At 69.2% G+C, this 115,343-nt stretch carries 98 protein-coding genes and 4 pseudogenes (1 of these 102 running past the window's edge); 52 read left to right on the top strand and 50 right to left on the bottom strand.

The genetic code is table 11. The annotated features are described in order from the left end of the window. Window positions 1-868 carry the 3' portion of an alpha/beta hydrolase family protein gene (locus tag AC5Y5V_RS06905; protein WP_499932477.1) on the top strand. Its footprint begins 341 nt before the window's first position, so only the last 868 of its 1,209 coding nucleotides appear in the window; its start codon lies off the left edge, out of view; its stop codon occupies window positions 866-868. Window position 869: 1 nt separating this feature from the next. Here the strand turns inward: AC5Y5V_RS06905 and eccE are convergent, their stop codons facing one another. The 16 genes and pseudogenes from eccE to mrf form a co-directional block, all read right to left on the bottom strand. Further along, window positions 870-1,889, bottom strand: a complete 1,020-nt coding sequence (gene eccE, locus AC5Y5V_RS06900; protein WP_499932148.1) for a type VII secretion protein EccE — start codon at window positions 1,887-1,889, stop codon at window positions 870-872. Further along, complete coding sequence (mycP, locus tag AC5Y5V_RS06895) at window positions 1,886-3,292, bottom strand: type VII secretion-associated serine protease mycosin (protein WP_499932147.1); 1,407 nt, start codon at window positions 3,290-3,292, stop codon at window positions 1,886-1,888. The genes eccE and mycP overlap by 4 nt, the downstream gene beginning before the upstream one ends. Then, entirely contained in the window at window positions 3,289-4,710 is a 1,422-nt protein-coding gene (gene eccD, locus AC5Y5V_RS06890; RefSeq protein WP_499932475.1) for a type VII secretion integral membrane protein EccD, read from the bottom strand. Before eccD ends, mycP begins: the two co-directional genes overlap by 4 nt. Before the next feature lie 75 nt (window positions 4,711-4,785). Continuing rightward, complete coding sequence (locus AC5Y5V_RS06885) at window positions 4,786-5,652, bottom strand: ESX secretion-associated protein EspG (RefSeq protein ID WP_499932146.1); 867 nt, start codon at window positions 5,650-5,652, stop codon at window positions 4,786-4,788. Window positions 5,653-5,663: 11 nt separating this feature from the next. Continuing rightward, the gene (locus AC5Y5V_RS06880; protein WP_499932144.1) at window positions 5,664-5,954 is read right to left on the bottom strand and encodes a WXG100 family type VII secretion target; all 291 of its coding nucleotides are present in this window, start codon (window positions 5,952-5,954) and stop codon (window positions 5,664-5,666) included. 36 nt (window positions 5,955-5,990) lie between these two features. After that, window positions 5,991-6,284: a type VII secretion protein EsxS gene (locus AC5Y5V_RS06875; protein ID WP_499932143.1), complete on the bottom strand. Its 294-nt coding sequence runs from the start codon at window positions 6,282-6,284 to the stop codon at window positions 5,991-5,993. A gap of 42 nt (window positions 6,285-6,326) precedes the next feature. Next, window positions 6,327-7,901: a PPE family protein gene (locus AC5Y5V_RS06870; RefSeq protein ID WP_499932141.1), complete on the bottom strand. Its 1,575-nt coding sequence runs from the start codon at window positions 7,899-7,901 to the stop codon at window positions 6,327-6,329. A 2-nt stretch (window positions 7,902-7,903) separates the two neighbouring features. Further along, the gene (locus AC5Y5V_RS06865) at window positions 7,904-8,212 is read right to left on the bottom strand and encodes a PE family protein (RefSeq protein ID WP_499932139.1); all 309 of its coding nucleotides are present in this window, start codon (window positions 8,210-8,212) and stop codon (window positions 7,904-7,906) included. Further along, window positions 8,209-12,239 (bottom strand): annotated as a pseudogene (gene eccCa, locus AC5Y5V_RS06860) (type VII secretion protein EccCa). The gene AC5Y5V_RS06865 and the pseudogene eccCa overlap by 4 nt, the downstream one beginning before the upstream one ends. Continuing rightward, window positions 12,236-13,858, bottom strand: a complete 1,623-nt coding sequence (gene eccB / locus AC5Y5V_RS06855; protein ID WP_499932137.1) for a type VII secretion protein EccB — start codon at window positions 13,856-13,858, stop codon at window positions 12,236-12,238. Before eccB ends, eccCa begins: the two are co-directional and overlap by 4 nt. After that, entirely contained in the window at window positions 13,855-15,696 is a 1,842-nt protein-coding gene (gene eccA / locus AC5Y5V_RS06850; protein WP_499932135.1) for a type VII secretion AAA-ATPase EccA, read from the bottom strand. The genes eccB and eccA overlap by 4 nt, the downstream gene beginning before the upstream one ends. Window positions 15,697-15,910: 214 nt before the next feature. Beyond that, window positions 15,911-17,377 (bottom strand): PPE family protein, encoded by a 1,467-nt coding sequence (locus AC5Y5V_RS06845; protein ID WP_499932133.1) that lies wholly within the window; start codon window positions 17,375-17,377, stop codon window positions 15,911-15,913. 82 nt (window positions 17,378-17,459) lie between these two features. Further along, on the bottom strand, window positions 17,460-18,185 hold the full coding sequence (locus AC5Y5V_RS06840; RefSeq protein WP_499932132.1) for a DUF2275 domain-containing protein: 726 nt from the start codon (window positions 18,183-18,185) through the stop codon (window positions 17,460-17,462). Between the two features lie 43 nt (window positions 18,186-18,228). After that, window positions 18,229-19,137, bottom strand: a complete 909-nt coding sequence (locus tag AC5Y5V_RS06835) for a class I SAM-dependent methyltransferase (RefSeq protein WP_499932130.1) — start codon at window positions 19,135-19,137, stop codon at window positions 18,229-18,231. A 32-nt stretch (window positions 19,138-19,169) separates the two neighbouring features. Beyond that, on the bottom strand, window positions 19,170-19,454 hold the full coding sequence (locus AC5Y5V_RS06830; protein ID WP_499932128.1) for a type B 50S ribosomal protein L31: 285 nt from the start codon (window positions 19,452-19,454) through the stop codon (window positions 19,170-19,172). Further along, entirely contained in the window at window positions 19,451-20,650 is a 1,200-nt protein-coding gene (gene mrf / locus AC5Y5V_RS06825) for a ribosome hibernation factor-recruiting GTPase MRF (RefSeq protein ID WP_499932126.1), read from the bottom strand. Before mrf ends, AC5Y5V_RS06830 begins: the two co-directional genes overlap by 4 nt. A gap of 101 nt (window positions 20,651-20,751) precedes the next feature. Here mrf and rpmB point away from each other — a divergent pair, with 101 nt between their 5' ends. From rpmB to rpsR, 4 genes are read left to right on the top strand one after another with little or no spacing between them, the layout of a single operon-like run. Continuing rightward, on the top strand, window positions 20,752-20,988 hold the full coding sequence (gene rpmB / locus AC5Y5V_RS06820) for a 50S ribosomal protein L28 (protein ID WP_499932125.1): 237 nt from the start codon (window positions 20,752-20,754) through the stop codon (window positions 20,986-20,988). Beyond that, on the top strand, window positions 20,988-21,155 hold the full coding sequence (gene rpmG, locus AC5Y5V_RS06815; RefSeq protein WP_499932123.1) for a 50S ribosomal protein L33: 168 nt from the start codon (window positions 20,988-20,990) through the stop codon (window positions 21,153-21,155). The genes rpmB and rpmG overlap by 1 nt, the downstream gene beginning before the upstream one ends. A 4-nt stretch (window positions 21,156-21,159) precedes the next feature. Further along, window positions 21,160-21,459, top strand: coding sequence for a 30S ribosomal protein S14 (rpsN, locus tag AC5Y5V_RS06810; protein ID WP_499932121.1), 300 nt, complete (start codon window positions 21,160-21,162; stop codon window positions 21,457-21,459). Further along, a complete protein-coding gene (gene rpsR / locus AC5Y5V_RS06805) occupies window positions 21,459-21,725 on the top strand; it encodes a 30S ribosomal protein S18 (protein ID WP_499932119.1) in 267 nt (88 codons plus the stop codon). The genes rpsN and rpsR overlap by 1 nt, the downstream gene beginning before the upstream one ends. Before the next feature lie 416 nt (window positions 21,726-22,141). Here the strand turns inward: rpsR and AC5Y5V_RS06800 are convergent, their stop codons facing one another. The 3 genes from AC5Y5V_RS06800 to AC5Y5V_RS06790 all read right to left on the bottom strand — a co-directional run bounded on the left by AC5Y5V_RS06800 (window position 22,142) and on the right by AC5Y5V_RS06790 (window position 26,730). Next, entirely contained in the window at window positions 22,142-23,731 is a 1,590-nt protein-coding gene (locus AC5Y5V_RS06800) for a PPE family protein (RefSeq protein WP_499932117.1), read from the bottom strand. Window positions 23,732-23,846: 115 nt separating this feature from the next. Beyond that, on the bottom strand, window positions 23,847-25,433 hold the full coding sequence (locus AC5Y5V_RS06795) for a PPE family protein (RefSeq protein ID WP_499932115.1): 1,587 nt from the start codon (window positions 25,431-25,433) through the stop codon (window positions 23,847-23,849). A 388-nt stretch (window positions 25,434-25,821) separates the two neighbouring features. Further along, entirely contained in the window at window positions 25,822-26,730 is a 909-nt protein-coding gene (locus tag AC5Y5V_RS06790; protein WP_499932114.1) for an oxygenase MpaB family protein, read from the bottom strand. An 89-nt stretch (window positions 26,731-26,819) separates the two neighbouring features. Between AC5Y5V_RS06790 and AC5Y5V_RS06785 the strand changes: the two genes are divergently transcribed. Next, on the top strand, window positions 26,820-27,509 hold the full coding sequence (locus AC5Y5V_RS06785) for a TetR/AcrR family transcriptional regulator (RefSeq protein ID WP_499932112.1): 690 nt from the start codon (window positions 26,820-26,822) through the stop codon (window positions 27,507-27,509). Here the strand turns inward: AC5Y5V_RS06785 and AC5Y5V_RS06780 are convergent. Together AC5Y5V_RS06780 and AC5Y5V_RS06775 are read right to left on the bottom strand one after the other, a co-directional pair. Then, on the bottom strand, window positions 27,466-28,017 hold the full coding sequence (locus tag AC5Y5V_RS06780; RefSeq protein WP_499932110.1) for a hypothetical protein: 552 nt from the start codon (window positions 28,015-28,017) through the stop codon (window positions 27,466-27,468). The two genes, AC5Y5V_RS06785 and AC5Y5V_RS06780, sit on opposite strands and share 44 nt — an antisense overlap. 3 nt (window positions 28,018-28,020) lie before the next feature. Next, window positions 28,021-28,602, bottom strand: coding sequence for a VOC family protein (locus AC5Y5V_RS06775; RefSeq protein ID WP_499932108.1), 582 nt, complete (start codon window positions 28,600-28,602; stop codon window positions 28,021-28,023). A 74-nt stretch (window positions 28,603-28,676) separates the two neighbouring features. Here AC5Y5V_RS06775 and AC5Y5V_RS06770 point away from each other — a divergent pair, with 74 nt between their 5' ends. From AC5Y5V_RS06770 to AC5Y5V_RS06750, 5 genes are all read left to right on the top strand, one after another. After that, window positions 28,677-29,309, top strand: coding sequence for a TetR/AcrR family transcriptional regulator (locus AC5Y5V_RS06770; RefSeq protein ID WP_499932106.1), 633 nt, complete (start codon window positions 28,677-28,679; stop codon window positions 29,307-29,309). Next, window positions 29,306-30,439 (top strand): alpha/beta hydrolase family protein, encoded by a 1,134-nt coding sequence (locus AC5Y5V_RS06765; RefSeq protein ID WP_499932104.1) that lies wholly within the window; start codon window positions 29,306-29,308, stop codon window positions 30,437-30,439. Before AC5Y5V_RS06770 ends, AC5Y5V_RS06765 begins: the two co-directional genes overlap by 4 nt. A 13-nt stretch (window positions 30,440-30,452) precedes the next feature. Beyond that, window positions 30,453-32,222 (top strand): serine/threonine-protein kinase, encoded by a 1,770-nt coding sequence (locus AC5Y5V_RS06760; protein WP_499932102.1) that lies wholly within the window; start codon window positions 30,453-30,455, stop codon window positions 32,220-32,222. A 98-nt stretch (window positions 32,223-32,320) separates the two neighbouring features. Next, window positions 32,321-34,513 (top strand): acyl-CoA dehydrogenase family protein, encoded by a 2,193-nt coding sequence (locus AC5Y5V_RS06755; protein WP_499932101.1) that lies wholly within the window; start codon window positions 32,321-32,323, stop codon window positions 34,511-34,513. A 448-nt stretch (window positions 34,514-34,961) separates the two neighbouring features. After that, window positions 34,962-35,309 (top strand): ATPase, encoded by a 348-nt coding sequence (locus AC5Y5V_RS06750; protein WP_499932099.1) that lies wholly within the window; start codon window positions 34,962-34,964, stop codon window positions 35,307-35,309. A gap of 12 nt (window positions 35,310-35,321) precedes the next feature. Here AC5Y5V_RS06750 and fadD2 read toward each other — a convergent pair whose 3' ends face one another. After that, window positions 35,322-37,001 (bottom strand): long-chain-fatty-acid--CoA ligase FadD2, encoded by a 1,680-nt coding sequence (gene fadD2 / locus AC5Y5V_RS06745; protein WP_499932097.1) that lies wholly within the window; start codon window positions 36,999-37,001, stop codon window positions 35,322-35,324. A gap of 58 nt (window positions 37,002-37,059) precedes the next feature. On the opposite strand from fadD2, the gene AC5Y5V_RS06740 reads away from it, so the two are divergent. From AC5Y5V_RS06740 to AC5Y5V_RS06695, 10 genes are all read left to right on the top strand, one after another. Beyond that, complete coding sequence (locus tag AC5Y5V_RS06740; protein WP_499932095.1) at window positions 37,060-38,319, top strand: DNA polymerase domain-containing protein; 1,260 nt, start codon at window positions 37,060-37,062, stop codon at window positions 38,317-38,319. A 26-nt stretch (window positions 38,320-38,345) separates the two neighbouring features. Continuing rightward, window positions 38,346-39,344 (top strand): ABC transporter substrate-binding protein, encoded by a 999-nt coding sequence (locus tag AC5Y5V_RS06735; RefSeq protein ID WP_499932093.1) that lies wholly within the window; start codon window positions 38,346-38,348, stop codon window positions 39,342-39,344. 110 nt (window positions 39,345-39,454) lie between these two features. Beyond that, complete coding sequence (locus AC5Y5V_RS06730) at window positions 39,455-40,117, top strand: 5-oxoprolinase subunit B family protein (protein WP_499932473.1); 663 nt, start codon at window positions 39,455-39,457, stop codon at window positions 40,115-40,117. Between the two features lie 20 nt (window positions 40,118-40,137). Next, entirely contained in the window at window positions 40,138-41,046 is a 909-nt protein-coding gene (locus tag AC5Y5V_RS06725; protein WP_499932091.1) for a 5-oxoprolinase/urea amidolyase family protein, read from the top strand. Between the two features lie 4 nt (window positions 41,047-41,050). After that, complete coding sequence (locus AC5Y5V_RS06720; RefSeq protein WP_499932090.1) at window positions 41,051-41,599, top strand: GNAT family N-acetyltransferase; 549 nt, start codon at window positions 41,051-41,053, stop codon at window positions 41,597-41,599. 99 nt (window positions 41,600-41,698) lie between these two features. Continuing rightward, entirely contained in the window at window positions 41,699-43,108 is a 1,410-nt protein-coding gene (locus AC5Y5V_RS06715) for a nitrate/nitrite transporter (protein ID WP_499932471.1), read from the top strand. A 252-nt stretch (window positions 43,109-43,360) separates the two neighbouring features. Then, window positions 43,361-44,758 carry an MFS transporter gene (locus AC5Y5V_RS06710; protein WP_499932088.1) on the top strand — a complete coding sequence of 466 codons (1,398 nt, stop codon included), beginning with the start codon at window positions 43,361-43,363 and terminating at the stop codon, window positions 44,756-44,758. A gap of 89 nt (window positions 44,759-44,847) precedes the next feature. Continuing rightward, entirely contained in the window at window positions 44,848-45,993 is a 1,146-nt protein-coding gene (locus AC5Y5V_RS06705; RefSeq protein WP_499932086.1) for a uroporphyrinogen-III synthase, read from the top strand. Further along, entirely contained in the window at window positions 45,990-46,754 is a 765-nt protein-coding gene (locus tag AC5Y5V_RS06700) for a sirohydrochlorin chelatase (RefSeq protein WP_499932084.1), read from the top strand. Before AC5Y5V_RS06705 ends, AC5Y5V_RS06700 begins: the two co-directional genes overlap by 4 nt. 10 nt (window positions 46,755-46,764) lie before the next feature. Further along, window positions 46,765-47,214, top strand: a complete 450-nt coding sequence (locus AC5Y5V_RS06695; RefSeq protein ID WP_499932082.1) for a TetR/AcrR family transcriptional regulator — start codon at window positions 46,765-46,767, stop codon at window positions 47,212-47,214. 4 nt (window positions 47,215-47,218) lie between these two features. Here the strand turns inward: AC5Y5V_RS06695 and nirD are convergent, their stop codons facing one another. Continuing rightward, a complete protein-coding gene (gene nirD / locus AC5Y5V_RS06690) occupies window positions 47,219-47,590 on the bottom strand; it encodes a nitrite reductase small subunit NirD (RefSeq protein ID WP_499932080.1) in 372 nt (123 codons plus the stop codon). Window positions 47,591-47,599: 9 nt separating this feature from the next. Continuing rightward, window positions 47,600-50,131, bottom strand: coding sequence for a nitrite reductase large subunit NirB (gene nirB / locus AC5Y5V_RS06685; RefSeq protein ID WP_499932078.1), 2,532 nt, complete (start codon window positions 50,129-50,131; stop codon window positions 47,600-47,602). Between the two features lie 216 nt (window positions 50,132-50,347). Between nirB and AC5Y5V_RS06680 the strand changes: the two genes are divergently transcribed. The 6 genes from AC5Y5V_RS06680 to AC5Y5V_RS06655 all read left to right on the top strand — a co-directional run bounded on the left by AC5Y5V_RS06680 (window position 50,348) and on the right by AC5Y5V_RS06655 (window position 55,136). Beyond that, entirely contained in the window at window positions 50,348-50,800 is a 453-nt protein-coding gene (locus AC5Y5V_RS06680) for an Hsp20/alpha crystallin family protein (protein WP_499932076.1), read from the top strand. A 147-nt stretch (window positions 50,801-50,947) separates the two neighbouring features. Further along, window positions 50,948-51,244 (top strand): Rv0250c family protein, encoded by a 297-nt coding sequence (locus AC5Y5V_RS06675; RefSeq protein WP_499932074.1) that lies wholly within the window; start codon window positions 50,948-50,950, stop codon window positions 51,242-51,244. Window positions 51,245-51,329: 85 nt separating this feature from the next. Further along, the gene (gene sdhC / locus AC5Y5V_RS06670) at window positions 51,330-52,157 is read left to right on the top strand and encodes a succinate dehydrogenase subunit SdhC (protein WP_499932072.1); all 828 of its coding nucleotides are present in this window, start codon (window positions 51,330-51,332) and stop codon (window positions 52,155-52,157) included. A 44-nt stretch (window positions 52,158-52,201) separates the two neighbouring features. Next, window positions 52,202-54,133 (top strand): fumarate reductase/succinate dehydrogenase flavoprotein subunit, encoded by a 1,932-nt coding sequence (locus AC5Y5V_RS06665; RefSeq protein ID WP_499932070.1) that lies wholly within the window; start codon window positions 52,202-52,204, stop codon window positions 54,131-54,133. Then, window positions 54,130-54,876, top strand: coding sequence for a succinate dehydrogenase/fumarate reductase iron-sulfur subunit (locus AC5Y5V_RS06660; protein ID WP_499932068.1), 747 nt, complete (start codon window positions 54,130-54,132; stop codon window positions 54,874-54,876). The genes AC5Y5V_RS06665 and AC5Y5V_RS06660 overlap by 4 nt, the downstream gene beginning before the upstream one ends. A 104-nt stretch (window positions 54,877-54,980) precedes the next feature. Beyond that, entirely contained in the window at window positions 54,981-55,136 is a 156-nt protein-coding gene (locus tag AC5Y5V_RS06655; RefSeq protein ID WP_499932066.1) for a hypothetical protein, read from the top strand. Here the strand turns inward: AC5Y5V_RS06655 and AC5Y5V_RS06650 are convergent, their stop codons facing one another. Both AC5Y5V_RS06650 and AC5Y5V_RS06645 read right to left on the bottom strand, forming a co-directional pair. Further along, window positions 55,137-55,625, bottom strand: coding sequence for a flavin reductase family protein (locus AC5Y5V_RS06650; RefSeq protein WP_499932064.1), 489 nt, complete (start codon window positions 55,623-55,625; stop codon window positions 55,137-55,139). A gap of 6 nt (window positions 55,626-55,631) precedes the next feature. After that, the gene (locus AC5Y5V_RS06645) at window positions 55,632-56,681 is read right to left on the bottom strand and encodes an isopenicillin N synthase family dioxygenase (protein WP_499932062.1); all 1,050 of its coding nucleotides are present in this window, start codon (window positions 56,679-56,681) and stop codon (window positions 55,632-55,634) included. Window positions 56,682-56,871: 190 nt separating this feature from the next. Here AC5Y5V_RS06645 and AC5Y5V_RS06640 point away from each other — a divergent pair, with 190 nt between their 5' ends. Next, window positions 56,872-58,707, top strand: a complete 1,836-nt coding sequence (locus AC5Y5V_RS06640) for an acyl-CoA dehydrogenase (protein WP_499932060.1) — start codon at window positions 56,872-56,874, stop codon at window positions 58,705-58,707. A 319-nt stretch (window positions 58,708-59,026) separates the two neighbouring features. Here AC5Y5V_RS06640 and AC5Y5V_RS06635 read toward each other — a convergent pair whose 3' ends face one another. Continuing rightward, window positions 59,027-60,346 (bottom strand): acetyl-CoA C-acetyltransferase, encoded by a 1,320-nt coding sequence (locus AC5Y5V_RS06635; protein WP_499932058.1) that lies wholly within the window; start codon window positions 60,344-60,346, stop codon window positions 59,027-59,029. A gap of 126 nt (window positions 60,347-60,472) precedes the next feature. Here AC5Y5V_RS06635 and AC5Y5V_RS06630 point away from each other — a divergent pair, with 126 nt between their 5' ends. Both AC5Y5V_RS06630 and AC5Y5V_RS06625 read left to right on the top strand, forming a co-directional pair. Beyond that, window positions 60,473-61,837: a 3-oxoacyl-ACP reductase gene (locus AC5Y5V_RS06630; protein WP_499932056.1), complete on the top strand. Its 1,365-nt coding sequence runs from the start codon at window positions 60,473-60,475 to the stop codon at window positions 61,835-61,837. A 5-nt stretch (window positions 61,838-61,842) separates the two neighbouring features. Then, window positions 61,843-62,688 carry a MaoC/PaaZ C-terminal domain-containing protein gene (locus AC5Y5V_RS06625; RefSeq protein ID WP_499932469.1) on the top strand — a complete coding sequence of 282 codons (846 nt, stop codon included), beginning with the start codon at window positions 61,843-61,845 and terminating at the stop codon, window positions 62,686-62,688. On the opposite strand, the gene AC5Y5V_RS06620 is transcribed toward AC5Y5V_RS06625, so the two are convergent. From AC5Y5V_RS06620 to AC5Y5V_RS06605, 4 genes are all read right to left on the bottom strand, one after another. After that, complete coding sequence (locus AC5Y5V_RS06620; RefSeq protein ID WP_499932466.1) at window positions 62,683-63,918, bottom strand: chloride channel protein; 1,236 nt, start codon at window positions 63,916-63,918, stop codon at window positions 62,683-62,685. The genes AC5Y5V_RS06625 and AC5Y5V_RS06620 overlap by 6 nt on opposite strands. A gap of 95 nt (window positions 63,919-64,013) precedes the next feature. Then, entirely contained in the window at window positions 64,014-65,846 is a 1,833-nt protein-coding gene (locus AC5Y5V_RS06615; RefSeq protein WP_499932054.1) for a PE family protein, read from the bottom strand. A gap of 220 nt (window positions 65,847-66,066) precedes the next feature. Then, the gene (locus AC5Y5V_RS06610) at window positions 66,067-66,690 is read right to left on the bottom strand and encodes a TetR/AcrR family transcriptional regulator (protein WP_499932052.1); all 624 of its coding nucleotides are present in this window, start codon (window positions 66,688-66,690) and stop codon (window positions 66,067-66,069) included. Between the two features lie 70 nt (window positions 66,691-66,760). Beyond that, on the bottom strand, window positions 66,761-67,939 hold the full coding sequence (locus AC5Y5V_RS06605; RefSeq protein ID WP_499932050.1) for a glycoside hydrolase family 3 N-terminal domain-containing protein: 1,179 nt from the start codon (window positions 67,937-67,939) through the stop codon (window positions 66,761-66,763). A gap of 150 nt (window positions 67,940-68,089) precedes the next feature. On the opposite strand from AC5Y5V_RS06605, the gene AC5Y5V_RS06600 reads away from it, so the two are divergent. From AC5Y5V_RS06600 to AC5Y5V_RS06585, 4 genes are all read left to right on the top strand, one after another. Next, window positions 68,090-68,320 (top strand): DUF2613 family protein, encoded by a 231-nt coding sequence (locus AC5Y5V_RS06600; protein ID WP_499932048.1) that lies wholly within the window; start codon window positions 68,090-68,092, stop codon window positions 68,318-68,320. Window positions 68,321-68,463: 143 nt separating this feature from the next. Continuing rightward, a complete protein-coding gene (locus AC5Y5V_RS06595; RefSeq protein ID WP_499932464.1) occupies window positions 68,464-68,637 on the top strand; it encodes a DUF2613 domain-containing protein in 174 nt (57 codons plus the stop codon). An 8-nt stretch (window positions 68,638-68,645) separates the two neighbouring features. After that, window positions 68,646-72,872, top strand: coding sequence for a DUF3367 domain-containing protein (locus AC5Y5V_RS06590; RefSeq protein ID WP_499932046.1), 4,227 nt, complete (start codon window positions 68,646-68,648; stop codon window positions 72,870-72,872). Between the two features lie 63 nt (window positions 72,873-72,935). Further along, entirely contained in the window at window positions 72,936-74,411 is a 1,476-nt protein-coding gene (locus AC5Y5V_RS06585; protein ID WP_499932044.1) for a lipase maturation factor family protein, read from the top strand. Here the strand turns inward: AC5Y5V_RS06585 and AC5Y5V_RS06580 are convergent. Genes AC5Y5V_RS06580 through AC5Y5V_RS06565 form a run of 4 tightly spaced genes read right to left on the bottom strand, consistent with a single transcriptional unit; the run spans window position 74,374 to window position 78,645 of the window. Next, window positions 74,374-76,341 (bottom strand): PPE family protein, encoded by a 1,968-nt coding sequence (locus AC5Y5V_RS06580; protein ID WP_499932042.1) that lies wholly within the window; start codon window positions 76,339-76,341, stop codon window positions 74,374-74,376. The genes AC5Y5V_RS06585 and AC5Y5V_RS06580 overlap by 38 nt on opposite strands. Before the next feature lie 17 nt (window positions 76,342-76,358). Further along, a complete protein-coding gene (locus tag AC5Y5V_RS06575) occupies window positions 76,359-77,858 on the bottom strand; it encodes a PPE family protein (RefSeq protein WP_499932040.1) in 1,500 nt (499 codons plus the stop codon). Between the two features lie 2 nt (window positions 77,859-77,860). Then, window positions 77,861-78,169, bottom strand: coding sequence for a PE family protein (locus AC5Y5V_RS06570; RefSeq protein ID WP_499932038.1), 309 nt, complete (start codon window positions 78,167-78,169; stop codon window positions 77,861-77,863). After that, entirely contained in the window at window positions 78,166-78,645 is a 480-nt protein-coding gene (locus tag AC5Y5V_RS06565) for a hypothetical protein (RefSeq protein WP_499932462.1), read from the bottom strand. The genes AC5Y5V_RS06570 and AC5Y5V_RS06565 overlap by 4 nt, the downstream gene beginning before the upstream one ends. A 66-nt stretch (window positions 78,646-78,711) precedes the next feature. Between AC5Y5V_RS06565 and AC5Y5V_RS06560 the strand changes: the two genes are divergently transcribed. Then, window positions 78,712-79,131 (top strand): hypothetical protein, encoded by a 420-nt coding sequence (locus AC5Y5V_RS06560; protein ID WP_499932037.1) that lies wholly within the window; start codon window positions 78,712-78,714, stop codon window positions 79,129-79,131. Beyond that, on the top strand, window positions 79,128-79,904 hold the full coding sequence (locus AC5Y5V_RS06555; protein WP_499932035.1) for a hypothetical protein: 777 nt from the start codon (window positions 79,128-79,130) through the stop codon (window positions 79,902-79,904). Before AC5Y5V_RS06560 ends, AC5Y5V_RS06555 begins: the two co-directional genes overlap by 4 nt. A 610-nt stretch (window positions 79,905-80,514) precedes the next feature. Here the strand turns inward: AC5Y5V_RS06555 and AC5Y5V_RS06550 are convergent. From AC5Y5V_RS06550 to AC5Y5V_RS06525, 6 genes and pseudogenes are all read right to left on the bottom strand, one after another. Continuing rightward, a pseudogene (locus AC5Y5V_RS06550) lies at window positions 80,515-81,351 on the bottom strand (NAD-dependent formate dehydrogenase); the annotation flags it as partial. Then, a pseudogene (locus tag AC5Y5V_RS06545) lies at window positions 81,327-82,118 on the bottom strand (LysR family transcriptional regulator); the annotation flags it as partial. The pseudogenes AC5Y5V_RS06550 and AC5Y5V_RS06545, both read right to left, overlap by 25 nt. Before the next feature lie 26 nt (window positions 82,119-82,144). Then, window positions 82,145-83,857 carry a GMC oxidoreductase gene (locus tag AC5Y5V_RS06540; protein WP_499932034.1) on the bottom strand — a complete coding sequence of 571 codons (1,713 nt, stop codon included), beginning with the start codon at window positions 83,855-83,857 and terminating at the stop codon, window positions 82,145-82,147. Then, a complete protein-coding gene (locus AC5Y5V_RS06535) occupies window positions 83,835-84,896 on the bottom strand; it encodes a Rieske 2Fe-2S domain-containing protein (protein ID WP_499932032.1) in 1,062 nt (353 codons plus the stop codon). The genes AC5Y5V_RS06540 and AC5Y5V_RS06535 overlap by 23 nt, the downstream gene beginning before the upstream one ends. Then, the gene (locus tag AC5Y5V_RS06530) at window positions 84,893-85,897 is read right to left on the bottom strand and encodes a PDR/VanB family oxidoreductase (protein ID WP_499932030.1); all 1,005 of its coding nucleotides are present in this window, start codon (window positions 85,895-85,897) and stop codon (window positions 84,893-84,895) included. Before AC5Y5V_RS06530 ends, AC5Y5V_RS06535 begins: the two co-directional genes overlap by 4 nt. Then, a complete protein-coding gene (locus AC5Y5V_RS06525) occupies window positions 85,894-87,144 on the bottom strand; it encodes a cytochrome P450 (protein ID WP_499932029.1) in 1,251 nt (416 codons plus the stop codon). Before AC5Y5V_RS06525 ends, AC5Y5V_RS06530 begins: the two co-directional genes overlap by 4 nt. 158 nt (window positions 87,145-87,302) lie before the next feature. Here AC5Y5V_RS06525 and AC5Y5V_RS06520 point away from each other — a divergent pair, with 158 nt between their 5' ends. Next, window positions 87,303-88,571 carry a PucR family transcriptional regulator gene (locus AC5Y5V_RS06520; RefSeq protein ID WP_499932027.1) on the top strand — a complete coding sequence of 423 codons (1,269 nt, stop codon included), beginning with the start codon at window positions 87,303-87,305 and terminating at the stop codon, window positions 88,569-88,571. A gap of 19 nt (window positions 88,572-88,590) precedes the next feature. Here the strand turns inward: AC5Y5V_RS06520 and AC5Y5V_RS06515 are convergent, their stop codons facing one another. Next, window positions 88,591-90,243 carry an acetolactate synthase large subunit gene (locus AC5Y5V_RS06515; RefSeq protein ID WP_499932025.1) on the bottom strand — a complete coding sequence of 551 codons (1,653 nt, stop codon included), beginning with the start codon at window positions 90,241-90,243 and terminating at the stop codon, window positions 88,591-88,593. Window positions 90,244-90,322: 79 nt separating this feature from the next. Between AC5Y5V_RS06515 and AC5Y5V_RS06510 the strand changes: the two genes are divergently transcribed. Beyond that, the gene (locus tag AC5Y5V_RS06510) at window positions 90,323-91,699 is read left to right on the top strand and encodes an NADP-dependent succinic semialdehyde dehydrogenase (protein WP_499932023.1); all 1,377 of its coding nucleotides are present in this window, start codon (window positions 90,323-90,325) and stop codon (window positions 91,697-91,699) included. A gap of 3 nt (window positions 91,700-91,702) precedes the next feature. Here AC5Y5V_RS06510 and AC5Y5V_RS06505 read toward each other — a convergent pair whose 3' ends face one another. From AC5Y5V_RS06505 to AC5Y5V_RS06495, 3 genes are all read right to left on the bottom strand, one after another. Continuing rightward, complete coding sequence (locus AC5Y5V_RS06505) at window positions 91,703-92,641, bottom strand: R2-like ligand-binding oxidase (protein WP_499932021.1); 939 nt, start codon at window positions 92,639-92,641, stop codon at window positions 91,703-91,705. Beyond that, window positions 92,638-93,306 (bottom strand): TetR/AcrR family transcriptional regulator, encoded by a 669-nt coding sequence (locus AC5Y5V_RS06500; RefSeq protein ID WP_499932019.1) that lies wholly within the window; start codon window positions 93,304-93,306, stop codon window positions 92,638-92,640. Before AC5Y5V_RS06500 ends, AC5Y5V_RS06505 begins: the two co-directional genes overlap by 4 nt. 66 nt (window positions 93,307-93,372) lie before the next feature. Beyond that, window positions 93,373-95,073: an acyl-CoA dehydrogenase family protein gene (locus AC5Y5V_RS06495; protein ID WP_499932018.1), complete on the bottom strand. Its 1,701-nt coding sequence runs from the start codon at window positions 95,071-95,073 to the stop codon at window positions 93,373-93,375. 102 nt (window positions 95,074-95,175) lie between these two features. Here AC5Y5V_RS06495 and AC5Y5V_RS06490 point away from each other — a divergent pair, with 102 nt between their 5' ends. The 5 genes from AC5Y5V_RS06490 to AC5Y5V_RS06470 are packed head-to-tail and all read left to right on the top strand — an operon-like array spanning window position 95,176 to window position 100,443. Continuing rightward, the gene (locus tag AC5Y5V_RS06490) at window positions 95,176-96,243 is read left to right on the top strand and encodes a Gfo/Idh/MocA family protein (protein ID WP_499932016.1); all 1,068 of its coding nucleotides are present in this window, start codon (window positions 95,176-95,178) and stop codon (window positions 96,241-96,243) included. Continuing rightward, a complete protein-coding gene (locus AC5Y5V_RS06485) occupies window positions 96,240-97,220 on the top strand; it encodes a Gfo/Idh/MocA family protein (RefSeq protein WP_499932014.1) in 981 nt (326 codons plus the stop codon). Before AC5Y5V_RS06490 ends, AC5Y5V_RS06485 begins: the two co-directional genes overlap by 4 nt. Window positions 97,221-97,230: 10 nt before the next feature. Further along, on the top strand, window positions 97,231-98,211 hold the full coding sequence (locus AC5Y5V_RS06480) for a phosphotriesterase family protein (protein WP_499932012.1): 981 nt from the start codon (window positions 97,231-97,233) through the stop codon (window positions 98,209-98,211). Next, window positions 98,208-99,662, top strand: a complete 1,455-nt coding sequence (locus AC5Y5V_RS06475; protein ID WP_499932010.1) for an AMP-binding protein — start codon at window positions 98,208-98,210, stop codon at window positions 99,660-99,662. The genes AC5Y5V_RS06480 and AC5Y5V_RS06475 overlap by 4 nt, the downstream gene beginning before the upstream one ends. Window positions 99,663-99,699: 37 nt before the next feature. Continuing rightward, a complete protein-coding gene (locus tag AC5Y5V_RS06470; RefSeq protein ID WP_499932008.1) occupies window positions 99,700-100,443 on the top strand; it encodes a PP2C family protein-serine/threonine phosphatase in 744 nt (247 codons plus the stop codon). 5 nt (window positions 100,444-100,448) lie between these two features. Here the strand turns inward: AC5Y5V_RS06470 and AC5Y5V_RS06465 are convergent, their stop codons facing one another. Beyond that, window positions 100,449-101,558 (bottom strand): acyltransferase family protein, encoded by a 1,110-nt coding sequence (locus AC5Y5V_RS06465; protein WP_499932460.1) that lies wholly within the window; start codon window positions 101,556-101,558, stop codon window positions 100,449-100,451. Window positions 101,559-101,777: 219 nt separating this feature from the next. Between AC5Y5V_RS06465 and pgfA the strand changes: the two genes are divergently transcribed. Next, window positions 101,778-103,043, top strand: a complete 1,266-nt coding sequence (pgfA, locus tag AC5Y5V_RS06460; protein ID WP_499932458.1) for a cell envelope lipid trafficking protein PgfA — start codon at window positions 101,778-101,780, stop codon at window positions 103,041-103,043. A 7-nt stretch (window positions 103,044-103,050) separates the two neighbouring features. Then, window positions 103,051-104,736, top strand: coding sequence for an MmpA family trehalose lipid delivery protein (locus AC5Y5V_RS06455; protein ID WP_499932007.1), 1,686 nt, complete (start codon window positions 103,051-103,053; stop codon window positions 104,734-104,736). Here AC5Y5V_RS06455 and AC5Y5V_RS06450 read toward each other — a convergent pair. Continuing rightward, window positions 104,733-105,887 (bottom strand): glycosyltransferase family 4 protein, encoded by a 1,155-nt coding sequence (locus AC5Y5V_RS06450; protein ID WP_499932005.1) that lies wholly within the window; start codon window positions 105,885-105,887, stop codon window positions 104,733-104,735. The two genes, AC5Y5V_RS06455 and AC5Y5V_RS06450, sit on opposite strands and share 4 nt — an antisense overlap. Window positions 105,888-105,921: 34 nt before the next feature. Here AC5Y5V_RS06450 and AC5Y5V_RS06445 point away from each other — a divergent pair, with 34 nt between their 5' ends. Together AC5Y5V_RS06445 and AC5Y5V_RS06440 are read left to right on the top strand one after the other, a co-directional pair. Continuing rightward, on the top strand, window positions 105,922-106,698 hold the full coding sequence (locus AC5Y5V_RS06445; RefSeq protein WP_499932004.1) for a class I SAM-dependent methyltransferase: 777 nt from the start codon (window positions 105,922-105,924) through the stop codon (window positions 106,696-106,698). Window positions 106,699-106,743: 45 nt separating this feature from the next. Continuing rightward, entirely contained in the window at window positions 106,744-108,213 is a 1,470-nt protein-coding gene (locus AC5Y5V_RS06440) for an aldehyde dehydrogenase (RefSeq protein WP_499932002.1), read from the top strand. Window positions 108,214-108,255: 42 nt separating this feature from the next. Here AC5Y5V_RS06440 and AC5Y5V_RS06435 read toward each other — a convergent pair whose 3' ends face one another. Next, window positions 108,256-109,035, bottom strand: coding sequence for a crotonase/enoyl-CoA hydratase family protein (locus tag AC5Y5V_RS06435; protein WP_499932000.1), 780 nt, complete (start codon window positions 109,033-109,035; stop codon window positions 108,256-108,258). Window positions 109,036-109,293: 258 nt separating this feature from the next. Between AC5Y5V_RS06435 and AC5Y5V_RS06430 the strand changes: the two genes are divergently transcribed. Beyond that, entirely contained in the window at window positions 109,294-109,893 is a 600-nt protein-coding gene (locus AC5Y5V_RS06430) for a TetR/AcrR family transcriptional regulator (protein WP_499931998.1), read from the top strand. A 95-nt stretch (window positions 109,894-109,988) separates the two neighbouring features. Continuing rightward, window positions 109,989-111,416: a PE family protein gene (locus tag AC5Y5V_RS06425; protein WP_499931996.1), complete on the top strand. Its 1,428-nt coding sequence runs from the start codon at window positions 109,989-109,991 to the stop codon at window positions 111,414-111,416. Here the strand turns inward: AC5Y5V_RS06425 and AC5Y5V_RS06420 are convergent, their stop codons facing one another. After that, on the bottom strand, window positions 111,417-111,713 hold the full coding sequence (locus AC5Y5V_RS06420) for a hypothetical protein (RefSeq protein WP_499931994.1): 297 nt from the start codon (window positions 111,711-111,713) through the stop codon (window positions 111,417-111,419). Beyond that, complete coding sequence (locus tag AC5Y5V_RS06415) at window positions 111,710-113,203, bottom strand: class I adenylate-forming enzyme family protein (protein WP_499931993.1); 1,494 nt, start codon at window positions 113,201-113,203, stop codon at window positions 111,710-111,712. The genes AC5Y5V_RS06420 and AC5Y5V_RS06415 overlap by 4 nt, the downstream gene beginning before the upstream one ends. A gap of 176 nt (window positions 113,204-113,379) precedes the next feature. Between AC5Y5V_RS06415 and AC5Y5V_RS06410 the strand changes: the two are divergent. The 3 genes and pseudogenes from AC5Y5V_RS06410 to AC5Y5V_RS06400 all read left to right on the top strand — a co-directional run. Continuing rightward, window positions 113,380-113,517 (top strand): annotated as a pseudogene (locus AC5Y5V_RS06410) (DivIVA domain-containing protein); the annotation flags it as partial. Further along, window positions 113,515-113,955 carry a DivIVA domain-containing protein gene (locus AC5Y5V_RS06405; RefSeq protein ID WP_499932456.1) on the top strand — a complete coding sequence of 147 codons (441 nt, stop codon included), beginning with the start codon at window positions 113,515-113,517 and terminating at the stop codon, window positions 113,953-113,955. The pseudogene AC5Y5V_RS06410 and the gene AC5Y5V_RS06405, both read left to right, overlap by 3 nt. Window positions 113,956-114,008: 53 nt before the next feature. Beyond that, the gene (locus AC5Y5V_RS06400) at window positions 114,009-115,337 is read left to right on the top strand and encodes an adenylate/guanylate cyclase domain-containing protein (protein ID WP_499931991.1); all 1,329 of its coding nucleotides are present in this window, start codon (window positions 114,009-114,011) and stop codon (window positions 115,335-115,337) included. Window positions 115,338-115,343 lie beyond the last annotated feature (6 nt).

Here is a 115,343-nt window from a genome sequence, read left to right as displayed (position 1 = left end):
ATCGCGACGCGCCAACCCGGTGGCGGAGTGGCTGGCGCGCGGCCAGGTCGACGACCTCGCGTTCGCCAGCAGCTTCCGCGCCGTCAACCCCGCGATGCGCAAGCAGTGGAGCGCGCTCAAGGCCAACAACACCGTGCACGCGCAGCACTGGCGCCACGACGACGGGCCCCGCCCGACGCTGTGCGTGATCCACGGCTTCATGGGGTCGTCGTACCTGGCCAACGGCCTGTTCTTCTCGCTGCCGTGGTACTACCGCTCGGGCTACGACGTGCTGCTCTACACCCTGCCGTTCCACGGGCGCCGGGCCGAGAAGTTCTCGCCGTTCAGCGGTTTCGGCTACTTCGCCAGCGGGCTCAGCGGTTTCGCGGAGTCGATGGCCCAGGCCGTGCACGACTTCCGGTCTTTAGTCGACTATCTGCGCAGCACCGGAGTCGAACGCGTGGCATTGACCGGGCTTTCGCTGGGCGGCTACACCACCGCGCTGCTCGCCACGATCGAGGACCGGCTCGAGGCGGTGATCCCCAACTGCCCGGTTGTCACGCCCGCGAAGCTGTTCGAAGAATGGTTCCCGGCCAGCGAGCTGGTCAAGCTGGGGCTGTGGCTCACCAGCATCAAGCACGACGAACTGGACACCGGGTTGGCCTACCACTGCCCGCTCAACTACGAGCCCGTGATCCCCAAGGAGCGCCGGATGATCATCACCGGCCTCGGCGACCGGATGGCGCCGCCCGAGCACGCCGTGACGCTGTGGGAGCACTGGGACCGCTGCCGGCTGCACTGGTTCCCGGGCAGCCACGTCATGCACATCAGCCAGCTGGACTACCTGCGGCGGATGACACCGTTCCTGCACGGCTTCATGTACGAGTAGCTCATGGCGTCGAGCCTGCGGTGAGGGCGTGGTTCTGGATAACCGCTGTCGCCGCCTCGGCCGACGGTGCCCGATGCGCACCCGACGGCGGGGTCGGCCAATCCAGCCGTGCCAGCAGGTCGGCGGGCGCCGCGGCGTGCCCGTCGAGGCGCGCGGTGGATAGCAGATCCAACGCCGTCAGGGCGCGCAGGTGGTCTCCGCGTTGCGGGGTGAGACCGGCCAGCGGGGCCGCCGGACCGGGCTGGCCCTCGGCGCGGAAGGCGCAGGCCGCGGCAACCGTGTAATTGGTTGGCTCCCCGGCGATCTCGAGGGCCGTCCAGGTCTCGCGCGCGGGATGCGAACGGACCCCCTCCAGCGTCTCGGGCAGGCCGCCGTCCACGCTGATCCGGTAGGCCGCCAGGTAATCCGAACCCTGCGGCAGGCCGCGCCACGTCTCGCGTCCGGCCGACGTGATCAGGCGCGGGGCCTCCTCGGGGTCGACAGCGCTGGCCTCCCAACCGATTTCGCGCAGGTGGTCGGCCAGGCGACGCGCCGCGACCTGTGCCGTCTCGCGCAGGGGAATCCGCGCCGAGCGGGCCTGCAGCGCCGCCAGGTTGTCGACGGCCGACAGTGTCAGCGCCACCCAGGTCTCGCGGACTCCGGATGGGTTGCCGCGGCTGGTGATTCGCACGGTGTCGGCGCGCACGCCGTAGCGGTCCAGGTATCCGGCGATCACCGGCAACGGCAGCACGTCCGCGCCGTCGTGCGCCCCGACCCGCACCACCGCGGTCGCGCTGGTGTCGCTTTCGGAGTCGCGCACGGACCGGTCGCCGCGGAACAGCATCGCCAGCCGGCGGCGCACGATGGTCGTGAAATGCAGGCCGCGCCACCAGCCGAACAGCAGGATTACCACGGCGACGGCAATGCCGAGCACCCAGTAGTCGCGCGACGAGTGCCACGGGTAGGCCAGCACCGCCGGCACGACCGCCAGCAGCGCCAGCGTGACGCGGCCGGGGCCCGGCCACACAATCGATTGGCTCACGAGGTGGGTTCCTTTCGTCGGCGCGCGGCGATAGTGGCGGTCGTGGCGACGGCCGCGACCACCAGGGCCAGCGCGGCGGTCCCCGCGAATGCGACGACCCGCGGTGTGTTGTCCTTCGGTGCCGGTGCGGGCGGCACGGCGACCGGCTTTGCCGCCGCGGTAGGCCCGGCCGCGGGCGGGGGCAGCTCCCAGGTGAGGGCCGCCACCGGGTCGACGGTGCCGTCGCCGACGACGTTGGAGGGCGTCCGGGCGCCGTGGTGCGCGCTGGCGGTAATGCGACGCACCACCTGTTCGGCGGTCAACGTCGGGTATTTGCTGCGCACCAGCGCCGCCACCCCGGACACGTAACCGGCCGCATAGCTGGTGCCGTTGAGCGCCACCATCTGCTGGTGTTCGTCGGGCAGCGCGTTGGCCAGGCCGCCGCCGTCGCGGTTGCTCACCGACACGATGTTCTCGCCGGGGGCCGCGATGCCCACCCACGGGCCGGCCATGGTGAACTTCGACGGCTGCCCCTCCGGCGTCAGCGAAGCCACCGACAGCACGTACGGCTGCCACCACGACGGGATGGAGACCGATGTGACGCCCGCCCAGTTCCGCGGGTCCTTCGGCTGGCCGAGATCGGTGAGCGGATTGGAGTCACACGACGCGCCGCCGGTGATGGACCCGGTCGGCCCGCTGTTCCCGGCGGCCGCCACCACCACCGCGTCCTTCTCCACCGCGGCGTAGCGCAGCGCCGCACCCAGCGCGGCCTGGTCGATGTTGCGATCGGCGGGCAGGCAGGTGATCGCGGAAATGTTGATCACCCGTGCCCCGAGGTCGGCCGCATGCACGATCGCCCGGGCCAGGGTCGCCACGTCCAGCGTCGCCCGGGCCACCAGCGGGTCGCCGCCCGGCGTCTTCGGGGAGAACTTGGCCGACGCCACGCGCAGCGACACCACGCGCGCCGCGGGCGCGACCCCTGCGAAGCCGTCGTCACCGGGCTGGCCGGCGATGACCCCGGCGACCAGCGTTCCGTGCCCGTCGCAGTCGGTCAGGCCGTCGGTCGTCTCCACATAGTCACCGCCCGGCGTGACGTTCGGCAGCCGCGGCCCCGGCCGCACACCGGTGTCCAGCACCGCCACCAGCTGGCCGTCGCCGCGGGAAAACTGCCACGCCCCAGGCAGATTCAGCATCGTCTGGCTCGGCGTCGCCACGCCCGGATCGCTACCCGGCAGCAGCCCGGAGGTGCCGCACGCGCCGCGCTGCTCCATCGCCTGCCCCGGCCCCGGGGCACCACTCGGCGGCGGCACCGCGGGATCGACCTGCGGCTTGTTGACGGCGAGCGCCGACGGACACGTCCACATCACCGCGGCCGCAAAGGCGGCCAGAGTCGCCGTGACACGGACCGATCCGGCTCGCATCATCGATTGAGGACCCAGCTGAACAGACCGACCAGGTAGGCCATGACCGGGATCAGCGAGGCGTCGAGGCCGGCGGCGACGAAGCCCAGCACGCGGCGCAACGGCAGCGAGTAGCTGTCCGGCGAGGCGATGCGCGGGTTCAACGCGACGACCACCCACACGGCCAGCAACGCCACCAGCACCAGCGCCGCGATCAGCGCCGCCGTGTAGCGTCCCGTCGCCGTGTAGAGCACCAGCAGCGTGCCGGCGACCAGGTAGGGCTGGGCGAGCAGCCACGCCTTGCAGGCGGCCGAATCCCACACCCGGGCGCGCAGCGTCGCGGTGGCCGCCGTCGCTCCGACCACGTACCAGCCGAAGCCGTTCAGGGTTTGCGGGTGCCACGCGATCGCCACCGAGCCCAGCACGCTGAGCAGCACCGCGGCGGCGATGAATCCACTCTGGTGGGCGTCGCTGACCCGCACGCGCCGCGGCAGGTCCTCGAGCACCCGCAACGACGGCGCCGACGGGGTCGGGTCACCCGGCGCCGGGATGACCGGCAACGGGAACCGTGCCCACAGCGCGGACAGCTGAGCGGCCTGGATGGTGATCAGCAGGGCGGCCACGATCAGGCCGCAGCCGATGGCCAAAGCCGCAAGCTGCCACAGCAATTCGGCGCCGGCCGAAAGCAGCACGGCGGTGCCCACCACCGCCGACGCGGTGAAGAAGGCCACGATGCGCTCCCGGTCGAGGCCGGGCACCAGCAGCACCACCAGCGACCACGCGGTGACACCCGCGGCGCCCAGCATCAGTTGCGCGGCACCGAACTTGCCGGGCACCGCCAACGCCAACGCGGCGGCGATCGGCGCCAGCGCCGCGATGGACAGCGCGATGCCCGCGCCCGCCGAGCGGGTCCGGACCACCAGGGCGGTGACGGCGATGACGGCCGCGACGGAACTGACGACCGCCAGCCCGGCCAGCCCGCCCGTGGCCACCCGGTAGGTGACGGCCAGCGCGGTCGCCAGCAGGGTCACCAGGACCGCCGCCGCCAGCGCGCCACGCTGGATATGCGCTGTGCCCCATGGCTTCAGCCGTGAACTGGAGAAGATCATCGCGGCATCGGCGATGTCCTCGACGATGCCGGGTGCGGCGGGGCCGACGGGGACCGGTTGCAGCGCGAGCAGGTCGCCGTCGACGACGCCGACGGTGTCCAGGCTGGCGTCCAGGCTGAACGGCGCGCCACCGATGGGGGCCAGGCTCAGCTGGGCCGTCGCGCCGGCGTCGGCGGGAATGTCGCCGTCGGCGCCGTCGGGAACCACCGGAGCCGCCAAACGCTGTACCGCGGGCAGGATTTCGCGCAGCGGCAACTCGGCGGGCAACGCCATCTCGGTCAACCTGCTGTCCGCGAGGATCGCAACGCGGACAATCGGCATGACGGCGGTCATCGGGCCCTCGACGCGTGTTGGGGCCATTCAGCAGACATCGTGTTCTCTTCTCTATCTGGATTTTCTACGAGGGGGTTATGACGATTGGACCGAGAAGTCTCGGGACAGCCGCTGGCCCGGGAACCATTGGCTGTCAGGCAAGTTGGCGGTCAGGTGTTCGATCGCGACGGCGATCGCGAAGGGCGTGCCGGGACTGAAGGTGGAGACCCACTCGCCGTCGAAGGCGCGCGACGGGCTGACCAGTACCCGTCCCGCGGCGGTGTCCACGATGCTCATCCCGACTTCGGTGGTCCACTGCTGCCCGTCGCGGCGGCAGCCGGCGACAATCTCGACGTAGCTGCGCGGGCCGGAGAACACCGACTCCACCACGGGCCGCGCGGACTCCGGAATACCGAGGTAGTCAATGACTTCCGCGAGGGGGGTGCCGGACCGCAGGCGCTCGTCGGCCCGGGCACCGACCCTCGTCGGCATGCTGAACTCGTCGAACCGGGCCGGCTGCCGCTGCGCCAGCCCCACACCCAGGACCGGAACCAGCCCGAGCGGGCCGTCCACGTCCATCGCGGTGAGCGTGATCAACTGCGCACTGCGCAGCGCCACCACCGTTTTGGCGCCGCGCTGCCGGTGCGCGACCACTCCCCGCAACAGCTCGCCGGGGCTGCCCGCCGGAGCGGGCCCCAGGAATCGCAGGTCCAGCCACCTGTCCGGGAAGCACACCACCCGGATCCAGTCCGCGACCGCTGGGTTCATCACGCCGTCCGCCGACAACAGACCCATCTCGGTCAGCTCGGCCCGCTGACGGTCGAAGAACGCCACCCGCTGCGCGGCATCGCAGTACGGGGTGGTGATCGCCAAAACCCACGGGAAGCTTCCAGCCCCAATGGTTTCCGCGATAAACCACGCGTTATCGACCGTCAGCTCGACGGCATTCGGTTCGGCGCTCATCTAGGCAGGTGCTAGCCGCCCCATTTGGCGGCTTCGGCGGCGTCCCGGGCCATCATGGCCAGGGTGTTGGACTCGTGCGTGGTGGCCATCGCCTGGTAGGCGCGCACCAGGTCGTCCATGGCCTGGTTCCACTGGGCCTGCCATGCCTGGTAGGTCACACCCGTGCTGCCCTGCCAGGCGTTGGACAGGGTCGCCTGCTCGCTGGCGATATCGGCGCCCAGGCCCTGCAGCGTGCCGGCGTAGCCCGACATGTCCCCGGCGTGACCCAGCATCGCCGGGTAGTTGTACATGATCTGCGACATCGGAATGTCCTTTCAGGTCCGTTGATTGATCGGAGGTCAGATGCCGGTGTAGGTCGACGCGGCAGCGGCGTCGGCGGCCACGTAGGTGCCGGCGGCAGCGCCCAGATTGGCCTGCGCGATGTCCAGCAGGGTGTTGACCCGCGCCGCGACCTCGACGAAGCGGGCGTGCGCGGCCTGGAACGCGGCCGACGACTCACCCTGGTGGAACGCCTGCGCCCCCATCGCGGCCTGCTCGGCCTGACCGATGGTGTGCCGCATCAGGGCCGTCTTGGTGCCGAACTCGGTCTCCGCGGCTACCAACTGCGGAATGTGCGCATCCAGAAAACTCATAGTGACTCTCCCTTCGTGTTTCGGTTAACTGACCAGTCTCGATCAGTCACTAGCTCGTGGTGAACCGTTTCGATAACTTTCAGGCCCCCCCTTCCCTGAATCTTCGGGTTCACTGGCGTCATGTGGGCCGGACTGCCAGGTCCCCGGCACCATCGGCATCCGCGGGCCGCCGCCGAACTCGTCGCCGGCCAGCATCGTCAGCCCCGCGGCCGCCGTGACGGTCTCCTTGCGGGCGGTGCCGGCGAATCCGAGCGGCCCGCCCCCCTGATCCGACGCCTCCGTACCGAATTCCGGCACCACGCCGATGTCGGAGTCCATGTCCAGGTACTCGTCGCCGTGGTCGTGCATCGCCGATCGCCGGCGCCGACGGGCCCGCGCCTCCGCGCGAAGCGGTGCCGCCGCACCGGCCGCCGGAATGGTCGCCGCGGGTGCCTTGATGCTCCCGCGACCGCCCACCGTCGGCCCGAAGCTGGGACCCCAGCCGCCCATCCCCGCCACCGCGTAGGCGAAGCTCGCCGCCGCGGGCACCCCGGCGGTCGGGGCCGGCGCGGGCGCCGGGGTCGCGGACGCCGGCGACGCCGGGCTTCCGGCGGGGCTCGACATGGTCGAGCTCATCCCGGGGACCGGCAGGTTCTGTTGGGGGGCGCCGCCCGGTGCCGCGGCGGCCTCCTCATCGAGGTCGGGGAGATCGTCCAGACCGCCCAGGCCCAGCAGCCCGAGCGCCCCCAGACCGACCGCCATGAGCGGCGGCAGCCAGGCCGGCGAACTCAGCAGCGTGATCCAGAATCCCCAGCCGACCGGCTGCCAGAACGCCTGGTACGCGAGGGCGAAAAGCAGTGGCCCCCAGGTCACTAGCGCCGCCGACGGGTTGGTCGAGAAGTCGATGATCATCTGCTGGATCTGCGGGATGGGGTTGGACAGGAAGTTCCAGATGGCGTCGCCGTCGGGCAACGACTTCACGTAGGACTCCAGCCACTGGACGATGATGTTCGAGCTGTCCAGCGACGACCCCGAGTCGGCCGCCGGCGCGGCCGCGGCGGTCTGGGTGGTGTCGGCCAGCGTCGTCGCCTCGCCACCGGGCGTCACCACCGTCGGCGCCGGCGTGGCCCGCGGCGCGGACGCGAGCGCCGTGCCGGCGGTCGCCTGGTACAGGCCCATGGTGGTGGCGGCCTGCAGCCACATCCGCACGTAGTCGGCCTCGTTGAGGGCGATCGGAATTGTGTTCAGCCCGAAGAAGTTCGTCGCCACCAGCACACCGTGGACGACGTGGTTGGTGCCCAGCTCTGCCAGTGTCGGCATCGCCGCAAGCGCGGCCGTGTAGGCCGTCGCCGCGGTTTCGTGCTCGGCTGCCATCCCCGCGGCGTCCGCGCTGGCCTGCGTCAACCAGGCCAGGTAGGGCGCGTGCGCGGCGACGTACTGCTCCGCGCTCGGCCCTTGCCATGCCCCCGTTTGCACCGCCCCCAAAAGCCCACTGAGTTCCGCTGCCGCCGAGGTGTATTCGGCGCTGAGCGAAGTCCATGACCCGGCGGCCGCCAACAGCGACCCCGGTCCGGGACCGGCGCTCAGCAGCGCCGAATGCACCTCGGGGGGAGACGCGATCCAGATGGGCGCAGTCACTATTAAGCGCCCGCGATCCCGTAGGTTGCGGCGGCCGCTGCGTCACCGGCCAGGTAGCTGGCGCCTGCCGTTCCGACGCCCACGCCGGCGCGACCCAGCTCTTCCACACCCTGGGCGGCGACGGCCGCGTGCTCCTCGCCCTGGGCGCTGAATCCAGCCGCGGTCTGCAGCGACACCGGGTCGGCCGCGGGCGGCACCACGGCGGTGATCAGCGGGGCGGCGGCGGCATGCGCGGCCGCCAGCCGCGCCGTCAACGCCTCCACCGCCGCGCTCGCCGCGGCCAGACCTTCGGGAACCACTCGCAACGTCATGACCATCTCCCCTTCTGTTGCGTTTCACCAATCACCGGATGATCCCCTCTCCAACAAGGGGATTGACCAACTGCACATATGTCGGGCTGTCGCTGTCACCCAGCAGGATCGCCCGCCCGGCCGGCAACCGGCCGAACCGCTGCCCGCGGATCTTGCCGCTGTCGGCCGGATTGCCCGCCAGCATCAGCGTGGTCGCCTGCAGGTCGTTGAAGCGGCGCAGCAACGGGTTCGTCATCAGCGCATGTCCGGACCCGGTGGCCCGCCCCGTGACGACTACCCGCAGACCCAGGTCCGCCGCCTGGCCCAGCAACCCGAGCAGCGGGGTCCACGGCCGCTGCCCGACGTACGGACCACTCATCGCCGGCGAATCCGGGATTTGGTCGACGTCGTCGATGATCAGGTAGTGGGTGTGCCCGGTGTAGGTCCACCGCGACAGCTCGGCCGCCGACAGGCCCGCCGGTGGGCGCCGCGCCTCGATCAGGTTGGCCAGCCCGATCATCGCCGGGGTGATCCGGTCGACGTTGGCGGTGTATTCGTTGTCCGGGAACAGCGGCTCGTCGACCAGATGCAGCCGGCGATCCAGCACCGTAAAGGCCACCTGGCTGGCGGTCGAGTGGTCGCGGATGGTCCGGATGATGTGCCGCAGCAGCGTGGTCTTCCCCGACTTGCTGTCGCCGAAGACCATCAGCAGCGGGTTGTCGGCGAAGTCGACCGTGACGGGCGCCAGGTCCTCCTCGCGTTGGCCGATGACCACCTGCTCAGGCCCCGGGTAGAGCTGCCCGACGGCGTCGGGCGACAGGTTGGTGGGCAGCAGCCGCACCGGCGGCGCGGCGACACCCGGGTAGCGCGCGTTGATCGCCGGAATCTGGTCCAGCGCAGGCGACGCGATCAGGAAGTGCTCGGCGGCCATGGTCAGCCCGCGGCCCGGCTGGTCGTGCGGGACGGCGTCGGCCGGCCGGCGCAGGGCACCGACCAGACGCACGTTGCTGTCTCGCGCGTCGTGCAGCTTGAGCTCGAGACGCAGCCCGAGCCCGTCGCGCATCGCCAGCGGCACCTCCAGCCAGCTCGGGGTCGTGACGATGACGTGGATGCCGTACGCCAGGCCCACGTTGACCAGCTCGGTCACCCTGGCCAGCAACGGGTTACGGGTGTTGAACTGGTCGGTGTTGTCACGGCCGAAGGCGTACAGGTTGTCGATGACCAGGAACACCTCGCCGAAGCCGTCATCGGGCTCCGGCGCCGAAGAGCCATTGCCGTGGCCGTTGCTGTGCCCGCTGCCCGGGCGGTCGCGGAACGTCTCGCGCCGCTGCCGCGACAGCAGCAGCTGCTCCAGCTCGCCGAAGGTACGACGGATGCGTTCGGGCTCCAGCGCCGACGCGACGCTGCCGACGTGCGCCAGATCCTCCACCGCGCGCAGCTGACCGCCGCCGTAGTCCAGGCAGTAGAACGTGACCTCGTGCGGTGAGTGCAGGCTGGCGGCCGACATGATGAACGTCTGCAGCGCAGTCGATTTGCCGGATTTCGGGCCACCGTGGATCACCATGTTGCCGGCCGACGACGTGGCGTCGAAGACCAGCGGGTCGCGGCGCATCTCGAACGGCTTGTCGATCTCACCGATCGGCCAGCGCCATTGCCGTTGCGGAACCCCGGCGCGGGCCAGCACCGTGGTCAGCGGGATGGGGTCGTCCAGCGGCGGCAGCCACAGCTGCGGCGCCTGCGGCCCGTAGCGCGCCAGCTGCTCGCCGATGGTGGCGATCAGCTTGCGCGGCGGGCCGACCGATTCGTCCTCGTCGCCGCCGGAGATCACCGTGCCGTGATCCGGCTCCACCGCCGCCGCGGTGAACAGTTTGGGCTCCGGAGTCGACTGCACCACAAGAGCTTTCGCCGTCTGCGGCGGGTCGTAGATGCCGTCGACATAGGTGCTGCGGAACTTGATCGGGGTGGCGCCCGGCGCGGGCACCAGGAAGCCCACGCCCTTATGCTCCTTGCCCGACTCGATGTGATAGGCGTCCTCCACGCCGATGATCTGGCGGGAAACGCTGGGGCTGGCCACCTTCAGACCGATCCGGTAGGAGGTGTTCTTGTCGATGTCCTTGATCTTGCCGACGTCCAGCGTCTGCGACGCGAACAGGATGTGGATGCGGAACGAGCGGCCCTTGCGTGCCACGTAGTCGAACAGCTCCGCGTACTCCGGGTGATCGGCGAGCATCAGGGTGAATTCGTCGGCGACCACGAAAAGCGTTGGGATGGGCGGCAACTCATGACCCGCCGCGGCCGCACTCTCGTATTCGGTCACCGAGTTGAACGCACTGCCCTGAATCCGGCGGCCCGCCTCGCGCAGCAGCACCTCGCGGCGGGCCACCTCGCCGCGCAGCGTGTCGGCGAACCGGTCGGCCAGCGACTTCTTCTCGGCCATGTTGGAGATCACCGCGACGACCTGCGGGAAGTTGCGGAAGCTGTCCGCGCCGGCCTCACCCTTGAAGTCGGCGTAGATGACGATCAGCCGGTCCGCGGAGTGGGTCGTCAACAGCGACAACAGGATCGACATCAGCGTCTGCGACTTGCCGGAGCCCGTCATACCGATCATCAGGCCGTGCGGCCCCATGCCGCCCTCGGCCTCGTCCTTCAGGTCGAACATCAGCGGCTCACCGGTCGCGGTGACGCCGATCGGCACGCGCAGTTCGTCGTCGCGGCGGCGCGGCGCCCACAGTGCGGGCACATCCAGCCGCGACGCGTCCGAGATGCCAAGCATCGTCGGGAAACTGGCGCCGCGGGTGCCGGCCGAACGCAGCCCGGCGTGGGTGGGGTTGGAGTCCCACCGCGACAGCCGGCGGGCCAGGTGCGCGGTGTCCTCGGCGCCGAGTTGGTCGGCGACGTCGATGTAGGGCTGCCAACCGCCGGTCTGCCAGCGCTCGATCTTGCCGCGGGCGATGCGCAGGATCGGCTTCTCCGGGTCCGAGTACTGCTCGCGGTGCGGCGGCGTGACCGAGCAGTGCACGACCGTGACGCCGGCCCGGCCGACCGCCAGCGCCGAGGCGTCCAGGTCGTACTCGGTGTCGTCGACGACGATCAGCAGGTGCCGCAGCGCTCGGTCTTCCTGGAAGGCCGGTTGCCCGCTGAACGCCGGGCGGTCCAGCAGCGCCGGACCCAGCAGTGCCACCAGCTCGTCGGGCTCGGTGGTCAGGTACCGGGCCGGCCCCACGCCGTCCAGCTGCCCGGGAACGTCGACGTGCGGCAGCCACTTCAGCCAGGACCAGTCCGGGCCCTCCAAGGTGCGGGTGGCCAGCGCCACGCCGAGCACCGTCGGGTCGTGCCACGTCACCGCCTGCGCGATCCAGGCGCGCAGCGCGGCGCGGACCTCGGTGGGGTTGCCCAGCACGGTGATCCGGGAGACCTTGGTCAGGTCGATTCCGGTCGGCACGTCGCGGACCGTGCGCTGCGTCTCCAGCAGGCTCCGTAAGGCGCTGTGCGCCACGGGTTCCAGGTCGATCTCGTCGGCGGTGTCCTTGACCCGCAGCGGGGCGGCCAGGGGCGCCGAGTGCCGGCCGGTCCGCAACACCAGGAAGTCGGCGTCGTGCGGGTCGCGCTCCCACTGGCGGCGCGAGCCTGGCACGGTGGCCAGCGCGGCGGGGTCGGGGTGGGACCACTCCGCCGCCTTACGCTGTTCGCCGGCCTGCACGCGGACGTTGTCCCGGACCACCGACAGGTACCGCAGGTAGTCCGCGCGCTCGGCGTCGACTTCTTCGGTGCGCATCTTCTTGTCGTTGCCGCGGTAGAGGCCGGTGGCGGCCAGCAGCAGCACGAACGGGAAGAACAGCGTCTGCGGCGAGATGAGCCGCATGCCCGTGGCCACCAGCGCGACGATCATGCCCACGATGAGGATCACGATCAGATACGGCATCGCGCGCCGCAGGAACGACGGCGGAATCACCCGGGGCAACTCGGGGGGCGCCTCGACGGTGATGGTTCCCTTGCGGGTGGCCGGGGGTGGCAGGCGCCGGCGGGCCTCGAAGATCAGTCGGCTCATCGGGGTTCTCCTTCGGCGGCCACCCGGCCGGGCTTGGTGTCGGGGGCCAGGCCGTCGTGCGCCAGCAGCGCGTCGGCCCGCGACAGCGTCGGCCCGTTCGCGAACAGCGACAGGATCGACCACGGGATGCCGACGGGCGGCGAGTTCAGACCAAGGGCCTCAATGGTTTTGGAATGGCCGGACGTTCCGCCCGCCTCGGTGTCGATGCCGTAGCGAACCCCGGTGTCGGACACCCAGAACAGCGAACCGGTGGGCGGTGCCGCGGCACCGCCGCCCGCGGTCTGGGTGAAGTAGCCGACGCCGGGCGCCAGGGCGACCCGGGTCGCGGTGCCGGCCGCCTGCGCGCCGGCACTGATCAGGTCGACGGTGCGAACGCCGTCGGCCACCGGCAGCGCCGAACCGGACAGCAGGCGCAGCGAGCTGGTGGCGGCCCCGGCCGGTTTGCTCCAGTAGGCGCAGGTAACGGGATCGTGGGCCGAGTCGACCAGCGTGACCCGTTGCGCGGGGTAGCGCGCGGTGTCCAGCATCCGCGACACCGGCAGCTTCGCGACCTCGTCCGCGCCCAGGCGCGGCGGCTGCTGCAGGCCATAGGAATTCGAGTTACGCAGGACCGCGGCCAGCACCGGCGAGATCGGCTGCAGGCCGTCCGGCAACACCGCGTAGTAGGTGTCCGACGAGTGCTGGCCCAGGCTGTAGGACACCACCACCGCGCCGATCGGGGCGGGCACCGGGAAGTTTGCCGGACCGCCCGCGTTGGGGATCACCGGCGCGCTCAGCGGCGGCGCCTCGGGGATGGCGTTGAACAGTCCCGCGGCGACGGGCCGCGGCGCGGGCAGGTCGGTGCCGAGACCCAGCGCGTTGGTGACCGCGTGGTCCGCGACGTCGATCTGGCTGCGCTTGCCCTCCCACAGCAGCCACGTGCCGCTGCCGCGGTCACCGGCGAAGTCGACCAGGACCACCTGCTCGGGGGTCAGCGCGCCGGCGCGGGCGCCGGTGCTGTCGGGCGGGCCGGCGATCACCGTGACGCCGGTGCTGTGGCCCGCGCGGCCGCCCTGCAGGGGCCCGCTGATGGTGTCGCACACCGTCCAGTTCGCGTCGCGCGCGGTGTTCTGCACCATCCGCTCCGGCGCGCCGGGGATACCGATCAGGTTGCCGCGGGGAAAGCGGTCCAGCTCGCTGCTTTTCACCGTGGTCGGGTTGTCCGGCTTGCCCACGATCAGCCGCGCCGAGGTCAGGTTCAGCACGGGGTGCAGGTGGTCGCCGACCCGCACGTAGAGCGCCGCGGTGTTGCGATCGGCGAGCACGCTGTTGTTGCCCGCGGTCCCGCTGGGCCGGATCAGGGAGAACACGAAGCAGCCCGCCAGCCCGGTGATCAGGATCAGCACGCCCATCAGCACCGCCCGCGACTGGGTCCGCAGCGGGTCGACCAGCATCCGGGTGTCATGCAACGCGATGCCGGAGGCGATCCGGCGCATCACGAACCGCCAGCCGCTGACCTGGTGGCGGGTGACGAAGCCGCGGCGGTAGGCCACCGCGTCGGGGTTGTCGTTGACCGGGGTACGCGACGAGAACGAGCGCCGATCGTCTTCCGGCTCGCGACCCTGCTCGCGGGCCGTCATGCCGGCACCGAGAGGCCGAGGCCGCGCAGCAGCGGATCCACCGACTTGCTGACGTCCGCGTCCGTGATCGTCATCAGCTCGTCGTCGCTGAACTCCCCGGTTCCGGCGTGTTCGGAGTGGTCCAGCCGGAACTCGCGCTCCTCCTCGGAACGCTCGACGATGTTGCGGACGAACCGGCCGTTGCCGGCGATGTCGAGGCTGCGCCGCGAAATGCCGTTGGCGTCCGGCGTCGACTCCGCCGCGAGCTTGGCGAACAGGCGCTCCATGTGGTCGATGGCGGACTGCTCGAAGATGCTGTCCCGCTGCTCGGCCATCTTGTAGGCGATCTCGACCAGCTCGTGCGACGAGTACGACGGGAAGTCGATGTTGCGGGTGAACCGCGATCGCAGACCCTCGTTGGTGTCCAGGAACTTGTCCAGGTCGGCGCGATACCCGGCGATGATCACGACCAGCCGGTCACGGTCGTTTTCCATCCGGGCGAGCAGGGTGTCGATCGCGACAAGCCCGAAGTCGTTCTTGGCGCCGGTGGCCACCAAGGCGTAGGCCTCGTCGAGGAACAGCACCCCGTCCAGCGCGCTGTCGATGATCGCGTTGGTCTTGGCCTCGGTCTCGCCGATGTGCTGGCCGATCAGGTCGGCGCGATGTACTTCTCTGATGTTCTCTCGCTTCAATAGGCCCAGGCCGCAGTAGATTTTGGCGACGACGCGGGCGATGGTGGTCTTGCCGGTCCCCGGTGGCCCGGCGAAGACCAGGTGGTGGGCGCGCTGGGCAACCGCGAGCCCGCGCTGCTTGCGAACCAGTTCCATGGCCACGGAGCTCTTCAGCCGCGACACCTGGTTCTTGACCTCATCCAGGCCGATGAATTCGGCAAGCTGCCGTTCGGCCTCGTGCAGCAGCACGGCCTTGCGCTCGTGCGCCGCGGGGTCCACGAAGTCGTCCGCGCTCGGCTCGGTGGAGGTATCCCACGGATCCGTGCGGGCCTCGATGCGGGCCGCGGTGGTGGTCACGATCCCAAAGCTGGTGTCGGTCAGAGCCTGTTCGATCTGCTCGTTCTCCGGGTGTGCCGCGTAGAGATCCTGCAGCACCTCGCTGGCCGACTCCTCGTCGACGTGCGCACGCAGCACCAGGGCTTTGGCCAGCGCGCCGTCGACCGCCGCGACCGGGACCGGACCTTCGGGCTCCTCGAGGTACGACAACGCCGGCGCGAACATGCCCAGGCGGGCCAGCGCGGTGCCAAGCGTGATCTTGGCGGCGTGCGAGAAGGACTCGTCGAGTCCGGGGTCGTTGACGATCGGCGTGAGCAGTTTCACGACGTCCGACCAGCGCTCGGCGCGGTAGTTGAGCACGACGGCGGCCCAGCGGCCCTCCCGCAGGCTCGGACGGCGCTCGGTGACGCTGCTGATCAGCTCGTGGGCCTCGGCGTAGCGTCCGGCGCCGGTGAGCGCCGCCGCGTAGGCGAGGTGGAAGCCGTCCGGATCGGTCGCCCGGAACTGCAGATACATCCCGGTGTCGTAGCGGAAGCCCAGGGCGCCCGGCGCCAGTTCCACCTGCCGTTGCAGCACGCCGGTCGTGGCGACGGTCTGCGACACCGCCTCCAGCACCCGCATCGACAAATCGCCCGAGGCGGCCAGGCCCGTCCACGCATCGCATTGCTCATGCGCAATGCGAGTGAGCGCGGTGAAACCCGTCCGAGCGGCGGCCAGGTCGGCCGGCCGCTGGCGCTCATAGATCGTTATCCCCAGCGCGCGGCAGCAGGTTGCGAACCTGCTGACAACGTCACCATCCACTCGAGAAATGCCTGGCTGAGCGGCAAGCACGCCAGTGTCACCGCGTTCCACGGCCGAATCGTCTCCCGTAACTTGTGTCCCTAAACCTGACCCGCCTGAAGTTAGCATTACCTAAGCTAATTGTCGACCCGCCCCGACCCGACCAGCTCATGCTGCGCCTCCGGCATTTGCCCTGCTGGCGAGGGCGTTTCGCACGATCACCGGTTTCTCCTCAGTCGGATTGTTGCCGCCACCCGCGCTCGGCGGGCGCGGGTACTCAGCCAACTTAATGAATATGATTGTCATTATCAATCGCTGGGGCGGGATGCGTCCAGGTGCCGGGCAGCATCGGTACCGAGGGACCGTTGCCGAACTCGTCGCCGGCCAGCGTGGCCAGTCCGGACGCATCACCCCCGATATCGGTAGCCACCGTTCCGGCGAAGCCCAGCGCCCCGGCGCCCCCCTCCGACGCGTCCAGGAACTCGTAGCGATAGCCGTGGTGCTGGTCGTTCATCTCGGCCCGACGGCGCCGACGGGCCCTGTCCTTTTCCCGCGCCGATGCCGCGGCCGGCGCCGCGACGGCCGCGATGTCGGGCTCCGGCGCCTTCCGCTGCGCCCCGGCGCCCATGCCCGCACCGACCCCCATGACGGGTCCGCCCACCAGGTACGGGAAGGGCGGCGGGACCGGGCCCCCGGCCGGCGGAGCTCCCGTCGCCGCCGTCGCGACCGTCGGCGCGGTAGTTGGCACGGGAGCCGAGGCCGAACCGGGGGCCGGCGATGACGCCGTGCCGAGGGCCGGGGCCGCCGGCGCCGAGGACGCCGCGGGTGGCGCGGCCAGCTCGGGCGCCGGCGCGGCCGCGACGGGAACCGCGGGCTGGACCCCGGCCAAACCGGTCAGACCGGCAAGGCCGGCAAGGCCGCCGAGGAATCCGACGCCGGCGAGCGGCAGGCTGAGCGCGAGCGCCTGGATCTCCGGGGCGAACGCCTCGTAGGCCTCGGCCGCGTGCCCGACCTCGTCGGCCACCAGCAACGGCACGTCGTTGAGCACCTGCTGTATCGCCCCGGACGGATTCTGCGGAAATTCCTGCAGGTCCCGGCCCATGGTCTTGGTGATCTCGGTGACCCGATTCACCCACCAGCTCAGTTCCTTGGGGTTTCCGCCGTCGTTGTCGACGATGCCGCCGTCGTCGCCGTCGTCATCTCCCTCGTCGTCGGCGTGCATGATCTGCGGCGCGGTCTCGGTGCGCGGAGCGGACGCCACCGCCCCGCCGGCGAGCGCCTGGTAGCCGGCCATGGTGGTCGCCGCCTGCACCCACATCCGGGCGTAGTTGGCCTCGTTGAGTGCAATCGGGATGGTGTTGATGCCGAAGAAATTGGTAGCCACCAGGACGCCGTGGATCGCATGGTTGGCGGCCAGCTCGCCCAGCGTCGGCATCGCCGCCAGCGCGGCGGTGTAGGCCGTGGCCGCGGTCTCGTGCTGGGCGGCCACGCCCGCGCTGTCGACACTGGCCTGCATCAGCCAGGCCAGATACGGCACGTGAGCGGCGGCGTACTGCAGGGCGGTGGGCCCCGTCCAGGCCCCGGCCTGCACCCCGCCCAACAGCGTGGAGAGTTCGCTCGCGACGACGGCGTAGACATCGCTCAACGAACTCCACGCCCCAGCCGCCGCCAGCAGCGCGCCCGGTCCCGGCCCGCTGCTCAGCAGGGTCGAATGAACCTCGGGCGGCGAAGCCATCCACACCGGCGCCGTCAAACGAAACTCCCAACTGGCTCTAAGAAACCAATCAGTAGTCGTCGGTCAAGATCAAAAAGTTCCCCGCACCCGCGAGGGTCGGTCAGGCGGCCGGATCGTCGGCGGAGCGCAGATGCCCGCGCCGTCGTCCGCGGCTCGCGTGGTCCGGCAGGACTATGTCATCGCGGTCATCCATGCGGGTGGTCGCCGACCTGTCCGGGCCGCCGCGACGCCACAGCAACAGCGCCAGCGCGGTGGCCACCAGCACCGGCAGGTGGCTGAGCAGCCGCACACCGGTGACCTGCGACGACAGGCCGTCGCTGACCACGTAGCAGCACAGGACCACGGTGAAACTGGCCAGGATGCAGGTCACGCCCGGCACCGCCGCCGGCCACGCCGCCGCCACCACCATTCCGGCGCCCAGCGCCACCGACCACGCGGTGGACTCGTTGAGCAGGTGCGCACCCGTCGTCGTGCCGTGCATCGCCCCGTGGCCGGCCACCATGCCGAAGTCGGCCCCGCCCATCTGTACGACGGCCAGCGCGATCTGCACGATGCCGACCAGCGCCAGTGCGCAACGCACCCCGTGCGACCGGAGGTGCGACCGGAGCCACCGCATCCGGCTGTAGGGAGTCTCGGCCTCGGCGAGATGGGCCGCGGGCTCGTCGATCATGTTGCGCAGCGCCGCGGTCCAACCCTGGGCATCGGCGTACCAGGCCCGGCAGTGCGGGCATGACGCGAGATGCTCGTCGACCCGGGCCGACGGCACGGGTTCGCGCTCGCCGTCCAGCCGCGCTGACAGCGCCTCCCGGGCGATGTCACAGTCCACACGCGTCAAGATAATTCAGTGGGGGCCGAACCAAAAGCTCCGCTCACGCTTTGACGGCGCTCACCAGCGTGACGCGCGAAAACATCTCCCCCGCCTCGGTGTCCGGCCCCGGCACTGCACGGCCGAGCTCGCGCAGATAATCGGTCAGCGGGGTGCCGACCGCGCGCCAACCGTGCTGGGCGAACCATTCCGTGGCCGGCGCGTGCTGCTCGTTGTAGACCAGCTGGAAAAACACCCGCTGCGCCGTACCCGCGTCGACCGCGGCGCGCTCTTCGTCCCGCTTGGCCTCGAAGTCGTCCCGCTGCAGCGGCGCGCCGTCCTCGACCGCCACATGGCTGCCCGGCGCGGCCAGCGAGTCCAGGCCGGCGTACAGCTGTTCCTGCGCCGCGGCGGGGAGGTAGATCAGCAGGCCCTCGGCGATCCACGCGGACGGCTTGTTTGGATCGAAGCCGTTGTCCCGCAACGCCTGCGGCCAGTCGTCGCGCAGGTCGACGGCGATCTCGCGGCGCTCGGCACGCGGCTGGGCGCCCTGGGCGGCCAGCACCTCGCGCTTGAAGTCCAGCACCTGCGGGCGGTCCAGCTCGAAGATGGTCGTGCCGTCGGGCCAGTCCAGTCGGTACGCGCGCGAGTCCAGCCCCGCCGCCAGCAGGACCACCTGGCGCACCCCGGCGGCCGCGGCGCGACGGAAATACTCGTCGAAGTACCGGGTGCGGGCCCCTTGGAAGTTCACGAAATTCTCGCCGAAGTCGCTGGTCTTGAGCTCGTGATCGGGGACCTTGCCGTCGAGCACGTCAGCGGCCGGCCCGCCGACGGCCCGGCAGAACACCTCCGCATACGGGTCGACGGCCAGCGGGTCGGGCTTGCGCGCTTCCAGGGCCCGCGCGGTGGCTACGAACAGCGCCGTCGCGCCGACACTTGTTGTGATATCCCAGGTATCGCCTTCGCTACGCACTCAACCGACACTACGCGGAACGGCCGACACGGCTATCCCGACGACCTGTCTCCGCCCTCCGCCGGCCGCTTTCCGTAGCGGCGGTGGAACTTCTCCACCTGCCCAGCGATGTCGACGATACGGCGGCCTCCGGTCCAGAACGGATGCGAATCGGAGGTGACCTCGACGACGACGAGCGGATAGGTGCGCGTACCGTCCGGCGTCGGCCACTCGACGGTGCGCGAACTGGTCAGGGTCGACCGGGTCAGGAAAGTGGTTCCGGTCGTGGCATCGCGGAAGACGACCGGGTGGTAGTCGGGGTGAATGTCGGGTTTCATCGGTGGTCTCCACCTCCGGTGCGCCGGGCGGACAGGTCTTCGTCGACTTCGTTAGCGGCTCCGCAGGGATCCTCATGCCAGTCGCCGAACGGGTCGTCGTAGTGGATCCAATGCTCCGGATGGCGAAACTCCTCGTCAGTGAGCAGAGCGCCCTGCAGACCGTCGAGGATCTCGGGGACGTTCGCGCCGCACACCAGAACGGTCATCGCCGTATGGCGATCGCCGAACTCGTGATCCCAGGCCAACTCGGCAAACGCGCGTCGTTCCGTATCGATGCCCGCGAGCGCGGACTCCGGGAGTGCCGCCAGCCACTTGCCGGCCGAGCCGGCTCGCGAGCCGCCGCCGGCCGATTCCAGCCACATCGCGTGTTCGGGCTGGCTCGCCAGCCAGATCCGGCCCCTGGTCCGGATGACGCCTTCCAGCAACAAGTCCACGCACGCGTGCAGGCGCTGCGGATGAAACGGACGTCGCGCGCCGAAGTGGACCAGGCTGATCGCCCCGCGCGTGTCCAGCGGCGGCTGACCCACCAGCAGCGGACCGTGTGGATCGTCGCTGCGCCCGCGCCGCGCGTTCGGGACCAGGTTGTTCAGTGCATCCTCGATTCCGTCGGCGCCGACCGTGACGTGAGCGCGCGGCGACAACCGGTGCAAGGCGGCGGCCACGAACGCGTCCGGGCGGCTGAGCACCAGCACGTCCGCGAATTCGGCTTGTCCGACGACCACCTGAGCCACGGTCCGCCCGTCGTCGAGATCGGCGTCCCCGACGGCTTGACCCAGCCACACCGGCGCATCGACACACGTCACAACCGCACCGATCGACACGTCCAGCGACGCGGGCCCGTCGAGATATCCCGGCGCCACCCTGATCCGGACGTGTTCGATGGCCCAGCAGATCGGCTCGGGCTCCAGCCACGGCGCCAGGTGCACCACGATGCGATCGACGTCACTGCGGCGGTGCAGCTGACGCAGCAACACCAGCAGGTCGTCGCGGATGGCGCACGACGCGCATCCGTGCACCAGCTCGAGGCCGGTTTCGGCGGTGGTCAGCACGCCATGTTGCAGGGTCACCAACGTGCGGCACACCACGTGACCCTCGAGGCGGTGCTCCACCACGAGCGTCCCGGGCGCGCGCAGCAGCGCGCCCACGACCGGGTCGGTGCCGTGCTGCCCGGCGACCAGGATCACAGGGGTCCGCATCGGTCTCCTTATTGAAAATCATTTTCATTAGCGCCACTCATACGGTACCGTTCCCCACGGCAGTTGTCGAAAATGATTTTCAATAAGCCTGGGGGTTCCGAGTGTCTGCCCGTTGCCAAGTGACCGGCCGCGCACCGAGTTTCGGTAACGCGGTGTCGCACTCGAACCGCCGGACTCGCCGGCGCTGGTCACCCAACATCCAGCTCAAGACCTACTACCTGCCCTCCGAAGACCGCCGCATTCGCCTGCGGGTCAGCGCAAAGGGCATCAAGGTCATCGACCGCGACGGGATCGAGGCGGTCGTGGCGCGGCTGCGCCGGGAAGGCCAGCGGATTTAATGGCCCGCAGCACCGATATCCGCATCGTCGTCAAGCTGCGCTCCACTGCAGGCACCGGCTACACCTACGTCACCCGCAAGAACCGGCGCAACGACCCGGACCGGATGGTGCTGCGCAAGTTTGACCCGGTGGTTCGCCGTCACGTCGACTTTCGCGAGGAGCGCTGACCTGATGGCCAAGAAATCCAAGATCGTCAAGAACGACCGCCGTCGCGCGATCGTGGCGCGCTACGCGCAACGCCGCGCCGAACTCAAGGAGATCACCCGATCGGGCACGGATGAAGCACGTGACGCCGCGCGACGCGAGTTGGCGCGTCAGCCGCGCGACGCCAGCCCGGTTCGCTTACGCAACCGCGATTCCGTCGACGGGCGGCCGCGCGGACATCTGCGCAAGTTCGGGCTGTCGAGGGTCCGGTTCCGCCAACTGGCTCACGACGGGCAGTTGCCCGGTGTGCGGAAGGCGAGCTGGTGATGGGTCAGAAATCTCGGCGCGCCCGTCGTGCCACCCAGCCGGACATCAGGTCCGCCAAGAGGAACCTGTTCGTCAGCATGGGGATCACCGAGGTCGACTATAAGGACACGGCCACACTGCGCACGTTCATCTCCGACCGCGGCAAGATCCGCTCCCGCCGCGTCACCGGCCTGACGGTTCAACAACAGCGGCAAGTCGCCACCGCGATCAAGAACGCGCGCGAGATGGCGCTGCTGCCCTACGCCGGACAGGCCGACGGCCCCTGAAGATGTTGAAAGACGTTGCGCCTCAACATCCCAGCCGTCCGTTTACGGTCGTCGTCTGCACGGCCTGTGCAGCCGACCAGACCTTTTCGGTGGCGGATGAACTGCGTTCCACTATCCGGCGCTGCCCACAATCCATGCTCGTGTGCACGGGATGCATCCTCGGTCCGCTCAGCTGCGCATGTCGCCCTAGCGGATCCGGCGTCATGGCCGTGCTGCAGCCTTGCACGCAAGACCGGGTGGCGTGCGGACCGGCGCATTGGATCGGTCCCATCACCAATCCGTGTGACACCGCGATCCTGAAGGACTGGATTGAGCTGGGGCAGTGGGAAACCACTCCGCTGCCACGCCGACTCAGCAAGCACAGCCTCTGGCCCAGTCGCGCCGGTCGGCGCAACTGAGAGCGCGGCCGTCCGTCGCTATTCGTTTTCGCCGCCGGCGCCGTCCGGGTCCCACGTGCCCGGCAGCATCGGCTCCCGCGGGCCGCCACCGAAGTCGTCGCCGGCCAGCGTGGCCAGGCCGGCCGCCTGCGCGGCCAGGTCCGTGCGGGCGGTACCCGCAAAGCCGACCGGGCCCGCGCCGCGGTCCGACGCCGAGGCGCCGTCGTCCGCCGACGGCAGGTCCGGGCCGGAACCCAGGTCCATGTACTCGTCGCGGTGCCCTCGCTCGCCGAGGCCCGCTCTGCGGCGTCGACGGGCCCGCGCCTGCGCGCGCGCGGCCGCCTGCGCCGCCGCCGCGGCGGCCTCAGTTGCCGAATCGGATGCCGGCTCCGACGTCTTGGCGCGCGCGGACATCCCCGAGCCGAACCCGACCCCCGGGCCGCCCCCGACGAGGTACGGGGGAAAACCCGCGAAGCCGGTGGCCGTCGGCGGCGGTGCGGGCGCCGAGGCGACGGTGGCCGTGACGGACGCGGAAGGCGGCGGCGACGCGGTGGCCGTCGCGGTGGCGGTGACCACCGGGGATGACCCGACGGTGGGTGCCGCCGGCAGCGGCTGGGCGCCCGGCGGCGCCGCGGCGGCCGCGGGTAGCGCGGGCTGGATGCCGGCCAGACCGGCCAGCCCCCCCAGACCGGTCACCGCCCCCAGGTTGGCGACGACGCCGCTGAGTGCCACCGCCAGCAACTGCGGCGACGGGCCGAGCGCCTGGACGATCTGGGCAACGTGTGTGGGCCAGTCGAACTCGGCGAGTTGCACCAGGTATTGGAAGGCGCCGACGGGATCGGTGAACAGCTCCCGGCCGAACGTCTGGAATTGCTGGCTGAATTCCAGGGAGCGGGCCACCCACCACATGGGTTGCGTGGCGTCCGTGTAGTCGTGCATGTGCACCCCGTTGAGGGTGCCTTCGAGGGGATCCCAGTCGATCTGCCCGCCGGTGATCGTGCGGAGCAAGTCGGCGACGATGTAGTCGAGCTGGGTGGGGTCGCCGTGGTCATGGTCCTCGTGGTCGTCCCCGTCGCCGTGGTCGTCCTCGGCCGCGACGATTTGCGGGGCCGGGCCGCTCTGGGCCATCCCCGATACCGCAGCCCCGGCGAGCGCCTCGTAGGTCGCCATCGTGGTGGCCGCCTGGATCCACATCCGTACGTAGTCGGCTTCGTTGAGTGCGATCGGAATCGTGTTCAGCCCAAAGAAATTCGTGGCCACCAACACGCCGTGAATGGCGTGGTTGGCGGCCAACTCGGGCAGCGTCGGCATGGCCGCCAGCGCGGTCGAGTAGGCGGCGGCCGCGGTTTCGTGCTCGACGGCCGCGGTCGCGCTGTTTGCGCTGGCCTGTGTCAGCCACACCAGGTACGGCAGGTGCGCGGCCACGTACCGCGCCGCCGTCGGACCTTCCCAAACCCCGCCGTGCACCGCGCCCAGCAACGCGGTGAGTTCGTCGGCCACCGAGGTGTACTCGACGCTCAGCGCCGACCAGGCCGCCGCGGCCGAGAGCAACGCGCCCGGTCCCGGGCCGCTGCTGAGCAGCGTCGAGTGGACCTCCGGCGGCGACGCCAGCCACACGGGTGCCGTCACGGTAAGCCGCCCGAGTAGATGAACATGATTTTCATTATCGAAAATTGGACACCACTCGGCGCAGCATTGCAACCCCGGGCGGCAAACTCGCCGCACCGGGGTCTCCCGGCGCCCGTCAGCGCCGGCTGTCGCCCTCCTCCCCCGACCCGTCGGGCCGGTCCCACGTGCGGGGCAGCATCGGCTGGCGCGGGCCGCCGCCGAAATCGTCACCGGCCAGCGTGGCCAAACCCGCCGCCCCGTCGAGGGAGCGCCGGGACGCGGTGCCGGCAAACCCCAGCTCTCCGGCGCCGCCGTCCGATGCGGCCAGCGGCTCCCAGTCGGGATCGACGTCGACGTCCATGGTCATGCGCTCGTCGCTGTGGTCGCGCTGCTTTGCCCGACGACGCCTACGCGCCCGCGCCGCCTCCCGCGCTTCGGCGGCCGCCGCCGCGGCGGCCGAATCGGGCTCGGGCGCCTTTCGCTTGGCACTCGCGCTCGCGGCCGTGCTCATCCCGGAGCCGGATCCGATGCGCGGACCACCCGCGATGTAGGGGAAGCCGAAGCCCGCCGCGCCGGGCGCGGGTGGCGACGGCGGCGGCCCCGGTGTGGCGACCGAGGTGGCCGTGGGCGCGGGCGACGGCGCCGGCGTCGACACCGACGCGGTGGCCGGCGCGGCCATGGTCGGGCCGGATCCGGCGGCAGGCAGCATGTCCGGCGGCGGCATCGGCGGCACCGCTGGCGCGGCGGCGGGGGCCGGCAGGCCCGCCAGCCCGGCCAGCCCCGCGAAGCCGCCCACGCCCCCGAGGGGCGCGACGAACGCGCCGGCCGCGGCCGCCCAAGTCGCCGGTTGACTCGCCAGGTAGGGGGCGATTTCGGCGATGTGCGTCGGCCAGTCGAAAAGCTCGAGGCTGATCAGGTACTGGAACGCGCCCACCGGATTCGTCTGCAGCTCGACGCCGAACTGCTGGAAGTCCTCGCCGAGTTCGAGCGTGCGGACCACCCAGAAGATCGGCTGGGACGGGTCGGTGTACTCGTCGTAGTCGAGCCCGTTCACGGTGCCCTGGGCCGGGTTCCAGTTGATCCCGAAGTTCTTCAGCAGGTTCGCGACGGCCTGGTCCAGCGGGTTGTCGACCGTGGGGTCATGGGCGACCGTGTCGTTGGAGATGCCGTCGAGGAACTTCTTGAGGATCGGCGGCACCGACTGGTTGTTCTGCAGCGAACCGAGCACCCCGATCGCGTCCGCCTGAGCCTGGTACACCGCCATCGTGACCGCGGCCTGGATCCACATCCGGACATAGTCGGCCTCGTTGAGCGCGATCGGAATCGTGTTGAGCCCAAAGAAATTCGTGGCCACCAACACGCCGTGGACGGTGTGGTTGGCGGCCAGCTCGGGCAGCGTCGGCATGGCCGCGAGCGCGGTGGTGTAGGCGGCGGCCATGGTCTCGTGTTGGGCGGCCTTCTCCGCGCTGTCTGCACTCTCCTGCGTCAGCCACGCCAGATACGGGGCATGCGCGGCCACGTACGACTCCGCGCTGGGCCCCTCCCACGCTCCGGACTGAACCCCCGCCAACACCGCGCCGACCTCCTGAGCCACCGCGGCGTATTCGGTACTGAGCAAGCTCCAAGCCCCCGCCGCCGACAGCAACGACCCCGGGCCGGCGCCGCTGCTGAGCAGCGCCGAATGCACTTCCGGCGGCGAGGCCAGCCAAACCGGTGCCGTCACAGAGCACCGCCGCCGAGCAACGGCGAACGCACCATGGGCACTCCTCGGGCTGGAGAGAAACGCGACGGTCTCGAAGTTTAGTGAAAACGATTTTCGTTTTCAACGCATCAGCGATAGGTTTTCTATGAGGCGCATCGGAGGTCTCCCGGATTTCAGCCGCAACGTGATGTGGCCGGCCCCGCTCTGCGAGGGCGAACCGACGCCGAAAGCACGGCCGGATCTTCGCAGTGATTTCACTTTCGGCGTGGCTGCCCGCGGGTTTGCCACCCGCACGCGCCGGGCCGCCGCGAGCGTGCACAACATGCCGGTCCGCGCGGCGTACGGATTCACTGCGTTCGGCGCAGCGGATGGCGCCCGCAGCGTGGCGAACCCTGTGTCAGACCCGCCGCTAGACCAGCGGGCGACCCGTCTTGATGCGCCGATCCAGATCCCACAGCATCAGGTTGAACGGGAACTCGCGGACCACGCGCGGCAACAGGCTGTTCGCCGTCGCCAGCACGGTCATCAGCCGGTCAAACCGCCGCTGCTTGGCGGCATCCCACGGCAGCCGCATCTCGTCGCGAAACCGTTGCGGCAGAAAGCCGGTGGTGATTAACAGCGCGAAACCCTCGGAGAGCTCTTGCAGCCGGCGCGGCAGCCGGACCCCGCGCACCCGCGACGCGGCAATCGGGTACAGAAAGTCGCGGACGGTGTCGTCGATGTGAACCTTGTCCAGCGATTCCTGCCAGTACTTGTCGAACGCCGCGCGGTCCGCGGGCCACATCTCCGGCGGCACCTGCAGGGTGGTGCCGAGCGCCATGCCCTCGCGGTAGAGCCGTTCGGCATCCTCTTCGGGAATCTCGCCGATGAAGGTCCGGTAGATGTCGATGCCGCCTTTGTAGAGGCAGGCCGCGACCCACAGTTGGAGTTCGGGATCGAAGGCGTTGTAGGCGACCGGGCTGTCGGAGGTGGAGTAGACCTGCGCGTGCGCGCGGTTGACGGCGCGACGGAAGGCCGCCTTCTGGGCGTCGGTCCCGTTGTTGGCGACCGCGACGTAGGTGAAGGTGGTACGCGCCCGCTTGATCGGGTGACGGTCGATCCGCCCGCTTTCCACCCGGCTCTCGGCGACGCCGTAGCCGACGCCGGGCCGCGCCAACTCCATGATCACGTTGGCCGGACCGGCGAGCAGCGCCATTCCCATCAGGCCGTAGTTGCCGGCCAGCCGGCGGCGCAGCCCGCCCCGTTGGGGACGGGGTGGATCGGCCATCGGGCGCTCGACATGGGGAAGGGGTTGCCTCAGCGTCTGCTGCATCGTCATCGTTGACTCCCGACAGTCTCGCGTTAATTCTGATAACGCGCGTTTCCTGATATTGGCCCGTGCCGCGTGCCGATGTCAAGATGGTGTTCATGACCGGTGCAGCCTCCAACGCGCGGCCCTACCGCGGAGTTGACGCGGCCGAACGGTTAGCCGCGCGGCGCAACCAGTTGCTGGCCGCCGGCCTGGACCTGTTGGGCGGCGACGGCCACGAGCAGGACTTCCAAGCCGAGCTGACCGTGCGCGGCGTGTGCCGGCGCGCCGGCCTATCCACCCGCTACTTCTACGAAAGCTTCAGCGACCGCGACGACTTCGTGGGCCACGTCTTCGACTGGGTGGTCGCCGAGCTGGCCGCCACCACCCAGGCCGCGGTCGCCGCGGCGCCGCAGGACGAGCAGGCCCGCGCCGGGATGGCCAACATCGTGCACAAGGTTGCCGGGGACGCGCGCGTCGGGCGCCTGCTGTTCGGCACGCGGCTGTCCAACGCCGTGGTGATGCGCAAGCGGGTCGAGTTGGGGGCCCTCTTCGCGGTGCTGTCCGGCCAGCACGCCATCGACACTCTGCGCGCCCCGGCAAACGAGCACGTGAAGGCGGCGGCGCACTTCGCGGTCGGCGGGGTCGGACAGACGCTGAGCGCCTGGCTGGGCGGCGACGTACGCATGGAGCCCGACGAACTCGCCGACCACCTGGCTTCGCTGCTGGTCGAGCTGACCGAGCCGAGCCTGTACCGGCCCCGCGTCACGGAAAAAGCGGCAACTGCCAGAGGCGCATCCCCGGCCTGAGCAGGTACAAGCGCATCATCGTGATTCGCATGATGCGCTGCGCGCTGAAGATCAAAAAGATCGCGATCGGAACCTCGATCAACAGCGCCGTCACCAGCGACAGCCAGAGGTCGGCGGGTCCCGCCGTCATCAAGTCGAACCACGCATCGCAGATCAGCAGAACCCCGGAGGTGAACGCGGCGAGCAGCAGCAGCTGGCGGCGCAAATAGCCGAGCAGTGCCGTGGCCGACATGAACCCCACCAGCAGCACATCGAAGCCGACCCACGTCAAGTCCCAGTTGTGGGCCACGTACTTCTGCGGCAGCGTCACCGATAGATACCCGATCCAGGGAATCAGCGCGATCGAGCCGCCGATCATCAGGCTCAACCGCAGCCGCCGCATCCGCACCAGCAGGCCTGGATCAACCAGCTCATTCAGCGGCTTTTCCAGGCGGTGGATCAGCTCTCGGCGTTGCGCGGCCGTCAGTCCGGAGATCTGGGCGTCGGTCAGGATGCCGTCCGTCGACATGGGCTAGTGCGCGGCCGGCACCGGAGGCCGCCGGTCGGCTGCCGTCCTGGGCACCGCTGGCGTGTCCGCCTCGTTGAATTCCCTGACCCAACAGGCGAATTCCAGCATGATCCCATCCGGGTCCTGGAAGTAGAAGGAGCGCACGTACACGCCGGGGTGCAGGGTTTTCGCGACCTGCATCGGACTCTCGTCGTGGTTGAGCACCGGCCCGACCCGCACGCCCTTGTCTTTGAGCCGCTGACGATAGGCGTCGAACCGCTCGGCCGGCACATGAAACGCCAGGTGGTTCATGGTGCTCACCGCGCTGGTGATGTCGCCGAGGCCCGGCAACGCGCCCGGCGACGAGATGCCCGGCACGCGGTCCGCCGCCTCGGTGAACCAGAAGAACGCGACGCAGTCGCCGTTGCCGGCGTCGAAGAAGAAGTGCTGCCCCTGGCCACCGGGCAGGTCGAGCGACTTGATCAGCGGCATCCCGAGGATGTTGCTGTAGAAGTCCACGGTGCGCGCCATATCCGAACACACCAGCGCGACGTGGTTGATTCCGCCGAGCTCGAATTCGGTGTTGGTGTTGTGCGGCTTGATCATGCTGCGGCTCCCTACCCAAAATTCAAATCTGAATCTAACATCAGGTTCAGTTTTGAGCCAGGGAGTGGTGCCAGATGTCGCTTGCCGCAGAGGACCGCGCGGCGCAATTTCCGACCCACCGTGGCCGGCGCACCTCCGCCGCGATCGACGCCGCCGCCCGAACGGTCGTCGCGCGCAAGGGAATTCTGGCCACCACCATCGCCGACATCGCCGCCGAAGCGGGCCGTTCGGCGGCGTCGTTTTACAACTACTACGACTCCAAGGAGGCGATGGTCCGGCAGTGGGCGCAGCGCTTCGTGGACGAGGCCAACGAGCGCGCACTCACCGTCACCCGGCACGGCCTGACCAACCGCGAGCGCGCGCACGAGGCCGCCGCCGCGCACTGGCATACCTACCGCAACCGCCTCGCCGAGGTGATCAGCGTGTCGCAGCTGGCGATGGTCAACGCGGACTTCGCGCAATACTGGGCCCAGATGTGCGCGATTCCGATCTCGTTCATCGCCGAGTCGGTGCGACGAGCGCAGGCCGACGGCTACTGCCCCGACGACGATCCGGAGCTGGTCGCCGAGGCGATCGTGGCGATGTTCAACCAGTTCTGCTATATCCACCTCAGCGGGTCCCGCGAGGCCGATGACGAGGCCTGCATCAAGACCCTCGCCAACATCTACTACCGAGCCATCTACAGCCAGGAGGATCGCTCGAATTGAACAGTCACACCGGCACGTCGGGGACAACCCGGGAGTTCATCGGGCTGCCGTCGCGCACCGCTGGGCGCGCGGGCGCCGGTGGGCACCCGTGCCAGGGGCTGTACTACCGCGGGGTGGGGCGTAAGCCGAAGGTGGCGATGATCGCCACGCACTACCAGATCGACTTTTCCGAGCACTACATCGCCGAATATCTCGCCACCCGCGGGATCGGGTTTCTGGGCTGGAACACCAGGTTTCGCGGGTTCGAGAGCAGCTTCCTGCTCGACCACGCGCTCGTCGACATCGGGGTGGGGGTGCGCTGGCTGCGCGAGGTCGCAGGCGTCGAAACCGTGGTGCTGCTGGGGAATTCGGGGGGCGGTTCGCTGATGGCGGCCTACCAGTCGCAGGCGGTGGATCCGAATGTCACGCCGTTGGACGGGATGCGGCCCGCGGCGGGCGTGACGGAGTTGTTGCCCGCCGACGGCTATGTCGCCACCGCCGCGCATCCCGGCCGACCTGAGGTGCTGACGGCCTGGATGGACGCCGCCATCGTCGACGAAAACGATCCGGTGGCAACCGATCCCGAGCTCGACCTGTTCGACGAGCGCAACGGGCCCCCCTATTCGCCGGAGTTCGTCGCCCGCTACCGGTCGGCACAGACCGCGCGTAATCACGCCATCACCGACTGGGCCGAGGCGGAGCTGGAACGCGTTCGCGCCGCGGGCTTTTCCGACCGGCCCTTCACCGTGACGCGGACCTGGGCCGATCCACGCATGGTGGATCCCACCATCGAGCCCACCAAACGTCAGCCCAACCTGTGCTATGCCGGCGTGCCGGCCAAGGCGAACCGGTCCGCGCACGGCATCGCGGCGGCCTGCACGCTGCGTAACTGGCTGGGCATGTGGAGCTTGCGGGTGGCGCAGACCCGCGCCGAGCCGCACCTGGGCCGCATCACCTGCCCCGCGCTGGTGATCAACGCCGAGGCCGACACCGGGGTGTTTCCGTCTGACGCGCAACGCATCTACGACGCGCTGGCGAGCACCGACAAGGCGCAGGCCTCGATCGAGACCGACCACTACTTCACCACCCCCGGCGCCCGCGACGAGCAGGCCGACACCATCGCTGCGTGGATCCAGCAGCGGTGGCACTGAAAGAATCGAGCCTGTGGTCCAGGGGACATTCGGTCGCTACCGGTTGATCGAATTGATCGGCGCGGGCGGAATGGGCCAAGTGTTCAAGGCCCACGACACGGTGATGCGCCGCCCGGTTGCCCTGAAGTTGCTGCCCGCGGACTTGGCCCACCAACCCGGATATCGCCAGCGGTTCGAGCGTGAGGCGTATACGGCCGCCCGGTTGACCGAACCCCACATCATCCCGATCTATGAGTCCGGCGAAGTCGACGGCCACCTGTACCTGTCGATGCCGGTCGTCGACGGCATCGACCTTGCCAGCCTGTTGCAGCGCGACGGCCGGCTCAGTCCCGAGCGCTCGGTGAAGGTGATCGAGCAACTGGCCAGCGCGCTGCACGCCGCCCACGCCGCGGGCCTGGTGCACCGGGACGTCAAACCCTCCAACGCTCTGGTCACCGGGGGTGACTTCACCTACCTCATCGACTTCGGCATCGCCCACGATGCGAGCGCCACCAAGATCACCCAGACCGGGTCGGTGATCGGCACCATGGCCTACATGGCGCCGGAGCGTTTCGAGACCGGCGTCGCCACCGCCAGCGCCGACGTCTATGCACTGACCGCGGTGCTCTACGAATGCCTGACCGCCCGACAACCGTTTGCCGGCGACAGCCTGCCCCAGCAGATGCACGCACACCTGTTGCAGGATCCGCCCCGGCCCAGCACTCAAGTGCCCGGCATCCCAGCGGGATTCGATGCCGTCATCGCCAAAGGCATGGCAAAAGACCCAGCGGCCCGCTATCGCAGCACACTGGAACTCGCCGCGGCAGCCCACGGCGCGCTCGCCTCGTCGCCGCCTTCCGCGGGGCCGACCACACCTTGGACACCGGCCGCCCCTACCGCACCGATCGAACCGCGTCCCGAGGGCCAGACACAGCCGGCGCGGTTCCCGGATGACGCGACACCGAGAACACACCGTCGCGGGGTAATGCTTGCGGCCTTGGCGGCGACGGCGGTCGCGGTGATCGGCATGGTCGTCTTCCTCGTCAAGAAACCCGCCGAAGCCCCGCCGGCACTACCTTTCACGGGACTCGTCACCCCACAAGCCATCGCCCTCGGCAGTAACGACGAGATCTACGTCGCCGACATGTGGAGGGTGGTCAAGCTCGACCCCACATCCAAAAAACAAACCGAGCTGTCAACCAGCACCACCCACGACCCCCGGCACATCGCGGTGAACCGTTCCGATGCCGTCTACATCACCGAATCCGCGCACCCGCGCCTCCTCAAGCTCGTCGCCGCCCAGTTCACGCCCATCTACCTGGACAAGGTGAGCAAGCCGCAGGCGGTGGCCGTCGATAAGGACGGAAAGGTCTACCTCGTCGACGGCACGGAGAACCGGGTAGTCAGGGTCGACGTCACGGCAATCGAGCGGAACGTGAAATCCCCGGATCGCGAAACCGTACTGCCCTTCGCCAACCTCGACCAGCCCTCAAGCGTGGCGGTGGACGACGCCGGTGGCGTCTACGTTGCGGACAAAAAGCGCGTACTCACGCTCGTCCCCGGATCTGACCGGCAGGCGGAACTTCCGTTCACCGGCCTTGGCGACCACCTCGATGTCGCCGTGGACGGGAACGGCACGGTCTACGTGGCCGACGGCGCACGGGTGCTGAGGCTTGCGGCGGGATCGAGCACACCCACCGAACTGCGCACGCCGTGGGCCAAAAGCATTTCGGCGATCGCCGCGGACGCCGGCGGCGTCTACGTCGTCGCCGGTCGGGCCGTTTACAAATTGCCGCACTTCTGACCGCTTGCTGACGGCCGCGGGTCACCGTCGTCAACCAACCGCCCGGTTGTTAGCTTGGAAGGTGCTTGGCCGAAACGAACCCTAAGGGAAGGCGACCAATGCCGATCGCGATCAGCCCCGAGCATCAAGACCTGGCCGATTCGGTGCGGTCCCTGGTGGCGCGCGTCGCGCCGTCGGAGGTGCTGCACGAGGCCATGGAGACTCCGGTGCGCAATCCCCCGCCCTACTGGCAGGCGGCCGCCGAACAGGGCCTGCAGGGTGTGCACCTGGCCGAATCCGTGGGCGGGCAGGGCTTCGGCATCCTCGAGCTGGCGATCGTCCTGGCCGAATTCGGCTACGGCGCGGTGCCCGGGCCGTTCGTGCCGTCGGCGATCGCCAGCGCGCTGATCTCCGCGCATGACCCCGAGGACAAGGTGCTCGCCGAACTGGCGTCGGGCGCGGCCATCGCCGCCTACGCGCTGGACTCCGGGCTGACCGCCACCCGGCACGGTGACGTGCTGGTGATCCGCGGCGAGGTCCGTGCCGTCCCCGCCGCCGCGCAGGCCTCCGTGCTGGTGCTCCCGGTGGCGATCGACAGCGGCGACGAGTGGGTGGTGCTGCGCGCCGAACAACTCGAGATCGAGCCGGTCAAGGGCATCGACCCGCTGCGGCCCATCGCACACGTGCGCGCCAATGCCGTCGAGATCGACGACGACGTCGTGCTGAGCAACCTGAGCATGACCACCGCGCACGCGCTGATGTCCACCCTGCTGTCCGCCGAGGCCATCGGTGTCGCGCGCTGGGCGACCGACACCGCGTCGAACTACGCCAAGATCCGTGAGCAGTTCGGCCGCCCGATCGGGCAGTTCCAGGCCGTCAAGCACAAATGCGCCGAGATGGTCGCCGACACCGAACGGGCCACCGCCGCGGTGTGGGACGCGGCACGGGCCCTCGATGAAGCGCGCGAGGCCCACGAAGCCGGCGAGCACGTGGAGTTTGCCGCCGCGGTGGCCGCGACGCTGGCGCCGGCGGCCGCCCAGCGCTGCACGCAGGACTGCATCCAGGTGCACGGCGGCATCGGCTTCACCTGGGAGCACGACGCCAACGTCTACTACCGTCGCGCTCTGTTGCTCGCCGCCTGCTTCGGCCGGGCCTCGGAGTACCCGCAGCGGGTGGTGGACACCGCGACGACCTCCGGAATGCGCGCCGTCGACATCGACCTGGACCCCGACACCGAAAAGCTGCGGGCCGAAATCCGTTCCGAGGTCGCCGAATTGAAGGCGATGGACCGCGAGCAGCGCAAGGTGGCGATCGCCGAGGGCGGCTGGGTGCTGCCCTACCTGCCGCGGCCGTGGGGCCGGGCGTCCAGTCCGGTCGAGCAGATCATCATCGCCCAGGAATTCGCCGCGGGGCGGGTCAAGCGGCCGCAGGTCGGCATCGCCGCGTGGGTCATCCCGTCGATCGTCGCGTTCGGCACCGAGGAGCAGAAGCAGCGGTTCCTGCCGCCGACGTTCCGCAGCGAAATGATCTGGTGCCAGCTGTTTTCCGAGCCGGGCGCCGGCTCGGACCTGGCCGGGTTGTCCACCAAGGCCACCCGGGTCGACGGCGGCTGGCGCATCACCGGCCAGAAGATCTGGACCACGGCCGCGCAGTTCTCGCAGTGGGGCGCGCTGCTGGCGAGAACCGACCCGAACGCGCCGAAACACAACGGCATCACCTACTTCCTGCTGGACATGAAGAGCGAAGGCGTCACCGTCAAGCCGCTGCGCGAGCTCACCGGCCAGGAGTTCTTCAACACGGTCTACATCGACGACGTGTTCGTGCCCGACGAGAACGTGCTGGGCGAGGTGAACCGGGGCTGGGAGGTCAGCCGTAACACCCTGACGGCGGAACGGGTCTCGATCGGCGGCAGCGACGCCAACTTCCTGGCCACCCTGCCGGAGTTCGTCGAATTCGTGCGTGACGGCCAGTTCGACCAGGTCGCGCGGCACCGCGCCGGACAGCTGATCGCGGAGGGTCATGCCGCCAAGGTGCTCAACCTGCGTTCGACGCTGCTCACCTTGGCCGGCGGCGACCCGATGCCGTCGGCCGCGATCTCCAAACTGCTATCGATGCGCACCGGCCAGGGCTATGCGGAATTCGCGGTGTCGTCGTTCGGCACCGACGCCGCGATCGGCGACACCCACCAGTTGGCCGGCAAGTGGGGCGACTACCTGCTGGGCAGCCGCGCCACCACCATCTACGGCGGCACGTCGGAGGTGCAGCTCAACATCATCGCCGAGCGACTGCTGGGCCTCCCCCGCGACCCGTAGGGTTCATCACCGCCAGCTCCACCAGCGCCGGTGCCCCGAGAACAAACCAAAAAACATTGAGCAATACCGTCAATGTGCACCGTTAACGCGGATCGACGTGGCCTGAATATCGACAGCATTATCGATTTGCTGATTTACCTATTTGCGCCATTCCGCATGACTGTTTTCATTTAGTCGTCCGGGCGATAAACCCGCAGGTGGGGCGGCTTCTGGGCAGGCGTGCCGCTAATTCATGATTTACGCATTGCCGCGCGCGGCGCGATCATTCAGCAAACAATCCATGCGCCACCGCCAGTGTGCTGCAACCCGCTTACCTGCGCACCGTTGGCGTTGTCCCGTTTGCAGGACGACCGGGTCAGCTATTTATCCCAGAAATCATTTCTTCGCGGATACACTACTGATATACTGATTTACTGACTGCTGTCCGCGACGCTGGGAGGTCGACGCAATGAGTATCACCCCGGGTCCCAACGAGCCGGGCGGCGGCTCGTTTCGTCCGCAGGCCCCCCCGCCCGGCGATGCGGTGCCCACGGTGCGCCTCAGTCACCTCCGGCAGCCCCAGCCGCTGAGCCAGCCCGCTCGCGAGCAGCCCGCCCGCGCCCAGCGGACCCGCCGCACCGTCGACCTGTCGGTCGCCACCCACCGGGCCCTGGACATCTGGCAGCGCGAAGCGGCCGACCGGCTGGGCGTGGCCCGCGTGACCGGCCAGGAAGTGCTCGCCGCGCTCGTCGACCAGCTTCTCGCCGACCCCAAGCTGGCCGCCCAAATCACCCGCGCCATCCAGGCGCGCCGCTAACCCCGCGCGGGGTCAGTCGACATCCATCTCGCGCAGCTCGCGCTTGAGGATCTTGCCGGTCGGGTTGCGCGGCAGCTCGTCGAGGAAGACCACTTCCCGCGGCACCTTGTAGCGGGCCAGGTGGTCGCGCACATAGTGCTTGACGGTGTCCTCGTCGAGGTCGGCGTTGTCCTTCTTGACCACGAAGGCGCGCAGCCGATGGCCCCACTCCTTGTCTTCGACCCCGATCGCGGTGGCCTCCACGACGTCGGGGTGACCGCTGATCAGGTCCTCGACCTCGGCGGGGAACACGTTCTCGCCACCGGACACGATCATCTCGTCGTCCCGGCCGCTGACGTAGAGCAACCCGTGCTCGTCGAAGTAGCCGACGTCACCGGAGGACATCAGGCCGTCGATGATCTGCTTGTGCCCGCCCCCGGTGTAGCCCTCGAACGGGAAGGCGTTGCCCACGAAGATCCGGCCGACGTCACCCTGCGGCACCTCGTTGCCGTTGTCGTCGAGGATCTTGACCTTGACGCCCTTGACGACCGGTCCGACCGTCGCCGCGTTCTTCTCCAGGTCCTGGGGCCCGGCGATGGTGGCGAACGCGATCTCGGTCGAGCCGTACATGTTGTAGATGACCGGGCCGAAGTCCTTGAGGGCCCGGCTGGCCAGCTCGGCACCCAGTTGGGAACCGGACACGAAGATGATCTTCAGGCTGGACAGGTCGGGCTTCTTGTCCATCTTTTCGATCGCGTCCAGCAGCCGCGACAGCATCACCGGCACGACGACCATCGCGGTCGCCTTGTACTTCTCCAGGTCCTCGAGCACGTGCGGCGGCTTGAACTTGCGCCGCAGGATCAGCGTGGAGCCCAGGAACATCGCGATGGTGGCGTGCAGGTAGCCAAGGGCGTGGAACATCGGCGCCGGCAGCGACGTCACCTCCTCGGCCTTGAACGGGACGTGCGAGAGGATCCCGCCGACGGGCGCCAACGTGGGCGGGCTGCTGCGGTTGGCGCCCTTCGGGGTGCCGGTGGTGCCGCTGGTCAGGATGATGATCGACGCGTGCTTGGCGGCCTTGGGTGCCGGTTCCTTGCTGCTTCGCGCGATCAGCTCGGCCAGGGTCTCGTCGTTGCTCTCGGACGCCCCGTCGGAATCGGGATTGGTACCGAGCGCGCGCAGCATGCCCAGCTCCGGCTCGGCTTTGCTGACGGCCTTGGTGTATTCGTCGTCGTAGATGATCACCTTGGCGCCCTCGCGTTCGGACACCTCCTTGATCTGCGGGCCGGAGAACTCGCTGTTGAGCAGGATGATTCGGGCGCCCGCCCGCGCGGCGCCGTAATTGGCGACGACGAACCAGCGGTGGTTGCGGGCCAGGATCGCGACGCCGTCGCCGGCCTTGACGCCCTTCTTGATCAGGCCGTTGGCCACGGCGTGGGCGGCGTCGTCGAGCTCCTGGTAGCTGAACTCGCCCTCTTCGTCGATCAGCGCCGCCCGGTCGGGATGACGCCGGGCGTTGAGGGACGGCAGCATGCCGAACTCGCCCCACTTCGCCAGATCGGCGGCCATCGCCGCGGTTTTGAGCGGCGACTCCAGCTTGAACGCGCCCGCTTCAAAGATCTTGCGCACATAGTGCAGCTCGGCGGCGCCGCGTTCGACGTACTGCTGAATCTTGGCTGGGATCTGCCCGGGCAGGTCGCTGAGGTTAGGCATGAGATCACCCTATGTGACGGGGGTCGCAAAACGGCCCGAAAATTTGCGCAGAATTACCATGTACCCCATGAGCGGCCCGGTGTCACTGGAGGTTTCCGGCCGCGAGGTCACCATCACCCATCCGGACAAAGTCGTCTTCGACGGCCACGGCGATGCGCCCGCCCACACCAAGCTCGACCTGGTGCGCTATTACCTGGCGGTCGCCGAAGGGGCGCTGCGCGGCGTGGCCGGACGGCCGATGATCCTCAAGCGCTTCGTCAAGGGCATCGGGCAAGAGGCGGTGTTTCAGAAGCGGGCCCCGGCCAACCGGCCGCAATGGGTGGACGTTGCCGAGCTGCGCTATGCCTCGGGCACCTCGGCCAAGGAAGCGGTCATCCACGACGCCGCCGGACTGGCGTGGGCGATCAACCTGGGTTGTGTCGATCTGAACCCGCATCCGGTGCTCGCCGACGACCTGGACCATCCCGACGAGCTGCGGGTCGACCTCGACCCCATGCCGGGGGTCCCCTGGCGGCGGATCGTCGAGGTGGCGCTGGTGGCCCGCGAGGTGCTCGAGGACTACGGCCTGGTCGCCTGGCCGAAGACGTCCGGGTCGCGCGGCTTCCACATCTACGCCCGGATCGCGCCGCGGTGGCGGTTCCCCCAGGTGCGGCTGGCAGCCCAGACCGTCGCGCGCGAGGTCGAGCGGCGCATTCCCGACGCGGCGACCAGCCGCTGGTGGAAGGAAGAGCGCGAGGGGGTGTTCGTCGACTTCAACCAGAACGCCAAGGACCGCACGGTCGCCTCGGCCTACTCGGTGCGCGCGACGCCGGACGCCCGGGTGTCGACACCGCTGCATTGGGAGGAGGTCGCCGACTGCGATCCCGAGGCGTTCACCCTCGCGACCGTGCCCGCCCGGTTCGCCGAACTGGGTGACCCCTGGGCGGGAATGGATTCCGGTGCCGCCGGCGATCTGGACCGGCTGCTGATGCTGGCCGAAGAACTGGGCCCGCCGGAGAAGGCTCCCAAAGGCGCGCGCGGCACACCGAAAAGCGCTGCCGGCAGGCGGGTCTCGGCGATGCCGCTGATCGAGATCGCCCGCACCAAGACCAAGGACGAGGCGATGGCCGCGCTGGACACCTGGCGCGATCGCCATCCCGGCGTGGCGAAGCGGCTGCAGCCGGTCGACGTCCTGGTCGACGGCATGCGCGGGCCGAGTTCGATCTGGTACCGCATCCGGATCAACCTGCAGCACGTCCCGGTCGACGAACGCCCGCCACAGGAAGAGCTAATCGCGGACTACAGCCCCTGGACGAATTACCAGGGGCCGCGTAACTGACGGCCCTCGTTCGCTACTCTCACGCTGTGCGACAGCAGGAATGGAGTCGGCGGGGGTTTCTCCAGCTGGCGGGGGCCGCCGGGGCGCTGGCGGCCGGAACAGCCGCGGGGTGTTCGTCACCGAAGCCGCCGCCGGGCTCGCCGGGTGGCGGAGCGGTGACCATCACCCACGCCTTCGGCCAGACCGTCATCAAGGCGCCGCCCAAGCGCGTCGTCAGCGCCGGCTACACCGAGCAGGACGATCTGCTCGCCGTCGGCGTCGTGCCCATCGCGGTGACCAACTGGTGGGGTGACCAGCCGTTCGCGGTGTGGCCGTGGGCCCAGCCCAAGCTCGGCGACGCGAAGCCGACGGTGTTGAACCTGGACAACGGAATTCCGGTCGACCAGATCGCGGGCCTGAAGCCGGACCTGATCGTCGCCGCCAACGCCGGCGTGGACGCCGACACCTATCAGAAGCTTTCGGCGATCGCCCCGACCATCCCGCAGTCGGGCGAGGACGCCTTCTTCGAGCCGTGGAAGGACCAGGCCACCGCGGTCGGCCAAGCCGTGTTCGCGGCCGACCAGATGAAGTCGCTGATCGACGCCGTCGACAAGAAGTTCACCGCCGTCGCGCAGAAGAATCCGCAGTGGAAGGGCAAGAAGGCGTTGCTGATGCAGGGCCGGTTCTGGCGGGGCACCGTGGTCGCGACGCTGGCGGGTTGGCGCACCGGCTTCCTCTCCGACATGGGCCTAGCGATCCCCGACAGCATCAAGGAGTTCGCCGCCGGCCACAGCGCGGTCATCCCCCGCGACCACATCAAGGCGGTGCTCGACTCCGCCGACGTGGTGATCTGGTCGACCGAGAACCCGGACGAGCAGAAGGCGCTGCTCGCCGATCCCGAGGTGGCGGCGGCGCAGGCCACCGCCCAGAACCGGCACGTCTTCACGACCAAGGACCTGGCCGGCGCGATCGCGTTCGCGTCGCCGCTGAGCTACCCGGTGGTAGCCGATCAGCTGCCCCCACTGATCGGCAAGATCCTGGGCTAATTGAGCGTTTGCTAAGGCACCTCTGGCAGTGCTCGAAATTCCGTCGGCTGCCCCTCGCCGACCCCCCGATTCCGGCTTACCTTCGAAGTATGAGCGCGACGGATCTGTCCATGGAGTTTTCGGAGGACCCTGCGGAAGTGCCCGTGGCACGGCCGGTCGTCGTCGACTACGGCGACCATGCGGTGATGCTGCAGTGCGACAACACCGCCGATGTGTTGGCGTGGACGGCGGCGTTGCGTGCAGCGGCCCTGCCCGGCGTCGTCGACATCGTGCCGGCGTCGCGCACCGTGCTGCTGAAACTCGACTCGCCACGCCACCAAGGGGTTACGCGTCAGCGGGTGCGCAAGCTGCGGGTCAGCGCGCAGCCGGTCGATGCGGCCGGCTCCGAGGGCCGCGCCGACGTGGTGATCGACGTGGTGTACGACGGCCCCGACCTGGCCGCGGTCGCCGAACACACCGGACTGACCACCGCGCAGGTCATCCACGCCCACACGGCCACCCTGTGGCGGGTGGGATTCAGTGGTTTCGCACCCGGTTTCGCGTATCTGGTCGACGGCGACCCGCGCCTGCGGGTGCCCCGCCGGTCCGAACCGCGGACCACGGTGCCAGCCGGTTCGGTCGCCCTGGCCGGCGAATTCAGCGCAGTCTATCCCCGGCAATCGCCCGGCGGCTGGCAGCTCATCGGCCGCACCGAAGCCGTCCTGTGGGATATCGAGCGGCCCAATCCGGCGCTGCTGACGCAGGGCATGTGGGTTCAGTTCCGGGCAGCGTGACGGACCAGAAGGAGCACGTCGTGATAACCCTGGAAATCCTTCGCACCGGACCGCTGGCCGTCCTACAGGACCTGGGCCGGCCCGGGCTGGCCCACCTCGGCGTCAGCCGGTCCGGCGCCGCCGACCGCCGCTCGCACACGCTGGCCAACCGGCTGGTCGCCAACCCCGACGACCGCGCCACGGTCGAGGTGACGTTCGGCGGCTTCGCGGCCCGGGTCCGCGGCGGCGACGTCGACGTCGCGGTCACCGGCGCCGACACCGGCGCATCCGTGGACGGAAAGGTATTCGGCAACAACAGCATTCAGCACGTGCGGGACGGCCAGGTGATCACGCTGGGCACTCCTCGCGCCGGGCTGCGCACGTATCTGGCCGTGCGCGGCGGCATCGGCGTGGCACCGGTGCTCGGTTCGCGCAGTTACGACGTCATGTCCGCGATCGGCCCGGCGCCGCTGCAGACCGGCGACCGGCTGCCGGTGGGTGAGCACTCCGACGACTACCCCGAACTCGAGCAGGCCCCGGTGGCCGCGATCGCCGAACAGATCGTGGAGCTGCTGGTAATACCCGGGCCGCGCGACGACTGGTTCGTCGACCCCGACGTCCTGGTGCACACGGTGTGGATGGCCTCCGACCGCAGCGACCGGGTGGGCATGCGCCTGGTCGGCCGCCCGCTGCATTACCGCGACCCGCAGCGGCAACTGCCCAGCGAGGGTGCCACCCGTGGCGCAATCCAGGTGCCGCCCAACGGCTTACCGGTGATCCTGGGACCCGATCACCCCGTCACCGGCGGTTACCCGGTGGTGGGCGTGGTGGTCGACGAGGACATCGACAAGATCGCCCAGGTGCGCCCCGGCCAGCATGTGCGGCTGCACTGGGCGCGGCCGCGGTCGCTGGGGCGCCGGCTCAGCGCGGCCGCCGCGGGTTGGCCCTGACCCCGTGACCGGCACCCAGGTGCACACCGCCCGCCTGGTGCACACCGCCGACCTGGACGCCGAGGCGCGCCAGCGCGTCTGCCGAATGGTCACCGACGCGTTCGCCGGGGACTTCACCGAAACCGATTGGGAGCACGCTCTCGGCGGCATGCACGCCCTGATCCACTGGCACGGCGCGATCATCGCGCACGCCGCGGTGGTGCAGCGCCGGCTGTATTACCGCGGTAACGCACTGCGCTGCGGCTACGTCGAAGGCGTTGCGGTACGCGAGGATTGGCGCGGCCAGGGTCTGGTAAGCGCCCTGTTGGACGCCGTCGAGCAGGTGATGCGCGGCGCCTATCAGCTCGGGGCGCTCAGCTCCTCGGCGCGGGCGCGCCGGCTCTACACGTCGCGCGGCTGGCTGCCCTGGCAGGGCCCGACGTCCGTGCTGGCCCCCACCGGCCCGACCCGTACACCCGACGACGACGGGTCGGTGTTCGTCCTGCCGGTCGGCATCAGCCTGGACACGTCGGCGGAGCTGATGTGCGATTGGCGTGCCGGGGATGTCTGGTAGGCGTCTCACACCGCCGGCACCGCGCCGGTGAGCTGAATTTCACGCCCGGGTCACTGCGGGCGGCGTCGCGGGCAACAAACGATTTCTAGCGTGAGCGCCATGAACCGCTCACACCGCCTGTTGGACTGGGACCCGGAAGACACCGTGGCCTGGGAAGCCGGCAACAAGTACATCGCCCGGCGCAACCTGATCTGGTCGGTGGCCGCCGAACACGTCGGGTTCTCGATCTGGTCCATCTGGTCGGTGATGGTGCTGTTCATGCCGGCGTCCGTGTACGGCCTGTCCGCGGGTGACAAGTTCCTGCTCGGCGCCGTCGCGACGCTGGTCGGCGGCTGCCTGCGCTTTCCCTACACCTTCGCCACCGCGAAATTCGGCGGCCGCAACTGGACCATCTTCTCCGCGCTGGTGCTGTTGATCCCGACGGTCGGCACCGTGGCGCTGCTGGCCAACCCGGGCCAGCCGCTATGGCCGTATCTGGTCTGCGCGGCGCTCGCAGGGTTCGGCGGCGGCAACTTCGCCTCGTCCATGACGAACATCAACGCGTTCTACCCGCAACGACTCAAGGGCGCGGCGCTGGCGCTCAACGCCGGTGGCGGAAACCTCGGCGTGCCGGTGATCCAGCTGGTGGGCCTGTTGGTGATCGCGACCGCCGGCAACCGGCAGCCGTATTGGGTGTGCGCCGTCTACCTGGTGCTGCTGGCGGTCGCCGGCGTCGGCGCGGCGCTGTACATGGATAACCTGCCGCAGTACCGCATCGAGATGAGCACCATGCTTGCGGTGCTGAAGGAGCCGCACACCTGGGTGGTGGCGCTGCTCTACATCGGCACCTTCGGTTCGTTCATCGGGTTCTCGTTCGCCTTCGGCCAGGTGCTACAGATCAACTTCCTCGCCGGCGGCCAGAGCGCGGCGCAGGCGTCCTTGCACGCGGCCCAGATCGCCTTTGTGGGACCACTATTGGGCTCGCTGTCCCGCGTCTACGGCGGTCGGCTCGCCGACCGCATCGGCGGCGGACGGGTCACCCTCGCCGTCTTCGGCGCGATGATCCTGGCCGCCGGAATACTGGTCGGTGCAAGCACTTTCGCGGGCCACATGGCGGGACCCGTGCCCGCCGCGACGATGGCCGGCTACGTCGTCGGGTTCGTCGCGCTGTTCATCCTGTCCGGCATCGGCAACGGCTCGGTGTACAAGATGATTCCGTCAATCTTCGAGGCACGCAGCCACCGCCTGCAGGTCGGTGAAGCCGAACGACGGCAGTGGTCGCGGTCCATGTCCGGCGCGCTGATCGGCTTCGCCGGCGCGGTCGGCGCGCTCGGCGGCGTGGGCGTCAATCTTGTTTTGCGGCAGTCATATCTGAGCAGTGGCACCGCGACGGCGGCATTCTGGGCCTTCGCGGTGTTCTACGTTGCCGCGCTGGTGCTGACGTGGGCGGTGTACGTGCGCCGGCCGATGCGGGCCGAACTGCGGGCCGCGCCGGACGCCGCCGCGTCGGCGGGGCTGGCGTACGTGTGACGCAATGTATTGCAACTCACACAAACTGTTGCCCCTGTCAGTGATTTGCCAGATAACTGGGATTCAACTTTCAGGCGAATCGGGCCATATCGAGTTGACGGCTCTTCGTCGCGGATGTGAGCATCGAAATAGACGGCGGCGCATGCGTCTTCACTGCGAGTTCGGTGCGGGCAAGACGTGACGCACGCAACTACACGGGGTGTGATCCAGCCCAGCCGCGGAATTATCCCGTCCACGAAAGGTGCACAGCGCATGGGCCGCAACCATCGCATTACCGACTGGAATCCCGAAGACACCGCGGGCTGGGAGGCGGGCAACAAGCTGGTTGCACGTCGCAATCTGATCTGCACGCTGGCGGGCGACCATGTCGCGTTTTCGATTTGGAGTCTCTGGTCGGTGATGGCGCTGTTCATGCCCGCGTCGGTGTACGGCTTCAATGCCGGCGACAAGCTCTTGCTGAGCGCGGTCGCCACCCTGGTCGGCGGCGGCGCCCGCATCGTTTACACGCTGGGCATCGCCAGGTTCGGCGGTCGCAACTGGACCACCTTCTCGGCATTCGTGCTGTTGATCCCCACCGTCGGCACCATCGTTCTGCTGGCCCATCCGGGCCTGCCGCTGTGGCCGTATGTGCTGTGCGCGGCGCTCACCGGGCTCGGTGGCGGCAACTACGCGGCGTCGCTGGCCAACGTCAACGCGTTCTACCCGCAGCGGCTCAAGGGCGCCGCCCTGGCGATCAACGCCGGCGTCGGCAACCTCGGGGTAGCGGTGATCCAACTGGTCGGCCTGCTGGTGCTCGCCACCGCCGGCCATGAGGCCCCCTACTGGGTGTGCGCGGTTTATCTGGTGTTGCTCGCGATCGTCGGAATCGCGGCAGCGGTGTTCATGGACAACCTCGAGCACCACATCGAGGTCAGTCACATGCGCTCGATCCTGTTCGACCGCGACACCCTGGCGATCTCACTGCTCTATGTCTGCACTTTCGGCTCGTGGATCGGGTTCTCCTTCGCCTTCGGTCAGGTCATGCAGCTCAATTTCCTGGCCAACGGAGAAACCGCCAAGCACGCCTCGCTGCACGCCGCCCAGATCGCGTTCCTCGGGCCGCTGCTGGGCTCCCTGGCCCGGATCTACGGCGGCCGGCTGGCCGATCGGCTGGGCGGCAGCAGGGTCACGCTGGGCGTCCTGGGCGGCATGATCCTGGCCGCGGGACTGCTGTTCGGCATCAGCGGTCACTCGCCGCGGGCCGGGGCGACGAGCACGCTGACGATGATCGGCTACGTCGCGGGTTTCATGGTCCTGTTCGTGCTGTCCGGGATGGGCAACGGTTCGGTGTTCAAACTCATCCCGTCGGTGTTCGAAGCGCGCAGCCGGTCGCTGGCTGTCACCGACGACGAACGGCGCCACTGGTCGCGGGCGATGTCGGGCGCGCTGATCGGGATCTGCTCGGCGGTCGGCGCCCTCGGCGGCGTCGGAATCAACCTGGCGCTGCGCGAGTCCTACCTGCGCAGCGGCTCCGGAACGGCGGCCTACGCGGTGTTCCTGGCGTCGTACTTCGCCGCGGCAATCCTGACCTGGGTGATGTACGTGCGCCGAACCGTCCCGGCCGTCGGGTTGGCCGGGACGGCGCCCGAAGTGGGGCTCGTGCGTGTGTGAAGATGACGGCAATTCAGCACCCGCCACGGGCAATGCTGCGGCAATTGCCGGGTAACACAACGGAAATCAGACGGGCATACACAGTTCATATGGGCCAGCCAGACACTGCGCCACTGACCGGTTACCGGATCGCGGTAACGGCGGCTCGGCGTTCCGAGGAGCTGTGCGCATTGCTGCACCGACAGGGCGCCGAGGTCTGCGCCGCCCCGGCAATCAACATGATCGCCCTGCCCGACGACCACGAGTTGCACGCCAACACCGAGGCGTTGATCGCCGAGCCGCCGGACATCCTGGTCGCGCACACCGGCATCGGTTTCCGGGGCTGGGTCGCCGCGGCCGAGGGCTGGGGATTGGCCAGTCAGCTCATCGAGGCCCTCTCGCCCGCTCGGGTGGTGTCCCGCGGGCCGAAGGCAACCGGCGCGCTGCGCGCCGCCGGCCTGCGCGAGGAGTGGTCGCCGGAATCGGAGTCGTCGCAGGAAGTTCTGGAATACCTACTCAAATCGGACTTGTCCGGCACACGCATCGCGGTGCAGCTGCACGGCGCCGCCGACGCGTGGGATCCGTTCCCCGAGTTTCTCGGCGGGTTGCGCTTTGCCGGCGCCGAGGTGGTGCCGATCCGCGTGTACCGCTGGAAGCCAACAGCATTGGGCGGCGACTTCGACCAACTGGTCACCGGCATCGCCCGGCGGCAGTTCGACGCGGTCAGCTTCACGTCGGCTCCCGCGGCGGCCGCCGTGCTGGAACGCAGTCGCGAGCTGGACATCGAGGACCAGGTGCTCGACGCGCTGCGCACCGACGTGCACGCCATGTGCGTCGGACCGGTGACCTCGCGGCCGCTGATCCGCAAGGGCATCCCGACCTCGTCCCCGGAGCGAATGCGGTTGGGCGCCTTGGCCCGCCACATCGCCGAGGAATTGCCGGTGCTGGGCTCGTGCACCGTGACGTCGGCCGGTCACGCGGTCGATATCCGGGGGACCAGCGTCCTGGTGGACGGTACGGTCAAGACGCTGTCACCATCCGGCATGGCGATACTGCGGGCGCTGGCGAAGCGTCCGGGTGACGTCGTCACGCGCAGCGACCTGTTGCGGGTGCTACCCGGCAACGGCAACGACACCCACGCCGTGGACACCGCCGTGCTGCGCCTCCGAACGGCGCTGGGCGACAAAAACATTGTCGCGACGGTGGTCAAACGCGGCTACCGGCTCGCGATCGACACCCCGGCGGGTGTGGCATGAGCCTGATCCTGGTAGCCCACGGCACCCGCAGGCCGGAGGGCGTCGCGATGGTCGGTGATCTCGCCGCCCAGGTGGCCACCCTGGTCGGCGGCGCCATCCAGGTGGCGTTCGTGGACGTCCTGGGACCCACACCGAGCGAGGTCCTTTCGTCGTGCGTGACCGACGCACACGCGGCGCGACCCGCCGTCATCGTGCCGGCCTTCCTGTCCCGCGGGTACCACGTCCGCTCCGATCTGCCCGCGCACGTGACCGCCAGCGGACACCCCCACGTCGTGCTGACCCCCGCCTTGGGGCCGAGCCGCGAGATCGCGCACCTGCTGGCCGATCAGCTGGCGAAATCCGGCTGGCGCCGGGGCGATTCGGTGGTCCTGGGCGCGGCGGGCACCTCGGATCCGGTCGCCCGCGCCGACCTGCGCCGTGCCGCCGCGCTGTTGTCCGCACTGACGGCGTCGCGGGTGGACCTGGGATTCGCCGCCACCGGCGCTCCGGACATCCGCACTGCGGTCGCCAACGCCCGCAGTCGGGGCGCCGAGCGCGTCGTGGTCGCTTCTTATCTGCTGGCCGAGGGCCTGTTTCAGGAGCGGTTGCGGGCCTGTGGCGCCGACGTCGTGACGGCCCCGCTGGGCAGCCATCCGGGGCTGGCCCGGCTGGTCGCGAAGCGCTTCCTGTCCGGCGTGCCGAGCGCGCGCCCGTGGTCCTGCCGTAGCCGGCTGGCCACGCCGAGGGCAGCGGCGCTTGCCCTTTGGGGGATATCTAGGTAATCCTGGCAACATGGCCCGTAACGAAGAGCCCTCGCGTGGGCTCCTCGATGACGTGGCAAAAATGCTGCGTTTGCCGTTCAGCACACCGGAGTTCATCGACCGGATATTCACCGGCAGCGTCAACCAGGTAGGCCGCCGCACGCTCTACATGCTGATCACCACCTGGGACGCCGCGGGCGGCGGGCCGTTTGCCGCCAGCGCCGTCGCCTCCACCGGGCTCGCCAAGACCGCGGAGATCGTGCAGTCGATGTTCATCGGCCCGGTGTTCAATCCGCTGCTGAAGATGCTCGGCGCCGACAAGGTCGCCGTCCGCGCGTCGTTGTGCGCCTCTCAGCTGGTCGGTTTGGGCATCATGCGCTACGGGGTGCGCTCAGAGCCACTGCACTCGATGACGGTGGAGCAACTCGTGGACGCGATCGGCCCGACGATGCAGCGCTACCTCGTCGGCAAGATCGACTGACGCGCTAGGCCGCGATTCGCGCGGCCGCGGTCCGCCCGACCTGGATGTGCCCTTGCGGCGTCACGCGCACCGGGTACACCGGCACCGATATCTCCGGGTCGTCCAGGCAGCCACCGTCGTCCAGCGCGAAAGCCTGCTTGAGGATCGGCGATTGGACGACGGCCCGGCCGGCGCGGTCGCCGACGATCCCGCGGGACAGCACCGCCGCGCCCGAGAACGGGTCCACGTTGCCGACGGCACGCACCGAGCCGTCATCGAGGCGGAACAATGCCGCCTGACTGCCGTCGTCGAGCAGCACGCCGACGCCGCGGCCCGGGATCAGGTGGTCGTAGTCGCACGCGGTGGTCCACACGTGTATGTCGTCGCGCAGTTTCATGGTTGCTCCTTATGATCGGCGAACTCGTGGGATGCCAATGGGCACGGGCACTTTGCGTCCGGCGCGTTCGGTGAACTCCACCGTCGGGTCGACCGCGTCGGGGGCGTTGACGAAGGAGACGAACCGCGACAGCTTGTCCGGGTCCTCCAGCACGCCCTTCCATTCGCACTTGTAGTTGTCCACGTGCCGCGCGATGGCGGCCTCGAATTCGGCGGCCAGGCCCAGCGAGTCGTCGCAGACGACCTCCCGGACGTGCTCGAGGTCAAGCGATTCCACCCACGGCGCGGTGCGCTGCAGCCGGTCGGCCGTGCGGATGTAGTACATCAGGAACCGGTCGATGTAGCGGACCAGCGTCTCGGTGTCCAGGTCACCGGCCAGCAGCTGCGCGTGCTTCGGCGTCATACCGCCGTTGCCGCCGACGTAGAGGTTCCAGCCCTGTTCGGTGGCGATGACGCCGACGTCCTTGCCGCGCGCCTCCGCGCACTCGCGCGCGCAACCCGAGACGCCCAGCTTGATCTTGTGCGGCGCCCGCAGCCCGCGGTAGCGCAATTCCAGGTCGATGGCCAGCTGCACCGAATCCTGCTGGCCGTAACGGCACCAGTCGCTGCCCACGCAGCTCTTCACCGTGCGCAGCGCCTTGCCGTACGCGTGGCCGGATTCCATGCCGGCGTCGACCAGCCGCTTCCAGATCGCCGGTAGCTGGTCCACCCGGGCGCCGAACAAGTCGATCCGCTGGCCGCCGGTGATCTTCGTGTAGAGACCGAAGTCCTGCGCAATCTGGCCAATCAGGATCAGGTGCTCGGGCTTGATGTCGCCGCCGGGAACCCGTGGCACCACCGAGTAGCTGCCGTTGCGCTGAATGTTGGCCAGGAAGTGGTCGTTGGAGTCCTGCAGCGACGCCTGCTCCCCGTCGAGAATGTGGTCGGAGCCGGTCGAGGCCAGGATCGACGCGACGACGGGCTTGCAGATGTCGCAACCCTTTCCGCGCCCGAACCGTTCCAGCAGCCCGGAGAACGTCCGGATCTCGGTGGCCGAAACGATCTCGAACAGCTCCGCCCGCGACTGGCCGAAGTGCTCACACAGCGCCTTGGACTGTTCCACGCCTTCGGCTTCCAGCAGCTGCTTGAGCAACGGCACACACGACCCGCACGAGGTGCCGGCCGAGGTGCAGGACTTGAGCGCGGGAACGTCGGCGCACCCGTCGGCGATGGCGCACTTGAGGTCGCCCTTGGTGACGTTGTTGCACGAGCAGATCTGCGCCGAATCCGGAAGCGCCCCAACGCCCAGCGCGCCGGCGCCGTCACCCGAGCCGGCCGGCGCGATCAGCGCCAGCGGGTCGCCGGGCAACTCGCTGCCGACCATCGGCCGCAGCACACCGTAGGAGGACGCGTCACCCACCAGCACGCCGCCCAGCAGCGTCTTGGCGTCGTCGGAGAGCACCAGTTTGGCGTAGGTGCGGTTCACCGCGTCGTTGATGGCGACCTCGAGGCAGTTCTCGGTGGTCCCCATCGCGTCGCCGAAGCTGGCGACATCGACGCCGAGCAGCTTGAGCTTGGTCGACAGATCCGCTTCGGGGAATTCCGCGGCGCCCTCGAGCAGTCGGTCCGCGACCACCTCGGCGCTGGTGTAGCCGGGCCCGACCAGGCCGTAGCAACGGCCCTCGATCGCGGCGACCTCGCCGACGGCGTAGATGTCGGGATCGCTTGTCCGGCAGGACAAATCGGTCAGTACGCCGCCGCGCTCGGCGATGTCCAGGCCAGCCGCCCGGGCCAGCTCGTCGCGCGGCCGCACGCCCGCCGCGAAGACCACCACACCCGCGTCGATGACCTCGCCGTTGTTCAGGCTCACCCGCACCGACTCGCCGAGCGGATCGATCGACTCGGTGCCGACGCCGACGTGGATGTCGATGCCGAGGTCCGCGACCATCCGGGCCAGCAGCGCGCCGCCGGCCTCGTCGGTCTGCTGGGCCATCAATCGCGGCATCATCTCGACGACGTGGGTCCGCAAACCGAACTGGCGCAACGCATTGGCGGCTTCCAGCCCCAGCAGCCCGCCGCCGATGACCACGCCGACATCCGTGCGCTGCGCACCGGCGCGGATGGCGTCAAGGTCGTCGAGCGTGCGGTACACGTGGCAGGCCGACAGGTCGTGGCCGGGCACCGGCGGAACGAAGGCGTACGAGCCGGTGGCCAGCACCAGCGCGTCGTAAGCGTGCCGCTGACCGTCGGCGGTGACCACTGACTTTGTCGCGCGGTCGATTTCGGTGACACGGGTGTTCAGCAGCAGCTGGACCGTCTCGTCGCCGGCGTAGTCGTTACCCGGCAGCGCCAGCAGGGCCCGGTCCCAGCTCTCGGTGTAGGAGGTCAGGCCGACACGGTCGTAAGCCGCGTCGGCCTCCTCGGCCAGCACGGTGACCCGCCACGACGCGTCTGTGTCGCGGGCCCGCAGCGCCTCGACCAGTCGATGGCCCACCATGCCGTGCCCGACCACGATGACGTGACGGGTGGCACAGTGCGCGCGGGAGGTCTCGGCTGAAGCCATGGCACGAGGTTATGGGCCGGAAATTACCGAAAAAATCCCAGAATGTGACGCGCTTATCACGGGGCCCTCACAGCTGTTAACTACCTGTGTGAAGAGTTTTCGCTGCCGGCGAACGAGCAGGTGGAACTTAAGCGTGGTCGACTCATGTTTGACCTATTAGCAACCCGGCAAGACGCCGGACACAGCTAACTCACAAGGAAGCATAAGGAGATACCCATGAGCAACTTGACACTGTGGTCGCGTCCGGCGTGGGACACCGATCGGTGGCTGCGCGATTTCTTCGGTCCCGCCGCGACAGCGGACTGGAACAAGCCGGTGAGCAGCGGTTTTAGCCCGGCCGCCGAGGTCGTCAAGGACGGCGACGACGCGGTGGTCCGCGTGGAACTGCCCGGCGTCGACGTCGAAAAGGACGTCAACGTCGAGGTCGACTTTCACAACGGGGCAAGCCGGCTGGTGATCCACGGCGAACACCGCGACGAGCACGCCGACGAGGCGAACGGTCGCACGCTGCGGGAGATCCGGTACGGGTCGTTCCGGCGGTCATTCCAGCTGCCCGCGCACGTCACCGGCGAGGCCATCTCGGCGTCGTACGACGCGGGCGTGCTGACCGTCCGGGTAACCGGCGCGTACGCCGGGACCCAGGCGCAGCGCATCGCCATCGCGAAGTAGATTCGCGGGCTCGAACCACCGCCGAGTGTCGGGTTGTGACACGCTTAGCCGCCTTTCGCGTGGATCAAGTCGACACTCGGCGGGCTGCGGTGGATAGTATCTGGGGAGGTACTGTGATCCATACCACCGCCTGCTCGAGGAGATCGATTGTCCGCCACTACTGAACTCGCCGAGTTGCACGATCTGATCGGCGGCCTGCGGCGGTGTGTGACCTCGTTGAAAATCCGCTACGGGGACAGCCCGGCGATGCGGCGGATCATCATCGATGCGGACCGAATCCTCAGTGACGTCGAATTACTCGACACGGACATCGCCGAATTGGACCTGGACCGGGCCACCGTGCAACAGCACAGCGAGCGGATCGCCATCCCCGACACCGACTACGACCGCGATTTCTGGCGCGACGTCGATGACGAGGGTGTCGGAGGTCACAACAGGTCCTGACGAGCCTGACAAGTAAGCCCCGCTAAAAAGGTGGGGCTTGTTCTGTGTACCCTTCGATCCAACAGCCCGTTCGAAGGAACACTTGATGAGCGCACCCACGGCGAACCGCCATGCGTCCGGCGTCTTCTCACCCGGCCGCGCCGAAATCCAGCAACGGACCCTCCGCACCGACCGGTGGTGGATGTCGCCGCTGCGGGTCGATCTGGGCTTCGCCGCATTCGTCATCTACGCGACCGTGCGCGCATTCCAGCAGGACCACTATTTCGTTCCGCAGTACCACTACCTGACGCCGTTCTACTCACCGTGCGTCAGTCACGGATGCACCGAAGCAGCCAGCGAATTCTGGCCGCGGATCCTGCCGGACGTGTGGTGGCTGCCGTACGCGGCACTGACGCTGCCATTCCTGTTGCTGTTCCGCCTGACCTGCTACTACTACCGCGGCGCCTACTACCGGACGGTGTGGCAGTCGCCCACCGCGTGTGCGGTCGCCGAGCCCCGCGTCCACTACAGCGGCGAGACGAAATTCCCGCTGATCATCCAGAACACCCACCGGTACTTCTTCTATATCGCCGGGATCATCTCGGTGATCAACACCTACGACGCGATCGTCGCGTTCCACTCCGACGCCCGCGGCGGCTTCGGCTTCGGCCTGGGCAACCTGATCCTGCTCGGCAACGTCATCATGCTGTGGATCTACACCCTGTCCTGCCACTCCTGCCGCCACGTGACGGGCGGCCGGCTCAAGCACTTCTCCAAACACCCTGTGCGGTATTGGATCTGGACCCAGATCAGCAGGCTCAACACGCGGCACAAGCTGTACGCCTGGATCACCCTGGGCACCCTGATGGTGACCGACTTCTACGTCGCACTGGTCGCCAGCGGTCACCTGACGGACCTGAGATTTGTTGGCTGACAAGCCGTTTGAAGGAAAGTCCAGAATAAGCGAGCGAGGATTTCATGGTTGAGGTCGAACGGCACTCCTACGACGTAGTCGTGATCGGTGCCGGCGGCGCGGGGTTGCGTGCGGTCATCGAAGCGCGCGAACGGGGCCTCAAGGTCGCGGTGGTGAGCAAGTCGCTGTTCGGCAAGGCCCACACGGTCATGGCCGAGGGTGGATGTGCCGCCGCGATGGGCAACACCAACCCGAAAGACAACTGGAAGACCCACTTCGGCGACACGATGCGCGGTGGGAAGTTCCTGAACAACTGGCGGATGGCCGAGCTGCACGCCAAGGAAGCGCCGGACCGGGTCTGGGAGCTGGAGACCTACGGCGCCCTGTTCGACAGGCTCAAGGACGGCAAGATCAGCCAGCGCAACTTCGGCGGGCACACCTACCCGCGCCTGGCGCACGTCGGCGACCGCACCGGCCTGGAGCTGATCCGCACCATGCAGCAGAAGATCGTCTCGCTGCAGCAGGAGGACTTCGCCGAACTCGGCGACTACGAGGCGCGCATCAGGGTGTTCGCCGAATGCACCGTCACCGAACTGCTCAAGGACCACGGCGCGATCTCCGGCGCGTTCGGCTACTGGCGGCAGACCGGCAAGTTCGTCGTGTTCGAGGCGCCCGCCGTGGTGCTGGCCACCGGCGGCATCGGCAAGTCGTTCAAGGTGACGTCCAACTCCTGGGAGTACACCGGCGACGGGCATGCGCTGGCGCTGCGGGCCGGCGCGACCCTGATCAACATGGAGTTCATCCAGTTCCACCCGACGGGCATGGTCTGGCCGCCCAGCGTGAAGGGGATTCTGGTCACCGAGGGCGTGCGCGGCGACGGCGGAGTGCTGAAGAACTCCGAGGACAAGCGCTTCATGTTCGACTACATCCCCCCGGTGTTTAAGGGCCAGTACGCCGAGACCGAGCAAGAGGCCGACCAGTGGCTCAAGGACAACGACTCGGCCCGCCGTACCCCGGACCTGCTGCCCCGCGACGAGGTCGCCCGCGCCATCAACTCTGAGGTGAAGGCCGGCCGCGGCACCCCGCACGGCGGCGTCTACCTGGACATCGCGTCCCGGCTGACGCCCGCGGAGATCAAGCGGCGACTGCCCTCGATGTACCACCAGTTCATGGAGCTGGCCGAGGTCGACATCACCACGCAGCCAATGGAAGTCGGGCCCACCTGCCACTACGTGATGGGCGGCATCGAGGTCGACGCGGACACCGGGGCGGCCACCGTGCCGGGGCTGTTCGCCGCGGGCGAGTGCTCCGGCGGCATGCACGGCTCCAACCGGCTCGGCGGCAACTCGCTGTCCGACCTGTTGGTGTTCGGGCGGCGCGCGGGCCTGGGCGCGGCCGACTACGTGCGCGCGCTCAGCAGCCGCCCGACCGTCTCCGAGGAGTCGATCGACGACGCGGCCAAGGTGGCGCTCAAGCCCTTCGAGGGACCGTCCGGCGGCGCGGCGGCGGAGAACCCGTACGCGCTGCACATGGACCTGCAGTACACGATGAACGACCTGGTCGGCATCATCCGCAACGCCGACGAGATCACGAAGGCGCAGACGCTGCTGAACGAGCTGTGGGCGCGCTACCAGAACGTGAAGGTCGAGGGCGACCGCCAGTACAACCCCGGCTGGAACCTCGCGCTGGACCTGCGCAACATGTTGCTGGTCAGCGAGTGCGTGGCCAAGGCAGCCCTGGAGCGCACCGAGAGCCGCGGCGGCCACACCCGCGACGACCACCCCGGCATGGACGCCAATTGGCGCAACACCCTGCTGGTATGCCGTGTCGGATACGGCGACACCAGCGACTCCCGCGTCATCATCACCCGGGAATCCCAGGTCCCCATGCGCCCCGACTTGCTGGAGCTTTTCGAGATCTCGGAGCTAGAGAAGTACTACACCGACGAGGAACTCGCCGAGCATCCAGGACGGACCCCAAGGATGGAGAGCCAATGAGCTACAACGCGAGCATGCGCGTATGGCGCGGCGACGAAAGTGCCGGCGAACTCCGCGATTTCACAGTCGAGGTCAACGAGGGCGAGGTCGTGCTGGACATCATCCTCCGGCTGCAGCAGACCCAGGCGCACGACCTCGCGGTGCGGTGGAACTGCAAGGCGGGCAAGTGCGGATCCTGCTCCGCGGAGATCAACGGCAAGCCGCGGCTGATGTGCATGACCCGGATGTCGACCTTCGCCGAGGACGAGACCGTGACCGTCACCCCGATCCGGACGTTCCCGGTGATCCGTGACCTCGTCACCGACGTGTCGTACAACTACCAGAAGGCGCGCGAGATCCCGTCCTTCGCACCGCCCAAGAACCTGCAACCCGGCGAATACCGGATGGCCCAGGTGGACGTGCAGCGCTCGCAGGAGTTCCGCAAGTGCATCGAGTGCTTCCTGTGTCAGAACGTCTGCCATGTGATCCGCGACCACGAGGACAACAAGCAGGCATTCGCCGGCCCGCGATTCCTGATGCGCGTGGCCGAGCTTGAGATGCATCCGCTGGACACCATGGACCGGCGCGACCAGGCGCAGGAGGAATTCGGCCTCGGCTACTGCAACATCACGAAGTGCTGCACCGAGGTGTGCCCCGAGCACATCAAGATCACCGACAATGCGCTGATTCCGATGAAAGAGCGGGTCGCGGACCGCAAGTACGACCCGGTGGTTTGGCTGGGCAACAAGCTGTTCCGACGCTAAGACTTCGCGAGCGTAACCACACTGCGAAATTACGCGCCGGAAATCGCAGCCGCGTAACGCTCGCAGCGTCGTTAGGCTTCAGCGGCATCGGGTACCCGAAACCCATGCAAGAAGCCAAAAGCACCAACGAGATTCGCACCGCGATCCGGGAGCTCTCGGCGCGCGCCGAACTTGCGCACAAAGAAGGCCGCGAGGACGACGCCACCGAAATCGAGCAGCGCATCGACGGTTACCGAAAAGAACTGGGCGAGCGACCCTAGTTAGACGCCGAGCCGGCGGAACACGCTGCGGTGAAACACGATTGGCGCCACGTCCGCGTCGATGGTGACCTGGCTGACCCGCAGCACCACGATCGTGTGGTCCCCGGCCGGGATCAGCTGCTCGATCGCACTCTCCAGCCACAGACCGGTGCCCTTGATGAACACGGCACCGGAATTGCTGGACACCGTCTCCAGGCCGGCGAACCGGTCTCCGGTCTTGGCCGCCAGGGTGCGCGCGGCCGCGTCGTGCGCCTCGCCCAGGACGCTGATCCCCAGCATGGCGACGTCCTTGAGCTTCGGCCATGTCGTGGACGTGTTCTGCACGCAGAACGAGACCAGCGGAGGCTCCAGCGAGACCGGGACGAAGGTGCTGGCCGCAAGGCCATGGCGCACCCCGTTGATCTCGGCGGCGATCGCCACCACCCCGGACGGGAAGTGGCCGAAGGCCTCACGCAGCGACGACGGCGTCAGACTGTTGTTGGAATTCACCGGACTTCATTCGCCCCTTGACCCGAGAACGGAATTCTCGGTGTGGAGCCTACCGGGCGCATATCCGTGGGCGGCAGCCACGTCCGGGTGTGCGCGCAGCCTGCTCTTCCAGGCGTTGCGACCGTAGACCGAGAAGATCGGATCCGACGGGTCCGGCGCGCGCTTGGCGCGGGCTGCCAGCTCGGCCGGCAGCGTCAACACCGGCAGCTGCGCGTCCAGCCGCGGATTGAAGAAGTACGGCACCGAGAGCCGCTCGGCCGCCGGCAGCTGCAGCAGGTTGACCCGGTGCTCGGTGGCCCGCAGGTAGCCGCCCGTCGCGACCTCGAGCAGCTCGCCGATGTTGACGACGAACGCCCCGGCCAGCGGCGCCACGTCGATCCATTCCGGCGAGTCGGGTCGGCGCACCTGCAGGCCGCGGCTGCCCGGCTCGGCCAGCAGCAGCGTGAGCACTCCGGAGTCCTTGTGCGCGCCCACGCCCTGCGCGGTGGCCGCCCGGGCGGGATAGCGGATCACCTTGATCAGCGTGGCCGGCGTATCGGCGAAGGCGGCGTCGAACACGTCGGGCGCGCTGCCCAGCGAGGCCGCCCAGTGCCGCAGCAGGGTGCGAGCGACCCCGGACAGCGCGGCGTCCCACTCAGCGATCACGTCCGGCAGGTCCGGCAGCGCCGCCGGCCACTGGTTGGGGCCCTGCAGCCACAGGTAGTCCGGCCTGTCGGGCCCGCCGATCGGCGGGCGCTGCGGCCCGATGTCGATCTGCTCGCGCCAATCCACCTCGCCGCGGGTCAACTCGCCGCCCAGCCGGGTGTAGCCGCGGAAATGGGGACTGTGCACCATCGCGATCGCGTCTTTGTCCGCCTGCGGCAGCGCGAACAGCCGCCGTGCCGCGTCGAGCACCCGCTCGGCCAGCGCGAGCGGCACGCCGTGGCCCGTCAGATAGAAGAAACCCACCTCGTGGGCGGCCGCGCGCAGACGCGCACGCAACCGGTCCGCGTCGTCGCTTAGGTCCACGACCGGCAGCGCCGTGACGCTCCCCACACTTGTCATGTCGTCCATCATCGTCGCAGGTGAAGCGGGTTTACAACGCGCAACGCGGGCCAGCCCAACCGGTTGGTTAGTTAGCCAGTGAAATTTAGCTCACACCCACTTGCGTTGAAGTTACCGACGGGTATATTTTAGCGGTGTTACTGGTGGGTAACTTAGCCCTAGTACCCAACCACAAGTGGCATCTCAACGAGGAGGAATGTCAGTGAGCCACTACAAGAGCAACGTCCGCGACCAGGTTTTCAACCTGTTCGAGGTATTGGGCGTTGACAAAGCACTAGGCCAAGGCGACTTCAGCGACGTAGACAGCGACACCGTCCAGGAAATGCTGGCCGAGATCAGTCGGCTGGCCGAAGGACCGGTGGCCGCGTCGTTCATCGAAGGCGACCGCAACCCCCCGGTTTTCGACCCAGAAACCCACACGGTCACGCTGCCCGGCTCCTTCAAGCAGTCGGTGCGGGCGATCGTGGACGCAGGTTGGGACAAAGTGGGCCTGGTCGAGGTCCTCGGCGGCATGCCGATGCCCAAGGCCGTGGTGTGGGCCCTCAACGAGCACTTCCTGGGCGCCAACCCCGCGGCGTGGATGTACGCCGCCGGCGCGGCCTTCTCCCAGATCGTCTACCACAACGGCACCGACGAGCAGAAGAAGTGGGCCATCCTGGCCGCCGAGCGCGGCTGGGGATCCACGATGGTGCTCACCGAGCCGGACGCTGGTTCCGACGTGGGAGCCGGCCGCACCAAGGCGGTCCAGCAGGAGGACGGCTCCTGGCACATCGACGGGGTGAAGCGATTCATCACCTCGGGTGACTCCGACGACCTGTTCGAGAACATCTTCCACCTGGTGCTGGCCCGCCCCGAGGGCGCCGGCCCCGGCACCAAGGGCCTGTCGCTGTTCTTCGTGCCCAAGTTCCTGTTCGACTTCGAGACCGGCGAACTGGGCGAGCGCAACGGCGTATTCGTCACCAACGTCGAGCACAAGATGGGCCTGAAGGTCTCCGCCACCTGTGAGCTGTCGCTCGGTCAGCACGGCGTGCCCGCCAAGGGCTGGCTGGTCGGCGAGGTGCACAACGGCATCGCGCAGATGTTCGAGGTCATCGAGCACGCCCGCATGATGGTCGGCACCAAGGCCATCGCCACGCTGTCGACCGGTTACCTCAACGCCCTGGAATACGCCAAGTCGCGCGTGCAGGGCGCGGACATGACCCAGATGACCGACAAGACCGCCCCGCGGGTGACCATCACGCACCATCCCGACGTGCGCCGGTCCCTGATGACCCAGAAGGCCTACGCCGAGGGTCTGCGTGCGCTGTACCTCTACACCGCCACCTTCCAGGACGCCGCGGTGGCCGAGGCCGTGCACGGTGTGGACGCCAAGCTGGCCAACAAGATCAACGATCTGCTGCTGCCGGTGGTCAAGGGTGTGGGCTCCGAGCAGGCGTACGCCAAGCTCACCGAGAGCCTGCAGACCCTCGGTGGGTCGGGCTTCCTGCAGGACTACCCGATCGAGCAGTACATCCGCGACGCCAAGATCGACTCGCTCTACGAGGGCACCACGGCCATCCAGGCGCAGGACTTCTTCTTCCGCAAGATCGTCCGCGACAAGGGTGTGGCGCTGGCCCATGTGGCGAGCGAGATCCAGGCGTTCGTCGACAGCGAGTCCGGCAACGGCCGGCTCAAGTCGGAGCGCGAACTGCTGTCCAAGGCCCTGATCGACGTCCAGGCGATGGCGGCCTCGCTGACCGGCTACCTGATGGCCGCGCAGGAGGACGTTACCAGCCTGTACAAGGTGGGTCTGGGTTCGGTCCGCTTCCTGATGAGCGTCGGCGACCTGGTCATCGGCTGGTTGCTGCAGCGTCAGGCGGCGGTCGCGATCGCGGCTCTCGACGGTGGCGCCAGCGGTGCCGACCGGTCGTTCTACGAGGGCAAGATCGCCGTGGCGTCGTTCTTCGCGAAGAACTTCCTGCCGCTACTGGCCAGCACTCGCGAGGTGATCGAGACGCTGGACAACGACATCATGGAGCTCGACGAGGCCGCCTTCTAAAGCCGGTCCTCAAAGCCAAGATCCCCCGCCTCGACAGTGAGGCGGGGGATCTTGCGTCTATGGGGTGTGGTGAGCCGGACGGACTGTCGCGAGCCGAAAAGACCGCCGCTGGATCCCCTCACTCCAGCGGCGGCCCTTTTCGTACGCCCGTCTCCGCTGACCGGCGGTCGCTTGCAGGGAAGCCCCGTATTGCCGTCGGGGTCGGGGGGTCAGACCACAACACGGGGCTATCCGAACGAACTGATACCCGTTCATTCCGGTTACTAACCCATCCCCGACGGAAAGTTCCGTTTGCGCAGGTCCGGGCCGTGCGGGACGGTCAGGCTTCGAGGATCGCGGCGACGCCCTGGCCGCCGGCGGCGCAGATCGAGATCAGCCCGCGCACCGGGGCGTCACCGGACTGCTGCGCCTTCTTCTCGGCGATCTGCTTGGCCGTCTGCGCGAGGATCCGCCCGCCGGTGGCGGCGAACGGGTGCCCGGCGGCCAGCGACGAGCCGTTGACGTTGAGCTTGGACCGGTCGATCGCCCCCAGCGCGGCGTCCAGCCCCAGGCGACCCTTGCAGTACTCCTCGGACTCCCAGGCCTGCAGGTGTGCCAGCACCACCGAGGCGAACGCCTCGTGGATCTCGTAGAAATCGAAATCCTGCAAGCTCAGCCCGTTGCGGGCCAGCAGTCGCGGCACCGCGTACGTCGGCGCCATCAGCAGGCCGTCGTTGCCGTTCACGTAGTCGGCGGCCGCGGTCTCGGCGTCGACGAAGTAAGCCAGCACGGGCAGGGAATGCTCCTGCGCCCACTGCTCGCTGGATAGCAGCGCGACCGACGCGCCGTCGGTCAACGGGGTCGAATTCCCCGCCGTCATCGTCGCGTCGCCGCCCTTCACCCCGAACACCGGCCGCAGCGACGCCAGCTTCTCGACGCTGGCGTCGGGCCGCAGGTTGTCGTCGCGGTAGAGCCCCAGGAACGGGGTGATCAGGTCGTCGAAGAAGCCGCGGTCGTAAGCGTCGGCCATGTTGCGGTGACTGGCGACGGCCAGTTCGTCCTGATCGACGCGCTTGATCCCCATTTGCTTGGCGGTAATGGCGGCGTGCTCGCCCATCGACAGGCCGGTCCGCGGTTCGCTGTTGGCCGGGATTTCGATTCCGAGGTTGGCGGGCAGCGAGCCCACCAGCTTGAGCCGTTCCACGTTGGACTTGGACCGGCGCACCTTCAGCAGCGTCCTGCGCAGGTCGTCGCCCAGGCCGATCGGCGGGTCGGAGGTGGTGTCCACCCCGCCCGCGGCGGCCACCTCGTAGCGGCCCGCGGCGATGCCGTCGGCGGCCGCGATGGCCGCCTGCAGGCCCGTGCCGCAAGCCTGCTGCAGGTCGAAGGCCGGCGTGTGCGGCGACAGCTCCGAGCCGAGCACGCATTCACGCATGAGGTTGAAATCACGGCTGTGCTTGAGCACCGCGCCGCCGACGACCACACCCAGTTGCTGACCCGCCAGGCCGAACCGGTCCACCAGGCCCGCCAGCGCCGCGGTGAACATGTCCTGGTTGGAGGCGTCGGCGTAGGCGCGGTCCGATCTCCCGAACGGGATGCGATTGCCGCCCAGCACCGCGACTCGGCGCCTGGTCAGGGAATTGTTCTCGGCAGGGGCCACCGTCAGTACTCCTGTCTCCGGTTTGGGGTAGGGCGTCGAGGGCCATACTACTCACTGACCTTACTCTGAAGTAAGTTCGTCCCGAGTTACGGTTGCCGTAAAGACCCAAACACGGAAGGCACCTCAGTGGCCCCCAAGCGCTCGCCCGATCTGTTATCGCAGGTTGTCAACTCCGGCCCCGGATCGTTCCTGGCCAAGCAACTCGGCGTCCCCCAGCCCGAGGTGCTGCGCCGATACCAGCCGGGTGAGCCGCCGCTGGCGGGAGCCCTGCTGATCGGGGGTGAGGGTCGCGTGGTCGAGCCGATGCGCGCCGCGCTGGACCACGACTACGAGCAGGTGGCCAACAACCTGGGCGGGCGCTGGGCCGACTCGTTCGGCGGGCTGGTCTTCGACGCGACCGGCATCACGACGCCGGCGGGGCTGACGGGCCTGCACGACTTCTTCACCCCCGTGCTGCGCAACCTGGGCCACTGCGGGCGGGTGGTCGTCGTCGGCACCACGCCCGAGGCGGCCGCCAGCCCCGACGAGCGGATCGCGCAGCGCGCGCTGGAGGGCTTCACCCGCTCGCTGGGCAAGGAGCTGCGCCGCGGGTCGACCGCGGCGCTGGTGTACCTGGCGCCGGACGCCAAGCCGGCCGTGACGGGCCTGGAATCCACGCTGCGATTCATCCTGTCGGCGAAGTCGGCGTACGTCGACGGCCAGGTCTTCTACGTGGGCGCGGCCGACTCGACTCCGCCGGCCGACTGGGACCGGCCGCTGGATGGCAAGGTCGCGATCGTGACGGGCGCGGCGCGGGGCATCGGCGCGACGATCACCGAGGTGTTCGCCCGCGACGGCGCCCGCGTGGTCGCGATCGACGTGGAGGCCGCCGAGGAGGCGCTGGCCGAAACCGCCAGCAAGGTCGGCGGGACGCCGCTGTGGCTGGACGTCACCGCCGACGACGCCGTCGACCAGATCACCCAGCACCTGCGCGACCACTACGGCGGGCACGCCGACATCCTGGTCAACAACGCCGGGATCACCCGCGACAAGTTGCTGGTCAACATGGACGACGCCCGCTGGGACGCCGTACTGGCCGTCAACCTGCTTGCCCCGCAACGGCTTACCGAAGGGCTGGTCGGCAACGGCAGCATCGGCGAGGGCGGCCGGGTGATCGGCCTGTCGTCGATGGCCGGCATCGCGGGCAACCGCGGGCAGACCAACTACGCCACCACCAAGGCCGGGATGATCGGCCTCACCCAGGCGCTGGCGCCGGTGCTCGCCGACAAGGGCATCACGATCAACGCCGTCGCACCCGGCTTCATCGAAACCCAGATGACGGCGGCCATCCCGCTGGCCACCCGGGAGGTGGGCCGTCGGCTCAACTCGCTGCTGCAGGGCGGCCAACCCGTCGACGTCGCGGAGACCATCGCCTACTTCGCAAGCCCGGCGTCAAACGCGGTGACCGGCAACGTCATCCGCGTCTGCGGCCAGGCGATGCTGGGAGCGTGAGCCGCATGGACCAGCCCAGCGGCCTGACGAACATGCTGCGCGCCGTGGCCGGCGCGCTGCCGCTCGTGCCCCGCAGCGACACGGTGCCCGACCGCACGGTCAAGATCGAGGAACTGCCGATCGACCACACCAACGTCGCCGCGTACGCGGCGGTCACCGGTCTGCGGTTCGGCAACAACGTGCCGCTGACCTACCCGTTCACGCTGACATTCCCGGCGATCATGTCGCTGGTGAGCGGGTTCGACTTTCCTTTTGCCGCAATGGGTTCGGTGCACGTCGAGAACCACATCACGCAGTACCGGCCGATCGGGGTCACCGACACCGTCGGCGTGCAGGTCCACGCCGAGAACCTGCGCGAGCACCGCAAGGGCCTGCTGGTCGACCTGGTGACCGACGTCAGCGTCGGCAACGACACCGCGTGGCATCAGGTGACGACGTTCCTGCACCAGCAGCGCACCAGCCTGTCCGACGAGCCCAAACCGCCGCCGCAGAAGCAGCCCAAACCGCCGCCCCCGAGCACCGTCCTGCGGGTCACCGCCAGCCAGATCCGCCGCTACGCGGTGATCGGCGGCGACCTCAACCCGATTCATGTGAACGGGATCGCCGCCAAGCTGTTCGGGTTTCCGACGTCGATCGCGCACGGAATGTTCAGCGCCGCCGCGGTATTGGCTAACATCGAAGCCCGGTTTCCGGACGCGGTGCGGTATTCGGTGAAGTTCGGCAAGCCGCTGCTGCTGCCGGGCACCGCGGGGCTGTACATCGACGACGTGGGCGCGCAGAGCTGGGACCTGGCGCTGCGCAACATCGCCAAGGGCTACCCGTACCTGACGGGCACCGTCCGGCCGCTATAAGGAGGGGTAGCGCTTTCTCAGGGCGTGCGCGCCGACGGCGGTCACCAGGAAGATCGGGAATAGCCACAGCGGCGGGCGCGCGAGTTCCCAGACGAAGATCGCCGCCCAGATCGGTGAGCCCTGGGTGACTGCGAGCACGCCGGCGGCGCCCGCCAGCGAGACCACGGGTGCGTGCAGGTGGTGTATGCCGAGCGCGGCGTTGACCGTCAGCGTCAGCGCCGAACCGGCCGCCGCGCCGGTGGCCAGCGACGGCGTGAGCATTCCGCCCGCCCCGCCGGCGCGCAGGAACAGCGCGGTCAGCAGCGGTTTGAGCACCAGGATCTCCGCCGCCGTCGCCAGCGTCATGCCCGAGGCGAGGCTGACCGTCAGGATGCTGCGGCCGTTGCCGGGCAGCTCGGGCCACCAGTGCGAGCAAATGCCCATCACCAGCCCGGCGCCGGCCAGCGCGGGGATGAGCACCCAGCCGCGCATCAGGCTGGCGGGGCGCGCCGCGGCCATGAGCCGGCTGAACGCCAATCCGACCGCGAGCGTCAGCGGCACCAGCAGCAGCGCCTGGCCGGTCAGCACGAACGTGGATTCGGCGCTCGGCCAGTCCAGGTTGCGATGGTCGTGGGTGTCCAGCGAACCCACCGCGACGGCCAGGCTGGACGTGATCAGCGCGGCACCCACCGCGCGGGGCCGCCAGGTACTCAGGATGATCCGCAGGGTGAACAGCGCGCCGGCCACCGGGACGGCGTAGACGGCGCCCAGGCCGGCCCCGGCCGCGCAGGCCAGCAGGATCTCGCGGTCGCCGGGCTGCAGCCGTTTCAGCCAGCCGGTGGCCACATCGCCGAGCGCCGCGGCGAATTGGCGTGGCGCCCCCTCGCGCCCCAGGGACGCCCCGGAACCGACGAGCAGCACCTGCAGTCCGGCGTCGACGCTCCACGGCAGGCGCGGTATCCGGCGATGCTCGGTGATGGTGGCCTCTAGCGGCGGCACCTCGGTTCTGCGCCGCAGGAGCCACCAGCCCGCCCCCGCGAGCGCACCGCCGACCATTGGGCCCAGCGCGCGGCGAACCGGACTGCTGCCGGTGATCCCGACGAGCAGGGTGCCGAACGTGTAGTGGTACGTGGCGTGCTCCACGAAGCGCAGCACGATCGTCGTCGTCAACCCCGCGACCCCGGCCAGCAGTCCGACGATCACCACGGCGCAATAGAAATCCAGGTTGGAGCGGCGCCGCACAGTCCGAATGTAGCGTGGACTTGGCTTTTATCCGATTAGATCGTCTCCGTCAAAATGAAATTGAGTTTCGTCGGCAATTCGTACGGCTTCTCCGGCTACGGGGTTTAGGGGGTCCCGTTCGTGCCGTTCGTCCCGGCGTATGCGCCGCCGGTGCCGCCCGTGCCGCCACTGCCACCGTTGACGCCGTTGCCGCCGTTGCCCCCGTCGCCGCCCGGCGATTGGATGCTGGCGCCGCCGACGAGATCCAAGCCGGCGTTGCCGCCGTTGCCGCCGTTGGCGGCATTCACGCCGTTCCCGGCGTTGCCGCCGTTGCCGCCGGCGCCGTTGAAGCCCAACCCAGACCCACCGTCGCCGCCGTTACCGCCAGTGAGGGTCGCGTCTCCGCCGACGCCGCCGTTACCGCCCGCGCCGGAAAGCACCCCCAGGCCGACGCCGCCGTCACCGCCGTCACCGCCGTGGCCGCCGATACCGGTGGCCGCGCCGCCAGCGCCCCCGTCGCCGCCGATGCCGTAACGCGACGCCCCGGCGGCTACGCCGCCGTTGCCGCCGGCACCGCCGACGCCATCCGGACCGGTGGCCAGGCCGCCACTTCCGCCCGCGCCGGCGCGGGCCGCTTCAAAGCCCCTCAAGTTGAACGGGGTGACGGCGCCTCCTGTGCCGCCGGCTCCGCCCGTCGCAGTTCCGGTGCCGCCGGCGCCGCCAGCGCCGCCGACCGCGGCGCCGAATCCGGACAGCATCCAGTTAGCGGCGCCGCCACCGGCGCCGCCCGCACCTCCGGTTGTTCCGGCACCGCCGACGCCCCCGTCACCGGCGATGGCCAGGCCAAATCCACCGGGGGACGCGGTCGTCGCCGCGCCACCAGCACCGCCAACACCACCAGTCAGGCCGCCGGCGCCGCCAGCGCCGCCGTCGCCCGCCGTCGCCACGGACAAGGCCGCGGAGTTGCCTCCCGCGCCGCCTGCCCCCCCGTTTCCGTGAACGGAGGCACCGCCACCCCCGCCATTGCCGCCGTTGCCAAGCAGGCCCGGCGAGCCGCCGCTGCCACCGCTGCCGCCATCGCCAATCGTGCCGGCTCCGCCAGCGCCACCGGTGCCCCACAGCCCGGCCGACCCGCCCTTGCCGCCCGCGCCGCCGTCTAACAGCCCGGTGCCGCCGGCACCGCCGGCCCCACCGTTGGCCCCAAGGCCGGTTGCGTTGCCGCCCGCGCCACCCGACCCGCCGCTGCCGGCCGCGGAATCACCGCCGACGCCGCCGACCCCACCCGTGCCGAGGAGGCTCGCCGCACCACCAGCGCCGCCGGCGCCGCCATTGACGGCCAGCAGCCCCGCACCGCCCGCGCCACCGGCACCACCCACGCCGGCGACGCCACCCCTGCCGCCGACACCGCCGGTGCCGCCGTCGCCCCCGGTGCCGCCGCTGCCTCCATTACCGAACAGACCCGCCGACCCGCCCGCGCCGCCCACAGCGCCGACGTTGGTGCTGCTACCGCCGCTGCCGCCGTTGCCCAGCAGCCATCCGCCGTCGCCGCCGGCCGTCCCCACCCCGTTGACGGTGGTGCCGTTGGCGCCGTTGCCGATGATCGGACGCCCGGTGAGCAGCGCGATGGGCCCCTTGAACTCCGCCGCCGCCTGAGCGATGAACTGCAGCGGGCGGGCGCTGGCCAAGTCGGCACCGCCATACAGAGAGGCTGCCGAGTTGATGCTGCGGACAAACTCGGCGTGAAATGTCTCAAGCTGGTCGCTGAGCGCGTGGAAATCGGCCCCATGCCGGGAAAACAGCGACGCAATCGCCGCCGATATCTCGTCGCCGCCGGCGGCCAGCAACCCCGTCGTGGGTGCTGCCGCCGCCGCGCGGGCCTCGCTCAGTGCCGTCCCGATGTCGGCCAGATCAGAACCCGCCGCCTCGATGTACTCCGGGACCGCAGTAACAAATGACATTCAATTCCCCTCGGACGCGTTTAGTGAGCACTCAAATTCCTTTGGTGCATTCGCGGTATCGAAACACAACTTCTTTCGCGGGGACGGCAAGAATTGATGGTTGCCCGGAATAAGCGCAACCAAAGATTGGCGTGTGCCGTCACAAATTGCAGCTCCGCCGCAGCGAAACGGTTTGATAAACGCGCAACCGAATTGCGTCGTTCGGCCTGCCTCGTCGGGGCTACCCCGTGGCGACGCTGCCGAGGTCCCGATCGGTCGGTGCGCCCTTGAGGCCGCGCCAGAACAGGTCGATCATCAGCAGGGCCGCCTCGTCGACGTCGGTCTCCCCCGTGCTGAGCCGATTGGCGATCGCCTCGCCCGCGCCCACCAGGGCCACCGCCATCATCTCGATCTCCGCGTCCGACCTGGGGCTACGGGTGCCCGAGCGCAGCAGACCGCCCACCAGTTCGATGATCTGCTCGCGCCCCTCCCGCACCCGGTGGGCGAATGCCTGCGAGCTGGTGGCCTGGGTGTACATCACGATCCAGGACGCCCGGTTCGCGTCGATGTAGCGCAGGAACGCCACAATCGTGTTGCGCAGCAAATCCTTCGGGCTCTGCTGGAAATCGATATCGGCGCGCACCACGTCGATGAACCGGGTCATCTCGCGGTCCAGGCAGGCGCCGAACAGGTCTTCTTTGGACCCGTAGTAGAGGTACAGCATCGGCTTGGAGATCTGCGCCTCGGCGGCGATGGTGTCCATCGACGTCTCGTGGTAGCCGTTGACGGAGAACATCTGCACGGCCGCGTCGAGCATCTGCTGTTCACGCACAGCACGCGGTAGCCGCTTGGTGCCACCTGCCATCGAGCTGCCCCTCCAGTCCGCCTATCTGACTACAGAGTAAGCAACGGGTTCCCGTGGGTCGCCACCACGACTAGTGCTTGCAGGCCGGGCCCGGGCCCTTCATCCGCGCCACCCGGACCAGGGACTCGTCGACCCGCGCCATCGGCAGGTCGCCGGTGTTGACTGCCTGCTCCAGCCGGTCCAGGACGGCGGGCACCTCGTCGGTGGTGATCCACAGGGCGACGTCGGTGCCGGCCTGCAGCGTGCGCAGCACGGCCTCGGGGACGCCGTAATGGCTGGAGATCGCGGCCATGCTGGACAGGTCGTCGCTGAAGATCGGGCCGTCGAAGGCCGGCGCGCCGTAGCCGGTCCCAGTCCGCAGCAGCTGCACCGCGGCCCGGCTGAGGCTGGCCGGGTCGTCCCCGGTCAGCCCGGGAACCTCCAGGTGCCCCACCATCACGGCGGCCCGCGGCTCGGCGACCAGCGTCCGATACGGGACCAGGTCGTTGGTCTGCAGTTGGCTCAGCGGCGGTGTGACGACCACACCGGCGGTGTGCGAATCGCCGGAGCCGTGGCCGTGACCGGGGAAATGCTTGAACACCGGCTGCACCCCGGCGTCGCGCAGTCCCCGCGCATACGCCTGCGCATAGGCGGTGACCTTCGCCGGGTCCGAGCCGAACGACCGGTCCCCGATCACCGTGTCATCGGCGGCCTCGGTCACGTCGACCACCGGGGCGAAGTCGATGCTGATATTCGCCCCGAGAATCCGGTGGCCACGTTCCAGCGCGAAGCCGTAGACCTGCTCCGGGGTCATGGTCTGGGCCAGTTCCTTCGCCGACGGCGCGGTCCCGATCAGCTTCTTCAACCGCGACACGCGGCCGCCCTCTTCGTCGACGCTCACCGCCAGCCGCAGCGGGCCGGCAGTGGCCACGAGTTCCTTCAGCTCGCCGTTGGTGAGCATCGTCAGGTCCGTCCAGCTGCCGATGAAGATGCCGCCGACGTGGTGGTTGATGACAACGGCTTTGGCGTCCGCGGCGTCCTTCACACCCACCATCAGCAGCTGGGCCAGCTTGTCGCGGGTGGACTTCATCGCCGCCGGCACGCCGGCCGGATCGCCGCAGACCGACGGCGCTGGAGCGCCCGTGGGGGCGGTGGGCTTGCCGGACGAGGCGGCCGGAGGCCGGGTGCCCTGGTGGCCGCATCCCGCCAGCAACGTCGAAACCGCCAGGACACCAACCAGTCTGGAAGCCAGTCTGCGCCGAAAAGCCATCGGGCCATGGTGTCACGGCGCTCGATGGACGGCCATAGGCCCCTCTACCAGCGACGTACCGGGGCTAGTCGAATGTTCACTTCGTGGGCTTTAATGGGCAAATCCTGTTAGGTTTGCCACGACCCAACGGTTGGCAGGGAGGAGCCAGCAGTGACCGGGTTCTCACTCAGGGCACTAGCGGGCGTCGCGGCGGGCATCTCCATCGGCGCCGTGATCACGGTCGGTGCCACGCTCTCCGCCGCCGACGACCACATGCCCTCCCAGGGCGTACCGGCGCCGTCCGGACCGCACCTGGTGGAGTACGGCGGACGCCTGCCCGGACTGCCGTGCAACAGCGTGCAGTCCTGCAGAAACAAGCTGCCGCCGCAGTGGCGGCACTAAGGGGTCCGTCGAGCTTCTGCTAGGTTGGCGGCTGACCGAAGACCCCTAGGAGCCGATCGATGAACCTGACCGTATGGATCACCTGCGGGGTTCTGGGTCTGGTGGTTGTCGGGGCCATCGCGATCGCAATCTGGAGTCGCTCGATCGCCCGGATCCTGGCGCCCGCCGGCGCGAGCATCGTGGTCGGCCTGCTATTGGGTGCGGCCGCGATCTTCGGGATCACCCTGATGATTCAGCAGGACACCCGCCCGCTGCTGCCGGGCGGTGACCCGTCGTCGTCGGTGCTCAACCGGGTCGAGTACGGCAACCGTAGCTAGTCGCGCGTATGACGCCGCTGTCCCGCCGGTGGTTGCTGCTGGTCGGGGCAGTCGCGCTGGTGCTGACATTCGCCCAGTCACCCGGTGAGGTATCGCCCGACACCAAGCTCGACCTGACCGCCAACCCGTTGCGGTTCCTGGCCCGCGCCACCAACCTGTGGAACAGCGAGCTGCCCTTCGGCCAGGCGCAGAACCAGGCCTACGGCTACCTGTTCCCGCACGGCACCTTCTTTCTCGCCGGCCACCTGCTGGGTCTGCCCGGTTGGGTCACCCAGCGGTTGTGGTGGGCGCTGCTGCTCACGGTCGGGTTCTGGGGGCTGCTGCGGGTGGCCGAGGCGCTCGGCATCGGCAGCCCGTCGTCGCGGGTGGTCGGCGCGGTCGCGTTCGCGCTGTCGCCGCGGGTGCTCGCCACCCTGGGGTCGATCTCGTCGGAAACCCTGCCGATGATGCTGGCGCCCTGGGTGCTGCTGCCGACGATCCTCGCGCTACGCGGGACATCGGAGAGGTCGGTGCGGGCGCTGGCGGCACAGGCCGGCCTGGCGGTCGCGCTGATGGGCGCGGTGAACGCCATAGCGACGGCGGCCGGGTGTCTGCCCGCGGTGCTCTGGTGGGCCTGTCACCGGCCGAGTCGGCGGTGGTGGCGGTACACCGCGTGGTGGCTGCTGGCCGTGGTCCTGGCGGTGTCGTGGTGGGTGGTGGCGCTGACCCTGTTGCGGGGCGTGAGTCCGCCGTTCCTGGACTTCATCGAGTCCTCCGGCGTGACGACGCAATGGTCGTCGCTGGTGGAGATGTTGCGCGGCACCGACAGTTGGACCCCGTTCGTGGCTCCCGACGCGACCGCGGGCGCGCCGCTGGTCACCGGGTCGGCGGCCATCCTGGGCACCTGCCTGGTCGCGGCCGCCGGGCTGGCCGGGCTGGCTCGCCCGGGCACCCCCGCGCGCGGCCGGCTGGTGACGATGCTGCTGGTCGGTGTGGTGCTGCTGGCCGTCGGCTACGCGGGTGGCCTGGGCTCACCGCTGGCCGGCGAGGTGCGGGCGTTCCTGGACGCGACGGGCGCACCGCTGCGCAACGTGCACAAGCTGGGCTCGGTCATCCGGATACCGCTGGCTCTCGGCATCGCCGAATTGCTGGGCCGGGTACCGCTACCCGGCAGCACCGCCCGAGCGGACTGGGTGCGCGCGTTTGCCCACCCTGAGCGCGACAAGCGCGTCGCCGTCGGCGTCGTGGTCCTGACCGCGCTGCTGGTCAGCACCTCGCTGGCGTGGACGGGCCGGCTCACCCCGCCCGGGACGTTCAGCGCGATACCCCGGTACTGGCACGACGCCGCCGACTGGCTCACCGAACATAATGTCGGTTCCCCGACGCCCGGACGGGTGCTGGTGGTCCCCGGCGCGCCGTTTGCCACGCAGGTGTGGGGCACCAGCCATGACGAACCGCTGCAGGTGCTCGGCCGCAGCCCGTGGGGCGTGCGCGACTCGATCCCATTGACGCCGCCGCAGACCATCCGCGCGCTCGATTCGGTGCAGCGCCTGTTCGCCGCCGGGCGGCCGTCCGTAGGCCTGGCGGACACCCTTGCCCGCCAAGGCATTTCCTACGTCGCGCTGCGCAACGACCTGGATCCGGAGTCGTCGCGCTCGGCGCGCCCGATCCTGGTGCACCGGGCCATCGAGGGCTCGCCGGGGCTCGCGAAGGTGGCGCAGTTCGGCGAGCCGGTGGGCCCGGGGTCGGTCGACGGCTTCGTGGCCGACAGCGGCTTGCGCCCGTCGTATCCCGCGGTGGAGATCTATCGGGTCGGCGTTCCCGGCAACCCCGGCGCGCCGTACTTCGCCGACCTCGACCGCCTGGACCGCGTCAGCGGGGGGCCCGAGGTGCTGCTGCGCCTCGACGAACGACGGCGGCTGCTCGGCCAACCCGTGCTGGGCCCCGTGCTGATGTCCGCCGACGCGCGCGGCGCCGGTGTGCCGGCGCCCCCGAACCTTGGCGTCACCATCACCGACACCCCGCTGGCCCGCGAAACCGACTATGGCCGCGTCGACCAGCACTCGTCGGCGATCCGGGCGGCCGGCGACACCCGGCACACCTACAACCGGGTCCCCGACTACCCCACCCCCGGCGCCGAGACGGTGTACGGCGGCTGGAACGGCGGCCGCGTCACGGTGTTCAGCTCGTCGTCGGACTCCACCGCGCTGCCCGACGTCGCACCGGCCGCCTCGCCCGCCGCCGCCGTCGACGGCGACCCGGCAACCGCCTGGGTGTCCAACGCGTTGCAGACCGCCGTCGGCCAGTGGCTGCAGGTCGATTTCGACCGCCCGGTGGCCAACGCCGTCCTTACGCTGACCCCCAGCGCGACCGCCGTCGGCGCCCAGATCCGCCGCATCCAGATCGAGACGGCCACCGGCAGCACCACGCTGCGGTTCGACGAAACCGGCAAGCCGCTGACCGCCGCGCTGCCCTACGGCGAGACGCCGTGGGTGCGGATCACCGCTACCGGCACCAACGACGGATCGACCGGTGTGCAGTTCGGCATCACCGACCTGTCCGTGACCCAGTACGACGCGTCCGGCTTCGCCCACCCGGTGGACCTGCGCCACACCGCGCTGGTGCCCGGGCCACCGCCGGGTTCGACGGTCACCGCCTGGGACCTGGGCGCGGGGCTGCCGGGCCGGCCGGGTTGCGCCCCGGCTCCCGACAACATGCGCTGCGCGGCGTCGATGGCGCTGACGCCGGAGGAGCCCGTCAACCTCAGCCGCATGCTCACGGTGGCGAGCCCGACGTCGGTGTCCCCGACGCTGTGGGTGCGGCCGCGGCAGGGCCCCAAGCTGGCCGATCTGGTCGCCGAACCGGACACCACGCGGGCCCACGGGGATTCGGACCTGGTGGACATCCTCGGGTCGTCCTATGCGGCCACCGACGGTGATCCGGCCACCGCGTGGACCGCGCCGCAGCGGGTGGTGCAATTCAAGACCCCACCGACGCTGACGCTCACCCTGCCGCGGCGCACCGAGGTCGCCGGCCTGCGCGTGCTGCCCAGCCGCTCGACCCTGCCCGCGCACCCCACCATGGTGGCCGTCAATTTGGGCGACGGGCCGCAGGTCCGGGCGATGAAGTCCAACGCTGACGGCGGGCCCCAGACCCTGACACTGCAGCCCCGCGTCACCGACACCATCACCCTCAGCCTGCTCGACTGGGACGACATCATCGACCGCAACGCGCTGGGTTTCGACCAGCTCAAGCCGCCAGGGCTGGCCGAGGTCACGGTGCTCGGCGCCGACGGCAGCGCAATCGCGCCCGCCGACGCCGGCCGCAACCGGTCGCGTGCGGTCACCGTCGACTGCGACCACGGCCCGGTCATCGCGGTGGCGGGCCGGTTCGTGCACACGTCGATCCGGACCACGGTGGGCACGCTGCTCGACGGCGATCCCGTCCAAGCCGTCGCGTGTGATCGCGAGCCGATCGCGCTGCCCGCGGGCCAACAGGAGCTGTTGGTCAGCCCGGGCACGCAGTTCGTCGTGGACGGCATTCGGCTGTCGGTTCCAGGTTCGGGTTCGGGTTCGGGTGAGAGTTCCGGGGCCACAGTCACTTCCGCGGCGACCGGCGCGTGGGGTGCCGACCGCCGCGAGGTGCGGGCCGCCGCCTCGAACGCCGCTCGGGTGCTGGTCGTCCCCGAGAGCATCAACCCCGGCTGGGTGGCGCGCACCGCCGCCGGCGTCAGGTTGACGCCGATCGCCGTCAACGGGTGGCAGCAGGGTTGGGTGGTACCGCCCGGGGACCCCGGCACCATCACGCTGACCTTCACCTCCAATTCCCTGTACCGGGCGGGCCTGGCGATCGGACTCGCGCTGCTGCCGTTGCTGGCGTTCCTGGCGCTGTGGCGCACCGGACGAACGGGCCCAAGCGATCCGCCGACGCGGGCATGGGATCCCGGCCCATGGGCCGCCATCGCGGTGGTGGCCGCCGGTGCTCTCATTTCCGGTGTGGCCGGGGCCGTGGTGATGGCCGCGGCCTTCGGGCTGCGGTACCGGCTGGGACATCGGCCCCAGACCGACCGGGTGGCCGTCTGGGTGAGCGCCGGCGGCCTTATCCTGGCCGGGGCCGCGCTGTCGCGGCATCCGTGGCGGGCGGTCGGCGGCTACGCCGGCCATTCCGCCACTGTGCAACTGCTGGCATTGATTTCGCTGGCCGCCCTGGCAACCTGCGTGGTGCGGCTGCCCGCTCGGGCACCTGCGACTGCGTAGCATTTGCTGGCGGGGTTTGCGGCTGCTTGACTGGGATACACCATCGTCCGAGGAGTTGCTGCCATGGGATGGTTTTCGGCGCCCGAATATTGGTTCGGCGCAATGGTGCTCGAGCGCGGCGTGGCGGCGATCTACTTGATCGCGTTCGTGGCGGCCGCAATGCAGTTCCGAGCACTGCTCGGCGAGCACGGAATACTGCCGATACCAAGCTTTTTGGCGGGCCGGTCCTTCTGGAGTTCGCCGAGCATCTTTGCGTTCCGCTATTCGGATCGGCTGTTTGCGAGTGTCTGCTGGTTCGGCGCAGGGATTTCCGGGGCCATCGTCGCCGGCGCGGCGGATCTGGTGCCGTTGTGGGCCGCCATACTGATGTGGTTCGCGTTGTGGGCCCTGTACCTGTCGATCGTCAACGTGGGACAGGCGTGGTATTCGTTCGGCTGGGAATCGTTGCTGCTCGAGAGCGGTTTCCTGATGATCTTCGTCGGCAACGGCGCAACCGCTCCCCCTGTGCTGACGCTGTGGTTGGTGCGCTGGTTGGTGTTCCGCGTGGAGTTCGGCGCGGGGCTGATCAAGATGCGCGGCGACGCGTGCTGGCGCGATCTGACTTGCCTGTACTACCACCACGAGACCCAGCCGATGCCCGGGCCGCTGAGCTGGTTGTTCCATCGCCTGCCCAGGCCGCTGCATCGAATCGAGGTGGCGGGCAACCATTTCGCCCAGCTCGTCGTGCCATTCGGGTTGTTCGCACCACAGCCGGTGGCGAGCGTGGCCGCGGCAATCATCGTCGTGACCCAGCTTTGGCTGGTCGCGTCGGGGAACTTCGCCTGGCTCAATTGGCTGACGATCGTCCTGGCGTGCAGCGCGATCGACCAGTCGTCGGTGTCGGCGCTGCTGCCCGTGCCGTCGGCGCCCGCGCTGGGGGAACCGCCTTCGTGGTTCGTCGGCCTGGTGGTCGCGTGCACCGCGACGGTCCTGGTGCTGAGCTATTGGCCCACGCGCAACATGCTGTCCCCGCGACAGCGAATGAACATGTCATTCAACGCCTTTCATCTGGTCAACACGTACGGCGCGTTCGGCAGTATTGGCCGCGTCCGCCGCGAGGTGGTGATCGAGGGCACCGACGAACCCCGGATCACCGACGGGACCGTCTGGCGGGAATACGGATTCAAGGGCAAGCCGGGCGACGTCCACCGGATGCCGCGGCAATGGGCCCCGTATCACCTGCGGCTGGACTGGCTGATGTGGTTCGCCGCCATCTCGCCCGCGTATGCGCAGCCGTGGTTGCGGCCGTTCCTGGAGCGGTTGTTGCGCGGTGACCGCCCGGCGCTACGGTTGTTGCGGCACAACCCTTTCCCGGACGCGCCGCCCCGATATGTGCGAGCGCGGCTCTACCAGTACCGCTTCACCACCTGGGCCGAGTTGCGCAGCGACCACGCGTGGTGGCATCGCGCCCCGCTGAGCGTGTACGTCGCACCGATGGCATTGCCCGTATCGGCGAATCCCGTTAACGGAAAAAGCCCGCGATCCCGTCGCCCGAGTTGAAGAAGCCCGAACTGAGGTCGCCCTTGTTCGAGATGCCCGACCCGCTAAACCCCGCGTTGTTGATGCCGACGCTCAGGCCGTCGCCGGTCTGGTTGCCGCCCGAGTTGATCAGACCGATGTTCTGGTTGCCCAGGTTCAGGTAGCCCACGTTCTGAATGCCGGTGTTCGCGATGCCCACGTTGCCGGACTTGCCGCTCGTGTTGTTGAAGCCGGCGGTTATCGGAACGGCGCCGCCGCCCCCGCCGCCTCCGCCGCCACCACCGCCTCCGCCGCCACCACCGCCGCCGCCGCCACTGCTCGCGGTGTTGTTCAGGGCGCCGGAGGTGTGGCCGGTGGTGGTCGTGTTGTAGAAGCCCGAATTCCCGGTGCCGATGTTGCCGAAGCCGGAGTTCACGGCACTGGTGTTGACGGCGCTCGCGAACCCGGTGTTGAGGTTGCCCGAGTTGAAGGCGCCGGTATTGATGTCACCGGCATTGCCGAACCCCGTGTTCACATTGCCCGAGTTGAACCAGCCGGAGTTGCCGCCGAATCCGGCGCCGGAATTGTAACTGCCCCAGTTGGACCCGGCGCCAGAGTTGAAGCTGCCGGCATTGGACCCATGTCCCGAGTTGAACATGCCCGCGTTGTGCCCGACGCCCGAGTTGAACAGGCCCATGTTGCTACCGCCGCCCGAGTTGAACAGGCCCATGTTCAACGGGCTGGCGTTCGCGAAGCCGGTGTTCGTGTTGCCCGCATTGAGGCCGCCGGTGTTGACGTCGCCGGCGTTGCCGAAGCCGAAGTTGCCGTTACCCGAGTTGCCTACGCCGATGTTGCCGTCGCCCGAGTTGAAGAATCCGATGTTGCCAGTGCCGGAGTTGAACAGGCCGATGTTGTGGCTGCCCGTATTCAGCGCGCCGATGCCCACTTCGTTGTCACCGGTGAGCCCGATACCGATGTTGTTGTTGCCGGTGTTGCCGAACCCGATGTTGTGGCTGCCCGTGTTGCCGAAGCCGACGTTGCCGTCGCCCGCGGTGCCCCCGGCGCCCGAGTTTCCGCCGCCGACGTTTCCGCTGCCGATGTTCCCGTTGCCCCAGTTGCCGCCGCCGATGTTCCCGGAGCCGACATTCGAGTCGCCCTTGTTGCCGCTGCCGAAGTTGCCGGAGCCGGCGTTGCCCGAGCCCACGTTGAGGTTGCCGGTATTGCCGGAGCCGACGTTCTGCTTGCCGCTGTTGCCCGAGCCGAGATTGGTCGCGCCGGTGTTGCCCGAGCCGAGGTTGGTCGCGCCGGTGTTGCCGCTGCCGAGGTTGCCGTCACCGTGGTTTCCCGAACCCACGTTGCTGTTGCCGGTGTTACCCATGCCGAGGTTGGTGTCGCCGTTGTTTCCGGAGCCGAGGTTCAGGCTGCCCTTGTTGCCGACGCCAATGTTGAAGTTGCTCGGCAGCTGCAGCCAGGGCGCCAGCTGCGCGGCGACCGCCGATGCGCCCGAGTGGTAACCCGCCATGGCCGTCACATTCTGCGCCCACATCCGTTCGTAGTCGGCCTCGATGGCCGCAATCGCGGGCGCGTTCTGCCCGAACAGATTTGACACGACCATGGACACCAGGTTGGAACGGTTCATCGTCACCGCCGCCGGGTGCACCGTCGCGGCATGCGCTGCCTCGTACACCGACGTCAGGACGCGGGCACCAGTGGCGGCCGCGGCGGCGCGAGAGGCGACCGTACCCAGCCACGCCGCATACGGGGCCGCGGTGTTCGCCATTGCCGACGCCGCCGCGCCCTGCCACGCCTGTCCTACCAGACCCGACGTGACCGCACCGAATGACGATGCCGCCGAGGATAATTCGGCTGCCAACCCGTCCCAGGCCGTCGCCGCGGCCACCATCGGCCCCGAACCCGCTCCCGCATACATCAGGGCAGAGTTGATCTCCGGTGCAAACGTCGTAAAACTCACGAGCAGAATACCTTTCGTCATCCATCGCCCGAATCGGGCCGGTCCATCCAACTTTCGGGCAGCATCGGCACCTTCGGGCCGCCGCCGTAGTCGTCACCGACGAGCGTGGTCAGTCCGGCGGGCCGCAGCTCCGCCTTGGTCACCGTCCCCGCGAACCCCAGCGTGCCCGCGCCCTGAGCCGACGCCGGCTCGGCGGGCAGAAATTCGTAGCGGTACCCGCGGTCGATCACCGTCCGCAGGCGCCGCGCGGCCCGCGCCTGCTCGCGACGAACCGCCGCCGCGGCGGCCGCGGCCGTCGCCGCCGAATCCGACGCCGGCTCGGCCGCCCGCATGCGCGCCCCCAGCGTCGGCCCGAAGCCCGGTCCCGGACCACTCACCAGATACGTGAATCCCTCCACACCCGTGACCGGCGCCGGCGGGGCCGCGGGCGCGGCGGGCGCGGGACTGACGGGTGTGGTGGACGGCAAGGGCATCGGCGCCGGCGCGCCGGGCGGAACGGGCGCGGCGAGCAGCGCGACCGGCGGCAGTTCGGTCACGGTCCCCACCGGGACCGGTTCGACCGGCACGGGCGGCGGCGGCTGCGCCAGGCCGGCCAGGCCCGCGATGCCGGCCAGGCCGGCCAGGTTGACCACGGCCAGGTTCAGCACGGCCGGCGACAACAGCGGCGCCGTCTGCAGCAGGAAGCGCAGGGTCCGCAGCGTCCAGTTGAAGACGCGGAAGGTCTGCCAGGCGAAGAAGTAGGCCGCCAGCGCCTGCAGCTGCGCCGGATTCGACAGCGCGCCGGGCAGGTTTTCCTGCAGATAGGCGATGGCTTTCTGGTTGCCGCTGATGAAGCTGGACAGGTTCTGCAGGTACTGCAGCGGATTCCAATTAGGTTGGCCCTGGCCCGGTATCTGCTCACCGTTGAAGCCGAACAGCATCTGCCATATCTCCGCCGGGGTCGGCAGCGCGAACTGCCCGCGACCGCCGCCACCGCCGCCTCCACCCCCACCTCCGCCTCCGCCACCCCCACCACCGGCGGCGGCCTTCGCGGCCTCGGTGGTGGCCTGATAGGTGCTCATCACGGTGGCGGCCTGGGTCCACATGCGGGCGTAGTCGGCCTCGTTGAGCGCGATCGGGATGGTGTTGATCCCAAAGAAGTTCGTGGCCACCAGGACGCCGTGGATGACGTGGTTGGCGGCCAGTTCGGCCAGCGTCGGCATTGCGGCCAACGCGGCGGTGTATGCCGCGGCCACTGCCTCGTGCTGCGCCGCCGCCTCAGCGCTGACGGCGCTGGCGAGCACCAGCCACGCGAGATACGGCCCGTGCGCTGCGACGTAGGTCAGCGCCGTCGGGCCTTCCCATACCTGTTGCGCGCCCGCGAGCGTTGCGGTCAGTTCGCCTGCCGCGGAGTCGTACTCGGCGGCCAGCGCGGTCCACGTCTGGGCGGCGGCCAGCAGCGGGCCCGGCCCCGGACCGGCGCTCAGCAACGCCGAGTGCACCTCCGGCGGAAACGCCATCCACACCGGCGCCGGCATCGTCAGCCGCCGGCTCCCAGATACGTAGCGGCGGCCGCTGCATCCCCGGCGGCGTAACCGGCGCCCGCCGCGGCGACGCCGATGCCCGCGCGGCCCAGCACCTCGACACCGCGGGCAGCGATCGCCTCGTGCCGGCTGCCCTGCGCGCTGAACTCGAGCGCGGCCTGCACCGACACCGGGTCCGCAGCCGGCGGCACCACCACCGACACCACCGGGGCCGCCGCCGCGTGCGCGGCCGCGAGCCGGGCGGTGATCGCCTCAACGGCCGCGCTGACCGCGGCCAAGCCCTCCGGAACCACTCGTAAAGTCATGGCGCGCCGTCCTTCCGACTCAGCACCGCCGCGATGGCCCAGCCGAGGAGCCCGGCGGCGAGCCCGAACCCCAGGTGAAACAGCACCTTTTCGGCCGTGCCGGGGAGTGCGACCAGATGAATCGGGGCGGCCGCGAGTGCCACCAGCCAGCGGTGTCGTCGGGCAAGGGGCCACGCGGCCACCGTGCACAGCAGGAACGCGGCCGCAAAGTAGCGCATGCTCCCGGCGCCGCCCGAGTGCAGCGCGAGCGTCGTCAGCGTCGACGCGGCCCCGACCGCCACGACCGTCGCCGGTCGGTGGGTGGTCAAAACCACCGCCACCAACAGAGTCAGCCAGATCAGGCCGCGATGCCCGGGCAGCCCCATCGGGATGCGGATGTCCGCGTACGCGACGATCAGCACGACCGCCAGCAGGGGGAAGGCCACTTCCCGCAGCAGCGCGAGACGTTCGACCGGGCCAGCAGTCACCCGCAACATCACGTGCGGAACATTACGCCCCAATTGACCCTTGGATACGGTTTTTGACGGTAATAGTCTCTGCATATGCGGATATCTCGCCGCCGCCTGCCAGTCCTGCTGTTTGCGCTGCTTCTCGCCGGTTGTGCTGGTTCGACCGACGGGCAGGGCGGCCTGGCGGTCCAGCAGGCCGGCCGCGTCCTGAGCCGCTTCACGATGGCCCAGTTACGTGACCTGCCGCAGGTCGAGGTCGCCACGCCGCAGTCTCACGGCGCACAGGTCCAGCGCGGGCCGACCGTGCGGGCGGTCCTGACCGCCGCAGGCGTCAGTGCCGTCGAACGCGTGCGGGTGGACGGCAGCGACCCCGCGCAGACGCTGGCCGCCGCCGAGCTGACCGATCAGGTCATCCTGAACATCACCAAACGAAACACGGTCAAGCTCACCGGGACTCAGCTCGGCACCGATCGCTGGGTGCGCGACGTCACGACGCTCGTCGTCAACCCATGACCCGCGCACTCGCCGGTGTCGACCTGCTCATCGGCATCGACGACACCGACGATCTGCGCAGTCCCGGAACCGGCCGTCGCGCGCGGGCGCTGCTGCGCGAGTTGGCGGACGCCGGGCTGGGCAGCCCCGCCGGGGCGACCCGGCACCAACTGCTCGTCGACGATCGAATCCCTTACACCACACACAATTCCAGCGCCTGCCTGGCCTGGCGCAGCGCCGACGGCAACCCGGACGCGGTGGCGGCCGACGTCATCACGCTCGCCGGACGATTCCTCGAGCGCGTCTGTCCCCCGGACGCCGACCCCGGGTTGGTGGTCGCCATACCCGGTCACCTCCAAGCGGGGCCGCTCGTTGACTTCGGCCGGCGCGCGAAACGCGAGGTGCTGCGCACCTCGCAGGCTCGGCAGCTCGCCGCGGGGCTGGGCGTGCACCTGTCCGGGCACGGCGGCACCCAGGACGGAGTGCTGGGCGCGCTGGCCGCGGTCGGCCTGCATCTGTCCGGCAACGACGGGCTGTTCATCACCTTGCCGGGCCTCTACGAGCTGCCCCGCGAGACCACCATCGATGAACTGCGTGCCCGCGTGCCAGTCGATGTCGCCCGCGACGCCGACGATCGCCGGCCCGGCCCCGGCGAACCTATCGAACTGGGCGACTGGGTGCACCCGGTGCTGCTGGAGGGCCGTACGGTCCTGTTACTGGAGTCCCCCAGGGACCGCCCGGATGGGCAGCGTAGCTGGCGAACGGCGCCGCGTTCGGTGGTGAAGCTGCACTGACGTTGCAGAGCAGTTGGCAGCGCGCGTCAAGCAGGCGCGCGTAGTTCCAGTAATACGTGCCCCACCCGGAAAACGCGGCGATCAGCACCAGCCCCAGCAGGTTGAAGTGCTGCGGATCCGCCAGGAACCTCACGGTCTGGGCCAGCACGTTGACCACCGACACGCCGACCAGCAGTCTGGCCGAGCCGGTGGCGGTGGCCCGGGCCCGCTGCGCGAGTACCGTCGCGACATGCCGGATGGCCGGATCGGCGGGGACGGGACCGGCTTTCAGGGCCGCGGACACTTGTCGGCACGCGCGTATCGGCAGTTGTGCCACCAATGGGCGCAGGTCGGCCTGTCGCTGGGTGTTCTTCACCGCCAACAACAGCCCGAACAGCGGGGCGATGACGGCGATGCCCACAAGCCACAGCCAAATCCAGACCATGGATAACCGCCGGTCCGGCAAGTTCCCGATCAGCATGAACGGGACCAGACCCAGCGCCAGCACCAGCGCGTACGCCGGCCATTGCGCCCACCACGGCCGAAACGTCAACCAGAGCCACACCTGGCTGAGGATAAACGGCGATGGACGCCTGATCGACGGCCATCGCCAACGCTGCTACTTCTGGGGTTACTTCTGGTAGGACAGCGCTCCGGTGCCCGCGAGCTTGCCGCCCTCGACGATCAGGTACTCCGGGCGGATGGGCTTTCCCGCGAACCACGATTCGAGGATCTCCCGGGTGCCGGCGGCGTAGCGCGCCTGCGCGGACAGCGTGGTACCCGAAACGTGCGGAGTCATGGCGTTGTTGGGCATGGTGCGCCACGGGTGATCCGGCGGCGGCGGTTGCGGGAACCACACGTCGCCCGCATACCCCGCGAGCTGACCGCTGTTCAGCGCGGCCACGATCGCCTCGGGCACGGTTTCCTCGGCACGGGCGGTGTTGACGATGTAGGAGCCGCGCCGCATCGAGGACAGCAGCTTCTCGTCGAACATCGCCCGCGTGTCCGCGTACAGGGGCGAGTGCACGGACACCACGTCCACCGCGCGCACCAGCGATTCGACGTCGGGGTGGAACGTCAAATTCAGCTCGGTCTCGACCTCCGGCGGCAGTCGGCGCGTGTCGGTGTAATGCAGGTTGACGTCGAACGGCGCCAGCCGGCGCAGCACCGCCCGACCGATGCGCCCGGCGGCGATCACGCCGACGTCCATGCCCTCCAGGTCGTAGGCGCGCTGCACACAGTCGGCGATGTTCCAGCCGCCGTCGGCGGCCCACCGATGAGACGGGACGAAATTGCGCACCAGCGTCAGGATCTGCATGACCGCGTGCTCGGCGACGCTGATGCTGTTGCTGTAGGTCACCTCCGCGACGGTAATGTCGCGTTCCTTGGCGGTGTCGAGATCCACGTGGTCCGAGCCGATGCCGGCGGTCAGCGCGAGCTTGAGCTTGGGCGCCTTGGCGATTCGCTCCTTGCCCCCGCTGGAACGCCGAGGGTGCGGATCCACGTCTGCGGAACGATGCTGGCCCAGCGGCCGGTGCCAACGTGGGCGAGCAACGAGACCACGGAATCGGTTTCGAGCTGCGGCGTCACCGTCAGCCCCCGGCTGGCCAGCGCCTCGTCGATGACCCGGCGGCCCCGCATTCCCTCCGCCAGCAAGCACATTGGCAGCTGGGTCGCGTCCTGCCAGCTGATGGTCTCCGGCGGGCCGGTGAGCAGTTCGCCGCCGGCGAGGAGTACCTGGTGCTCCTCGTACAACGGGGTGACCAGCAGATCGGCCGTGTCCTGCCGGTCCGGGTACAGGATCCCCGCGTCCAGATCGAATTGGCGGATGCGCTCGATGATTCCGGCCGAACGCAGGCTCGTCTCCAGCTGCACGCGGACCAGCGGATGCGCGGCGCAGAACGGATCCGTAAGCAGCGCAACGGTTGTCGCGGCCGCGGGCACGACGCCCAGCCGAAGCTCGCCGGTCAGGCCGGTCTGCAGCGCGGTGACTTCCTGTTTGAGGGCGTCGCGGTCGGCCAGAATGCGTCTGGCCCAGTGCACCAGCCGTTCCCCCTCGGGAGTGAGGCCTTCGAACTTCTGGCCGCGCCGGACCAGCGGGACTTTCAGCTCCTGTTCAAGTTTGCGGATGGCCTCCGACAGCGCCGGTTGCGAGACGTAGCAGGCTTCCGCCGCGCGGGCGAAGTGCCGTTCCTGGGCGAGCGCCACGAAGTATTCGAGTTGGCGGAAGAGCATGCGACCATTCGACCACGTGCCCGAAGTCAGCCCAGCCGAAGCGCCGCCGGCGCGCTCGCCGGCACGACCGGCTTGAGCGGCTCGACCGGACGAAGCCGTCGGTACTCGGCACCGAGGGCGGGCCGGGCATCGACGTCCCCCTTGTTGGGCCAGAAGGCGGTGGCCCGTTCGGCCTGCGCCGTGATGGTCAGCGACGGGTTGACCCCGATGTTCGCCGATATCGCCGAACCGTCGAAGACATGCAGTCCCGGGTGGCCGAACATCCGATGGTAGGGGTCGATGACGCCACGCTCGGCGGAGTCACCGATCACGCAGCCGCCCAAAAAGTGTGCGGTCATGGGGATGTCGAGGATCTCGCCGACGCTGCTGTAGGGCGCGCCATGGATCTCGCGGGCCATCCGGCGTACGGCTTCGTTGGCCGCCGGAATCCAGGTCGGGTTCGGCACGCCGTGGCCCTGCCGGGAGGACAGCTTGATCCGGCCCAGCCGCGTCCGCTTGGGAAACAGCGTCAGCGAGTTGTCCTCCGTCTGCATCACCAGCGCAATCACGGTGCGCTGCGACCAATCCCGCAACCCGGCGTACAGCGACGCGGCCTGGCCGGGGTGACGCGCCACCTGCCCGAGCCACTTCAGCCAGCGCGGCACCCTGCCGCCGCCGTCGGTCATCACCGTCGTCAGCAGCGCCATCGAGTTGGACCCCTTGCCGTAGCGGACGGGTTCGATGTGCGTCTTGTCGTCGGGGTGGATCGACGACGTGATCGCGACGCCCTTGGTGAAGTCCGCGCCGTTGCGGTCGCGGAGCTTGACGCTCGCGGTCGATATCGCCTCTGAGTTCGTTCGGGTGAGTTCCCCGAGCCGTTCCGAGATGCCGGGCAGTGCGCCGGTCACTTTCATCCGGTGCAGCAGCTGCTGGGTTCCCCAGGTGCCGGCGGCGAAGATGACCTGTTCGGCCGTAATGGTATTCGAGTCCCTGCGCTGACGCCAGGAACCCGTCCGCACTGTGTCCACCGCGTAGCCGCCGTCGAGTGGGCGCACGCCGACCACCGTCGTGAGCTGGTGGATCTGCGCCCCGGCCCCCTCGGCCAGGTACAGATAGTTCTTCAGCAGCGTGTTCTTGGCGTTGTGCCGGCAGCCGGTCATGCACTCGCCGACTTCCAGGCAACCCCGTCGGCGCGGGCCCGCCCCGCCGAAGAACGGGTCGTCGACCTCGACGCCGGGCGCCTTGGTGTTGTCCGGTCCGAAGAACACCCCAACCGGTGTCATCCCGAAGGAGTCCTTGACCCCCATCTGCTCGGCGACCGTGAGCAGCACCTTGTCCGACGGGGTCATCGTCGGGTTGGTCACCACCCCCAGCATCCGTTTGGCCTGGTCGTAGAACGGCGCGAGTTCGGCCTTCCAGTCGCTGATGTGCGCCCAGTGCGGATCGTTGTAGAACGCATCGGATTTCGGCTGATACAGCGTGTTCGCGTACACCAGCGACCCGCCGCCGACGCCGGCACCGGCCAGCACCAGCACGTCGGGCAGCATGTGGATGCGCTGGATACCCGTGCAGCCCAGCTTCGGCGCCCAGAAGAACTTGCGCACCTGCCAGTTGGTCTTGGCGAACTCGTGGTCCTCGAATCGCCGCCCGGCTTCCAAAACGGCTACCGAATAGCCCTTTTCGGTCAGCCGCAGCGCCGCGACCGATCCACCGAAGCCCGACCCGATCACCACTACGTCATAGTCGAATTGCGTTGGCATAGCCCACTCTCCCGTATGACGCGCGCCCGGTTTCCTCGTCGACCATCTCCATGGCGATGCGCCGCGCCCGCACCGCGGCACGGTCGGCCTTGACGTTCAGGTCGCGGCGGGGCAAGGGTTCCTCGTCCAGGCGACGCTGAATCGTTTGTAGCACCACCGCGTCGCGCAGCGCCCACTCGCGGAACATGGTGCGCAGGAACTCGCCGACCTCGGCCTTCTCGGTGGCGAAATCGCGCGCCATCTGCAGGAAGACGTGGGTCGTGCCCGGGGTTTCGGGGGTGAAGCCCTGAATCCTTGCGACCGCGCACGCCTTTTCACCTCCGGCCGCGATGACGTAGTGCTGCACGTGCAGCGCCGGGGAGACGAATGTGCCTTCCTCCCGCCGGTCGCCGGGCGTGTCGGCGGGCAGGCCGGTGATCTCGGCCTCCCACGGCGCGAGGCCGCTCGCCGGTATCTGCCGGGAGTAGGAAACCGACCGCTCGGAGACTTCGACCTCGTCGAGCTGCGGCAACACCTCGACGTTCGGCGGCACCACCTCCGGGTGCAACACGAAAACGTCGGTCAGGTCGAGGTAATGCTCGTGCAGCAGCAGGTAATTCGCCTCGACGCACAACACCTCGGTGGTGCTCGCCCACCCGGTGCCGTCGCCGTACCACGGGATGCGGGGCGGTGGGCGGAGCGCGGCGATGCCGGGATCCCCCAGCCAGATCCACACGAACGGCGACCGCTCGTACACGGGGTAGGTGCGTACCCGCGCGCCGGGCGGCACGTTCTCCTGCGACGGCACGTCGATCAGGCGGCCGTCGTAGTCGTAGACGAAACCGTCGGCGCCACACACCAATCGGTCACCGTCGCGACGGCCGGCGGACAGCGGATAGGCCCGATGCAGGCAACGGTCCTCCATGGCCACCACGTCTCCGGAGCCCCGCCGGTACAGGACGACGAACTTGCCGAGCAGGCGGCGCCCCAGCAGGCCGTCCCCCACCTCGTCGGTGGTCGCGGCGACATACCAGCAATTGAACGGATAGTTGGATCTCATAGGTCGAGCACCAACCTTTCTGAGCGGGAGCGTGAAACGCAGGTCATCATCACGTCGTTGCGGGCCTTCTCGGCGTCGTTGAGCACCGAGTCGCGGTGATCGGGTTCGCCTTCGAGGACGTCGCATTCGCAGGTGCCGCAGACACCTTCCATGCAGGAGCCGAGCACGTCGACGCCGGCTTCCTCGCATGCCGCATAGATCGACTTGTCGGCCGGCACGGTCAGGGTGATGCCGGAGCGTTGGCATTCCACCTCGAAGGTGTCCAGCGCGCCGGGCGACGGTTCCGCGAGCGCCTTCGCGGAAAAGCGCTCGATGTGCAGACTGCCGTCCGGCCAGGTCGTGCACGCGTCCTCGACGGCGGTCAGCAAACCTTCGGGTCCGCAGCAGTACACCAGCGTGTTCTCGCCCGGCTCGGACAGGGCCGCCGCGAGGTTAGCCCGGAAGTCCCTGGCGTCCTGCGCATCTCGCGCGCAGACGGAGACCCGGTCGCCGTGCCGCCGCAGCCCGTCGACAAAGGCCATCGACGCGAGCGTCCGGCCGCCGTAGAGCAGACGCCAGTCCGCGCCCGCCGCCTCGGCCGCCGCGATCATCGGCATCATCGGGGTGACGCCGATGCCGCCGGCGATGAACAGGTACCGCGGCGACCCCACCAGCGGAAAGTGGTTGCGCGGCCCGCGGACCCGCACCGTGGTGCCCTCGTGCAGCTTGTCGTGCACGAATTGCGATCCCCCGCGGCTGTCGGGGTCCAGCAGCACGCCGACCTGCCACTCCGCCCGGTTGGCGGTGTCGCCGCACAGCGAATACTGCCGCACCAGCGACGGCGTCAGCAGCAGGTCGATGTGCGCGCCGGGGGCCCACTCCGGCAAGTCGGCGCCGGTCGGGTCGGCGAGGGTCAGCGTGACGACGCCGTCGGACACCGCCTCCCGGCGCCGAACTTCGACGTCGACCTCGACCTCGCGGTAGGCGGGCCTGGCCCGGGTCTGCTGTTCGGTCGCAGTCATGAGCGCCGCACCGGTACCGAGTTGTACTGGTTGAGGAACAGTGCTCGTACCCGGGTCGGTTCACCGTCCAATGTCAGGTCGGGGAAGCGTTCCAGGGTCTGCTGGATCCACAGCCTCAGCTCGAGGCGCGCGAGGTTGGTGCCCAGGCAGAAATGCCGTCCCCGCCCGCCGAAGGCCTGGTGTGCGTCAGCGAGGTTGGGCCGGGTGATGTCGAAGGTGTGCGGATTCGGGAAGACGCTCTCGTCGCGGTTGGAGGCGATGTACCACAGCAGCAGGCGATCGCCCTCTTTGATCTGCTTGCCCTGCAACTCCACGTCACGGGTTGCCCCGCGGGCCATGAACGCGAACGCGGGGTAGCAGCGCAGGCCTTCCTCCACCGCCGCCGGAATCAGCTCGGGTTGCTCGCGTAGCTGTTGGGCCAGTTCCGGGTTGCGCAGCAACTCAAGCATGGTCGCGGTGTAGGTGGCTCGGGTCGAGTCGTTACCCGCCGACATCAGCAAGACGAAGAACAACGCGATCTCCATCTCGTTGAGCTTCTCGCCGTCGACCTCGGCGTCCATCATGGCGGTGAGGAGCTTCCCGCTCAGCGAAATGTCGCCGCTACGAGCCAAAGCGATTCTGTTATTGACGTATTCAAGGATTTCGGCCATCACCGCCATGGGGTCATCCCATTGCTTCCGGATCTCCGGGTCTTCGAACGCGGTGAACACGTTCGTCCAGTGCACCAGCGTTTCGTCGTCCTCGGGAGGAGTCCCCAGCAGCGAGCCGATCACCCGGGCCGGAATGGGCCGCGCAACGTCGGCAACCAGGTCGAAGCGGTCGTTATCGGCCACGCTGTCCAGGACGCCGCTGATGATCTGGTTGACGTGATCGGTGTGCTTGGCGATAACTTCCGGGGTGAACTCCTTGATCACCAGCGCCTTGAGTCGGTCGTGGCGGGGCGGGTCCATCGAAATCATCTGCAGGCGCTGAATGTCCAGCCCGAGGCCGTCGCTGATCTCATCCCAATGGAAGATGCCGCGGCGTTCGGAGGAGAAGGTCTTGTAGTCACGGCTGACCGCACGCACGCCCTCGAAGGTCGTGATGTCCCAGAAGCCGCCCTCTTGCGGTCGGTTGTGTTGCGGGCTGAAGTGCACGGGCGCCTCGCGCTGCATCCGCGCAAAGAGTTCGTAGGGGGGGCCGTCGTTCCACACGGCCGGATCGGCCAGGTCGACGGTGTCGAGGTCGTGCACATCGAGGGCTGTCATTTGTGGTCCTTTACTTGCGTTGAATAACTGAGCATTTCGGCTCACGGCACTGAATTCCAGAAAAGTTACGGAGCTTGCGCCCGCGGGTCGACGTCGCGCGCGGACCAACTATCGCCGCACTGTTGTCTTGGCGGGACAACGCCAACTACGTTCGGATCATGGGGGCGGACGGCAGTCGCACCGATCGCGCACTCGTTGCCAAGACCGCGGCGCACGTCGCCAGCAGGCTCGACGACCAGCTGGAGGCCACGACGCGGTCGATTCAGCAGCTGGTGGTCACCAAGATCACCGAGTTGGCCGGCGACGCCCACCTGATTCAGCTACTGCGCGACACCGTCGCGTCCAGCGTCGACACGTTCTTCTCGGCGATCCGCAACGGCATACCCGTCGAGCACATCGAGCCCCCGACGGCCGCGCTGGAGTACGCCCGGCGGCTGGCCCAGCGCGAGGTGTCCGCCGACGCGCTGGTGCGGGCTTACCGGCTCGGTCACCGGGCGGCACTGAACGTGGTGCTCGACGAGATTCGGGCCTGCGATCTGGACCCGCAGCTGAGCCTGGACGTGTACGAAGATATGGCCGCCGTGTCGTTCGCGTACATCGACCTGGTCTCGCAGCGCGTGGTCGCCACCTATCAGGACGAACGCGACCGCTGGCTGGGCAATCGAAACGCGCTGCGGGCGTTGCATGTTCGGGAGCTGTTGACCGGTGGCAACGTGGATGTCGACGCGGCCACCATCGCGATCCGCTACCCGCTGCGGCGCACCCACGTCGGGGTCGTCATGTGGTGTGGCGAATCCGCCGAAGGCGGCGAACTCGACGCCATGGAACGTTTTGCGCAGCGGCTTGCCGAATCTGTTGGTGCTAAAGAGAATCCGCTGTTCATCTCGATGGACCGCGTCACCGGGTGGGCCTGGATTCCGGTGCCGTCGGACTCGGATGCGCTGGCCGCCATCCGCACGTTTGCCGCCGCGGCACCCGACGGGCCGTCCATCGCCACCGGCAATCCCCTGCCGGGCGTCGAGGGCTTTCGCCGCTCGCATCAGCAGGCGGAACACGGGCGTTCGGTGGCGATGGCGTCGGGGACGGCCGCGCGCCGCGTCGTCTCCCCCAACGATCCGGGCCTGGCGGTCGCGGCTCTGGTCGGCGAGAACGTGGAGGCCGCGGCGGCGTGGGTGTGCGAGGTCCTCGGGCCGCTGGCGTCCGACACCGAAGCCGACGAACGGCTGCGCGAAACGCTACGGGTGTACCTGCGCACGGGGTCCAGCCACAAGGCGGCCGCCGAGGAACTCCACCTGCACTCCAACTCGGTCAAGTATCGCGTGAACCGGGCGGTCGAGCGCCGCGGCCGGCCCATCGCGGACGACCGGCTCGACGTCGAAGTGGCCCTGCTGCTTTGTCATTGGTACGGCGCCGCGGTGCTGCGCTGAGGCCACCTGACCGGCCGCCCTACCCCAGCGTCTCGTCCAGTTCGCCGAGCCGGTCGGTCAACCGCAGGTTCTCGGAGTAGTCCACCGGACAGGCGATCACCGACACGCCGTCGTCGTCGAGCGCGCTCCGCAGCGTCGGCAGCAGCTCGTCGGCGCTGTTGATGCGATATCCCTTCGCGCCGAAGCTTTCCGCATACTTCACCACGTCCGGGTTGCCGAATTTCACGTAGTAGTGGCCGCCTAGTTCGAGATCCATCTTCCACTCGATCAGCCCGTAGCCGCCGTCATCCCAGATCAGCACCACCAGCGGGATTTTCTCGCGGACGGCGGTCTCGATCTCCTGCGAGTTCATCAGGAAGGCACCGTCGCCGACCACGGCCAGCACCTTCGCGTCGGGCCGGGCCAGCTTGACCCCGAGTGCGCCCGGCAACGAAAAACCCATGGTGGACAACCCGTTCGAGACCAGACAGGTGTTGCGCTCGAAGGTCGGATACAGCCGGGCCATCCACATCTTGGTGGCGCCGGTGTCCACCAGCACGACGTCGCTGCGGCCCAGGGCCGCGCGGGTGTCGGCGACCACCCGCTGCGGCGCCAGCGGGTAGCGCGAATCCTGTTGTCCCCGCTCGAATTCCTCGGCCAGCAGGCCCGATCCCGGAACGTCGTCGGCGCCGTCGAAGCTGTGGCCGTCCAGCGCCTCGGCGAGCGCGTCCAGCGACGCGCTGATGTCACCGATGATCCCGACGTCGACCGAATAGTGCATGTCCACCTCGGCCGGGAAGCGGTGCACGTGGATGACCTTCTTGTCGGCCTTCGGGTTGATCCGCACCGGGTCGAACTCCTGCAGCTCGTAGCCGACCGCGATGATCACGTCGGCGTTGTCGAAGCCGAAGTTGACGTAGTCGTGCCGCATGAACCCGAGGGTGCCGATGCTGTTGGGGTGGTCGTCGGGCATCACGCCCTTGCCGTGGAAGGTGTTGGCGACCTTGATACCGAATTGCTCGGAGAAGCGGATCAGGGCCGCGGTCGCGTCGCTGCGGGCCGCGCCGTGCCCGGCCAGCACGACCGGCCGCTTGGCGTTGCGCAGAATGTCCACGGCCCGCGCCACCTGGCGGAACGCCGGCGCGTCGGCGCGGACGACGTTGCGCGGCAGCGGCGCGAGGTCGGAGTAGTCGGCGTCGTCGGCGTCGATGTGCTCGGGCACCGCGAGGTACACCGATGCCGGGCGCTCGGTCTCGGCGAGCTTGAACGCCTTGCGGAACATCTCCGGGATGGCCTGCACGGTCGGCACCCCGGCCGCCCAGCGGGTGATCGGGGCGTACATCGACACCAGGTCGACGTATTGGTGCGACTCCTTGAACTGGCGATCCTGGCCGACCTGCGCGGAGATCGCGACCAACGGGGTGCTGTTGGTGGTCGCGTCGGCCACCCCGAGCTGCATGTTGATCGCCCCCGGGCCCAGGGTGGCCGACACCACCGCCGCGCGCCCGGTGACCCGGCCGTACATCTCCGCCATGAACGCCGCCGCCTGCTCGTGGCGGGTGAGCACGTAGCGGATCTCCGACGACGCGAGCGCCTGCACGAACCGGATGTTCTCCTCGCCGGGCAGTCCGAAGACCACCTCGACGCCCTCGTTTTCCAGGCACTTGACCATCAGCTGCGCCGGTGTACTCATCCGCTACCTCCCTTGGCCAACACTAGTGGCACGCTGGAGACTGGCCGTTTCGAAACCAATCCAAACGAAGGACGTCAGCGTGCCCATCGCCACGATCAACCCGGCCACCGGGGAGACAGTCAAGACCTTCACCGCGGCAACCGACGACGAAGTCGACGCTGCCATCGCGCGCGCCTACGAGCGGTTCCTGGACTACCGCGTCAACACCACGTTCGCCCAGCGCGCCGAGTGGGCCAACGCCACCGCCGACCTGCTGGAGGCCGAGGCCGACCAGACCGCCGCCATGATGACCCTGGAGATGGGTAAGACGCTGAAGTCGGCGAAGGCCGAGGCGATCAAGTGCGCCAAGGGTTTTCGCTACTATGCCGAGCACGCCGAGGCGCTGCTGGCCGACGAGCCGGCCGACGCGTCGAAGGTCAACGCGTCCAAGGCATACACCCGCTGGCAACCGCTGGGCGTGGTGCTGGCCGTGATGCCGTGGAACTTCCCGCTGTGGCAGGCCGTCCGGTTCGCCGCGCCGGCGCTGATGGCGGGCAACGTCGGCCTGCTCAAGCACGCCTCGAACGTGCCGCAGTCGGCGCTCTACCTCGCCGACGTGATCGCCCGCGGCGGCTTCCCCGACGGCTGTTTCCAGACGCTGCTCGTTTCGTCGAGCGCCGTCGAGCGCATCCTGCGCGACCCCCGCGTCGCGGCAGCCACACTCACCGGCAGCGAGCCGGCCGGCCAGTCCGTCGCCGCCATCTGCGGCGACGAGATCAAGCCCACCGTGCTCGAGCTCGGCGGCAGCGACCCGTTCATCGTGATGCCGTCGGCCGACCTGGACGACGCGGTCAGCACCGCGGTCACCGGCCGAGTGCAGAACAACGGCCAGTCCTGCATCGCCGCCAAGCGGTTCATCGTGCACACCGACATCTACGACGCGTTCGTCGACAAGTTCGTGGAGAAGATGGAGGCGCTGAAAATCGGCGACCCGACCGACCCGGACACCGACGTGGGTCCGCTGGCCACCGAATCGGGCCGCGACGAGATCGCCGACCAGGTCGACGCCGCCGTCGCCGCCGGCGCGAAGGTCCGCTGCGGCGGCGCGCGGCTGGATCGGCCGGGGTGGTTCTACCCGCCGACGGTGGTCACCGACATCAAAAAGGACATGGCGCTGTACACCGAGGAGGTGTTCGGCCCGGTCGCGTCGGTGTACCGCGCGCAGGACATCGACGAGGCCATCGAGATCGCCAATGCCACCACGTTCGGGCTCGGCTCCAACGCGTGGACGCAGGACGAGGCCGAGCAAGAGCGCTTCATCGACGACATCGTGGCCGGGGGCGTCTTCATCAACGGGATGACCGTGTCCTACCCCGAGCTCCCCTTCGGCGGCGTCAAGCGGTCCGGCTACGGCCGCGAGCTTGCCGACCTCGGCATCAAAGAGTTCTGCAACGCCAAGACCGTCTGGGTGGGCTGAGGTCTAGACGGCGGCCAGCGCGCGGGCGTCCTCGTCGGCGAAGGTTTCCTCGAGCTGCACCGGCGAGTAGTCCAGGTCGATCTCGCCGAGGGGACGCCCACGGGCGCTGCTGATCGTGCCGAACCGCCGCATGCCCTTGTCCGCGGCGTATTGCATGATCTCTTCCCGCGACAGGCCGAAGGGCGGCTCGTCGCCGTACAGGCTGAATCCCTCTTCGGTGAGGCGCAGGCCGACGGGCAGGAGCTCGTTCATGCGGTCTTCGAACACGGTCCAGTTGGCGTCGTCCGCGGCGACGTGGCGCCGGCAAGTGAACGTGCCCCACGCCATGTGGCGCCGCTCGTCGTCGCCGATGCGCGCCACCAGCTCCTGCATGCCGGGCAGGATGCCGCGTCCCACACACACTTTGTGCCAGGCGTAGTAGCCGGTGAGCGCCAGCATGCCCTCGACGATGTGGTTGTAGGTCACCGACGCCCGGATCTGGGCGGCCGGTGACGGGTCGGTGGCCAACGCGTTGAGGCTGTTCGGCAACTCCTCGTAGAAGATCTCGCGGTAGGTGGGGATCGCGTCGAAATACCCGTGCAGGTCCTCGGTGACGCCGACGGCATCGAGCCACATGCGGAACACCTGGACGTGCTTGGCTTCCTCGAAGGCGAACTGCGTCAAATACATTTCGTCGCCCAGGCGCCCCTCGGCCCGCATCGCGGACATGAACGGCTGGATGTCCTCGGTGACCGCCTCCTCGCCCGCGATGAACTGGGCGCACAGCCGGATCGCGTAGTCACGTTCCCTGTCGGTCAGCCGCTCCCAGTCTTCGCGGTCGCGAGAGAAGTCGATGTCGGCGGGATTCCAGAACTTGGCGTTGCCGCCGGCGAACAGCTTGAGCGGCAGGCTGTTCCAGTTGAGTCCGCCCGCGACCATCGAGCCGGAATGCGTACGTGTCATGTGACCTCCTCGGTAACTGTGGCGCTCACGGCGAAGGCGGCCTGCAGCACCGCGACCAGCCGGCGCACCGCCAACTTCGGCTGATCCGGCGACGGCTCGTCCAGGCCCAGCACCGGATCCAGGCCGCGCATATACGGCGCCAGCGCGAGGTGCGGAAAGATCAACAGCAGCAGGGAAAGCAGGGCGTCGGTGTCGGAATCCGCGCGCAGGTCGCCGCGCGCCTGCGCGTCACGCACCAAGGGCCGCAACACTTCCAGGTAGTGGCGGTGAATGACGGACCGTACGCTGATGCGGGCGTCGGTGTCGACCTCGAGCGTCGCGGCCGCGTGCAGGGCGCGTTCTTTCGGATGTTCGGCGAAGTAGGCGACCCAGTCGTCGAGCAGGTCGGTCAGGAATTCGAAAAACGGCCTGCTCGCGTCGAGTTCGCGGATGCGGGCCTCCATGTAGGCCCGCACGCGCTGGCTGCCGATGTCGGTGATGAACGTGTACAGGTCACGCTTGTCCGCGAAGTACTGGAACAGGCTGCCCTTGGCGACCCCCGCCTTGCGGGCGATGACGTTCAGGCTGCCGTTGGAGAACCCATGCGCCCCGAACTCGGCCTCCGACGCCTCGATGACGGCCGCGCGGCGGGCCGGATCGACACGTGCCCAGGTGACCGTCGGCATGGCGCCTCCTCACGACAGATGACCACTGGTCATTCTACTGTGAGCTGCGTCATAGTCAATGCCGCGTCACGGCCGCATTTCGTATGCCCCGTTGAGCGGCAGCACGAATTCGTTCCACACCTTGTCGTAGCGCGCGGAGTCGTTGGCGGGACGACGGATCATCCGCAGCGCGAACGCGGCCTGCGCGTCGGTGGTGGCAGCCTTGTCGTTGAGTTCGACTGCGTAGCTGTTGAAGTCGCGGACCAGCAGGCCGAAAATCTCGTCGAGCAGGGCCTCGTCCACTCCGGACAACGACGCTTCCTCAAGGATCAGCTGCCCGTAGGGCACCAGCGCGAAGATCTGGCCCACGCCGAACGCGAAGTCGATGTCCTTCTGCTGCGCGGCGTCCGGGGTCGCCGATGCCAGCATCTCGGCCAGCACGTCGATCTGCTCGCGCAGCAACGCGACGTTGGGCAGATGGGCGTAGGCGTCGAAGGACGCGCGCCAGTCGTGGAAGCGCACCTTGCCCAGCCCGCCGGTGGGGCCCTGGTTGAACAGGAAGGTGTCGTCGGCGTTGTCGTCGCGGCGGCCGATCAGCGGCAGCGCGGCGTCGGGGGCGAACAGGAAGTTGGGCATGAACTTGCCCAGCAGGCCGATGTTGATGTGCACGGTGCCCTCGAGCCGCGGCAGCATGCCGATCTCCTGGGCGACGGTCTCGAAGAACGTGTCCTTCTCCACGCCCTTGGCGGCGATGACGTCGAACAGCGCGGTGATGACCCGCTCGCCCTCGCTGGTCACCTTGGCCTTGGTGAGCGGGCTGTACAGCAGATAGCGACGGTCGTCGGCCGCGGCGCTGCGCATGTAGTCCGACGCGCGGGTGCACACCAACCGCATGGCGACCAGCCGGGCGTAGGCGTCGGTGAGCAGCCGTCGGACATGGCTGAAGTCGGTCACGACGGTGCCGTACAGGTGCCGGTTGGCGGCGTGCGTGATGGCCTCGTAGAAGGCGTGGGTGCACATTCCGACCGAGCCCCAGCCCAGGTTGTACTTGCAGACGTTGACCGTGTTCAGCGCGGCGTGGAAGGCGCCCATGCCGCGGTGCAGCAGGTCCGCCTCGGTGACGGGGTATTCGTTCAGCGCGTAATTCGCCACGTAGTTCTGCGAATTCACCACGTTCTTCTTGCAGTCGTACCGGTCATCCTGGGAGTCGGCGACGAAAAACACATACTCCGGGTCCGCGCCTTCGATGCGGCCGAAGGTGGAGACCATCCGCGCGACGTTGGCGTTGCCGATGTAGTACTTCTCGCCGCTCGCCGTCCAGCCGTGTTCGGACGGCGTCAGGATCATGTCGGTCTGGTAGACGTCGGCGCCGTGCGCCTTCTCGGACAGGCCGAAGGCGAACACCTCGCCCTGCTCCAGCTGGGCGGCGGCCTTGCGCTTGGCGTCCTCGTTGTCGCTCATCCAGATCGGGCCCAGGCCCAGGGCGGTCACCTGGAACGGGTACCAGTAGCTCAGCCCGTAGAAGCCGATGATCTCGGCGAACTCGCTGATCCGGTAGGTGTCCCAACGACAATCGGAGGCGCCGTACTCGGACGGCGTCAGCAGCGAGGCAAAGATGCGCTCCTTGGCGATGAAGTCGAGGAAGTCCGAATACCAGACGCGCTCGCGTGCGTCGTGCTTGAGCTGGGCCTTGCCACGGTTCTCGAAGAAGTCGACGGTCGCCGCCATGATCTCCGCCGAGCGCGCGTCGGGGTAGCGACGGGTCAGGTTGTTGGGGTTGAGCAGCATGACGGTGGACTCCCGTGGCGTTGAGAAATAGTGGTCGTTGAGTGTATGCGAGCCGAAGCGGCGCGTGGCACCGTACTTTCCTAACGGACCCTGCCTCAGGAGGTGTTGGTGCTACCGGAGCTGCGCAGCGCGCTGATCGGCGCCGGCATGGTCGGGTCAGTGCATGCCCGCGCCGTGCACCGAGCAGGCGGCAAGCTGGTCGCAGTCTGTGCCAGCACACCGCAGCGGAGTCGAATCGCCGCGGAGCAGTTGGGTGCCGACCGCGTGGCGACGGAGGAACAGATCATCGACGCGGACGACATCGATGTCGTGCATGTCTGCACGCCGAACCACCTGCATCGCGACGCGGCGCTGGCGGCCTTGGCCAGCGGGAAGCACGTGATCTGCGAGAAACCGCTGGCGACCACCGTGGCGGACGCCGGCGAGCTCGTCGCCGCGGCTGAACGGGCCCAGGCCCTGGCGGCGGTGCCGTTCATCTATCGCTTCTATCCGATGGTGCGTGAAGCCCGCTCGCGGATCGCCGACACCGCGGTGTGGCTGATCCACGGCAGTTACCTCCAAGACCACATGGCGACGGCCGCTCCCTGCGGCTGGCGGTCGGACCCCAGGCAAACGGGTCTGTCGATGACCTTCGCCGACATCGGGTCACACTGGTGCGACCTGATGGAATTTGTTACGGGACACCGGATTACCGCCCTCGTCGCCGCCGAAGGCAGCGCGTCGGCGGGTGCCGCCCGCCCGGACGACGGAGCCGTCGTGGCATTCCGCACCGATCTCGGCGCGATCGGCAGCGTTGTCGTCAGCCAGACCTCGCCGGGCCGCAAGAACCAACTGTCGTTCTCCTTCGACGGTCGAGACGTCGCGATGCTTTTCGACCAGGAACACCCGGACGACCTGGTCGTGGGCGGGTTGCGCGGCAACACGCTGCTGACCCGCGACAGGGCCGTGCTCGATGAGCGCAACGCGCGCTATTCGCTGCTGCCCGGCGGCCACCCGCAGGGATACCAGGACTGTTTCGACCTGTTCGTCGCCGACGTCTACGAGGGTGTGCGCACCGGTGCGCCGCCAGACGGGTTGCCGCTGTTCAGCGACGGGTTGCGGGCGACGACGATTCATGCCGCGGTGGCCGCGTCGGTCACCGACGCTCGTTGGGTGGAGATACCGCGATGAGTGCGGTGCGACTGGCCCTGTGCGGCGTGGGTGCGATGGGTCTGCATCACCTGGACATCTTCGCCGGCCTGGCACCGTCGGCGCGGATCTGTGCGGTGGCGGACAGCCACCGGCCGTTCGCCGAGCGTGCCGCGGTCCGGATTCCGGGTGCCCGCGTGTTCAACGACCCGCTGGACTGCGTGGCCGTTGCCGACGTCGACGCCGTCGTCGTGGCCAGCGCCGACGACACCCACTACGCGATCGTGCAGGCGTGCATGGCCCGCGGCGTCGACGTGCTCTGCGAAAAACCGCTGACGGTCTCCGCCGAGCAATCCCTGCGACTGGTCAACGCCGAAAGGGAAGTCGGCCGTCGACTCGTCCAGGTCGGTTTCATGCGGCGCTACGACCCCGACTACCGGCGTATCCGCGCCGCCGTACGGTCCGGGCGGGTCGGCGAGCCCGTCCTGATCACTCAGCGGCATCACAACCCGTTGGCTGTCAACAACTTTGACGCGCGTCAACTGGTCAGCAGTTCGGCCGCACACGACATCGACCTGTTCCGCTGGATTACCGGTGAGGAGGTCGGCACCGTCGGCGCCATGGCCAAAGCCAGCGACGACGGATCGACGGTCGCCGTCGCCGTGACGCTGACGTCGCAGTCCGGCATCCTCGGGGTGCTGCAACTCGGTCGCGGCCCGGCAATGCACTACGACATCGGGCTCGATGTGATCGCCAGCCGCGGCGGCCTCACCCTCGGCCCACCCTCCGCCGAGAAACCGCCGGGCACCTGGCTGGAACGATTCGACGCCGCCTATCGCGCGCAGGACGCGGCCTGGTTGACGTCGGTGGCACAGCGTTTCGTCGAGGGACCGTCGGCGTACGACGGCTACGCCACCAACGTCGTCGCCGACGCCGCGCTCGCCGCGTTGGACACCGGCGACGCCCAGGTCGTGCACCAGGTCCCTGACGACGTTCCGCTGCCCGGACGAACGGCCTAGCATCAGGCTTGTGTCCGAACTGAATACCGCCCGCGGAACCATCGATACCGCCGACCTCGGCGTCACGCTCATGCACGAGCACGTGTTCATCATGACCACCGAGATAGCGCTGAACTACCCCGAAGCCTGGGGTGACGAGGACAAGCGGGTGGCCGACGCCGTCGCCCGGCTCAACGAGCTGAAGGCCCGCGGCGTCGACACCATCGTCGACCTGACGGTGATCGGGCTGGGCCGATACATCCCGCGGATCGCGCGGGTGGCCGCCGAGACCGGCCTCAATATCGTTGTCGCGACGGGGCTTTACACCTACAACGACGTCCCGTTCTGCTTCCACTACATGGGCCCGGGCGCGCAGTTGGGCGGCCCGGAGGTCATGACCGACATGTTCGTCCGCGACATCGAGCAGGGCATCGCCGACACCGGCATCCGGGCCGGCATCCTCAAGTGCGCCACCGACGAGCCGGGCCTCACCCCGGGCGTCGAGCGGGTGCTGCGCGCCGTCGCCCAGGCGCACAAGCGCACCGGGGTGCCGATCTCGACGCACACCCACGCCGGGCTGCGCCGCGGGCTCGAGCAGCAGCGCATCTTCGAGGAGGAGGGCGTCGACCTGAGCCGGGTGATCATCGGGCACTCCGGCGACAGCACCGACGTCGGCTACCTCGAGGAGCTCATCTCCGCCGGCTCCTACCTGGGGATGGACCGGTTCGGCATCGACGTGATCCTGCCGTTCGAGGAGCGGGTCGACATCGTCGCGAAGATGTGCGAGCGCGGACACGCGGACAAGATGGTGCTCTCCCACGACGCGAACTGCTACTTCGACGCGCTGCCCGAGGAGATGCTCGCGGTGGCGGCGCCCAACTGGCACTACCTGCACATCCACAACGACGTGATCCCCGCGCTGAAGGCGCGCGGCGTCACCGACGAACAGTTGCAGACCATGCTCGTCGACAACCCGCGCAAGATCTTCGAGCGCCAAGGCGCCTATCAGTGACCGCGCCGATCGGCACCCAGATCTCGCAGCTGGCGGCGCAAGCCCCCGACACGCCCGCCGTCAGTTGCGACGGTCGGACCATCACCCGCGCCGAACTGGACTCGTCCACCAACCGCCTGGCGCGCGCGTATGCCGAGCGCGGCGTCGGCGTCGGTGACTACGTGACGATCGTGCTGCCCAACTCGATCGAGTGGATACAGGCCGCGGTGGCGTGCTGGAAGCTCGGCGCGGTGCCGCAGCCGCTGTCGCCGCGGCTGCCGGACGCCGAACTCGAGGGCCTGCTGGAATTGCGCCGGCCGACGCTGCTGGTGGGTCGGGAGCACCCTGGAATACCCTGCATTCCACCCAATTTCGTGCCTGACGGGTTCTCCGATGACCCCCTACCCGAAGCCGTGTCGCCGTGCTGGAAGTCGATGGCCTCCGGCGGAAGCACCGGGCGGCCCAAGCTCATCGAGGCCGGGGGCGACAGCAGGATCCCGCCGGCGATCGGTTATCCGCTGGGCGCGCAGGAGGACGACACCACGTTGGTGCCGGTGCCGCTGACCCACAACACCGGGTTCACGGTCGCGGTCGTCGCCCTGATCATGGGCCAGCATCTGGTGCTGATGAGCCGGTTCGACCCGCACGAGTTCCTGCGGCTCGTCGGCGAATACCGGGTGACATTCCTGGTGACCGTGCCGACGATCATGCAGCGGCTGCTGCCGGTGTATCGCGCAGACCCGGACCGCTATGACCTCTCGTCGATCCGGCGCCTGTGGCATCTGGCCGCGCCGTGCCCGCCCGTCGTCAAGCGCGCGTGGATCGACCTGCTGGGTCCGGAGAAGGTGTGGGAACTCTACGGCGGCACCGAATTACAGGCGCTGACGTTCATCTCCGGCGACCAGTGGCTGACCCACCCCGGCTCGGTCGGCGTGGTGGTCGCCGGCGAGATGAAGGTGCTCGACGACGACGGCAACGAATGCCCACCCGGGGTGGTCGGCGAGATCTACATGCGGCGGAGCCCCGGCAGCGCGCCCACCTACCGGTACATCGGTTCCACCGCGAAAACCCGCGACGGCTGGGATTCGCTGGGCGACCTGGGCTATTTCGACGTCGACGGCTTTTTGTATCTGTCGGACCGCCGCGTGGACATGTTCACCGTCGGCGGCCGCAACGTCTATCCGGCCGAGATCGAAAACGCGCTGTCGGCGCATCCGGAAGTGTTGTCCTGCCTGGTCGTTGGTGTCCCGCATGCGGACCTGGGGCAGGTCCCGTACGCGCTGGTGCACCTGTCGGCCGAGTCCGAGCTGGGCGCCGCGGATGTGCGGGCGTTCGTGGGCGGCCAGCTGGCGGGCTACAAGGTGCCGCCCACCCCCGAGTTCATAGAGTTCGTCGACACGCCGCTGCGCGACGACGCCGGCAAGGCGCGACGCTCGGCCGTGCGCGACGAAATCATCGCGCGCCTGCACTAGGGTTTTTCACCATGACCGGGGAGGGGAGCAAGCGCCGATGCAGGGCATCGACTACGCGGGCCTGAGCGACACGGGCCGGCAACGAACCAGCAACCAGGACCGCTGGGGCGTCAGCCCCGAACAGGGTCTGTTCATCGTCGCCGACGGTGTCGCCTCCAGCAGCCACGGCGACCTGGCCGCCGAAATGGTGGTGGAGCGGCTGCCGTCGTACTTGCAGCGCCACTTCGAGGCCGTCGGCCTGGACGACACGTCGGCTCCCGAACGCTTCGCCGCCGCGATCGCGGAGATCTCCAAGGACCTGCGCAGCAGCGGCGACAACGACCCCGAGATGGCAGGCGCCACCACCACGGTGGTGGCCGCCGTCGTCGTCGGCCTCAAGGCGCTGATCGGCCACCTGGGCGACAGCCGCGGCTACCTGTACCGCGACCAGCAGCTGTATCGGCTGACCCGCGACCACAGCCTGATCCAGGCGCTGATCGACGCGGGCGAGGTGGAACCCGAGGACGCCCGCGGGCACCCGTCGCGCAGCGTGATCACCCGGCATGTGGGCATGGTCCCGCCGGCGCATCCGGACGTCTCCTCGGTCGATCTGGCGCCCCGCGACCGGATGCTGCTGTGCAGCGACGGACTGCACGGCGTCATCGACGACGCGGTGGTGGCGCAGATCCTCGGCACGGCACCCGACCCGCCCGCCGCGTGCGCGGCGCTGGTGGCGTCGGCCAACGACGGCGGCGGGCCCGACAACATCACGGTCATCGTCATCGACGTCGCGGGCCAGTAGCCGGCTCAGGGCGCAATCGCGTCCGCCTCGGCGTCCTGCGGCGCCGGCTGCCGGTCGCGTTTCTCCCAGCGCCGCAACGCCTCCCGGCACGGCGATTCCACCAGCGCATAGCTGACGGCGGCGATCGCGAACCCGAAAATCAGCGTGAGCACCAGCACGGTGGGCATCCGCCCGCTGAACGGGAAGGTGCCGATCACCGGGAAGACCATGTCCAACGCCGCCAGATGCCAGATGAACAGGCCGTAGGACCACCGGCCGAGCGTCACCATCAGGGTGCTGCCCAGCAGTCGGTGCGGCGTGTCAGGCCGGTCCAGCACCAGCGGCGCCACCAGTGCGAACGCCACCACCGCGCCCATCGCCATCTTCGTCGCGAATTGGGGGGCGTTGCCCAGGGCCAGCCCCGCCGGGCCCGCCAGCGGGGAGGACGCCACCAGGAACGCCGCGACCGCGATGGCGGCCATCAGGACCCGCTGTCGGGCCAGCCTGTGCACCCACCCGACGGGGCTGTGCACCCACTCGGCCAGCAGCATGCCCGCGGCGAACCAGGACAGGAACGCCGGCGGCCAGTCCAGCGGGTTATTCAGCGAGGCGGCATTCGGCAGGATGGGGGCCACCCACGCCCACGTCCAGCTGGCCAGCCCCAGCCCCGCGATCGCGGGCACCCGGGCGCCGACCGGGATGCGGCGGGCCAGCAGCGCGAACACCGGCAGCGCCAGGTAGAAGCTGACCTCCACGGCCAGGCTCCACATCTGGGTCAGGCCGCCGGTCAGGGTCAGCGGCACATAGATCTGGGTGAGGGTCAGGTTCGCCAGCCACACCGTCAGGCTGGCGTGGTTCGAATCCGGCAGCAGGGTCAGAATCACGACGACGGCCACCAGATAGGCCGGCATGATGCGGACCACCCTCGACCGCAGGTAGTGGCCGGTCCGCGGGCGCGGCGCGATGTCTCGGGCGGCGGCGGCGTGTCCACGCCACAACAGGAACCCGGACAGGGCGAAAAACACCGCCACGGCCAGGTCGAACCGGCCGAGCAGCCGGCCGTCGAGGCCGCTGGAGTGACCGGTCTGAAAAGCGACGTGCGTCACGACGACGCCCATGGCCGCGCAGGCACGCATCCCCTCCACGGCGGGCAGGAAGCTGCGGGCCCCGCCGACGGGCTGCAGATTGGTCACGATCACAGTCTGCCCGTGCGGCGGCCCACGACAATCGGGTACACCCGAATACGTAGTGCGGTGGCGATGGGTTCGCAAGCGAACGACCTGCATTCTGCTGTTAGGGTCAAACGGGTTTGCCCCTGGACCCAAGGAGGTCACGACAACGTGGTTCGAGCAGTCATGTTGCGGCTCGCCGCATGCGGGATCGTCGGTCTCGGCGCCGCGCTGCTGATCGCTGCTCTGCTGCTGTCGACCTACACGAGCAGCCGGATCACCAAGATCCCGCTGAGCTTCGACGCCACGCTGGTCAGCAACGGCACCGGGACGGCGGTCAATTCGGACTCGCTGTCCACCGACCACGTCGTGGTCAACCAGAACGTGCCGCTGGTGTCCCAGCAGCAGATCACCGTCGAGAACCACTCCAACGCCGACGTGGTGACGCTGCAGGTCGGCACCTCGGTGCGGCGGACCGACAAGCAGAAGGACAGCGGGCTGCTGCTGGCGATGGTCGACGTGGTCACCCTCAACCGCAAGACCGCGATGGCCGTTTCGGACGACAACCACACGGGCGGCTCCGTCCAGCGCCCGCGCGCCTTCAACGACGACAGCCCGCCGACCTCGGAACCGGTGCGGCACACCGGGCTGGCCTACCGCTTCCCGTTCCACACCGAGAAGAAGACCTACCAGTACTTCGACCCGATCGCGCGGAAGGCCTTCGACGCCAACTTCGACCGCCAGGAAGACGTCAACGGCCTGACCACCTACAGGTTCACGCAATACGTCGGTTACAACTCCGAGGGCAAGCTCGTGGCGCCCGTCGAGTACCCGTCGCTGCTCAGCAAGAATGAAGACGGCCGGATCACCACGTCCGCGAAGATGTGGGGCGTGCCCGGCGAGCCGGACGAGCAGATCACCATGACCCGCTACTACGCCGCGCAGCGGACCTTCTGGGTGGACCCGGTGACCGGCACCATCGTCAAGCAGACCGAGCACGCCAACCACTACTACGCCCGCGACAGGCTGAAGCCGGAACTCACGCTGGCCGACTACCGGGTCACTTCGACCGACGACACCATCGAATCGCAGGTCAACGCGGCGCGCGACGAGCGCGACCGGCTGGCGTTGTGGTCGCGGGTGCTGCCGATCACGTTCACCGCGATAGGCCTGATCGCGATGATCGGCGGCGGGGTGCTGGCCTCGTTCAGCCTGCGCAGCGAGAGCGTGCTCAACGACCCGGGGCTGGACCGGCGCGAATACGACTACTACGGCGGCGGGTTGGACGAACCGGTGCCCGGCGCCGAGGCCGAGACCGAGAAATTACCCACCCAACGCCCGGACCTGCATCCGGATCCGCCACCGTCTCCCCCACCGTCGTCGGGTTCGTCAAGCGAGCCGCCCGATAAGGGATCACCGCCCGGCCCCGCCGACCCGACGGTGCAGGCCTAGACCGACTGTGCGGCGGTACTGGTCCCGGCCGGTCTACGCGCTGCTCCTTGCCCTGCTGGTGGTCGGGCCGCTGCTGCGGCCCGGCTATCTGCTACTGCGCGACGCGGTGTCCACCCCGCGGTCGTATCTGTCCGACACCGCCCTCGGGTTGACGGCCGCCCCGCGGGCGACGCCGCAGGACTTCGCCGTGGCGCTGGCCTCGCACGTCGTCGACGGCGGCGTCGTGGTGAAGACGCTGCTGGTCCTGGGCGTGTGGCTGGCGGGCTGGGGCGCCGCCCGGCTGGTCGCGGTGACGCTGCCCGAGGCCGGCGCCAGCGGTCAGTTCGTCGCGATCACGCTGGCGATCTGGAACCCTTACGTCGCCGAACGGCTGCTGCAGGGGCACTGGAGCCTGCTGCTCGGCTACGGCTGCCTGCCGTGGATCGCGGCGGCGATGCTGACGATGCGGACGGCGACCGGGTGGTCCGGGCTGTTCGGGCTGGCGTTCTGGATCGCGCTCGCCGGGCTGACCCCGACCGGCCTGATGCTCGCCGCGACGGTGGCACTGGTCTGCGCGCCGCGCTGGCTGTGTGCGGCGGCGGCGCTGGGGGCCGCCACGGTGTCGGCGCTGCCGTGGCTCACGGCGGCGGCGCTGGGCTCGTCGCTGACCGCGCACACGCCCGCGAACGCGCCCGGGGTGTACGCCTTCGCGCCCCGCGCCGAGCCTGGGCTGGGCACGCTGGGCAGCCTGGCCAGCCTTGGCGGAATCTGGAACGGCGAGGCCGTGCCCAGTTCGCGGACCACACTGCTGGCCATCTCGTCGGCCGTGGTGCTGCTGGGCGTCGTGGCCGCCGGGCTGCCCGCCGTCGTGCGCCGCCCGGGCGCGGTTCCGCTGCTGGCGCTGGCCGCGGCGTCGGTGCTCGTGTTCGCGGCGCTGGCGACGGGGCCGGGCCAGCACGCGCTGCGCGCCGTCATCGACGCCGTCCCGGGCTTCGGCGTGCTGCGCGACGGGCAGAAATGGGTGGCGCTGGCCATGCCGGGGTACGCGGTGGCCGGCGCGGGGGCGGTGGTGACGCTGCGGCGGCTGTGCCCGCCCCCGGTGACGGCGCTGGTCTGCTGCGTCGCCCTGATCCTGGCGATGCCGGACCTGGCCTGGGGCGCGTCGGGCAAGGTGCAGTCGGTGCGCTACCCGCCGGGGTGGACGACGGTGGCCGAGACGATCAACGCCCGCCCCGGCCCGGTGGCGGTGCTGCCCGCCGGCACCATGCGGCTGTTCTTCTGGGCCGGCCCGGCCCCGGTGCTCGATCCGCTGCCCCGCTGGGTGCGCGCCGACGTGCTGGCCACCGGTGACCTGGCGATCTCCGGGATGACCGTGCCCGGGGAGGGTGCGCATGCCCGCGAGGTGCAGGAGTTGCTGCTGACGGGCCGGGAGCCGTCCAGCCTGGCGTCGGCCGGGGTGGCGTGGCTGGTCGTCGAGGCGGACACCGCAGGCGACCTGGGTGACGCCGCCCGCACGCTGGGCGCGCTGACGCCGACCTACCGCAACGAGCAGTTCGCGCTGTACTGGATCGGCGGCCACGCCGACGGGGTGCCGGCCGACCGCCGACTGGCGACGCTCGCCGCGCATTGGGCCTGGCTGGCGCTGCTCTTGGCGGGCGGGGCCGGCGCGGTGGTTACCGGTTGGCGGCGCCGACCTGCGGCCAATGTGTCTTAGACCACGCCGTTGACGAACTCGCCGGACCGCACCGCGTCCAGCACCCCACGCACCGCCTCGGCGCTCTGCTGCCAGGAGAACTCGACGCTGCGGGCCTGCGCCTTGGCGCCCAGCTGATCGCGCAGTACCCGGTCGGACACCAGCTGCTCGAGCCGGTCCACCAGCTGCGCGCGGTCGTCGACCAGGATCCCGGTTACGCCGTCGACGATCGAGTCGGACAGCCCGCCCGAGCTGCGGTAGCCGATGGTGGGCACCCGGTGCTGGGCCGCCTCCACGACCGCCAGCCCCCAGCCCTCCTTGCGCGACGGCAGCACGTGCACCCACGCGCTCTGCAACACGTGGTGCTTTGTCACGTCGTCGACGTGGCCGTGGAACGTCACCGCGCCGGCGATGCCGAGCCGCTGCACGTGGTCGACGAGGCGCTCCCGCCACCACCCGTCGCCGACGATGTCCAGGTGCAGCGCCGGTATGCGCGGAAGCAGCTCCGCGACGGCCTCCAGCGCGTCCTCGATCTGCTTGTGCGGCACCAGGCGAGACAGCACCACCACCCGTGGCGCGGCGGCCCGCGGGCCGGACAGCGTCTGCGCCGGCGCCTCGTCGAGTCCGTTGCGCACCACCGCGATCCGGTCGGAAGCGACCCCGAGCGCGACCAGATCGCGCGCCGACGGCAGCGAGACGGTCAGGTACTGGTTGTGCCGGTGCAGCCGCGGCGACAGCGTCGACTCGACAAACCAGCCGACCCTGGCGATCACCGGGCCCGCCACCGGCCACTGCTCGCGGTGGCAGTGGTGCACCAGCACCAACACCCGTCGGCCGTAGACCAGCCGGGCCAGGAAGGGCAGGCCGTTCTGGGTGTCGACCACGACGTCGGGCCGTACCCGCCGCAGCGGACCCAACCCGATTCGACCCAGGGCCATCGCCAGCAACGCCCACACGTACACCGAGTAGCGCCCGCCGGCGCGGCTGATCCGCACGCCGTCGACGACCTCGCGCCGCGGCGCCCCCGGATAGCGCGCGGTGCGCAGCGTGACCCGGACCCCGGATGCGGCCAACTGGGCGCCGACGCGCTGTAGGTACGTCTCGCTGCCGCCGCCCTGCGGGTGCCCGGTATCGCGCCAGCACAGCAGCAGGACGGAGCGCAGGTCAGACATCACTACGCAGCCTAGCCGCCGTAGGGTTTACCCGGTGGCCGTCACCGACCTGTTCGCCCGGCGGGCGACGCTGCGCCGCTCGGTGCGACTGCTCTCCGAGTTCCGCTACGAACAGCCGGACCCGGCCCGGTTCTACGGCGCGCTGGCGGCCGACACCGCGGCGATGGTCGGCGATCTGTGGCGGGGCCTGCACGGCGAACCCCCCGCGGGCCGCACGCTGCTCGACGTCGGCGGCGGGCCCGGCTACTTCGCGAGCGCCTTCGCCGACGCGGGCGTGCGCTACGTCGGCGTCGAACCCGATCCGAACGAGATGCACGCGGCCGGGCCGGCCCTCGCGCGGCAGCCCGGCGCGTTCGTGCGGGCATCGGGCATGGCGCTGCCGTTCGCCGACGACTCGGTGGACATCTGCCTGTCGTCCAACGTCGCCGAGCACGTGCCGCGACCGTGGCAGCTGGGCGCCGAGATGCTGCGGGTGACCCGGCCGGGCGGCCTGGCCGTGCTGTCCTACACCGTGTGGCTGGGACCGTTCGGCGGGCACGAGATGGGGCTGAGCCACTACCTCGGCGGCGAGCGCGCCGCCGCGCGGTATGCCCGCAAACACGGCCGTCCGGCGAAAAACAACTACGGATCGTCGTTGTTCGCCGTGTCCGCGGCGGACGGTCTGAACTGGGCCGCGAGCACGGGTGCTGCCGCCACTGTATTGGCCGCATTTCCTCGCTACCACCCGCGCTGGGCGTGGTGGCTGACCTCCGTACCGGGGTTGCGCGAGTTCCTGGTGAGCAATCTCGTGCTGGTGCTCGCACCCCGATAATGGAACATGTTCTAATCTCGCGTCCGCTTGGGTAGGGTGGCGGCCATGAGCGACGTCACAACGGAGTACGACAAACTTTTCATCGGCGGCAAGTGGACCGAGCCGTCGACCGACGAGGTCATCGAGGTGCACTGCCCGGCCACCGGCGAGTACGTCGGGAAGGTGCCGCTGGCGGCGCCGGCCGACGTGGACGCGGCGGTGGCCGCAGCCCGCGCGGCGTTCGACAGCGGGCCCTGGCCCTCCACGCCCCCCAAAGAGCGCGCCGCGGTCATCTCCGCGGCGGTGAAGCTGCTCGAGGAGCGCAAGGACCTGTTCACCAAGCTGCTGGGCCAGGAGACCGGCCAGCCGCCGATGGGCATCGAGACCATGCACTGGATGAGCTCGTTGGGGGCGCTGAACTTCTTCGCCGGACCCGCCGTGGACCAGGTCAAGTGGCGCGAGATCCGCATCGGCGCCTACGGCGAGACGATCGTCCACCGCGAGCCGATCGGTGTCGTCGGCGCGATCGTGGCCTGGAATGTGCCGCTGTTCCTGGCGGTCAACAAGCTCGGCCCCGCGCTGCTGGCCGGCTGCACCCTGGTCCTGAAGCCGGCCGCCGAGACGCCCCTGACCGCGAACGCGCTGGCGGAGGTGTTCGCCGAGGCCGGCCTGCCCGAGGGAGTGCTCTCGGTGGTGCCCGGCGGCATCGAGACCGGCCAGGCCCTGACGTCCAACCGGGACATCGACCTGTTCACGTTCACCGGCAGCTCGGCCGTCGGCAAGGAGATCGGCCAGCGTGCGGCGGACCTGCTCAAGCCCTGCACCTTGGAGCTCGGCGGGAAGTCGGCGGCCATCCTCCTCGAGGACGTCGACCTGGCTTCCGCGATCCCGATGCTGGTGTTCTCCGGGATCATGAACACCGGGCAGGCCTGTGTGGCGCAGACCCGCATCCTGGCGCCCCGCTCCCGGTACGACGAAATCGTGGACGCGGTAAGCAATTTCGTGCAGGCGCTACCGATCGGCACCCCGACCGACGCGGGCGCCCAGATCGGTTCGCTGATCTCGGAGAAGCAGCGGTCCCGGGTCGAGGGCTACATCGCCAAGGGCATCGAGGAGGGCGCGCGGCTGGTGTGTGGCGGCGGCCGTCCCGAGGGTCTGGATGGCGGCTTCTTCGTGCAGCCCACGGTGTTCGCCGACGTCGACAACAAGATGACGATCGCCCAGGAAGAGATCTTCGGGCCGGTGCTGAGCATCATTCCCTACGACACCGAGGACGACGCGATCAAGATCGCCAACGACTCGGTGTACGGGCTGGCCGGCAGCGTGTGGACCACTGACATCCCGCGCGGCATCGAGATCTCGGAGAAGATCCGCACCGGGACCTACGGCATCAACTGGTACGCCTTCGATCCCAGCTGCCCGTTCGGCGGTTTCAAGAACTCCGGCGTCGGCCGGGAGAACGGGCCGGAGGGCGTCGAGCACTTCACCCAGCAGAAGAGCGTGCTGATGCCGATGGGCTACACCAGCCAGAGTTAGCGGCCGGGCCGAGCGTGCGGCCGGACGCACACCGGCGACCGGTCAGCGGCCGGTGAAGCGCGCCTGCCGTCGTTCGATGAAGGATTGCACGCCCTCGGCGGCGTCGGCGCTGGCGAACAGCGCGCTCACCGCGGGCACCAGGCCCTCGATCGCGGCGGCCTCACCCTGCGTGCGAGCCGTATGCGCCGAGGCGAGCGTGGCCCGCACGCCCAGCGGCGCGGCCCGATCCGCGATGGTGTGCGCGATCTCGCGCGCCCGCGCCAAGGCGGCGGCGGCGTCGTCGGCAACCTCCTGAACGAGGCCGATGCGGTGCGCCTCGGCGGCGTCGAACTCGTCGCCGGTAAGCAGCCAGCGCATGGCGTTGCCCCAGCCGGCCTCCCTGGGCAGGCGGATGGTCGCGCCGCCGAACGGGTAGATCCCGCGCTGCACTTCCAGCTGCGTGAACCGGGTTCCCGTGGCCGCGATGCGGATGTCGGCCGCCAGCAGCAACTCGATGCCCAGCGTCATGCACCACCCGTGTGCGACCGCCACCAGGGGCGTCGTCCACGAACCGTCCAGCCGCCAGGGGTCGCGGCCGTCCTCCGGAACGGGCCGCTCGCCGGCAGCGATGGCCGGGCCGACGTCGACCAGGTCCAGCCCCGCGGTGAAGTGGTCGCCGTGGGCGAACAGCACGCCGGCGCGCACCGTGTCGTCGGATTCCAGCACCGCGTAGGCGCGGGCCAGGTCGGCCAGCATCGCCCGGTCGAAGGAATTGCGTTTGTGGGCCCGGTTCAGGCCGATCAGCAGGACGTGTCCGTCCCGCTCGAGGGTCACGGTCTCCATCGACAAAGTGAACCTCAGCGCTATCGATTATGCAATAGCACATAATCTGGGCAGACATTTGTCCGTCACTTGTCTAATGAGCCAGGGTTTTATATGCTCCTGTGCATAGTCACCCCTGCCGGGAGTAATCATGTGGATCCTCGAACTCAACGTTGCCGGCTATCACTTCACGCGTGAGATGCCGGACCTGCGGCGCCGGCCTTTCCGGTTAACCCCGCGCAGCCTGCACTGGCCCGTCCACCGGGAGTCGCACGCCGCATGACCCCGGCTACCACCGTCAAGCGCGACACCCGGACAAAGATGCTGGTCAGCGCCGCCGAGGTGATGCGTGAGCGCGGCGCGGCCGGTCTCACCATCGATGAGGTGCTGGCCCGCAGCGGCGCGCCGCGGGGTTCGGTGTACTACCACTTCCCCGACGGGCGCAACCAGATTCTGGCCGAGGCCCTGCGGTACTCCGGCGACCACATCACCGCCATCATCGACGCCGCCGTCCAACGCGGCGCCAAGGTCCTGCTGCGCGAGTACGTCAAGTTCTGGGAACGCCTGCTGACCGACGGCGACTTCAACGCCGGCTGCCCGGTGGTCGCGGCCGCGATCGGCTGCGGCGCCGACGACCAGCCCGAGCTGGTCGCCGAGGCCGGCGTCATCCTGGGCCGCTGGTGTTCCGCGATGACGCGGGCGTTCGTGGCCGAGGGCTTCAGCGACGCGGACGCGGCCTCACTCGCGGTGATGTCGATCTCCGCGATGGAGGGCGCAATCGTCCTGTGCCGCTCGACACGCAGCGTCACGCCACTGCACCAGGTCGGCGAGCAGCTCGAATTCCTGATCAAGGCAAGGGAATTCGTCGCCCGGCGCTGACCCGCGGTAGCCGCAGCGCGCGTTGGCCGAAAACGCCGCATGCCGATCGCAAGCGGCATACGTTGTGCTCATTCCCATCGAGTGGGAGGTGCGCAATGTCGTATGTGACCGTGGTGCCGGACATGATGTCGGCGGCGGTGAGCGAGTTGTCCAACATCGGCTCGGCGATCAGCGAGGCCAATGCGGCCGCGGCCGACCCGACCAGCGTGGTGCTGGCGGCCGGCGCCGACGAGGTGTCGGCGGCCGTCGCGGCGCTGTTCGGCGCGCACGGCGAGCGGTACCAGGCGCTCAGCGCCCGGGCCGCGGCGTTTCATCAGCAGTTCGTCGACGCCCTGAGCGGCGGTGTCGGCGCCTATGCGAGCACCGAGGCGGCCAATGCGACACCGCTGCAGGCCCTGCTCAACCTGATCAACGCCCCCACCGAACTGCTGCTGAACCGTCCGCTGATCGGCAATGGCACCGACGGACTGCCGGGGTCCGGCGAGAGCGGCACCGACGGCGGCATCCTGTGGGGCAACGGCGGCAACGGCGCGTCCGGCACGCCAGCGACCTCCGGCTTCCCCGGGAGCGCCGGCGGCAAGGGCGGCAACGCCGGACTGGTCGGTAACGGCGGCGCCGGCGGAGCCGGCGGGCCGGCCGTCTACCCCCAGTCCGCCGGGCCCGGCGGCGCAGGCGGCAACGGCGGCCTGCTGTGGGGCAACGGGGGCACCGGCGGGGTCGGCGGGTATTCGCAGTCCGGCACGTCGGGCGGCTCCGGCGGCCGTGGCGGTGACGCCGTCGGCCTGTTCGGCAGCGGCGGGACCGGTGGGGACGGCGGCTCCGGCGTCGTCGGTGACCTGCAGACGGCCTACGCCGGCGCCGGCGGGCAGGGCGGCCACGGCGGCTGGCTGCACGGCGACGGCGGCAGCGGCGGCAACGCGGGAGTCGCCACGCACGGCAACGTCGGCGGCCACGGCGGCGCAGGGGGCCTGCTTGGCGGGGACGGCGGCGACGGCGGCAACGGATCGGGCGGCAAGGCCGGCGGCAACGGCGGGGCCGCGGGCTTCGTCGGCGATGGCGGCGGCGGCGGAACGGGCGGCGCCGCCGACAATACGACCGCGTTCCAAGCCGGCGGCGCCGGCGGCATCGGAGGCACCGGCGGCGCGCTGCGCGGCGACGGCGGCCACGGCGGCATGGGCGGGCAGTCCGCATACTCCGCGGGCGGCACGGGCGGCGCGGGCGGCAACGCAGTCGGGCTCTTCGGCAGCGGCGGCGACGGCGGGGGCGGCGGTCAGGCCGTCGGCCAGGGCGGGGTGGGCGGCCGCGGCGGCAACGCCGGCGTGATCGGCGGCGGCGGCCGGGGCGGCGACGCCGGTTTGGGTGTCAATCTGTTCACCGGATCGGTGGGCGGCGACGGTGGCCGCGCGCTGCTGATCGGCAACGGCGGCGACGGCGGCACCGGCTACCACGAGCCCGGCGGAGCCGGCGGCAGCGCCGGAATCCTGCTGGGTGTGCCCGGGCGGGACGGGCGGGAAGGGCCCTGACTAGTCGCTGGCGGGCAGCGGCTTGACCTCTTTGAGCTGCAGCGCGGTTTCGCCGATGCTCAGGCTGCCGGCGCCGGGCTTGGTCACCAGCACCTCGGCGCCGGTTTCGTCGACGTAGCGCTTGCCCATGATGGTGCCGCCGGCGAACGCCGGGTCCAGCTCGCCGGACCGCTCGCCGCCGATATCCACCATCGCGACGCCGCCGCAGCGCAGGTCGTCGAGGCTGTCCGAGCTTCGCACGACGATCACCTGGGTGTCACACACCTGGCTGGCGAGCCGGGTTCCGTTCTTGATCATGATTGTGTCCCTACTAGATTCTCGATGATCTCCCGCCGAAGCACCTTGCCGGTGGCGGTGGTGGGCAACTCGTCGCGGAAAACCACCCTGTCGGGGGTGCGTGATCCGCGCAAGGTCTTGCGGACGTATTCGCGCAGTTGTTCGGGGTCCGGGTCGGTGCCGTCGGCGGGCACCACCACCGCGACGATCGCCTGACCCCACTGCGCATCCTCGACCCCGACGACGGCGACGTCGCGCACGTCGGGGTGCTCGATCAGCACCTCTTCCAACTCCGCCGGCGCGATGTTCTCGCCGCCGCGGATGATGGTGTCGTCGCTGCGTCCGCCGATGAACAGGTAGCCGTCGGCGTCCAGCAGGGCGACGTCCTTCGTCGGGAACCAGCCGTTCTCGTCGAGCACCGAGCCAATCCCGGTGTAGCGGCCGGACACCTGCTCCCCGCGCACGAACAGCTCGCCGGTCTCGTCCGGCCCGAGCACGGTGCCGTCCTCGCCGCGGATCTGCAGCTCGATGCCGGGCACCGGCTGGCCGACGGACGCGAGGCGCCTCGCCTCTTTTTCTCGGCCGGCTTCGGCCGCCTCCTGCGCGGCGCGGTGGTCGTCGGGGGTGAGCACCGCGATGGTCGAGCTCGTCTCGGTCAGGCCGTAGGCGTTGACGAAGCCCACGTGCGGCAGCAGCTCCAGCGCCCTTCGGACCAGCGGCAGTCCCACCTTCGAGCCGCCGTAGGCCAGGTTGCGCAGCGACGGCAACTCGTGTCCCCCGGCCTGCAGCGCGGTGACGATGCGGTCCAGCATCGTGGGGACGACGGTCGCCGTCGTGACACGCTCGGCGTTGACCAGCGCCACCCACTCCTGCGCGTCGAAGTTGGGCAGGTAGACCATCTTTCGGCCGGCGTACAGGTTCGTCAGCGCGGCGCCGACGCCAGCGATGTGGTATGGCGGCACGCAGATCAGCGCGGCGTCCTGGTGGTCCGCGGATTCGAATTCGACGGTGCCGGTGACGTAGCTGGTCAGGTTGTTGTGGGTGAGCTCGACGGCCTTGGGCGCCGACGTGGTGCCCGAGGTGAACAGCACGATCGCCACCGATTCCGGGTCGGCGAACTCGACGGCCGGCTCGGCGGTCCGGGCGGCGGCCAGGAAGTCGTCGGAGCGCAGCGCTTTCCCACCGACCGCGTCCAGATACCGGTCGTCGGCGATCACCAGCGGTTCGGGCAGCCGGTCGGTCAGCGCCCGGATGCCGTCGGCGGACAGGCGGTAGTTGATCGGGGTGAACGGCAAGCCGGCGCGTGCCGCGGCGAAGATCAGCGCCGGCAGCATCGCCCCGCCGGTGCCGACGTAGGCGACGTGGCGGGCGCCCGAGCCCGCGATGACGCCCGCGCCGCCGTCGGCGAGGTCGCTGAGCTGCTGCGTCGTCAACCGCAGGTCGCCGGACACGACGGCCGTGCGATCGGGGTTGCCCGACGCCGCCATCTCGAGCAGCAACGAAATGCTCAAGTTCCAAATCCTTCGGGAGCCCGACCTTTACAAATCTCGCCGCCAGTGTAACCCACGAATGCGCGACGCCCGGCGCGAGACGGTGCATCGGCATTCTATGCACCTCCTGTCGCAAGAATTTCGCAACTGCCCGGCCGTAGCGTCGGCCAGCACAGCAGCAGCGAAAGGAATGCGCCATGGACCTGACCTCACCGGGCGGTCGCCTCACTCCCGCGATGGTCCACAACGTGGCATTCTCCAAGCCCCCCTTCGGAATTCGCGGCTACAACGAAGACCAGGTCGACGCCTTTCTCGACCGCGTCGAGGCGGCGCTGCAGAACCCCACGGGCAGCACCCTCACGGCCGAGCAGGTTCGCACCACGACCTTCTCTCCACCGCCGGCCGGATTTCGCGGCTACCACCCGGCCGAGGTCGACGCGTTCCTGCGACTCGTCGCGCAGCAACTGGGAGGCGGCCTGGGTGCATATGCGCTGTCCCCGCAGGCCCCGTTTCCGCCGATTCCTTCCGCGCGGTTCGGCGTGGGTGGCTGGATCGCCGGCGTCCTGCGCAACATCTTCGGAAGCTACTGGCTTTGGTATGTGATCGGCCTGGCGCTTCTCACCGGAGGTGGTGCCGGACTGCGGGTTATCGGTCGCTTCATCCCTTTGGACGAGCCCGCGCCATCCTGGATGGGCCTAGTGGTCCTGGCCCTGCCCGTGGTGGGGATGGCCGTCTACGTTGTGTCGCGGCTGGGTTCGCGCTACCGGCGTTGATCGACTGGCGTTGATCGACGAAGTTCGGCGGGGGCCCGGCTTACACTTCCGCAATGTTCTCGGAGACGCGCTACGCGCTGAACGGCGACTTGGGTGTCGCCTATAGGGCGTCGCCGAAGGGTGAACGCGACATCGTATTCGTCCCGAATTGGTTCACATGCTGCGAACACCTGCCGGAGCTGCCACCGCTTCAGGGATGGGTGGAGGCGATGACATCGCTCGGTCGAGTGATCTTCTTCGACCAGCCGGGCAGTGGAGCGTCCGACCCTGTCGTCCCGGGTGCGCTGCCAACCTTGGAGCAATGGGCCGACAGCATCACTGCCGTGCTCGACGACCTCGATAGCCCGGAAGCTGTGCTCCTCACCGGTCCCGGCGCGTTCGCGCCGGGTGCGTTGTTCGCTGCTACATACCCGGCTCGCACCACCGCGCTCGTGGTGCTTGAGGGTTACGCCAATCCGATTGCTGAACGCACTGACGGCGTCGATCCCGACGAAGTGCGCGCTGCCCTGGCGGCTCTGTGGGGAACGGGCGAATACTGGCTTTCGATCAATCCCGACATGCCGTGGAACGAGGAGATCAGCGCCGCGATTGCGCGCCATGACCGGCTCGCCGCGAGCCCACGAACTTACGCCCTCTTGATGCCTTTATTGACCGAGGTGGACGTGCGGGCAGTGCTCCCGACCATCCGCGTATCAACTCTCGTGCTCCAGCACGCAGACGACCTGATGATCCCGCCGGCCTGGGGCAAGTACGTCGCCGATCACATACCGAACGCGAAATACGTTGAACTGCCAGGGCGCAACCTGTACCACTTCGTGGAGCCGTGGCGGGATTCGTTCCAGGAGATTGCCGAGTTCCTCACCGGCGAGCAGGCCGAGGTGCCGGATGACCGGGTGTTGGCGACGGTGCTGTTCACCGACATCGTCGATTCGACGCGGCGAGCTGTGGAGATGGGTGATCGGAATTGGCATGCGCTGCTCGACGCGCACGACGCCATCGTGCGGGCCCAGCTCGCGCGGTTTCGCGGCCGTGAGGTGAATACGCTGGGCGACGGCTTCCTGGCGATGTTCGACGGCCCGCAGCGCGCGATCCGCTGCGCGGTGGCGATCCGCGACGCGGTAGCCGCGCTGGGCATCGAGGTGCGCGCGGGATTGCACACCGGCGAGTGCGAGGTTCGCGGTGACGACATCGGCGGTATCGGCGTGCACATCGGCGCGCGGGTGAGCGCCCTCGCTCAGGCCGGGGAGGTGCTGGTGTCCAGCACACTGCGCGACCTAGTCATCGGCTCGGGAATCGCCTTCGACGGGCGCGGCGCGCACCAACTCAAGGGCGTGCCCGGTGAATGGCGGCTGTTCGCCGTCGCGTCTGCCCAACCCCGCTAGAACGGT

This window comes from Mycobacterium sp. NGS68 (assembly GCF_059812195.1).
The sequence above is the reverse complement of the archived record's forward strand: the minus strand, read 5'-3'. Positions and strand labels throughout refer to the sequence as shown.

Coding starts and splice junctions, on each gene's coding strand:
- mycP (WP_499932147.1), bottom strand. CDS start 3,292: ATGATGCGAGCCGGATCGGTCCGTGTCACGGCGACTCTGGCCGCCTTT.
- eccD (WP_499932475.1), bottom strand. CDS start 4,710: ATGACCGCCGTCATGCCGATTGTCCGCGTTGCGATCCTCGCGGACAGC.
- AC5Y5V_RS06885 (WP_499932146.1), bottom strand. CDS start 5,652: ATGAGCGCCGAACCGAATGCCGTCGAGCTGACGGTCGATAACGCGTGG.
- AC5Y5V_RS06880 (WP_499932144.1), bottom strand. CDS start 5,954: ATGTCGCAGATCATGTACAACTACCCGGCGATGCTGGGTCACGCCGGG.
- AC5Y5V_RS06875 (WP_499932143.1), bottom strand. CDS start 6,284: ATGAGTTTTCTGGATGCGCACATTCCGCAGTTGGTAGCCGCGGAGACC.
- AC5Y5V_RS06865 (WP_499932139.1), bottom strand. CDS start 8,212: ATGACGTTGCGAGTGGTTCCCGAAGGTCTGGCCGCGGCGAGCGCGGCG.
- eccB (WP_499932137.1), bottom strand. CDS start 13,858: ATGACGGCCCGCGAGCAGGGTCGCGAGCCGGAAGACGATCGGCGCTCG.
- AC5Y5V_RS06830 (WP_499932128.1), bottom strand. CDS start 19,454: ATGAAACCCGACATTCACCCCGACTACCACCCGGTCGTCTTCCGCGAT.
- mrf (WP_499932126.1), bottom strand. CDS start 20,650: ATGCGGACCCCTGTGATCCTGGTCGCCGGGCAGCACGGCACCGACCCG.
- rpmG (WP_499932123.1), top strand. CDS start 20,988: ATGGCCCGCAGCACCGATATCCGCATCGTCGTCAAGCTGCGCTCCACT.
- rpsN (WP_499932121.1), top strand. CDS start 21,160: ATGGCCAAGAAATCCAAGATCGTCAAGAACGACCGCCGTCGCGCGATC.
- rpsR (WP_499932119.1), top strand. CDS start 21,459: ATGGGTCAGAAATCTCGGCGCGCCCGTCGTGCCACCCAGCCGGACATC.
- AC5Y5V_RS06790 (WP_499932114.1), bottom strand. CDS start 26,730: ATGACGATGCAGCAGACGCTGAGGCAACCCCTTCCCCATGTCGAGCGC.
- AC5Y5V_RS06785 (WP_499932112.1), top strand. CDS start 26,820: ATGACCGGTGCAGCCTCCAACGCGCGGCCCTACCGCGGAGTTGACGCG.
- AC5Y5V_RS06780 (WP_499932110.1), bottom strand. CDS start 28,017: ATGTCGACGGACGGCATCCTGACCGACGCCCAGATCTCCGGACTGACG.
- AC5Y5V_RS06775 (WP_499932108.1), bottom strand. CDS start 28,602: ATGATCAAGCCGCACAACACCAACACCGAATTCGAGCTCGGCGGAATC.
- AC5Y5V_RS06770 (WP_499932106.1), top strand. CDS start 28,677: ATGTCGCTTGCCGCAGAGGACCGCGCGGCGCAATTTCCGACCCACCGT.
- AC5Y5V_RS06755 (WP_499932101.1), top strand. CDS start 32,321: ATGCCGATCGCGATCAGCCCCGAGCATCAAGACCTGGCCGATTCGGTG.
- AC5Y5V_RS06750 (WP_499932099.1), top strand. CDS start 34,962: ATGAGTATCACCCCGGGTCCCAACGAGCCGGGCGGCGGCTCGTTTCGT.
- fadD2 (WP_499932097.1), bottom strand. CDS start 37,001: ATGCCTAACCTCAGCGACCTGCCCGGGCAGATCCCAGCCAAGATTCAG.
- AC5Y5V_RS06740 (WP_499932095.1), top strand. CDS start 37,060: ATGTACCCCATGAGCGGCCCGGTGTCACTGGAGGTTTCCGGCCGCGAG.
- AC5Y5V_RS06730 (WP_499932473.1), top strand. CDS start 39,455: ATGGAGTTTTCGGAGGACCCTGCGGAAGTGCCCGTGGCACGGCCGGTC.
- AC5Y5V_RS06715 (WP_499932471.1), top strand. CDS start 41,699: ATGAACCGCTCACACCGCCTGTTGGACTGGGACCCGGAAGACACCGTG.
- AC5Y5V_RS06710 (WP_499932088.1), top strand. CDS start 43,361: ATGGGCCGCAACCATCGCATTACCGACTGGAATCCCGAAGACACCGCG.
- AC5Y5V_RS06705 (WP_499932086.1), top strand. CDS start 44,848: ATGGGCCAGCCAGACACTGCGCCACTGACCGGTTACCGGATCGCGGTA.
- AC5Y5V_RS06700 (WP_499932084.1), top strand. CDS start 45,990: ATGAGCCTGATCCTGGTAGCCCACGGCACCCGCAGGCCGGAGGGCGTC.
- AC5Y5V_RS06695 (WP_499932082.1), top strand. CDS start 46,765: ATGGCCCGTAACGAAGAGCCCTCGCGTGGGCTCCTCGATGACGTGGCA.
- nirD (WP_499932080.1), bottom strand. CDS start 47,590: ATGAAACTGCGCGACGACATACACGTGTGGACCACCGCGTGCGACTAC.
- nirB (WP_499932078.1), bottom strand. CDS start 50,131: ATGGCTTCAGCCGAGACCTCCCGCGCGCACTGTGCCACCCGTCACGTC.
- AC5Y5V_RS06680 (WP_499932076.1), top strand. CDS start 50,348: ATGAGCAACTTGACACTGTGGTCGCGTCCGGCGTGGGACACCGATCGG.
- sdhC (WP_499932072.1), top strand. CDS start 51,330: ATGAGCGCACCCACGGCGAACCGCCATGCGTCCGGCGTCTTCTCACCC.
- AC5Y5V_RS06665 (WP_499932070.1), top strand. CDS start 52,202: ATGGTTGAGGTCGAACGGCACTCCTACGACGTAGTCGTGATCGGTGCC.
- AC5Y5V_RS06660 (WP_499932068.1), top strand. CDS start 54,130: ATGAGCTACAACGCGAGCATGCGCGTATGGCGCGGCGACGAAAGTGCC.
- AC5Y5V_RS06655 (WP_499932066.1), top strand. CDS start 54,981: ATGCAAGAAGCCAAAAGCACCAACGAGATTCGCACCGCGATCCGGGAG.
- AC5Y5V_RS06645 (WP_499932062.1), bottom strand. CDS start 56,681: ATGATGGACGACATGACAAGTGTGGGGAGCGTCACGGCGCTGCCGGTC.
- AC5Y5V_RS06625 (WP_499932469.1), top strand. CDS start 61,843: ATGGACCAGCCCAGCGGCCTGACGAACATGCTGCGCGCCGTGGCCGGC.
- AC5Y5V_RS06615 (WP_499932054.1), bottom strand. CDS start 65,846: ATGTCATTTGTTACTGCGGTCCCGGAGTACATCGAGGCGGCGGGTTCT.
- AC5Y5V_RS06610 (WP_499932052.1), bottom strand. CDS start 66,690: ATGGCAGGTGGCACCAAGCGGCTACCGCGTGCTGTGCGTGAACAGCAG.
- AC5Y5V_RS06605 (WP_499932050.1), bottom strand. CDS start 67,939: ATGGCTTTTCGGCGCAGACTGGCTTCCAGACTGGTTGGTGTCCTGGCG.
- AC5Y5V_RS06590 (WP_499932046.1), top strand. CDS start 68,646: ATGACGCCGCTGTCCCGCCGGTGGTTGCTGCTGGTCGGGGCAGTCGCG.
- AC5Y5V_RS06585 (WP_499932044.1), top strand. CDS start 72,936: ATGGGATGGTTTTCGGCGCCCGAATATTGGTTCGGCGCAATGGTGCTC.
- AC5Y5V_RS06575 (WP_499932040.1), bottom strand. CDS start 77,858: ATGCCGGCGCCGGTGTGGATGGCGTTTCCGCCGGAGGTGCACTCGGCG.
- AC5Y5V_RS06570 (WP_499932038.1), bottom strand. CDS start 78,169: ATGACTTTACGAGTGGTTCCGGAGGGCTTGGCCGCGGTCAGCGCGGCC.
- AC5Y5V_RS06565 (WP_499932462.1), bottom strand. CDS start 78,645: ATGTTGCGGGTGACTGCTGGCCCGGTCGAACGTCTCGCGCTGCTGCGG.
- AC5Y5V_RS06560 (WP_499932037.1), top strand. CDS start 78,712: ATGCGGATATCTCGCCGCCGCCTGCCAGTCCTGCTGTTTGCGCTGCTT.
- AC5Y5V_RS06555 (WP_499932035.1), top strand. CDS start 79,128: ATGACCCGCGCACTCGCCGGTGTCGACCTGCTCATCGGCATCGACGAC.
- AC5Y5V_RS06540 (WP_499932034.1), bottom strand. CDS start 83,857: ATGCCAACGCAATTCGACTATGACGTAGTGGTGATCGGGTCGGGCTTC.
- AC5Y5V_RS06535 (WP_499932032.1), bottom strand. CDS start 84,896: ATGAGATCCAACTATCCGTTCAATTGCTGGTATGTCGCCGCGACCACC.
- AC5Y5V_RS06530 (WP_499932030.1), bottom strand. CDS start 85,897: ATGACTGCGACCGAACAGCAGACCCGGGCCAGGCCCGCCTACCGCGAG.
- AC5Y5V_RS06525 (WP_499932029.1), bottom strand. CDS start 87,144: ATGACAGCCCTCGATGTGCACGACCTCGACACCGTCGACCTGGCCGAT.
- AC5Y5V_RS06520 (WP_499932027.1), top strand. CDS start 87,303: ATGGGGGCGGACGGCAGTCGCACCGATCGCGCACTCGTTGCCAAGACC.
- AC5Y5V_RS06515 (WP_499932025.1), bottom strand. CDS start 90,243: ATGAGTACACCGGCGCAGCTGATGGTCAAGTGCCTGGAAAACGAGGGC.
- AC5Y5V_RS06505 (WP_499932021.1), bottom strand. CDS start 92,641: ATGACACGTACGCATTCCGGCTCGATGGTCGCGGGCGGACTCAACTGG.
- AC5Y5V_RS06500 (WP_499932019.1), bottom strand. CDS start 93,306: ATGCCGACGGTCACCTGGGCACGTGTCGATCCGGCCCGCCGCGCGGCC.
- AC5Y5V_RS06495 (WP_499932018.1), bottom strand. CDS start 95,073: ATGCTGCTCAACCCCAACAACCTGACCCGTCGCTACCCCGACGCGCGC.
- AC5Y5V_RS06485 (WP_499932014.1), top strand. CDS start 96,240: ATGAGTGCGGTGCGACTGGCCCTGTGCGGCGTGGGTGCGATGGGTCTG.
- AC5Y5V_RS06470 (WP_499932008.1), top strand. CDS start 99,700: ATGCAGGGCATCGACTACGCGGGCCTGAGCGACACGGGCCGGCAACGA.
- AC5Y5V_RS06465 (WP_499932460.1), bottom strand. CDS start 101,558: ATGCGTGCCTGCGCGGCCATGGGCGTCGTCGTGACGCACGTCGCTTTT.
- pgfA (WP_499932458.1), top strand. CDS start 101,778: ATGTTGCGGCTCGCCGCATGCGGGATCGTCGGTCTCGGCGCCGCGCTG.
- AC5Y5V_RS06450 (WP_499932005.1), bottom strand. CDS start 105,887: ATGTCTGACCTGCGCTCCGTCCTGCTGCTGTGCTGGCGCGATACCGGG.
- AC5Y5V_RS06440 (WP_499932002.1), top strand. CDS start 106,744: ATGAGCGACGTCACAACGGAGTACGACAAACTTTTCATCGGCGGCAAG.
- AC5Y5V_RS06435 (WP_499932000.1), bottom strand. CDS start 109,035: ATGGAGACCGTGACCCTCGAGCGGGACGGACACGTCCTGCTGATCGGC.
- AC5Y5V_RS06430 (WP_499931998.1), top strand. CDS start 109,294: ATGACCCCGGCTACCACCGTCAAGCGCGACACCCGGACAAAGATGCTG.
- AC5Y5V_RS06425 (WP_499931996.1), top strand. CDS start 109,989: ATGTCGTATGTGACCGTGGTGCCGGACATGATGTCGGCGGCGGTGAGC.
- AC5Y5V_RS06420 (WP_499931994.1), bottom strand. CDS start 111,713: ATGATCAAGAACGGAACCCGGCTCGCCAGCCAGGTGTGTGACACCCAG.
- AC5Y5V_RS06400 (WP_499931991.1), top strand. CDS start 114,009: ATGTTCTCGGAGACGCGCTACGCGCTGAACGGCGACTTGGGTGTCGCC.